At 36.6% G+C, this 115,343-nt stretch carries 112 protein-coding genes, 6 tRNA genes, 2 pseudogenes and 1 other annotated feature (2 of these 121 cut by a window edge); of the genes and pseudogenes, 53 read left to right on the top strand and 67 right to left on the bottom strand.

Annotation, left to right across the window (positions count from 1 at the left end):
• A protein-coding gene (purR, locus tag DK865_RS08450; protein ID WP_023582340.1) for an HTH-type transcriptional repressor PurR crosses the window boundary here: on the top strand, positions 1 to 892 show its 3' portion. 134 nt of this gene lie to the left of the window's left edge; 892 of the gene's 1,026 nt are visible here — the last part of the coding sequence; its start codon lies beyond the left edge, outside the window; its stop codon occupies positions 890 to 892.
• A gap of 26 nt (positions 893 to 918) precedes the next feature.
• Here the strand turns inward: purR and punR are convergent, their stop codons facing one another.
• Positions 919 to 1,821, bottom strand: coding sequence for a DNA-binding transcriptional activator PunR (gene punR / locus DK865_RS08445; protein ID WP_109391659.1), 903 nt, complete (start codon positions 1,819 to 1,821; stop codon positions 919 to 921).
• Positions 1,822 to 1,939: 118 nt separating this feature from the next.
• On the opposite strand from punR, the gene punC reads away from it, so the two are divergent.
• The gene (punC, locus tag DK865_RS08440; protein WP_036913212.1) at positions 1,940 to 3,157 is read left to right on the top strand and encodes a purine nucleoside transporter PunC; all 1,218 of its coding nucleotides are present in this window, start codon (positions 1,940 to 1,942) and stop codon (positions 3,155 to 3,157) included.
• 305 nt (positions 3,158 to 3,462) lie between these two features.
• A complete protein-coding gene (cfa, locus tag DK865_RS08435) occupies positions 3,463 to 4,617 on the top strand; it encodes a cyclopropane fatty acyl phospholipid synthase (protein ID WP_109391658.1) in 1,155 nt (384 codons plus the stop codon).
• Positions 4,618 to 4,697: 80 nt separating this feature from the next.
• Here cfa and DK865_RS08430 read toward each other — a convergent pair whose 3' ends face one another.
• Complete coding sequence (locus tag DK865_RS08430) at positions 4,698 to 5,369, bottom strand: riboflavin synthase (protein WP_023582344.1); 672 nt, start codon at positions 5,367 to 5,369, stop codon at positions 4,698 to 4,700.
• 313 nt (positions 5,370 to 5,682) lie between these two features.
• On the opposite strand from DK865_RS08430, the gene DK865_RS08425 reads away from it, so the two are divergent.
• The 10 genes from DK865_RS08425 to DK865_RS08380 all read left to right on the top strand — a co-directional run bounded on the left by DK865_RS08425 (position 5,683) and on the right by DK865_RS08380 (position 11,417).
• Complete coding sequence (locus DK865_RS08425; RefSeq protein ID WP_036913218.1) at positions 5,683 to 7,056, top strand: MATE family efflux transporter; 1,374 nt, start codon at positions 5,683 to 5,685, stop codon at positions 7,054 to 7,056.
• Between the two features lie 148 nt (positions 7,057 to 7,204).
• Positions 7,205 to 7,281 (top strand) — tRNA-Val (locus DK865_RS08420).
• Between the two features lie 29 nt (positions 7,282 to 7,310).
• Positions 7,311 to 7,387 (top strand) — tRNA-Val (locus DK865_RS08415).
• A 29-nt stretch (positions 7,388 to 7,416) separates the two neighbouring features.
• Positions 7,417 to 7,493: transfer RNA gene (locus DK865_RS08410), tRNA-Val, on the top strand.
• A gap of 29 nt (positions 7,494 to 7,522) precedes the next feature.
• Positions 7,523 to 7,599, top strand: a tRNA-Val gene (locus DK865_RS08405).
• 29 nt (positions 7,600 to 7,628) lie between these two features.
• Positions 7,629 to 7,705 (top strand) — tRNA-Val (locus DK865_RS08400).
• A 29-nt stretch (positions 7,706 to 7,734) separates the two neighbouring features.
• A tRNA-Val gene (locus DK865_RS08395) sits at positions 7,735 to 7,811 on the top strand.
• A 467-nt stretch (positions 7,812 to 8,278) separates the two neighbouring features.
• A complete protein-coding gene (gene pykF, locus DK865_RS08390; protein ID WP_023582345.1) occupies positions 8,279 to 9,691 on the top strand; it encodes a pyruvate kinase PykF in 1,413 nt (470 codons plus the stop codon).
• Positions 9,692 to 9,853: 162 nt separating this feature from the next.
• Positions 9,854 to 10,912, top strand: coding sequence for a linear amide C-N hydrolase (locus DK865_RS08385; RefSeq protein WP_109391657.1), 1,059 nt, complete (start codon positions 9,854 to 9,856; stop codon positions 10,910 to 10,912).
• Between the two features lie 265 nt (positions 10,913 to 11,177).
• Entirely contained in the window at positions 11,178 to 11,417 is a 240-nt protein-coding gene (locus DK865_RS08380; protein ID WP_036913221.1) for an Lpp/OprI family alanine-zipper lipoprotein, read from the top strand.
• Between the two features lie 88 nt (positions 11,418 to 11,505).
• Here DK865_RS08380 and DK865_RS08375 read toward each other — a convergent pair whose 3' ends face one another.
• From DK865_RS08375 to ydiJ, 11 genes are all read right to left on the bottom strand, one after another.
• On the bottom strand, positions 11,506 to 12,030 hold the full coding sequence (locus tag DK865_RS08375; RefSeq protein ID WP_109391656.1) for a hypothetical protein: 525 nt from the start codon (positions 12,028 to 12,030) through the stop codon (positions 11,506 to 11,508).
• Between the two features lie 155 nt (positions 12,031 to 12,185).
• Positions 12,186 to 13,103: a L,D-transpeptidase family protein gene (locus DK865_RS08370; RefSeq protein WP_023582349.1), complete on the bottom strand. Its 918-nt coding sequence runs from the start codon at positions 13,101 to 13,103 to the stop codon at positions 12,186 to 12,188.
• Between the two features lie 116 nt (positions 13,104 to 13,219).
• Positions 13,220 to 13,648 carry a cysteine desulfuration protein SufE gene (gene sufE, locus DK865_RS08365; protein ID WP_023582350.1) on the bottom strand — a complete coding sequence of 143 codons (429 nt, stop codon included), beginning with the start codon at positions 13,646 to 13,648 and terminating at the stop codon, positions 13,220 to 13,222.
• A 21-nt stretch (positions 13,649 to 13,669) separates the two neighbouring features.
• Positions 13,670 to 14,908: a cysteine desulfurase SufS gene (sufS, locus tag DK865_RS08360; RefSeq protein ID WP_194295190.1), complete on the bottom strand. Its 1,239-nt coding sequence runs from the start codon at positions 14,906 to 14,908 to the stop codon at positions 13,670 to 13,672.
• An 11-nt stretch (positions 14,909 to 14,919) separates the two neighbouring features.
• On the bottom strand, positions 14,920 to 16,227 hold the full coding sequence (sufD, locus tag DK865_RS08355) for a Fe-S cluster assembly protein SufD (RefSeq protein WP_109391654.1): 1,308 nt from the start codon (positions 16,225 to 16,227) through the stop codon (positions 14,920 to 14,922).
• The gene (gene sufC / locus DK865_RS08350; protein ID WP_023582353.1) at positions 16,202 to 16,948 is read right to left on the bottom strand and encodes a Fe-S cluster assembly ATPase SufC; all 747 of its coding nucleotides are present in this window, start codon (positions 16,946 to 16,948) and stop codon (positions 16,202 to 16,204) included. Before sufC ends, sufD begins: the two co-directional genes overlap by 26 nt.
• A 44-nt stretch (positions 16,949 to 16,992) precedes the next feature.
• Positions 16,993 to 18,495, bottom strand: a complete 1,503-nt coding sequence (sufB, locus tag DK865_RS08345) for a Fe-S cluster assembly protein SufB (RefSeq protein ID WP_023582354.1) — start codon at positions 18,493 to 18,495, stop codon at positions 16,993 to 16,995.
• A 17-nt stretch (positions 18,496 to 18,512) separates the two neighbouring features.
• The gene (gene sufA / locus DK865_RS08340; protein ID WP_109391653.1) at positions 18,513 to 18,881 is read right to left on the bottom strand and encodes a Fe-S cluster assembly scaffold SufA; all 369 of its coding nucleotides are present in this window, start codon (positions 18,879 to 18,881) and stop codon (positions 18,513 to 18,515) included.
• 414 nt (positions 18,882 to 19,295) lie between these two features.
• Positions 19,296 to 19,916 carry a hypothetical protein gene (locus DK865_RS08335; protein ID WP_109391652.1) on the bottom strand — a complete coding sequence of 207 codons (621 nt, stop codon included), beginning with the start codon at positions 19,914 to 19,916 and terminating at the stop codon, positions 19,296 to 19,298.
• 175 nt (positions 19,917 to 20,091) lie between these two features.
• The gene (menI, locus tag DK865_RS08330; RefSeq protein WP_023582357.1) at positions 20,092 to 20,505 is read right to left on the bottom strand and encodes a 1,4-dihydroxy-2-naphthoyl-CoA hydrolase; all 414 of its coding nucleotides are present in this window, start codon (positions 20,503 to 20,505) and stop codon (positions 20,092 to 20,094) included.
• The gene (gene ydiJ / locus DK865_RS08325; RefSeq protein ID WP_109391651.1) at positions 20,502 to 23,558 is read right to left on the bottom strand and encodes a D-2-hydroxyglutarate dehydrogenase YdiJ; all 3,057 of its coding nucleotides are present in this window, start codon (positions 23,556 to 23,558) and stop codon (positions 20,502 to 20,504) included. Before ydiJ ends, menI begins: the two co-directional genes overlap by 4 nt.
• A 216-nt stretch (positions 23,559 to 23,774) precedes the next feature.
• Between ydiJ and ydiK the strand changes: the two genes are divergently transcribed.
• Positions 23,775 to 24,887 carry an AI-2E family transporter YdiK gene (gene ydiK / locus DK865_RS08320; protein ID WP_023582359.1) on the top strand — a complete coding sequence of 371 codons (1,113 nt, stop codon included), beginning with the start codon at positions 23,775 to 23,777 and terminating at the stop codon, positions 24,885 to 24,887.
• Positions 24,888 to 25,340: 453 nt separating this feature from the next.
• Here the strand turns inward: ydiK and ppsA are convergent, their stop codons facing one another.
• A complete protein-coding gene (ppsA, locus tag DK865_RS08315) occupies positions 25,341 to 27,713 on the bottom strand; it encodes a phosphoenolpyruvate synthase (RefSeq protein ID WP_036913228.1) in 2,373 nt (790 codons plus the stop codon).
• 218 nt (positions 27,714 to 27,931) lie between these two features.
• Here ppsA and ppsR point away from each other — a divergent pair, with 218 nt between their 5' ends.
• The 10 genes from ppsR to DK865_RS08265 all read left to right on the top strand — a co-directional run bounded on the left by ppsR (position 27,932) and on the right by DK865_RS08265 (position 39,461).
• Entirely contained in the window at positions 27,932 to 28,798 is an 867-nt protein-coding gene (gene ppsR, locus DK865_RS08310; RefSeq protein WP_023582361.1) for a posphoenolpyruvate synthetase regulatory kinase/phosphorylase PpsR, read from the top strand.
• Positions 28,799 to 28,921: 123 nt separating this feature from the next.
• A complete protein-coding gene (locus DK865_RS08305; protein WP_109391650.1) occupies positions 28,922 to 29,971 on the top strand; it encodes a 3-deoxy-7-phosphoheptulonate synthase in 1,050 nt (349 codons plus the stop codon).
• A gap of 367 nt (positions 29,972 to 30,338) precedes the next feature.
• Positions 30,339 to 30,521, top strand: coding sequence for a hemin uptake protein HemP (gene hemP / locus DK865_RS08300; RefSeq protein WP_023582363.1), 183 nt, complete (start codon positions 30,339 to 30,341; stop codon positions 30,519 to 30,521).
• An 81-nt stretch (positions 30,522 to 30,602) separates the two neighbouring features.
• On the top strand, positions 30,603 to 32,777 hold the full coding sequence (locus DK865_RS08295; RefSeq protein WP_109391649.1) for a TonB-dependent receptor domain-containing protein: 2,175 nt from the start codon (positions 30,603 to 30,605) through the stop codon (positions 32,775 to 32,777).
• 70 nt (positions 32,778 to 32,847) lie between these two features.
• Positions 32,848 to 34,872, top strand: coding sequence for a TonB-dependent hemoglobin/transferrin/lactoferrin family receptor (locus tag DK865_RS08290; protein ID WP_109391648.1), 2,025 nt, complete (start codon positions 32,848 to 32,850; stop codon positions 34,870 to 34,872).
• A gap of 35 nt (positions 34,873 to 34,907) precedes the next feature.
• The gene (locus tag DK865_RS08285) at positions 34,908 to 35,957 is read left to right on the top strand and encodes a hemin-degrading factor (protein WP_194295189.1); all 1,050 of its coding nucleotides are present in this window, start codon (positions 34,908 to 34,910) and stop codon (positions 35,955 to 35,957) included.
• A 15-nt stretch (positions 35,958 to 35,972) separates the two neighbouring features.
• Positions 35,973 to 36,788 (top strand): heme/hemin ABC transporter substrate-binding protein, encoded by an 816-nt coding sequence (locus DK865_RS08280; protein ID WP_109391646.1) that lies wholly within the window; start codon positions 35,973 to 35,975, stop codon positions 36,786 to 36,788.
• Entirely contained in the window at positions 36,788 to 37,792 is a 1,005-nt protein-coding gene (locus tag DK865_RS08275) for a FecCD family ABC transporter permease (protein WP_109391645.1), read from the top strand. The genes DK865_RS08280 and DK865_RS08275 overlap by 1 nt, the downstream gene beginning before the upstream one ends.
• A complete protein-coding gene (locus DK865_RS08270) occupies positions 37,789 to 38,583 on the top strand; it encodes a heme ABC transporter ATP-binding protein (RefSeq protein WP_023582369.1) in 795 nt (264 codons plus the stop codon). Before DK865_RS08275 ends, DK865_RS08270 begins: the two co-directional genes overlap by 4 nt.
• Positions 38,584 to 39,092: 509 nt before the next feature.
• On the top strand, positions 39,093 to 39,461 hold the full coding sequence (locus tag DK865_RS08265) for a helix-turn-helix domain-containing protein (protein ID WP_036913237.1): 369 nt from the start codon (positions 39,093 to 39,095) through the stop codon (positions 39,459 to 39,461).
• 79 nt (positions 39,462 to 39,540) lie between these two features.
• Here DK865_RS08265 and DK865_RS08260 read toward each other — a convergent pair whose 3' ends face one another.
• From DK865_RS08260 to thrS, 19 genes are all read right to left on the bottom strand, one after another.
• Entirely contained in the window at positions 39,541 to 40,560 is a 1,020-nt protein-coding gene (locus DK865_RS08260) for a lipoate--protein ligase A (RefSeq protein WP_023582371.1), read from the bottom strand.
• 77 nt (positions 40,561 to 40,637) lie between these two features.
• Positions 40,638 to 41,129, bottom strand: a complete 492-nt coding sequence (locus DK865_RS08255) for a C40 family peptidase (RefSeq protein ID WP_036913240.1) — start codon at positions 41,127 to 41,129, stop codon at positions 40,638 to 40,640.
• Between the two features lie 150 nt (positions 41,130 to 41,279).
• A complete protein-coding gene (gene arnF / locus DK865_RS08250; RefSeq protein WP_109391644.1) occupies positions 41,280 to 41,678 on the bottom strand; it encodes a 4-amino-4-deoxy-L-arabinose-phosphoundecaprenol flippase subunit ArnF in 399 nt (132 codons plus the stop codon).
• Complete coding sequence (arnE, locus tag DK865_RS08245; protein WP_023582374.1) at positions 41,675 to 42,016, bottom strand: 4-amino-4-deoxy-L-arabinose-phosphoundecaprenol flippase subunit ArnE; 342 nt, start codon at positions 42,014 to 42,016, stop codon at positions 41,675 to 41,677. The genes arnF and arnE overlap by 4 nt, the downstream gene beginning before the upstream one ends.
• Positions 42,016 to 43,680, bottom strand: coding sequence for a lipid IV(A) 4-amino-4-deoxy-L-arabinosyltransferase (gene arnT / locus DK865_RS08240; protein ID WP_023582375.1), 1,665 nt, complete (start codon positions 43,678 to 43,680; stop codon positions 42,016 to 42,018). Before arnT ends, arnE begins: the two co-directional genes overlap by 1 nt.
• Positions 43,681 to 43,687: 7 nt before the next feature.
• Positions 43,688 to 44,581 carry a 4-deoxy-4-formamido-L-arabinose-phosphoundecaprenol deformylase gene (gene arnD / locus DK865_RS08235; protein WP_109391643.1) on the bottom strand — a complete coding sequence of 298 codons (894 nt, stop codon included), beginning with the start codon at positions 44,579 to 44,581 and terminating at the stop codon, positions 43,688 to 43,690.
• Between the two features lie 9 nt (positions 44,582 to 44,590).
• Positions 44,591 to 46,573, bottom strand: a complete 1,983-nt coding sequence (arnA, locus tag DK865_RS08230; RefSeq protein WP_023582377.1) for a bifunctional UDP-4-amino-4-deoxy-L-arabinose formyltransferase/UDP-glucuronic acid oxidase ArnA — start codon at positions 46,571 to 46,573, stop codon at positions 44,591 to 44,593.
• Entirely contained in the window at positions 46,573 to 47,553 is a 981-nt protein-coding gene (gene arnC, locus DK865_RS08225; RefSeq protein ID WP_036913243.1) for an undecaprenyl-phosphate 4-deoxy-4-formamido-L-arabinose transferase, read from the bottom strand. The genes arnA and arnC overlap by 1 nt, the downstream gene beginning before the upstream one ends.
• Positions 47,554 to 48,699 carry a UDP-4-amino-4-deoxy-L-arabinose aminotransferase gene (gene arnB / locus DK865_RS08220; RefSeq protein ID WP_023582378.1) on the bottom strand — a complete coding sequence of 382 codons (1,146 nt, stop codon included), beginning with the start codon at positions 48,697 to 48,699 and terminating at the stop codon, positions 47,554 to 47,556. It abuts the gene before it with no gap.
• Between the two features lie 133 nt (positions 48,700 to 48,832).
• A complete protein-coding gene (locus DK865_RS08215; RefSeq protein WP_109391642.1) occupies positions 48,833 to 49,585 on the bottom strand; it encodes a vitamin B12 ABC transporter ATP-binding protein BtuD in 753 nt (250 codons plus the stop codon).
• A 1-nt stretch (position 49,586) separates the two neighbouring features.
• Positions 49,587 to 50,597, bottom strand: a complete 1,011-nt coding sequence (gene btuC, locus DK865_RS08210; RefSeq protein WP_109391641.1) for a vitamin B12 ABC transporter permease BtuC — start codon at positions 50,595 to 50,597, stop codon at positions 49,587 to 49,589.
• 359 nt (positions 50,598 to 50,956) lie between these two features.
• Positions 50,957 to 51,253, bottom strand: a complete 297-nt coding sequence (gene ihfA / locus DK865_RS08205) for an integration host factor subunit alpha (RefSeq protein ID WP_023582381.1) — start codon at positions 51,251 to 51,253, stop codon at positions 50,957 to 50,959.
• Positions 51,254 to 51,257: 4 nt separating this feature from the next.
• The gene (pheT, locus tag DK865_RS08200; RefSeq protein ID WP_109391640.1) at positions 51,258 to 53,645 is read right to left on the bottom strand and encodes a phenylalanine--tRNA ligase subunit beta; all 2,388 of its coding nucleotides are present in this window, start codon (positions 53,643 to 53,645) and stop codon (positions 51,258 to 51,260) included.
• A 14-nt stretch (positions 53,646 to 53,659) separates the two neighbouring features.
• On the bottom strand, positions 53,660 to 54,643 hold the full coding sequence (gene pheS, locus DK865_RS08195) for a phenylalanine--tRNA ligase subunit alpha (protein WP_023582383.1): 984 nt from the start codon (positions 54,641 to 54,643) through the stop codon (positions 53,660 to 53,662).
• Between the two features lie 100 nt (positions 54,644 to 54,743).
• Positions 54,744 to 54,867: a sequence feature (Phe leader region), on the bottom strand.
• On the bottom strand, positions 54,819 to 54,866 hold the full coding sequence (gene pheM / locus DK865_RS19050) for a pheST operon leader peptide PheM (protein ID WP_120655563.1): 48 nt from the start codon (positions 54,864 to 54,866) through the stop codon (positions 54,819 to 54,821). It overlaps the preceding feature by 48 nt.
• Before the next feature lie 107 nt (positions 54,868 to 54,974).
• Positions 54,975 to 55,331, bottom strand: a complete 357-nt coding sequence (gene rplT, locus DK865_RS08190) for a 50S ribosomal protein L20 (RefSeq protein WP_006537111.1) — start codon at positions 55,329 to 55,331, stop codon at positions 54,975 to 54,977.
• A gap of 42 nt (positions 55,332 to 55,373) precedes the next feature.
• Positions 55,374 to 55,571 (bottom strand): 50S ribosomal protein L35, encoded by a 198-nt coding sequence (gene rpmI, locus DK865_RS08185; protein WP_004263702.1) that lies wholly within the window; start codon positions 55,569 to 55,571, stop codon positions 55,374 to 55,376.
• A 94-nt stretch (positions 55,572 to 55,665) separates the two neighbouring features.
• The gene (gene infC / locus DK865_RS08180) at positions 55,666 to 56,205 is read right to left on the bottom strand and encodes a translation initiation factor IF-3 (protein ID WP_036937410.1); all 540 of its coding nucleotides are present in this window, start codon (positions 56,203 to 56,205) and stop codon (positions 55,666 to 55,668) included.
• A gap of 3 nt (positions 56,206 to 56,208) precedes the next feature.
• Positions 56,209 to 58,137 (bottom strand): threonine--tRNA ligase, encoded by a 1,929-nt coding sequence (gene thrS, locus DK865_RS08175; RefSeq protein WP_023582384.1) that lies wholly within the window; start codon positions 58,135 to 58,137, stop codon positions 56,209 to 56,211.
• A 377-nt stretch (positions 58,138 to 58,514) separates the two neighbouring features.
• Between thrS and DK865_RS08170 the strand changes: the two genes are divergently transcribed.
• Positions 58,515 to 58,955, top strand: a complete 441-nt coding sequence (locus DK865_RS08170) for a PACE efflux transporter (protein ID WP_036913250.1) — start codon at positions 58,515 to 58,517, stop codon at positions 58,953 to 58,955.
• Positions 58,956 to 58,959: 4 nt separating this feature from the next.
• Here the strand turns inward: DK865_RS08170 and DK865_RS08165 are convergent, their stop codons facing one another.
• Positions 58,960 to 59,649, bottom strand: a complete 690-nt coding sequence (locus tag DK865_RS08165) for an AraC family transcriptional regulator (protein ID WP_109391639.1) — start codon at positions 59,647 to 59,649, stop codon at positions 58,960 to 58,962.
• A gap of 92 nt (positions 59,650 to 59,741) precedes the next feature.
• Positions 59,742 to 60,080 carry a tRNA-binding protein gene (locus DK865_RS08160; RefSeq protein ID WP_023582390.1) on the bottom strand — a complete coding sequence of 113 codons (339 nt, stop codon included), beginning with the start codon at positions 60,078 to 60,080 and terminating at the stop codon, positions 59,742 to 59,744.
• 264 nt (positions 60,081 to 60,344) lie between these two features.
• On the opposite strand from DK865_RS08160, the gene DK865_RS08155 reads away from it, so the two are divergent.
• Together DK865_RS08155 and DK865_RS08150 are read left to right on the top strand one after the other, a co-directional pair.
• Complete coding sequence (locus DK865_RS08155) at positions 60,345 to 60,938, top strand: GNAT family N-acetyltransferase (protein ID WP_109391708.1); 594 nt, start codon at positions 60,345 to 60,347, stop codon at positions 60,936 to 60,938.
• A gap of 99 nt (positions 60,939 to 61,037) precedes the next feature.
• On the top strand, positions 61,038 to 61,751 hold the full coding sequence (locus DK865_RS08150; RefSeq protein WP_023582392.1) for a MarC family NAAT transporter: 714 nt from the start codon (positions 61,038 to 61,040) through the stop codon (positions 61,749 to 61,751).
• Here the strand turns inward: DK865_RS08150 and DK865_RS08145 are convergent.
• Entirely contained in the window at positions 61,748 to 62,419 is a 672-nt protein-coding gene (locus DK865_RS08145) for a transglycosylase SLT domain-containing protein (RefSeq protein ID WP_036913256.1), read from the bottom strand. The two genes, DK865_RS08150 and DK865_RS08145, sit on opposite strands and share 4 nt — an antisense overlap.
• Before the next feature lie 677 nt (positions 62,420 to 63,096).
• Between DK865_RS08145 and DK865_RS08140 the strand changes: the two are divergent.
• The 5 genes and pseudogenes from DK865_RS08140 to DK865_RS08120 form a co-directional block, all read left to right on the top strand.
• Positions 63,097 to 63,912: pseudogene (locus tag DK865_RS08140) on the top strand (metal ABC transporter substrate-binding protein); the annotation flags it as partial.
• On the top strand, positions 63,909 to 64,796 hold the full coding sequence (locus DK865_RS08135; protein WP_109391638.1) for a manganese/iron ABC transporter ATP-binding protein: 888 nt from the start codon (positions 63,909 to 63,911) through the stop codon (positions 64,794 to 64,796). The pseudogene DK865_RS08140 and the gene DK865_RS08135, both read left to right, overlap by 4 nt.
• Positions 64,797 to 64,798: 2 nt before the next feature.
• Entirely contained in the window at positions 64,799 to 65,710 is a 912-nt protein-coding gene (locus DK865_RS08130) for a metal ABC transporter permease (RefSeq protein ID WP_023582395.1), read from the top strand.
• Positions 65,707 to 66,564 carry a metal ABC transporter permease gene (locus DK865_RS08125; protein ID WP_109391637.1) on the top strand — a complete coding sequence of 286 codons (858 nt, stop codon included), beginning with the start codon at positions 65,707 to 65,709 and terminating at the stop codon, positions 66,562 to 66,564. Before DK865_RS08130 ends, DK865_RS08125 begins: the two co-directional genes overlap by 4 nt.
• Before the next feature lie 154 nt (positions 66,565 to 66,718).
• Entirely contained in the window at positions 66,719 to 67,591 is an 873-nt protein-coding gene (locus DK865_RS08120; protein ID WP_109391636.1) for a fructosamine kinase family protein, read from the top strand.
• A 133-nt stretch (positions 67,592 to 67,724) separates the two neighbouring features.
• On the opposite strand, the gene DK865_RS08115 is transcribed toward DK865_RS08120, so the two are convergent.
• The gene (locus tag DK865_RS08115) at positions 67,725 to 68,264 is read right to left on the bottom strand and encodes a YniB family protein (RefSeq protein WP_023582398.1); all 540 of its coding nucleotides are present in this window, start codon (positions 68,262 to 68,264) and stop codon (positions 67,725 to 67,727) included.
• Positions 68,265 to 68,463: 199 nt separating this feature from the next.
• Here DK865_RS08115 and hxpB point away from each other — a divergent pair, with 199 nt between their 5' ends.
• From hxpB to DK865_RS08095, 4 genes are all read left to right on the top strand, one after another.
• Positions 68,464 to 69,132, top strand: a complete 669-nt coding sequence (hxpB, locus tag DK865_RS08110; RefSeq protein ID WP_036913260.1) for a hexitol phosphatase HxpB — start codon at positions 68,464 to 68,466, stop codon at positions 69,130 to 69,132.
• Between the two features lie 309 nt (positions 69,133 to 69,441).
• Entirely contained in the window at positions 69,442 to 70,008 is a 567-nt protein-coding gene (locus DK865_RS08105) for a metal-dependent hydrolase (protein WP_023582400.1), read from the top strand.
• 243 nt (positions 70,009 to 70,251) lie between these two features.
• Complete coding sequence (locus DK865_RS08100; protein WP_098943149.1) at positions 70,252 to 71,643, top strand: L-cystine transporter; 1,392 nt, start codon at positions 70,252 to 70,254, stop codon at positions 71,641 to 71,643.
• Positions 71,644 to 71,778: 135 nt separating this feature from the next.
• Positions 71,779 to 72,642, top strand: a complete 864-nt coding sequence (locus tag DK865_RS08095; protein WP_228407738.1) for a hypothetical protein — start codon at positions 71,779 to 71,781, stop codon at positions 72,640 to 72,642.
• 84 nt (positions 72,643 to 72,726) lie between these two features.
• On the opposite strand, the gene htpX is transcribed toward DK865_RS08095, so the two are convergent.
• The 5 genes from htpX to DK865_RS08070 all read right to left on the bottom strand — a co-directional run bounded on the left by htpX (position 72,727) and on the right by DK865_RS08070 (position 79,667).
• The gene (htpX, locus tag DK865_RS08090) at positions 72,727 to 73,605 is read right to left on the bottom strand and encodes a protease HtpX (RefSeq protein ID WP_109391634.1); all 879 of its coding nucleotides are present in this window, start codon (positions 73,603 to 73,605) and stop codon (positions 72,727 to 72,729) included.
• A gap of 430 nt (positions 73,606 to 74,035) precedes the next feature.
• Positions 74,036 to 75,388, bottom strand: coding sequence for an OprD family outer membrane porin (locus tag DK865_RS08085; RefSeq protein ID WP_109391633.1), 1,353 nt, complete (start codon positions 75,386 to 75,388; stop codon positions 74,036 to 74,038).
• A 910-nt stretch (positions 75,389 to 76,298) separates the two neighbouring features.
• Complete coding sequence (prc, locus tag DK865_RS08080) at positions 76,299 to 78,359, bottom strand: carboxy terminal-processing peptidase (protein WP_109391632.1); 2,061 nt, start codon at positions 78,357 to 78,359, stop codon at positions 76,299 to 76,301.
• A 19-nt stretch (positions 78,360 to 78,378) separates the two neighbouring features.
• On the bottom strand, positions 78,379 to 79,074 hold the full coding sequence (proQ, locus tag DK865_RS08075) for an RNA chaperone ProQ (protein ID WP_023582406.1): 696 nt from the start codon (positions 79,072 to 79,074) through the stop codon (positions 78,379 to 78,381).
• 95 nt (positions 79,075 to 79,169) lie between these two features.
• Positions 79,170 to 79,667 carry a GAF domain-containing protein gene (locus tag DK865_RS08070; protein WP_036913264.1) on the bottom strand — a complete coding sequence of 166 codons (498 nt, stop codon included), beginning with the start codon at positions 79,665 to 79,667 and terminating at the stop codon, positions 79,170 to 79,172.
• Between the two features lie 278 nt (positions 79,668 to 79,945).
• Between DK865_RS08070 and yebS the strand changes: the two genes are divergently transcribed.
• From yebS to DK865_RS08055, 3 genes are all read left to right on the top strand, one after another.
• On the top strand, positions 79,946 to 81,202 hold the full coding sequence (yebS, locus tag DK865_RS08065) for a membrane integrity lipid transport subunit YebS (protein WP_109391631.1): 1,257 nt from the start codon (positions 79,946 to 79,948) through the stop codon (positions 81,200 to 81,202).
• Positions 81,144 to 83,462 (top strand): PqiB family protein, encoded by a 2,319-nt coding sequence (locus tag DK865_RS08060; protein ID WP_109391630.1) that lies wholly within the window; start codon positions 81,144 to 81,146, stop codon positions 83,460 to 83,462. The genes yebS and DK865_RS08060 overlap by 59 nt, the downstream gene beginning before the upstream one ends.
• A gap of 210 nt (positions 83,463 to 83,672) precedes the next feature.
• Positions 83,673 to 83,915 (top strand): DUF1480 family protein, encoded by a 243-nt coding sequence (locus DK865_RS08055; protein WP_023582410.1) that lies wholly within the window; start codon positions 83,673 to 83,675, stop codon positions 83,913 to 83,915.
• Positions 83,916 to 84,216: 301 nt separating this feature from the next.
• On the opposite strand, the gene DK865_RS08050 is transcribed toward DK865_RS08055, so the two are convergent.
• From DK865_RS08050 to ftnA, 4 genes are all read right to left on the bottom strand, one after another.
• Positions 84,217 to 84,561 carry a YebY family protein gene (locus DK865_RS08050; protein WP_023582411.1) on the bottom strand — a complete coding sequence of 115 codons (345 nt, stop codon included), beginning with the start codon at positions 84,559 to 84,561 and terminating at the stop codon, positions 84,217 to 84,219.
• A 47-nt stretch (positions 84,562 to 84,608) separates the two neighbouring features.
• Positions 84,609 to 85,505, bottom strand: a complete 897-nt coding sequence (gene copD, locus DK865_RS08045; protein WP_023582412.1) for a copper homeostasis membrane protein CopD — start codon at positions 85,503 to 85,505, stop codon at positions 84,609 to 84,611.
• Positions 85,505 to 85,897 (bottom strand): copper homeostasis periplasmic binding protein CopC, encoded by a 393-nt coding sequence (copC, locus tag DK865_RS08040; protein ID WP_023582413.1) that lies wholly within the window; start codon positions 85,895 to 85,897, stop codon positions 85,505 to 85,507. The genes copD and copC overlap by 1 nt, the downstream gene beginning before the upstream one ends.
• A gap of 444 nt (positions 85,898 to 86,341) precedes the next feature.
• A complete protein-coding gene (ftnA, locus tag DK865_RS08035) occupies positions 86,342 to 86,845 on the bottom strand; it encodes a non-heme ferritin (protein ID WP_109391629.1) in 504 nt (167 codons plus the stop codon).
• A gap of 699 nt (positions 86,846 to 87,544) precedes the next feature.
• On the opposite strand from ftnA, the gene DK865_RS08030 reads away from it, so the two are divergent.
• From DK865_RS08030 to DK865_RS08010, 5 genes are all read left to right on the top strand, one after another.
• On the top strand, positions 87,545 to 87,979 hold the full coding sequence (locus tag DK865_RS08030) for a universal stress protein (RefSeq protein ID WP_023582415.1): 435 nt from the start codon (positions 87,545 to 87,547) through the stop codon (positions 87,977 to 87,979).
• Positions 87,980 to 88,292: 313 nt separating this feature from the next.
• Positions 88,293 to 88,673: a DUF2628 domain-containing protein gene (locus DK865_RS08025; protein WP_023582416.1), complete on the top strand. Its 381-nt coding sequence runs from the start codon at positions 88,293 to 88,295 to the stop codon at positions 88,671 to 88,673.
• Between the two features lie 220 nt (positions 88,674 to 88,893).
• Positions 88,894 to 89,445: a class IV adenylate cyclase gene (gene cyaB / locus DK865_RS08020; protein WP_109391628.1), complete on the top strand. Its 552-nt coding sequence runs from the start codon at positions 88,894 to 88,896 to the stop codon at positions 89,443 to 89,445.
• 324 nt (positions 89,446 to 89,769) lie between these two features.
• On the top strand, positions 89,770 to 90,369 hold the full coding sequence (gene nqrE / locus DK865_RS08015) for an NADH:ubiquinone reductase (Na(+)-transporting) subunit E (RefSeq protein ID WP_023582418.1): 600 nt from the start codon (positions 89,770 to 89,772) through the stop codon (positions 90,367 to 90,369).
• Positions 90,370 to 91,060: 691 nt separating this feature from the next.
• Positions 91,061 to 92,659, top strand: a complete 1,599-nt coding sequence (locus tag DK865_RS08010) for a methyl-accepting chemotaxis protein (protein ID WP_194295188.1) — start codon at positions 91,061 to 91,063, stop codon at positions 92,657 to 92,659.
• 74 nt (positions 92,660 to 92,733) lie between these two features.
• Here DK865_RS08010 and DK865_RS08005 read toward each other — a convergent pair whose 3' ends face one another.
• On the bottom strand, positions 92,734 to 93,471 hold the full coding sequence (locus tag DK865_RS08005; protein WP_109391627.1) for a phosphatase: 738 nt from the start codon (positions 93,469 to 93,471) through the stop codon (positions 92,734 to 92,736).
• A 319-nt stretch (positions 93,472 to 93,790) separates the two neighbouring features.
• Here DK865_RS08005 and DK865_RS08000 point away from each other — a divergent pair, with 319 nt between their 5' ends.
• Positions 93,791 to 94,228, top strand: coding sequence for a type II toxin-antitoxin system HicB family antitoxin (locus DK865_RS08000; protein ID WP_023582421.1), 438 nt, complete (start codon positions 93,791 to 93,793; stop codon positions 94,226 to 94,228).
• A 76-nt stretch (positions 94,229 to 94,304) separates the two neighbouring features.
• Here the strand turns inward: DK865_RS08000 and DK865_RS07995 are convergent, their stop codons facing one another.
• The 4 genes from DK865_RS07995 to DK865_RS07980 form a co-directional block, all read right to left on the bottom strand.
• Positions 94,305 to 95,168 carry a lipase family alpha/beta hydrolase gene (locus DK865_RS07995; RefSeq protein ID WP_023582422.1) on the bottom strand — a complete coding sequence of 288 codons (864 nt, stop codon included), beginning with the start codon at positions 95,166 to 95,168 and terminating at the stop codon, positions 94,305 to 94,307.
• A 224-nt stretch (positions 95,169 to 95,392) separates the two neighbouring features.
• Positions 95,393 to 95,737 (bottom strand): antiterminator Q family protein, encoded by a 345-nt coding sequence (locus DK865_RS07990; protein ID WP_036913271.1) that lies wholly within the window; start codon positions 95,735 to 95,737, stop codon positions 95,393 to 95,395.
• Positions 95,738 to 96,009: 272 nt separating this feature from the next.
• Positions 96,010 to 96,786 carry a type I methionyl aminopeptidase gene (gene map / locus DK865_RS07985; protein WP_100158067.1) on the bottom strand — a complete coding sequence of 259 codons (777 nt, stop codon included), beginning with the start codon at positions 96,784 to 96,786 and terminating at the stop codon, positions 96,010 to 96,012.
• Between the two features lie 12 nt (positions 96,787 to 96,798).
• Positions 96,799 to 96,996 (bottom strand): ParD-like family protein, encoded by a 198-nt coding sequence (locus tag DK865_RS07980; RefSeq protein WP_036913277.1) that lies wholly within the window; start codon positions 96,994 to 96,996, stop codon positions 96,799 to 96,801.
• Between the two features lie 351 nt (positions 96,997 to 97,347).
• On the opposite strand from DK865_RS07980, the gene DK865_RS07975 reads away from it, so the two are divergent.
• Both DK865_RS07975 and DK865_RS07970 read left to right on the top strand, forming a co-directional pair.
• The gene (locus DK865_RS07975) at positions 97,348 to 98,103 is read left to right on the top strand and encodes a hypothetical protein (protein ID WP_109391626.1); all 756 of its coding nucleotides are present in this window, start codon (positions 97,348 to 97,350) and stop codon (positions 98,101 to 98,103) included.
• A gap of 217 nt (positions 98,104 to 98,320) precedes the next feature.
• Positions 98,321 to 98,860 (top strand): AAA family ATPase, encoded by a 540-nt coding sequence (locus DK865_RS07970; protein WP_109391625.1) that lies wholly within the window; start codon positions 98,321 to 98,323, stop codon positions 98,858 to 98,860.
• A 52-nt stretch (positions 98,861 to 98,912) separates the two neighbouring features.
• On the opposite strand, the gene DK865_RS07965 is transcribed toward DK865_RS07970, so the two are convergent.
• The 3 genes from DK865_RS07965 to DK865_RS07950 all read right to left on the bottom strand — a co-directional run bounded on the left by DK865_RS07965 (position 98,913) and on the right by DK865_RS07950 (position 100,453).
• Complete coding sequence (locus tag DK865_RS07965; RefSeq protein WP_023582425.1) at positions 98,913 to 99,155, bottom strand: hypothetical protein; 243 nt, start codon at positions 99,153 to 99,155, stop codon at positions 98,913 to 98,915.
• Positions 99,156 to 99,198: 43 nt separating this feature from the next.
• On the bottom strand, positions 99,199 to 99,597 hold the full coding sequence (locus DK865_RS07960) for a hypothetical protein (protein WP_109391624.1): 399 nt from the start codon (positions 99,595 to 99,597) through the stop codon (positions 99,199 to 99,201).
• 574 nt (positions 99,598 to 100,171) lie between these two features.
• Positions 100,172 to 100,453, bottom strand: coding sequence for a DUF5339 domain-containing protein (locus DK865_RS07950; protein WP_023582428.1), 282 nt, complete (start codon positions 100,451 to 100,453; stop codon positions 100,172 to 100,174).
• Between the two features lie 294 nt (positions 100,454 to 100,747).
• Between DK865_RS07950 and yedE the strand changes: the two genes are divergently transcribed.
• Both yedE and DK865_RS07940 read left to right on the top strand, forming a co-directional pair.
• Entirely contained in the window at positions 100,748 to 101,833 is a 1,086-nt protein-coding gene (gene yedE, locus DK865_RS07945) for a YedE family putative selenium transporter (RefSeq protein WP_023582429.1), read from the top strand.
• Positions 101,808 to 102,074 carry a putative Se/S carrier-like protein gene (locus DK865_RS07940; RefSeq protein WP_109391622.1) on the top strand — a complete coding sequence of 89 codons (267 nt, stop codon included), beginning with the start codon at positions 101,808 to 101,810 and terminating at the stop codon, positions 102,072 to 102,074. Before yedE ends, DK865_RS07940 begins: the two co-directional genes overlap by 26 nt.
• A 199-nt stretch (positions 102,075 to 102,273) precedes the next feature.
• Here DK865_RS07940 and DK865_RS07935 read toward each other — a convergent pair whose 3' ends face one another.
• The 3 genes from DK865_RS07935 to DK865_RS18735 form a co-directional block, all read right to left on the bottom strand.
• Complete coding sequence (locus tag DK865_RS07935; protein ID WP_023582431.1) at positions 102,274 to 102,495, bottom strand: DUF465 domain-containing protein; 222 nt, start codon at positions 102,493 to 102,495, stop codon at positions 102,274 to 102,276.
• 232 nt (positions 102,496 to 102,727) lie between these two features.
• Positions 102,728 to 103,078: an immunity protein Imm33 domain-containing protein gene (locus tag DK865_RS07930; RefSeq protein WP_023582432.1), complete on the bottom strand. Its 351-nt coding sequence runs from the start codon at positions 103,076 to 103,078 to the stop codon at positions 102,728 to 102,730.
• Positions 103,079 to 103,650: 572 nt separating this feature from the next.
• On the bottom strand, positions 103,651 to 103,806 hold the full coding sequence (locus DK865_RS18735) for a hypothetical protein (RefSeq protein ID WP_194295187.1): 156 nt from the start codon (positions 103,804 to 103,806) through the stop codon (positions 103,651 to 103,653).
• A 201-nt stretch (positions 103,807 to 104,007) separates the two neighbouring features.
• On the opposite strand from DK865_RS18735, the gene DK865_RS07925 reads away from it, so the two are divergent.
• From DK865_RS07925 to DK865_RS07915, 3 genes are all read left to right on the top strand, one after another.
• A complete protein-coding gene (locus tag DK865_RS07925; RefSeq protein ID WP_109391621.1) occupies positions 104,008 to 104,655 on the top strand; it encodes a hypothetical protein in 648 nt (215 codons plus the stop codon).
• A gap of 263 nt (positions 104,656 to 104,918) precedes the next feature.
• Positions 104,919 to 107,282 (top strand): autotransporter outer membrane beta-barrel domain-containing protein, encoded by a 2,364-nt coding sequence (locus DK865_RS07920; protein ID WP_109391620.1) that lies wholly within the window; start codon positions 104,919 to 104,921, stop codon positions 107,280 to 107,282.
• A gap of 147 nt (positions 107,283 to 107,429) precedes the next feature.
• Complete coding sequence (locus tag DK865_RS07915) at positions 107,430 to 107,621, top strand: YqaE/Pmp3 family membrane protein (protein WP_004242485.1); 192 nt, start codon at positions 107,430 to 107,432, stop codon at positions 107,619 to 107,621.
• Positions 107,622 to 107,922: 301 nt separating this feature from the next.
• Here DK865_RS07915 and DK865_RS07910 read toward each other — a convergent pair whose 3' ends face one another.
• The 10 genes from DK865_RS07910 to cspE all read right to left on the bottom strand — a co-directional run bounded on the left by DK865_RS07910 (position 107,923) and on the right by cspE (position 114,773).
• Complete coding sequence (locus DK865_RS07910) at positions 107,923 to 108,309, bottom strand: hypothetical protein (protein ID WP_023582436.1); 387 nt, start codon at positions 108,307 to 108,309, stop codon at positions 107,923 to 107,925.
• 1,397 nt (positions 108,310 to 109,706) lie between these two features.
• On the bottom strand, positions 109,707 to 110,165 hold the full coding sequence (locus DK865_RS07890) for an anti-virulence regulator CigR family protein (protein WP_052026893.1): 459 nt from the start codon (positions 110,163 to 110,165) through the stop codon (positions 109,707 to 109,709).
• Positions 110,166 to 110,346: 181 nt separating this feature from the next.
• A complete protein-coding gene (locus tag DK865_RS18945) occupies positions 110,347 to 110,430 on the bottom strand; it encodes a hypothetical protein (protein ID WP_267128430.1) in 84 nt (27 codons plus the stop codon).
• Complete coding sequence (locus tag DK865_RS07885) at positions 110,393 to 110,764, bottom strand: lysis system i-spanin subunit Rz (protein ID WP_267128429.1); 372 nt, start codon at positions 110,762 to 110,764, stop codon at positions 110,393 to 110,395. The genes DK865_RS18945 and DK865_RS07885 overlap by 38 nt, the downstream gene beginning before the upstream one ends.
• Before the next feature lie 142 nt (positions 110,765 to 110,906).
• Entirely contained in the window at positions 110,907 to 111,299 is a 393-nt protein-coding gene (locus DK865_RS07880) for a lysozyme (protein WP_228407737.1), read from the bottom strand.
• A gap of 597 nt (positions 111,300 to 111,896) precedes the next feature.
• The gene (locus DK865_RS07875) at positions 111,897 to 112,811 is read right to left on the bottom strand and encodes a toll/interleukin-1 receptor domain-containing protein (RefSeq protein WP_109391617.1); all 915 of its coding nucleotides are present in this window, start codon (positions 112,809 to 112,811) and stop codon (positions 111,897 to 111,899) included.
• Positions 112,812 to 112,962: 151 nt separating this feature from the next.
• Positions 112,963 to 113,499: an AAA family ATPase gene (locus DK865_RS07870; protein WP_109391616.1), complete on the bottom strand. Its 537-nt coding sequence runs from the start codon at positions 113,497 to 113,499 to the stop codon at positions 112,963 to 112,965.
• Between the two features lie 271 nt (positions 113,500 to 113,770).
• On the bottom strand, positions 113,771 to 114,229 hold the full coding sequence (locus tag DK865_RS07865; RefSeq protein ID WP_023582443.1) for an Hsp20 family protein: 459 nt from the start codon (positions 114,227 to 114,229) through the stop codon (positions 113,771 to 113,773).
• A 183-nt stretch (positions 114,230 to 114,412) separates the two neighbouring features.
• The gene (gene ymcF / locus DK865_RS18810) at positions 114,413 to 114,577 is read right to left on the bottom strand and encodes a cold shock small protein YmcF (RefSeq protein WP_088495869.1); all 165 of its coding nucleotides are present in this window, start codon (positions 114,575 to 114,577) and stop codon (positions 114,413 to 114,415) included.
• Positions 114,561 to 114,773, bottom strand: coding sequence for a transcription antiterminator/RNA stability regulator CspE (gene cspE / locus DK865_RS07855; protein ID WP_006537195.1), 213 nt, complete (start codon positions 114,771 to 114,773; stop codon positions 114,561 to 114,563). The genes ymcF and cspE overlap by 17 nt, the downstream gene beginning before the upstream one ends.
• Positions 114,774 to 115,321: 548 nt before the next feature.
• Between cspE and DK865_RS07845 the strand changes: the two are divergent.
• Positions 115,322 to 115,343: pseudogene (locus tag DK865_RS07845) on the top strand (tyrosine-type recombinase/integrase); its annotated part runs 848 nt beyond the window's last position; the annotation flags it as partial.

Genomic DNA, 115,343 nt, shown 5'->3' with positions numbered 1-115,343 from the left:
TTCGCCTAGTGCCGTTGCGCGCAGTTTAAAAGTCAATCACACCAAATCTATTGGCCTGTTAGCCACGTCCAGTGAAGCTCCTTACTTTGCGGAAGTGATTGAAGCTGTAGAAAATAGTTGTTATAGCAAAGGCTATACCCTGATTTTATGTAATTCACATAATAACCTCGATAAACAAAAAGCCTATTTAGCGATGTTGGCACAAAAACGTGTTGATGGATTATTAGTCATGTGCTCTGAATATCCCGATCACCTGCTTACTCTTTTAGAGGGCTATCGTAATATTCCTATGGTTGTCATGGATTGGGGAAAAGCACGTGGCGACTTTACAGATACCATTATCGATAACGCTTTCCATGGTGGTTATATTGCAGGTCGTTACCTGATTGAACGTGGTCATCGTGATATTGGCATTATCCCTGGTCCATTAGAACGTAATACGGGGGGTGGTCGCTTACAAGGTTTCTTAAAAGCCATGGAAGAAGCAAAAATCACAGTAAAAGATGAGTGGATTGTACAAGGCGACTTTGAGCCTGAATCTGGCTATAAAGCGATGTACCAAATGCTCAATCAAAAACACCGCCCTACTGCTGTTTTTTGCGGGGGTGATGTGATGGCAATGGGCGCCATTTGTGCTGCGGATGAACTTGGTTTACGTGTTCCTTTCGATATTTCTATTGTGGGTTACGACAATATTCGTAATGCGCGTTATTTTACCCCTGCATTAACAACCGTCCACCAGCCAAAAGAACGTTTAGGTCAAATGGCATTATCAATGTTGCTTGATCGCATCGTCAATAAACGCGAAGACGCCCAAACAATCGAAGTTCATCCTCGATTAGTTGAGCGCCGTTCAGTTGCTGACGGTCCTTTTATCGATTACCGCCGTTAATTCATCTTTATTCCGCTAGCTGATTTCTAACGAAGCCATTCCTTATTTAAGGTTTGGCTATCGCCAAGATAATCTAACAACCATGTCAAAGCGGGTGATTCACTTTTATCAACCCACGTCAGGCAGCATGGGCTGTCTGGCAATGGTTGTGCCAGTTGTAAAGTAACCAGTTGACCTTGTTCAATTAAAGGTTCGGCACGATGCCAAGGCACCATTCCTACGCATAATCCCGCTAGCAAACATTCAAGCCCCATATCCCATGTCGGAACAATCATTCTACGCTGATTATTTAGTGCCCAAGTGTCACGCTTGGGTAAACTGCGTGAGGTATCTTCTAAGCATAAACTGGGATAAGGTCGCATCTCATCATCCGTTAATGGATGTTGTGCTTTTGCTAAAGGGTGATCAATATGACAAACGCAACGCCAAGGCATAAATCCCATATCTCTAAAACTATAACGCTCACCAATTGGTGAAGCTCTGGTTGCTCCAATGGCTAAATCAACACGACCATTGACTAAGGAGTCCCATACACCATTAAACACTTCAGGATAAACATACAGTTCAATATCAGGAAAATGGCGATAAAAATCGAGAATAAGTTGTTGTGTTCTTTCAGGTTTAACAATGCAATCAACTGCTATACTGAATTGACCGCGCCATCCATTAGAAACTTGTTGACAAAAATGCCGAGTGTCATTCATTTTTTTGATAACAGATCGTGCTTCTTTGATGAAAATTTTACCTGCATCGGTTAATTCTACATCACGGTGACGGCGTTCAAACAAAGGAACGGCAAGCCATTCCTCCAATTGCCGAACAGTGTAACTAACGGCGGATGGTACTCTGTGCAATTCTTGAGCGGCGGAGCTAAAACTTCCTGTTCTTGCAACGGCATCAACAACTTCTAAAGAGTATTCTGACCACATAGCGTTTATTCCTTTGAAAATTTTTCACAGCATTAACCAAATATTCCCGTTTCACAAGTAAAATAGGTCTTAGTTACAATACATAAAATGTTCTACATCACATAACATAGAAAATACAATGAATTCTAAAACTTCCACACACTCAAAAACACCTATGAGCTTTATGGTGTACCTAGCGGGTTTAAGTATGCTAGGTTACTTAGCTATTGATATGTACTTACCTGCATTTGGTATGATGCAGCGTGAACTCTCTATCAGCGAAGGTGCTATTAGTAATAGCTTAAGTATCTTTTTATTTGGCTTTGCTATTGCTCAGTTACTTTGGGGACCACTTTCTGACAAAGTAGGTCGTAAACCTATTCTACTTATTGGTTTAAGCCTTTTCTCTTTAGGCTGCCTTGGTATGTTGTGGGTTGAGAGTGCAACTGGCTTACTTGCTATGCGCTTCTTACAAGCTTTCGGCGTCTGCTCGGCTGCTGTTATTTGGCAAGCGCTTGTCATCGACCGTTTTGATGAATCTCGCGCTCAGCACGTTTTTGCTTTAATTATGCCACTGGTTGCATTATCACCGGCACTTGCACCTTTAATTGGTGCATCATTATTAAATCACGGTGGCTGGCGTATGATTTTCATGTTGTTAATGGCAGTAACGTTAGTGCTAATGTTACCGACATTAATGCTAAAAAACATTAAACAGAAGTCGGTCACAGATGCAAACCAATCTTCAGCTTCCTTTATGACTTTATTAAAATCCCCTCTCTACACAGGTAACGTATTAGTTTACGCGTCTTGTAGTGCAGGTTTCTTTGCTTGGTTAGCCGGCTCGCCAATCATTCTTGAAAAAATGGGCTACTCTCCACAGGATATCGGTTTAAGTTATATTCCACAAACTATTGCATTTATGGTGGGGGGTTATGGTTGTCGTATTTTACTGTCAAAAATGACAGGTAAAACGCTGCTACCACTGTTATTAATTGGTTATGCTGTCAGTATGACTGCGTTATACCTTGTTGCTAAATTTACGGAACCGACATTAACAACTATTTTAATTCCGTTCTGTATTATGGCTGCAATGAATGGTGCATCTTATCCAATCGCGGTATCTAATGCTTTATCTGCTTACCCTGAAATCAGTGGTAAAGCGGCGGCACTACAAAATGCACTTCAACTGGGTCTTTGTAGCTTAGCCAGTTTTATTGTGTCTGCATTTATCAGTCAACAGCCTCTGATTAACACCACTGCAATTATGGCGTTAACAGCAATCCCAATGGCAGTTGGTTACTTTATTCAGCGTAATAAATCTGTTACCAAACACACGGTTCAAACCGCCGAATAACCTCCGCCTCTCTTTTAAGAATTATCTTAAAAAGGTCATTTTATAAAAAATGGCCTTTTTCTTTTCTAGAGAAAAATACTCTGCGTCTCTATACTTATCTATACGCTGTAATAGCGTTTTATTTATTTTTCTTTCGGATTTTGAGACATTAAACAGATTATTTGCTGATTATGTCAGATTAGTTGTCTTATTAATTCTATTCGTTCAATTCATACTGAACACAATACCATTTTAATACTGTCAATCTGCACACATCCTTTTTTAGCTTTATGTTTCAAAACCCGCTTAGTTTACGCGGAGAGTATATGAGTACATCTTGTGTAGAAGAAGGCCGAAAGACCTCCAACGATCCTTATAAAAAGATCGCAATAGAACTGTTAGCTCACGCTGATATTCGAGTTAATGGCTCAGAACCTTATGATATTCAGGTTCATAATCAAAATTTTTATAAAAGAGTATTACAGCAAGGCTCATTAGGTCTCGGCGAAAGTTATATGGATGGCTGGTGGGATTGTGAGCGACTGGATATATTCTTTCATAAAGTTTTACGTGCTGGTCTTGAAAATAAACTCCCACAAAATCTACGCGATATTTTCAAAATTGCGATAGCCCGTCTTTTTAATCTACAAACACAAAAACGTGCATGGATGGTCGGTAAAGAGCATTACGATCTAGGGAATGATTTATTTACTGCCATGCTTGATCCTAATATGCAATATTCCTGTGGTTACTGGAAAAATGCAGATAATTTAGCCCAAGCTCAAGAACATAAATTAGATTTAATTTGCCGAAAATTAGATTTAAAGCCAGGTATGACCTTATTAGATATTGGCTGTGGTTGGGGAGGATTGGCAGGCTATGCAGCCAAACACTTTGGCGTTTCTGTTACTGGTGTCACCATTTCTGTTGAACAACAGAAACTGGCACAAGATCGGTGCCAAGGACTTGATGTGAATATTATTTTAGAAGACTATCGTGATTTACATGAAAAATTTGATCGTATCGTTTCAGTGGGTATGTTCGAACATGTAGGACCTAAAAATTATGCAACTTATTTTGATGTGGTTCGCCATAATTTAAAGGACGATGGTCTGTTTTTACTACACACAATAGGTTCTAACCGCGATAAAGTGAATGTAGATAGCTGGATAAGCAAATATATCTTTCCTAATGGGTGCTTACCTTCTATTCAAAAAATCGCTCATGCAATGGACAGTAAATTTGTGATGGAAGATTGGCATAACTTTGGCGCTGATTACGATAAAACATTAATGGCATGGTATCAGCGTTTTTTAGCTAGTTGGCCAGATATTGAATCGAATTACACACCGCGTTTTAAGCGTATGTTTAGCTATTATCTTAATGCCTGTGCGGGTGCATTTCGTGCCAGAGATATTCAGTTATGGCAAATAGTACTCAGCCCTAAAGGCCATATTGGCGGTTTACAGATCCCTCGTTAATTATTCTTTTTATAAAAAGAGAAAAGCCAGTTTGATTGATAAACTGGCTTTTTCTTGGATTATCTTTTCAGAGCAATATATTAATTATGTGAAGCTTGCTCTTCATTTTCAATTTGTTGTGCTGCTAATAAAGCTTGTTGCTGTGCTTGTTGTGCCATAACGCGCTCTACTGTATCGACAATCGCCTGAGTTTGAGGGTCAAGTTCAATATTGACTTTATCACCAAGGCGTTTACGACCCAATGTCGTTCTATCACGAGTTTCAGGAATTAAATGGACACAAAAACGGTTATTAACTACATCGCCCACCGTTAGACTGATCCCATCAATACCAATAAACCCTTTGTGTAAAATGTACTTCATTAATGCTTTATCAAAGATACGAAACCAAATTTGTAAATTATTTTCTGATGTAATAATTTTGGCAACTTCAGCGGTTGTTACAATATGACCCGACATCACATGGCCACCAATTTCATCACCATATTTAGCCGCACGTTCAATATTGACTTCTGAACCGACTTTTAATTCGCCAAGGTTAGTTAAACGTAATGTCTCTTTCACTAAATCAAAGCTAATTTTTGTCCCTTCAATTTTAGTGACAGTTAAACAGCAACCATTATTTGCAACAGAAGCACCTGTTTCTAAATTGCCGACTAACTCGTTGGGTAATTCAATGATATGGGTACGAAAATCGCCTTTATCTTCGATAGCAATAACCCGCCCTTTTCCCTGAACAATACCTGTAAACATCTGACATCTCCTTGGGTCGATAAACTTGTAAACTCAATTTAGGTTTATGCTATTAAGGATAACATAGCTCGTATTAATGCAAAGGAACAAATATCGCATTTATTCTTTGTCGATTATTGCCGTTAAATATAACGTAAAAATACCCAATAAATTATCAAAATTCTGTGTTTGAAAAGCTAAACTTCTTTCGTTGCTAATTAAACTTTTATCATTAGAATAAGCGGTCTTGAGGATCTCTTTACGTCATTTTAACAATACGACGTTTGTTCTCTTCCTTTCTTTTCGTTTTCTTATAATAAATAAAGGTGTATGCGTGCAGAAGTACATAAGAGAAGCGCGTAGCTTACTTGCTCTCGGTATCCCCGTTATCATCGCGCAATTTTCCCAAACAGCAATGGGTGTGGTTGATACTGTCATGGCGGGTGCTGTAAATGCCACAGAAATGTCGGCGGTGGCAGTAGGTACGTCTATTTGGTTACCAACGATTTTATTAGGTCAAGGCATATTAATGGCATTAACCCCAATCGTTGCACAATTAAATGGTTCAGGACAACGAAAACACATTGCTAATCGTACACAGCAAGGGTTTTGGCTCGCCACTTTCTTATCCATCATGGTCATTGCTATTCTTTATAACAGCCGTTTTATTATTGAAGCGCAACATGATATCGAACCTGAATTAGCCGAAAAAGCCATTGGATTTATTCATGCCATTATGTGGGGTGCACCCGGTTGCCTTTATTATCAAGTGTTAAGAAGTCAATGTGAGGGATTATCCAAAACAAAACCTGGCATGATAATTGGTTTTATTGGCTTATTAATTAATATCCCTGTTAACTATGCCTTTATTTACGGTAAATTTGGTGCCCCACAATTAGGGGGGATTGGTTGTGGTGTTGCGACGGCCTCTGTTTTCTGGGCAATGTTCTTAATGATGCGTTATTACGTGCGTCGAGCACCGACACAACGTGACGTTATGCCAAAGAAACGTTTAGTAAGCCCTGATTTCCACACGATAAAACGTATTACATTTTTAGGATTACCTGTTGGTTTAGCCTTATTCTTTGAAGTAACACTGTTTGCCGTTGTGGCATTATTAGTTTCACCTTTAGGCGTTACTGCGGTTGCGAGCCATCAGATAGCACTTAACTTTAGTTCTCTAATGTTTATGTTCCCGCTTTCATTGGGAATAGCAGCGACAATCCGTGTTGGTCATAACTTAGGGCAACGTTCCACAGAACAAGCTCGTACTTCAGCGATTACAGCACTTGCGGTTGGGCTAATGTTAGCAAGTTGTACCGCCATTTTCTCTATCATCTTTAGAGAAAAAATCGCGTTAATGTATAACGATAATATTGAAGTAGTGACATTAGCTTCTCATCTTATGTTATTCGCTGCGCTTTATCAGTTATCAGATTCTGTACAGGTTATTGGCTCAGGTGTATTACGAGGTTATAAAGATACCCGCTCTATCTTCTTTATTACCTTTATTGCCTACTGGGTAATTGGGTTGCCTTCTGGTTATATATTAGGACGCACTAATTACTTTGTTGAAGCCATGGGACCTGCTGGTTTCTGGATTGGCTTTATTTTAGGTTTAACGGCCTCAGCCATTATGATGGGTTCTCGTATTTGGTGGATCCAACGTCAATCTGATGAAGTGGTGTTATTACGCTCAGAGCGTTAAAGAGAAACGGTTATTTAGGCAAGGGAATGACACAAATATCAACAAATAGCTTTAAATACGAGCAGTTGAATATAAATTTGTGTTTTTCCTCTTGCCAGAATCGAATCATCTCGTTAATATTCGTCCCCGTTGTCACCCAATAGATAATGCGTCCATAGCTCAGTTGGTTAGAGCACCACCTTGACATGGTGGGGGTCGGTGGTTCGAGTCCACTTGGACGCACCATTTATTTTTCGGCAACATCTCAATACAGTGCGTCCATAGCTCAGTTGGTTAGAGCACCACCTTGACATGGTGGGGGTCGGTGGTTCGAGTCCACTTGGACGCACCATTTATTTTTCGGCAACATCTCAATACAGTGCGTCCATAGCTCAGTTGGTTAGAGCACCACCTTGACATGGTGGGGGTCGGTGGTTCGAGTCCACTTGGACGCACCATTTATTTTTCGGCAACATCTCAATACAGTGCGTCCATAGCTCAGTTGGTTAGAGCACCACCTTGACATGGTGGGGGTCGGTGGTTCGAGTCCACTTGGACGCACCATTTATTTTTCGGCAACATCTCAATACAGTGCGTCCATAGCTCAGTTGGTTAGAGCACCACCTTGACATGGTGGGGGTCGGTGGTTCGAGTCCACTTGGACGCACCATTTATTTTTCGGCAACATCTCAATACAGTGCGTCCATAGCTCAGTTGGTTAGAGCACCACCTTGACATGGTGGGGGTCGGTGGTTCGAGTCCACTTGGACGCACCATTTCTCTTTCTCTATTTTCTTATTTTTATTCATCTTATCTACCCTACAAAATAATTAATCTAGCTTGCAATATTTTATTGCGCAACAAAACGCTTAAAAAACAAGCAGTCAGCACTGTATTTTGATCACATCACTTAAATTTACCTTTTTTCGATTTTCTTCATAGAAATTAACCTCTATAATACGAAACATAATTTTGTTGAAAGGTTTCAGCGTATTGATTTACAGGCATCTTTAGAAAACAGAACAAATGAATCGTGATAGACTATAATGAAAGATGTCTGCCAACCTTTGATACAAAATAGTGACAAGATTTTTATGATGTTGCTGAACCATTAACATGTTGCGCAACTTATCCCGTGGAGATGAGTTTGTACATCCTGTTTTGCACCGTTGATACTGTTAATAGAAAACAGCGACATTAATCCTTATTCATCCATTACAATACAACCATTAAATAGACTGCCATGAAAAAGACAAAAATTGTTTGCACCATCGGGCCAAAAACCGAATCTGAAGAAAAACTGAATCAATTACTGGACGCAGGCATGAACGTTATGCGTCTAAACTTCTCTCACGGTGACTATGAAGAGCATGGCAACCGTATCAAAAATCTGCGTAACGTTTGCGCAAAAACAGGCAAAAAAGCCGCTATCTTATTAGATACTAAAGGTCCAGAAATCCGTACCATCAAATTAGAAGGTGGTAATGATGTTGCTTTAGTTGCTGGTCAAACTTTCACATTCACTACAGACAAAACTGTTGTGGGTAACAAAGATCGCGTTGCTGTCACTTACGAAGGTTTCGCGAAAGACTTGACTGTTGGTAACACCGTGTTAGTTGATGATGGTCTTATCGGCATGAAAGTAACTGCTGTCACTGATACAGAAGTTGTTTGTGAAGTTTTAAACAACGGTGATCTAGGTGAAAACAAAGGTGTTAACTTACCTGGCGTGTCTATCGGCTTACCAGCATTAGCTGAAAAAGATAAACAAGATCTTATCTTTGGTTGCGAACAAGGTGTTGATTTCGTTGCGGCATCATTTATTCGTAAACGTTCTGACGTTGAAGAAATGCGTGCTCATTTAAATGCACACGGCGGCGAAAACATTATGATCATCTCTAAAATTGAAAACCAAGAAGGTTTAAACAATTTTGATGAGATTTTAGAAGCCTCTGACGGCATCATGGTTGCTCGTGGTGACTTAGGTGTTGAGATCCCAGTTGAAGAAGTTATCTTCGCACAAAAAATGATGATCGAAAAATGTAACGCTGCGCGTAAAGTGGTTATCACTGCAACGCAAATGTTAGATTCAATGATCAAAAACCCACGCCCTACTCGTGCTGAAGCGGGTGACGTTGCGAATGCTATCTTAGATGGTACTGATGCTGTTATGTTGTCAGGTGAAAGTGCGAAAGGTAAATACCCAGTAGAAGCTGTGACTATCATGGCAACTATCTGTGATCGTACAGATCGTATCATGCAATCTCGCCTTGATTACAAACAAACTGCTGCAAAATTACGTGTAACTGAAGCAGTTTGTCGCGGTGCGGTAGAAATGGCTGAAAACTTAGATGCCCCTCTGATTGTTGTTGCAACCTTCGGTGGTAAATCAGCGCGTTCTATCCGTAAATATTTCCCAACCGCACCTATCTTAGCATTAACAAACAACGAAGAAACAGCTCGTCAGTTACTCTTAGTTAAAGGTGTAACAACACAATTAGTTAACGAAATCGCTTCTACTGACGACTTCTACCGTATCGGTAAAGAAGCGGCATTAGCAAGTGGTTTAGCTCATGCTGGTGAGCGTGTTGTGATGGTGACAGGTGCCCTAGTTGATAGCGGTACAACAAATACTTCATCTGTTCACGTTCTATAATTTAATAGTACGTCAATAGCTAAAGCGCCACGGTTATCGTGGCGTTTTTTTTCTCTTCCCCTATTTTCTTTTATTCTGCTGAATTTTCCTCTCTTACTGTCCTTATTTCTTCTATGCTTTTAATAAACTATTTTATATATGTAAGTAAAATAAGGATGTAAAATGTCTGATGACACAATAAATACCCATGCTTTTGCCTGTACTACCCTTGCGATTAAAGATAAGAAAAATCGTATTTATCATGGTAGAACAATGGAATTTTCAGTAGACAAACCTGCCTCGATATTTGCATATTATCCTAAAGCTCATACTTTCCAACAAAATGCCCCCGATGGTACCCCGGGATTAAAATATGCCGTTAAATACCCTTTTATCGCCATTACAGCACCCATTAATTTAGAAGGAACAAAAGACGTACTTGAAGGAGTCAATACAGAAGGACTTTCTTTTAGTTTGAACATGCTTCCTGATTCAAAACTCAATGATATTAGCCCTGAAAATTACGCAACCTCCGTGCCTATCGCCGCAATTGGTGAATGGGCTTTAGCACAATACGCAACCGTTGAAGAATTAAAACAAAACATCCCTAAAACAGCATTTTGGTCGCAAAAGTTATTTCTATTACACAATTTACCCAGCCCCTTCCATTATGCTTTTTATGATAAAACGGGAGCCTGCATTGTTGTTGAAGTTTCAGAAGGGAAATTGCATATTTATGATAATCCAACTTATTGCATGACTAATGGCCCCTTATTTCCATGGCATCTGACCAACTTAAATAATTACACTCATCTTTCTAATATTAATATTTCCACCAGCACACTGGGTAATATTAAGATAAAACAACCTGATAGTGGAATTGCGTTAGCAACATTGCCTAGCGCTGATACTTCTGTTGATAGATTTATTCGTGCTGTCTATTACACAACGTATTATCACCAAGTTTTTGATCAGGACACACAACTTGTTGAACTGGCACATATTATGAACCGTTTTGATCGCCCTAAAAATTCTACCATCGATCCTTTACTGGGTCATAACACATTAAAAGCGCTTCATACAAGCGAGTTTTCAGTATGGACAACACTCACCGATTTAGAACGAGGGATACTCTTCTTTAGAGGATATAACGATCTCAACTTCCAAAAATTTACACTTGAATCGTTTAAAAATGAGGTAGAACCCATTTTCATAAAAGTAAATTTAGGTGGTACTTTATAGCGATAAAGATAAGTAACAATAAAACAATACAAATAAAATGTTTTTCTATCAGACTATTATGAATAAAAATCTTTTGTGAAATAACACGCATTTTTTGTACTGAAAATTTGCGTTTTAGGTGCTATTTTTCCTATTGTTCAACTAATGGTTCAGTAGAATGCGGTAAATAAATCCAGCATTTTCCTATATATGTGCCATACTTATTAATGGTTTCATATAAATGCTACTTGTTCCTTTACACAAACTAATAATAGAGGTTGTAACTATGAAAGCGAAACTTGTACTAGGTGCGGTAATTCTGGCTTCAGGCTTATTAGCAGGTTGTTCTTCTAGTAATAATGCACAATTAGATCAAATCTCTTCTGATGTAAGCCGCCTAAATACCCAGGTTCAGCAACTAAGTGGTGATGTGCAATCTGCTCGCGCTGAAGCTAAATCAGCTTACGACGAAGCAGCGCGTGCAAATCAGCGTTTAGATAACCAAGTCACTACTTATAAAAAGTAATTTGACTCACTGATAAGCTCAAAAGCTTTAGATAAGCATTAATCGCAAAGCCCTAACATTGTTAGGGCTTTGGTTTTTTATAAGGTTATTAATTATTGTGAAGTTTATCAATACCCAGGGCTTTTATACGCTCATTTAAATTAAAATTAGTCGCTAAGTGCGAATTGTTTTTGATATTTTTATCAGCTTGAATAGATATCTGACTAAATGTATCCCTAATTTTATCAACACTTTTTTGTTGAGTTATTGTTAGTACAGAATACTCAATATCACTTACTTTTTTAAATTCATTATCTAGAATATTAAACAGCTCAGTCACTGACTTTGAAGATTTTGTGTAAGAGACTCTAGAGCTCGCCATATCAGGCAAAACCTCTATTTCAATTAACTCATATTTCCTCGATCCCTCTTTGGGAATGACTCGTTGAAGGATCTCATTGCACATTAATTGAATATTTTCACTTTTTAGCTTTTTATCTCCACATAAAAACGTTTTGCAGCTATTTTCCACCTGAGATAAATTATTAAATAGTCTCTCTAAACCATCCCCCACACTAGAAGTGATATTATTATTTCTCTTTATCGTATGTTCATTACTAACTGAAACTCTCATTAAAATACCTTACTATCAATAGAAAACATTTTGATAGTAAGGCATTTTTAACGCTATAGATTTTATAAAGAAGTCTTTTGTTATTTTTGTGAAACTCAAAACAAAACAGGTGCCTGAAGCACCTATTTTATTTTTGATCATATCATCCAAACTGACTAGTAAGCTGTAACCTCTACAGGAATGCCAGAACGTCGAATTATTTCAGCATCGACTTTATCTTTATTGACTTTGCCACTTTCATACCAAGCATTAAATTGCTTAGTAAAAGTTAATGGCATGGTTTGTGGATCGTCATCTTCATTGCGTGATAGTGGTTGATGAACTTCAATAAACTGTCTACCGTCTGCAGTTTCAGTAAATTTAATCGGTTTATTGATTACCTGAACTCGACTTCCTTTAGGCACCACATTAAATAATGTCTCAATATCATTTGGTCTTAAACGGATACAGCCAGAACTCACTCTTAAGCCAATACCAAAATCAGCATTAGTACCATGAATAAGGTATTCACCTCGGCTATGCGCCAATCTTAAAGCATATGCTCCCATTGGATTTTCAGGACCAGCAGGAACGACAGCTGGTAGTGTGATCCCTTTAGCCGCATAGTTTTTGCGAATATTCGCCGTCGGTGTCCAAGTTGGATCTTTAATTAATTGAGAAATCGATGTCACCATTTCAGGGGTTTCTCGCCCTAATTGACCAATTCCAATCGGGTAAACATCAACTGTGCCACCTTCTTTGGGGTAATAATATAGGCGCAATTCTGCAAGATTGATAACAATGCCTTTTCGCACCGTGTCAGGCAAGATCATCTGTAATGGAATAGTTAATGTTTTACCCGCATCCGGTAAAAGAGGATCAATACCAGGATTCGCTTCCATCATATTAAGCAATCCCACTTGGTATTCAGACGCAATAGCCTCTAGTGAACGTTTATCATCGGGAACTATATATGAAAAATTTTCACCAATAATACGCTGGTCATCAGCAGGTAGTAGATATTCTGTCGCATAAGATAAGTGACTACTCATCCCTAACAGCGATACTCCCAAAAGAGTTAACCATTTTTTCATCGTTTATCCCGTGTGTTAGAAATAAAATAAACTGACTATTATGATGATAACATTATCATTGTTATGCTTTCATATAATAAGTCAGTTTAGAACATTAATGCGGGATTAGGTAACATTTATGCTACAGCGTATTCTGAAAAACGCTTAATGAGCGTCGTAACCATCGCATGTAACCCCTGCGTACGAGAAGGTGTTAAGTGGCTTTCTAATGCTAATGATGAAAAATAATGTTTTACATCCGTCGCGAAAGCTTGCTCAATTGTTTTACCTTGAAATAAGATAATCACTAAAGCAACAAGCCCTTTCACAATACCGGCATCACTATCGCCAGCCAGTACCAGTTGTTTATTCTCATCAAGAGAAACTGCAATCCATACTTGGCTTTGGCAACCTTCAATAAAGTTAGCTGAATTGCGCTGTTCATCTGTTAACGACGGAAGACGCTCACCTAATTCCATCATATAAAGATAACGTTGTTCCCAATCTTGGCAACGAGAAAAATTGCGTAATAATTTTGCTTCATCTGGCAAATTGGCAACTGCCATGAATAACCTCTTTTTTAATCTTTAATCTAATAACATTTCAACACGCAATAGCGCATTAACCAACGCATCAATATCCTTTTTATTGGTATATAAGCCAAGAGATGCGCGACACATTGCAGGAACTTGGTAATAATCCATAATTGGCATCGCACAATGATGCCCTGTACGAATAGCAATACCATAATTATCAAGAAATGCCCCAACATCATAAGCGTGATGTTTACCTAAATTAAACGCTATCACGCCTTGTCGAGAATCATTGCCATAAAGCGTTAAAGATTTTACTTTTTGCAACTGTTCTTGGGCATACTTCATTATATGATTTTCATACTCAGCAATATTATTCATGCCTAATTGTGAAAGATAATCTAATGCAGTGCCTAAGCCAATTATTCCCATTATATTCGGTGTTCCCGCCTCAAAACGCCAAGGTGCATCTGCATAGGTAATATCACCATTAATATGAACATGCTTTATCATTGCGCCACCGCCTTCCCAAGGCGGTAATTCATTCAGTATCGCTTTTTTACCATACAGCAGACCAATACCAGTAGGTCCATAAAGTTTATGGCCACTACAAACAAAAAAGTCACAATCAAGTTGTGAAACATCAATGGTTTGATGCATTGCACTTTGAGCACCATCAACCAATATATGTAACTCCCCTCCTTGCTCAATAGCATATTGGCGAGCATCACGAATAATTTGAGCAATAGGGTTCACTGTGCCCAATACATTTGATTGATGCGTAAGGGTGAGTAATTTAGTTCTTTCATCGATTAAGCGAGGTAATTGAGCTAAATCGAGTGAACCATCTTGTAATAGCGGTAATACACGAACATTAAAGCCATACTGTTTTGCCAACATATACCAAGGAACAATATTTGCGTGATGTTCCATTTCAGTGATGATGATATTGTCTCCATCATTTAAAAATCGTTGGCTATACACATTTGCGAGTAAGTTGATCCCCTCTGTTGTTCCCTTAACAAAAATAATCTCTTCTTCGTTATGGGCACCTAAAAAATGACTGGCTTTTTTACGGACATTTTCAACTAACGTTGTCGCATTTGCACTTAACGTATGAATGCCGCGGTGAACCGCGGCATATTGTGTTAAGGCAAATTGCGTTTCATGTTCAATGACGCAAGCCGGTTTCTGAGCACTTGCGGCACTGTCGAGATAAACCAGTGGTTTGCCTTTTACTTGTTGTAAAAGGATTGGAAAATCATCTCGCGCTGTTTCAATGGAATGCGTCATAATGCCTTATTTTATACCTCTAATAAGCGCTGATTAATTCTGTCTAATACCTGCGCCTTGACTACACTATTTTCTAACGATTCAGTTAATTCTGCCGCAAATGCATGGATGATCATTTTACGGGCATCACTTAAAGAAAGGCCTCGTGAACGTAAATAAAAGAGTTGTTCATCATCAATTCGACCTACAGTGGCACCATGGCTACATTTCACATCATCAGCATAGATCTCAAGCTGTGGTTTAGTATCGATTTGCGCTTTCTCACCCAGTAACAGATTGTTATTAGTCATTTGACCATCTGTTTTTAATGCTTGAGGTGTCACTGTGATCATACCGTTAAATACGGCTTTCCCAGCATCCATCGCAATGCTTTTATGCAGCTGACGACTCTGGCAATTTTTTTCACCATGAACCAGCCATGTACGGGTATCCGCTATTTCACCTGCTTTAGGTAATACAACACTATTCATCGAAAGCGCGGTATTTTCACCTTTTAGTGCCGAACTCGTGTGATGACGACTGAGTTTAGCGCCTAATAAGAAAGCATAGCTATTAACTCGAGCATCACGACCTATCGTCAGATCGTTATGAGCAAAATGCTGGCAGACGCCATTCTCAAAACTTAGTTTAATATGGTTAAAAGCGGCATTATCACCAATCGCTGCGGTTAATCTCGCCCCTGTAAAGTGACGGTTTTCGTTGTCACTGCTGATATAGTGTTCTACCACTTGCATCTGGGTATTCGCACCAACATCAAGGTGAAAACGATAATTTGCACTATTTATCTCTGCGCGTTGATCACCTTGAGTAATATTGAGGATATAAAGTGGTTTATCCGCAATAACACCCGCTTTCAGGGTAATTAACAAAGGATGTGGTGCTAAGCTTTCAACTAAATGCAGAAAAATTTCACCATTTACCGCTTTAGGTAATTCACTTTGATTATCAAGTAAAGTGACTTGATAAGGACCAAAATCTTTACTGCTTTCTATCGGTGAAAATGTGCCATTTACCATCACAATGCGGTAGCAATCAAAAGATAAAGCGTGTTTTGCCATTAAACTTTGCACATCAAAAGGTGGCAACTGTTGATAGCATTGGCTTAGCGTTTCTTCTAATGGTGTATAATGCCAATCTTCATGACGGTAAGCAGGGAAACCAATTTTCTCGACTTGTAGCCAATGATTACGCGCATTAAGATTATCGTCACCTTTACGTTTATGGTATAACGCCGAAAACATCTTTAGTGCTTGTTGATTACGAAGTTCAACTTGGCGCTGTTTTTCACGCTTTTCATTGAGGGTCAATAAGCCAGCCATAACCTTGTTCCTCCAATTTTTGCGCCAATGAAAAATCACCAGATTTAATGATTTTTCCCTGATAAAGCACATGTACAAAATCAGGTTTAATATAGTCAAGAATACGTTGGTAGTGTGTTACAACAATAAAAGCACGTTTACCATCACGTAAACTGTTAACACCATTGGAAACGATTTTTAATGCATCGATATCAAGACCAGAATCGGTTTCATCTAAAATACATAATTCAGGCTCTAACGCAGCCATTTGCAAAATATCATTACGCTTTTTCTCACCACCCGAAAATCCTACGTTAACTGAACGTGTTAACAAATCTTGTGGCATATCCAATAATTTGATTTTATCTTCAATAAAATCTTCAAAATCAAAGCGATCGAGTGGCTCTTGACCACGATATTCTCTCACTGCATTCACTGAAGATTGTAAGAAAAACTGATTGCTGACACCGGGTATTTCAACAGGATATTGAAATGCCATAAAGATGCCTTCACCTGCACGATCTTCCGGTTCTAATTCCAATAAATCTTTATTTTTAAAGGTGATTGAACCTTCATCGACCTCATATTCATCACGACCAGCAAGTGTTGCTGATAAGGTGCTTTTACCTGAGCCATTTGGCCCCATAATCGCATGAACTTCACCTGCACGAACCTGCAAATCTAATCCTTTAAGGATCTCATTGCCTTCAACACTGACATGTAAATTTTTAATCTCTAACATAATATATGCCTTCGGTATCTTTATACTCAGAATTTGGTTAATCGTTAACCGACGCTATGTTCTAAGCTGATTGCTAATAATTTTTGTGCTTCTACAGCAAATTCCAGCGGTAATTCTGAGAACACATCTTTACAAAATCCGTTTACAATCATTGAGATTGCATCATCTTCACTTAACCCACGCTGACGGCAATAGAACAACTGATCTTCACCAATACGTGACGTTGTCGCTTCGTGTTCAAGCTGTGCTGAGTTGTTCATGACCTCAACATAAGGGAAAGTATGCGCACCACACTGCGTACCAATTAACATGGAATCACATTGAGTAAAGTTGCGGGCATTTTGCGCACCAGGGAGTACTTTTACGAGTCCGCGGTAACTGTTTTGGCTTTTACCCGCAGAAATACCTTTAGAGATAATGGTTGATTTGGTATTTTTACCGATATGGATCATCTTAGTACCGGTATCTGCTTGTTGGTTGCCATTCGTTAAAGCAACCGAGAAGAATTCAGCGGTCGAATTATCCCCTTTTAAAATTACACTTGGATATTTCCACGTAATTGCAGAGCCTGTTTCTGATTGTGTCCATGACATTTTGGCGTTTTCGCCTTCGCAGATAGCCCGTTTAGTCACAAAATTAAGAATGCCACCTTCACTCTCGCCACCTGAGAACCAGTTTTGCACAGTCGAGTATTTGACTTCAGCATCTTTATGAATAATGACTTCAACCACAGCAGCATGAAGCTGATAACTATCACGAACAGGTGCTGAACAACCTTCGATATAACTGACATAGCTACCTTCATCAGCAACCAGAATAGTTCGTTCAAATTGACCTGTCTGAGCCGCATTAATACGAAAATACGTCGATAATTCCATTGGGCAACGAACACCTTTGGGAATATAGACAAAAGTACCATCAGATGCGACCGCAGCATTTAATGCGGCAAAATAGTTATCATGGCTTGATACAACAGTACCTAAATATTGGCGTACTAAATCAGGATATTCTTGAATAGCTTCGCTAAATGAACAGAAAATGATGCCATGTTCGGCAAGCTCTTCACGATATGTTGTTGAAACGGAAACTGAGTCAAAAATGGCATCAACAGCAACGGCTTGCCCTTCTCTTACAGGCACACCGAGTTGGTTAAAAGCATCTTCAACTTCTTTAGTTAAATAATCTTGTGTGGCTTGCTTATCACTTGCAACCGCTTCATTTGTACCGCTCTCACAACTACCATTAGCACAACATGAACTACAAGATGGCGCTGAATAATAGCTATAATCTTGATAATTAAGCGATGGATAATCTGCTTTTAGCCAATGAGGCTCTTCCATTTCTAACCAATGGCGATAAGCATCTAAACGAAACTCCAGCATCCATTCTGGCTCGTTTCTTTTTGCCGATATTGCACGGACAACCGCTTCGTTTAATCCTTTTTCTAAGGCATCGGTTGAGATATCGGTATAAAAACCTTCTTTATAGTGGTGATCGCTTAGCCATCCCTGAACTTCATCACCAATTTCAACATTGCTCTGAGACATAATCTGACTTCACTATGTTATACCCCGAAGCTCTCACCACATCCGCAGACGTTTTGAGCTTTAGGATTATTAAATTTAAACATTTGATTAAGTCCTTCACGAACATAATCAACAACCAACCCATCGATAAATGGCATTGCTTTTAATGAAACAAAAAGTTTTGCTCCATTATGTTCATAAACAAGATCATCGTCATTTGGGGCGGTAGCGAGTTCAATAACATAACCATACCCGGTACAACCAGAGGGTTTGATACTTAAGGAAAGCCCTTGTTTTTCTGGGTTTTTCTCAACTAAATGGCAGATATGCTTTGCGGCATTATCCGTTAATAAAATGCCTTGCCAAGCGGTGTCATTAAGAGAAAAAGTTTCAACGTTGTCTGTCATTTCTGACCTCATTTCGAAAGGAGATTGATATCTTTCCTGACACTAATGGTAATGATAACCCTTATCACTTCAACCATGTCTTTTGAAAGGATATTCTATAAATGTGTGTTTTTTGTTCTATTTTTGCGATTAATTTGTTAAGAACAGATGTTAACGCAATGTAATATAAGACTTTTCCACTCTTTCATCACAAAAAATAAAACTTTTTATTTTTCTTATATTTCGCACAATACGCACATAAGTTGCAATATAAATGCACTTTATATGTTATCACTGAAATTTAGAGAAAAAAGCATAAAAATGTGTTTTTACATCGCTTATTGGCTCAGTTCACATTCATTTTTATGCTTATCATGAAGAGAAGATAACACCACTTATGTGATGACCTCTTATTGGATTGTGTGCTCTTTGAATTTATTTACTGATAGTGATAGTTTGAATATATTTGTTTGTACATTCAAGAAGTTGACTGGTCTTTTGTTTATCCGATTGACTATTGAAGTTGCTAATCAATTGCAGTTGCCATACTCGATTTGTTTTAATATCAGCCACTAAAACACCTTCATAGCTCACATTCTCTATGGCGTATTTCCCTTCAAAAAAGACATGTCGGCTTTCCACATTTGGGATAGTTAATGGTTTTATCGATGTAGATATTTCCTTCATACCATCTATTATCGCAATATTATCAACAATGCCTTGTGCTCCTGTATCGACATCGTAACTCATTGCATCGATCATTTTAAAATAAACCAAACGAACCTCTGTCAAATCACAAATAGGCTCTGATTTATAAACCATCATTTCTGTTGTGACGTCCTGAACATTATCAGGCAATGATTTAAAATAATTCTCAGTATCTTCTCTGCTCATTGAAAATGAAGTGGGATAAGCCATATTAAAGCCAGAAACAGTTTGTACTGGAATATGACTTATATTATTACTCGTTTTAGAGGTAGAATTATTATCACATCCGCTGATAAATAAACCTGCAATTAATAATACTGTGGTGTTGAATTTAGAAATAGTTAACATTATTGATCGTCTTATCTTTTATTTTGAAGATAATGATTATCATTAAAAATAAAATCTAAATAAAGAAATAATTCTATTTTCTCTCTCTATTTTTATTCTTTTTTGGCATTATCTATAAACATAAAAAACGCACAAAGCGAGTATTTCACTTTGTGCATATGTCTTTTTTTATTTTCTAAGAAATAACAGATGTTGTTAATCTAGAAATACACACTTGACGACCTTCATCATCAAATATTTCTATTGACCAAACTTGATGTGAGCGTCCTAAATGAATAGGTTTGCACACCCCCCTTACTTTGCCTTCTCTTGCTGAGCGAATATGATTTGCATTAATTTCTAGCCCGACAATCTTTTGTTCACCTTCGGTACACAGATAACCTGCAACAGAACCCAATGTTTCAGCTAAAACAACAGAAGCGCCCCCATGCAAAAGCCCTAAAGGCTGCTTAGTACGATGATCAACTGGCATTGTTCCTTCAAGATAATCATCACCAAGGTGTGTTAACTCAATGCCCAAATGGCTCATCATATTGTTTTGTCCAATATGATTAAGATACTCAATTGTCGTTTCACGTTTCCATATCATGGCATAATCTCCAAAAGTGCCTGTAGTGGGTGTTTTAGCTCAATATTATCAATACGTTTCACTTGACTACGACAAGAGTAACCGGTGCTTAAACAACGCATTGTTGGTAATGTTTTTAATGCATGACCCCATGAAAGTTGATAAATGCCCAACGAGTTTTCATAATTATTTAGTTCATGTCCATAAGTCCCCGCCATTCCACAACACCCCGTGCTCACAAATTCGAGTTGCTGCCCATAACGTTGGAAAATAGCCTGCCACTGTTTCATACTTTGTGGAAGCGCTGTCACTTCTGTACAGTGCCCAAAAAGATACCATTTTTCGGCATTATCACTAATGGCAATTGGTTCAGATACCAATTTGCTAAGCCATTCATGAACAAGTTGAACATTAAAATCCCCACGTTTATCACCTAGTATTTCACGATATTCATCGCGATAACAAAGCACTAATGCAGGATCAACCCCCACCATAGGGATACCTAATTTTGCAACACGATTAAGTATAATTGAGGTTTTTTGTGCCGTTTTACTAAATTGCTGTAAAAAACCTTTAATATGTTGCGCTTTACCATTTGGTGAAAACGGTAGCAAGACAGGTTTAAATCCAATTTTTTCAATCAGTTTGATAAAATCAGCAACCACTTTTGCATCGTAATAACTCGTAAAGGGATCTTGTACCACCAGCACATGATGACTACGTTGCTTTTCAGATAAACGTTCTAAGTCTTCTAGCGTCATATCTAACGCTTTGTGCCCAGCCAATTGCTGCCTTAATGTTGGTGATGACAGCAAAGGTAAATCAACCATTCCAATGGTGTGTTTACTTAATGTTTGCACCAACGGTTGCTTCATAAAAAAGTTAAAGAATCCGGGTGCTTTCGCCATAATTGGCGTTGTTAATTCAACATTAGCAACAACATGATCTTTTAACGGACGTAAATAGCGCTGGTGATAAAGTTCAGTGAACTTAGAACGAAACGATGGCACATCAATTTTAATCGGACATTGCGTTGAACAAGCTTTACAAGCCAAACAACCATTCATAGCCTCTTTGACTTCATGAGAAAAGTCATATTCGCCACGTTTGGCTTTCCATGTATTACGTGTTTTTTCAATTAAACCTCTTAGGCTAGGTTTATTATTTTCAAGGCTAGATCTCAGTTGTTTTGGGCTAACGCCTTGCTCTGTTAATAAGCGTAACCACTCTCTTACAAGCGCTGCTCGTCCTTTGGGTGAATGAATGCGTTGTCCGCTGATTTTCATTGAAGGACACATTGGGCTTTTGACATCAAAGTTAAAGCAAAGTCCATTACCATTACACTCTAATGCACCTTTGAAATCTTGACGCACAGATAAAGGAATTGTGCGATCAAAAGTACCTCGTTTGATCGTATCAACTTGCTTCATCGGTTCATCGACCTCTAATGGAGGGCATATTTTCCCAGGATTCAGCCTATTTCGAGGATCGAACACCGTTTTGATTTGACGCAGTTCATGATAGAGCGTTTCACCGAAAAACTCGGGGCTGTATTGCGCTCTAAAGCCTTTTCCATGTTCACCCCAGAGTAACCCACCATATTTGGCTGTTAACGTGACAATATCGTCTGAGATAGATTTCATCAATAATTCTTGTTGTGGATCACACATATCAAGAGCAGGTCTTACGTGCAACACACCTGCATCAACATGCCCAAACATGCCATAATTGAGCTGGTGGCTGTCAAGTAACGCTCTAAATTCTGTAATATAATCAGCAAGATGTTCTGGCGGTACACAGGTATCTTCGACAAAAGGAATTGGCTTTGCTTGCCCTTTTGCGTTACCTAATAAACCAACCGCTTTTTTACGCATCGCATAAATACGGTTAATATCAGCTAAATCTTCGCAGACTTGATAACCGATCACGCCGCCCTGACCTTCTTTCATTAGTGAATCTAAGCGCTGGCATAATGATGTGACTTGTGAAGCAATAAGATTTTCATCATCACCGGCAAATTCAACAATATTAAGACCTTGCATATCTTTATCAGGTACATCAGTAATCAACTCTTTAACGGAGTGCCACACAATATCTTCACGAGCAAGATTTAAGACTTTGGAATCAACAGTTTCAACAGAAAGTGCTTTCGCTTTAACTAAAAAAGGCGCATTACGTAATGCTGAATCAAAAGAATCGTATTTTACATTGACTAAACTGCGCTGTTTAGGAATAGGTGTAATATCCAGCGTTGCCTCTGTAATAAAAGCGAGCGTTCCTTCAGAACCTGTTAAAATTCTTGTTAAATCAAATTGTTTCATGTCATCGCTAAAGACATGACGCAAATCATACCCGGTTAAAAAGCGATTTAATTTAGGGAATTTTTCAAGAATAAGCTTTCGTTGCTCTTTGCAACGAGATAAAACGGTGCGATAAACTTTACCGATTGTAGAGCTCTCTTGGGCAATATTTTCTGCCAGTGCGGTATCCATAGCTCGCGTTTCAAGCAGTTCACCCCCTAACAAAACGGCCCTAACACCAAGAACGTGATCAGAGGTTTTACCATAAACCATTGAACCTTGCCCTGAGGCATCGGTATTAATCATGCCACCTAATGTAGCGCGGTTACTGGTAGAAAGTTCTGGTGCAAAAAAGAAGCCGTAAGGTTTTAAAAAGAGATTAAGCTCATCTTTTATCACTCCGGCTTCCACTTTCACCCAACGTTCTTCTGGGTTTATCTCAATGATACGTTTCATATAGCGAGATAAATCGACAACAATACCCTCTGTTAAAGCCTGCCCATTAGTCCCTGTTCCTCCTCCTCTTGGGGTCAGAGACAGAGAATGAAATCGAGGTTCATCAACTAAGCGAGCAATAATAGTGACATCAGCCGTTGAGCGAGGAAAAACAACAGCCTGTGGCAATAACTGGTAAATACTATTATCTGTTGCCATAGTGAGTCTGTCAGCGTAACTGCTGGAGATATCACCGGTGAAACCGTTTTTTCGAAGAGTATCAAGAAATTCTGTTGTGAGTTCACTGACTTGCGGTGCTTGCGATATACGTGGGATCATTTGTTATAGCTCTTTAATCTAATAGTCCACATTGCTTAATTTTAGATGTTGAAATGTATACTAAGAGGTACTTTGCCTCATTTTGTACTTTCAGACCGATACCTGTTCACCTTATCATACAATTCTGGCAAATTGCGTAGTGATATAAACAACGTGATATTTGCAATGTTTATTCATCTGCTTCTAGCATTTTTATTCGTGTAGGGATTTAAAACCATGGAAAAACCGCAGATCCATACAGATATACCCAAAGTTTTATTCACTGTTCTTTTTATTTCTTTTTTTATTATCGCTAGTTTTTGGATACTAAATCCCTTTATTGTGGGTTTCATTTGGGCTGGAATGATTGTTGTAGCAACATGGCCTTTACTTCTTATTATTGAAAAACGGGTAAAGTATCGTTGGCTATCAACCATGATCATGATGATTTTGATATTACTGATCTTCGTTATCCCAATTATCTTATTAATTAGTAGCGTCATTGATAATAGTGCCCCTTTAATTGAATTGGCGAAATCACCTTCGAATATTCAACCACCTCAATTATTATGGCTTAACGATATCCCTATGATAGGAAGTAAGCTTTATGATACATGGCACTCTATTCTTGTCTCTGGGGGTAATGCATTAATCTCAAAAATCCAACCTTATGTTGGACAAGCGGCAAACTGGTTTTTTGCTCAAGCCTTAAATATTGGTCGATTTGCCCTCCATTTGGGGGTGATGTTATTATTTTCAGGCTTACTGTTTTTGCAGGGTGAAAACGTCGTATCTTGGTTGCGCCATTTTGCTATTCGCTTAGCAGGTCAACGAGGTGATGCGGCAATTTTACTTGCATCTATGTCTATTCGCGCGGTCGCATTAGGTGTGGTTTTAACCGCCTTAATTCAAGCTATTGTTGGTGGTATCGGTCTTGCCGTATCTGGCGTACCTTATGCTACGGTATTAACCGTCATTATGTTTATTTGTTGCCTTGCTCAAATAGGCCCTTTATTAGTATTGATCCCTTCAATTTTATGGCTATTTTGGACGGGTGATACTACTTGGGGCATTGTCATGGTAATTTGGGGTGGTGCGGTTGCCACAATGGATGGTGTATTACGACCTTATTTAATCAAGATGGGTGCTGATTTGCCTATGGTCCTAATTCTCACAGGTGTTATTGGTGGGATTTTAACATTAGGTATGATTGGTTTATTTATTGGTCCTGTTGTTCTCGCTGTTGCACATAGTTTATTAAATGCATGGATTAATGAAGTCCCCAAACCCAATCCTGATTTAACTGAAACAGTAGAATTTATGAATAAAAACTTTATCGAAAAAGAATAAATAATAATGGAGCATGTAAGTGTAGCTACTTACATGCTCTAAAAATAACAAAGCAAAGTTTAATAAAGATTATCAATTTAGGAATAAACGATTATATTTTTATATTAAAACTTACATTTCGAAACAAATTACATTTTTTTAAACCTGTTTGTTACCAGCAAGTTATATTCACTTTTAAATAAACCAATATTCTTTTTATTGAGATAATTCTTAGAGCATAATTAACGCATTTCTCTTAATATAAATATCAACGAAACAAATGTTTCATCAATTTAATAATTTTGCCACTCATATTAATAGATTAATTGGCGGAATTAAAGAATATAAAATATTGCTGTGTGTAGTCTTTGCCTGTCAGCCCATGATAGGCTTTTTTTTTACCTATTATTTAATAATTGTATAAAAAAAGCTCACATAATATTGTGAGCTTTTATTTATAAGATGATATTAATTCTATTGTGCTAATTTTACCCAAGTTTTAATTACGGTATCTGGGTTTAACGATAAACTATCAATTCCCTCTTCCATTAGCCATTGTGCGAAATCTTCATGATCAGAAGGTCCTTGACCACAAATACCCACATATTTTCCATGACGTTTTGCGGCTTGGATTGCCATTGATAATAATGCTTTCACTGCATCATTGCGTTCATCAAACAGAGCAGAAACCACACCAGAATCTCGGTCAAGACCTAATGTTAATTGGGTCATATCGTTAGAGCCGATAGAAAAACCATCAAAGTGTTCTAAGAATTTATCCGCTAATAAGGCATTTGATGGAATTTCACACATCATAATGACTTTTAAGCCGTTCTCACCGCGTTTCAAACCATTTGCCGCTAATTCGTCAATCACCTCTTCAGCTTGGCGTACAGTACGAACAAATGGGATCATGACTTCAACATTTTCTAAGCCCATATCATTACGAACACGTTTTACCGCTTCACACTCAAGGGAGAAACAACGACGGAAATCATCAGAAACATAACGACCTGCACCACGGAAACCTAACATTGGGTTCTCTTCATCTGGTTCATAACGATCGCCCCCGACTAAGTTGGCATATTCGTTAGATTTAAAGTCAGATAAACGAACAATAACGCGTTTAGGCCAGAATGCCGCAGCTAATGTTGCAATCCCTTCCGTTAGTTTACTGATGTAATACTCTACGGGAGATTCATAACCTGCCATCATCTCATTGATTTCGGCTTTCAGTGCTTCAGTTTGGTCGTCATACTCTAATAATGCTCGAGGATGCACACCAATCATGCGGTTAATAATAAATTCTAAACGTGCAAGACCGACACCATCATTCGGTAAGCTAGCAAAATCGAATGCACGATCCGGATTACCGACGTTCATCATGATTTTGAGCCCTAATTCAGGCATATTATCGATTGCGGAGCTCTGAATAGAAAAATCCAGTTTACCATCGTAAACAAATCCTGTGTCACCTTCAGCACAAGAAACCGTTACAACTTGTCCTTCAGTAATACATTCTGTTGCATCACCACAACCCACTACAGCTGGAATACCTAATTCACGAGCAATAATTGCAGCGTGACAAGTTCTACCACCACGATTAGTTACAATCGCAGAGGCTTTTTTCATGATAGGTTCCCAATCTGGGTCTGTCATGTCAGTAACCAGCACATCACCCGCTTCAATTCTATCCATCTCACTTAAGTTATGAATAACTTTAACGGTACCCGTACCAATACGATGACCAATAGCACGGCCTTCGATGATAACAGAGCCACTTTCATTTAATTGATAGCGCTCCATAACTTGCTGGTTAGAACGGACTGTTTCTGGACGAGCCTGAACAATGTATAAACGACCATTATGGCCATCTTTAGCCCATTCGATATCCATTGGACGACCATAGTGACGTTCAATTAATACCGCTTGTTTAGCCAGCTCTTGAACTTCATGATCAGTCAAAGAGAAACGATTGCGCAGTGACTCTGGTGTATCTTCGATACGAACTTGTTTACCATGTTCAACACTGTCCGCGTAAACCATTTGGATCTTTTTAGAGCCAAGATTACGACGCACAATAGAAGGTAAACCTTTGGCTAAAGTTGGCTTGTGTACATAGAACTCATCTGGGTTAACAGCCCCCTGTACCACCATTTCACCTAAACCATAAGCTGATGTAATAAAGACAACTTGATCAAAGCCAGATTCAGTATCGATGGTAAACATCACACCTGAAGAAGCAAGATCAGAACGCACCATACGCTGAACACCCGCAGATAATGCAACACCACGGTGATCATAACCTTGGTGAACACGATAAGAGATTGCACGATCGTTAAATAACGAAGCAAATACGTGTTTGATTGCCACGAGTATGGCATCAATACCTTGAACGTTTAAGAACGTCTCTTGTTGACCTGCAAAAGAAGCATCAGGCATATCTTCTGCAGTCGCAGATGAACGAACGGCAAATGAAGCTTCAGATTCACCTTCACTTAATGTGAGATAAGCATCGCGAATATCTTTTTCAAACTGAGGCGTAAAAGGTGTATCAATTACCCACTGGCGAATTTGATTACCTGCTTGAGCCAGTTGATGAACATCATCAACATCAACGCTATCAAGTAATTCATAAATACGCTGATTGATACCGCTCTGTTCCAGAAAATCATTAAACGCTTGCGCTGTGGTAGCAAACCCATTAGGAACAGAAACACCCAGTTCCGCTAGGTTTGTGATCATTTCACCGAGGGAAGCATTTTTCCCACCAACACGATCAACGTCATTCATACCTAATTGGTTATACCAAAGCACATTGCACGGGGTGAGGCTATTGCTGGACATTGAGAACAATCCTTTTTTAAACAATTATGAGAGAGAGAAAAAAAGAAAAACCCGCTGTCAAAATGACAACGTAAATAAGCGTATCACAATGTGATGCTGAATATAGAAAGGTGAATCGATCAACCAGAAAACTTTATTTTTTTATCCTTTATAATCACTAAAAATGCTTTAGATAATATTGTTTGATTTGCTAATTCAGCTAAAAAAAGGTGAGCGTTATGATATTAAGCTTGAATTCTATTAATTGTGATAATAATGAACCCATTGATAGAACAGTCTTTTTTATCTCTGATGGTACGGCGATTACCGCCGAAGTATTAGGTCATGCGGTACTTTCTCAATTTCCATTAAAAATGAAAAGTTACACATTACCTTTTGTTTCTACTGTGGAAAGAGCTGAAGAAATAAAACAGAAAATTGCTGAAATTTATAAAAAGAGTGGCGCTAAACCCCTTGTTTTTTATTCTATTATCAGCCCTGAAGTTAAACAGATAATAAATAGCAGTGAAGGTTTTTGTCAGGATATTGTGCAATCTCTTGTAATACCACTTGAAAAAGAAGTGGGGATACAGGCATCGCCAAAATTAAATAAAACCCATGGATTAACTGAAAAAAATCTTAGTAAATACGATGCTCGTATTGCCGCTATCGAATACACCCTTTCCCATGATGATGGCATATCATTACGCAATCTCGACCAAGCACAAGTGATCTTAATTGGCGTTTCTCGTTGTGGAAAAACCCCCACCAGCCTCTATCTCGCAATGCAATTTGGTATTCAAGCTGCCAACTATCCATTTACTGCAGATGATATGGACTTCTTAAAATTACCTGCGGAACTAAAAGAGTATCAACATAAATTATTTGGCTTAACTATTGCGCCAGAACGTCTTGCTGCTATTCGTGGTGAACGTCGCGAAAATAGCCGTTATGCCTCTATTCGTCAATGCAGAATTGAATTGTCCGAAGTAGAAGCACTTTTTAGAAAAAACAATATCCCTTATCTCAACACCACGAATTATTCTGTTGAAGAAATCTCAACCAAGGTAATTGATTCTATGGGATTAGCGAGAAGAATGTTTTAACTCTTTATGGCAACTTTTTTATTCGTTTTTCTCTGTGAACGCTGTTGAAATTAGCTGAATTTCGTTTATTGTGATCTTAATCACTGGGTAGACACTTACCCTGTATATTTATTGAGATAAATTATGCTAAAGACAGACGAACTACGGACTAAGGTACTAGACAGTTTAGTAACACCAGAAACCTTAGCAAAAGAGTTCCCCATTTCTGATGAGATAATCCAAAATATCACATCAGCACGTAAACGAATTGAAGCGATCCTTACCGGAGAAGACAAGCGACTATTAGTGATTGTAGGGCCGTGCTCTATTCATGATCCTAAAGCTGCCAAAGAGTACGCCACTAAGCTTAATCAGCTAAAAGTACGTTATCATGACCGCTTAGAAATCGTCATGAGAACCTACTTTGAAAAGCCACGTACGGTCATTGGCTGGAAAGGTTTAATCTCTGATCCTTACCTCGATAGCTCTTGCAACGTCAACGAAGGTATTCGCATTGCAAGAAAGCTATTAATTGAAATAAATGCGTTAGGTTTACCGACTGCAACTGAATTTCTCGATATGGTCACCGGTCAATATATTGCAGATTTAATTAGTTGGGGCGCCATTGGTGCTAGAACGACAGAAAGCCAAGTTCATCGCGAAATGGCGTCTGCGCTTTCTTGCCCTGTTGGCTTTAAAAATGGCACTGATGGTAATACCCGTATTGCGATTGATGCGATTCGTGCTTCTCGTGTTGGTCACACCTTCTTATCGCCAGATAAAAATGGCCGTATGACAATTTACCAAACCAGTGGTAATCCTTATGGTCATATTATTCTGCGAGGAGGTAAAAAACCGAATTATCACGCAAGCGATATCGCTGATGCGGTCGATGCATTAAAACAAGTAGATTTACCAGAACATCTTATTATCGATTTTAGCCATGGTAACTGCGAAAAAATTCATCGTCGTCAATTAGAAGTAGCCAGAAATGTTGGTCAACAAATTAAAGATGGTTCACAAGCGATTGTGGGTGTGATGGCTGAAAGTTTTTTACAAGAAGGCTCACAAAAAGTCGTGCCAAATAAACCGCTTAATTATGGACAATCTATCACCGATCCTTGTTTAAGCTGGAATGACACAGAACAACTTCTTGAATTATTAGCACAAGCCGTTGAAAGTCGATTTCAATAAGCTAAATACTCATAAATAGCAAAAAGGAGAGTCTTTACTCTCCTTTTTTATTGTGTCATTCACACAAGACCATTTGTGTTAACACAATAATTCAGCTTGAGATTGAATAATACTTTGATACCAATAAAAGCTTTTTTTACGTTTTCTTTCTAACGAGCCTTTTCCTTGAGCATCTCTATCCACATAAATTTTGTCATTCAGGTTATTAATCCTTCGTGTAATTTTTATTCGGTTTCTCTCTCATCCCACTCAAATAACTCACAATATGACGTAAATTAACCGATTTATGTTAAAAAAAGCTTGTCTAAATATTTTTGTTAACGATAATGATTATCATAATGATAACGCTTATTACTCTTAGTATGTTATGAATAAAAAAGCTAATAATTTGGATAATTCTTTAATCAGGCAGAACTCTCATTCTTTAATAATTCAATCGATTAATAGCGTTGAGTTATTAGGTAAAGATGGCGTGGTTTACATTCAACATAACGGAGAATTGTATCAACTGCGTCAAACAAAGGCAGGAAAATTAATCCTGACTAAATAATCATTTTTGACAATAACTTGCAAGCCACCTACCCCCTCAGCTAGGCAGCCAGCTAAATAACTCCATATACAAGGATTTTTTATGGACATTTATGGTATGCGTATGCTGAAAAAACATTTCAAATATTCAGGTATAGCAACAGCGCTTTGTCTGTTGTATTCCCCTATTGCCTCTGCACACCCTGAAAATAGTAGCACGGAAGCTCTCACTGTTATTGGCTATAACGACAATCTCGCCTCAGACTTTCACTCTGTTATTGATACTTCTTCGGCTAAAGCACAAACGGCATCAACTTCTGGTGAAATGTTAAAAGATGTTGCTGGTGTGACGTTATCAGGAACAGGTATCACGAATGGCGCGAATATTTTGATGCGAGGATACGACCAAAAAGGTATCAAGATCCTCGTTGATGGTATTTATCAGCCACTAGAAAACACCATAAATAATTTAGGCGGTATCTTTCTTGATCCTTCTTTAATTAAACGAGTTGATGTAAAACATGGTTCAGCATCCATTTTGCATGGTGCAGGTGCTATGGGAGGGGTTGTTGCGTTTAATACTCTTGATCCTCAATCCATATTAAGCACAGATAAAAAATTAGGCGCAAAACTATTTAGCTCAGTTTCATCGGCAGATCGCCATTTTTCTTATGGTGGCATTATTGCAGCAAGACACGATATTGTAGAAGGCTTATTTGCGTATAACCAACGTCAACGTGGTCCTATTCGTCTTGCTAATGGTGATAAATTAGAAAATCACGAGCATATTAAAAATTTCTTTGCAAAAACGTATTTTTATCCAACTGAAAATCAAACACTTATTCTTTCAGCCCGTCATTATGATAATTCAGGTGAACAACGCGAAGTACTGCATCGAATGGGCGGATTTGGCAAGAATGACAGTAATCAAATGCAGCGCGACACTCAGCAAAAAAATTATGCGCTCACTCACCACTATGTATCTGATACAAATTCATGGTTAGATTTAACCACTTATCTTTACTATTCACAGTTTAATATTAACCAATCCTTTTTAACGGATACTAAATTAACAGCGTCAGATTTAAAAAAGAATATCCAAGGAAAAATAGGTACATACGAGTCACGGACACAATCAACCTATGGCATAAAATTAGAGGATCACGCGGATATTTTATGGTCTGACGCTCTAAAACAATCCATAACGATAGGTTCAGAAGCTTATCAGCAGAAAATGCAGTCAAATGAACAAGCAAAAAATTTTCCTTTAGCGAAAATGAATTATATTGCAGGTTGGTTGCAAAGTTCTCTCAGCACACCGTCACTCCCTCTTACACTCACAACCGGTATACGTTATCACTATTACAAAAATATCCCTGGCAAAGGGCTTGATCCTTTCTTCAATAAATTTTCGTCTAAAACATTACAAGCAGAAAAACATGCATCCCGTTATCGCGGAACAACTGAAAATATCACGCTAGCATTCACACCAACTCGTTGGTTACAGCTTTATTCTACCTACTCAACTGCGTTTCGCGCACCAACCTTAAATGAAATGTTTAATGATTCATTTCATTTTAAAGCTGGTTTTTTTAATGCGCATTGGGTACCCAACCCAAACTTAAAACCAGAAAGAAATAGCACTTGGGAATATGGCGCTGATTTCTCATTTAAACAGCTTTTATCACAACAAGATAAACTTATTTTAAAAGCTGCTTATTTTGACACTAAGTCAATGAATTACATTACTTATGGTCCTTGGCATAATAAATCCATGGCAGGCATGCTTAACTTACAAGCTTTTAATATTCCTAAAGCATTAATTGACGGTATCGACGTGAGTTTACGCTATACCCATCCTTATTTTTCAATGGGCTTAAGCTACAACCGTACTCATACTCTTGAGTTAACCACACATGAAACAATTTCGCCTGTTCGCCCAGAAATACTGACGACCTTTATTCAACTTCCTGTCGCAAAAACCCCGTTTTCATTAGGGTGGTCGGGCAAATTTGCCAGTGCTACCGCCAATAAAGGCACACATAAAGGCCGTGCTCCTCACGTAAAAGGCAAAACCACAAATCGAATGCAAGAACTGATCACCCAATACCCAGGTTATGGTATTCACGACTTTTCAATTAGTTATCAATCTCAAAACAATAAAGATATTCAAGCCGCGTTAGTGCTCGCCAATGCGTTTAATCGAGAATATTTCTCAGCATTAGGTGTGCCACAAGAAGGTCGAAATATCAAAATGTCCATCAGTTATCGCTGGTAAATGAGGAGCAATAATTTACATAACAAAGGGCTGTATTTAACAGCCCATTAAATAACGGAGATCCATCTGCATGTCTCAGTCATTCCTATTGGTTAAGTTCAGTTTACTGGCAATTGCCGTTTCTTCTGCTTGTGTGTCTGCTCAAGAAAAGACGCAAACTAATGAGAAGAAACAAGAGGTGCTTACAGTTTATGCGACGGGTAATGAGCGTGATAGCTTTACACTACCGATGATGTCAACAGTTATAAAAAATAACAATGCGTTGTCAGAAACCGCAGGAAGTGCTTCTGAATTACTTCGCCATGTACCCGGCATTTCAATTTCAGGCGCAGGTCGTACTAATGGTGAAACCATCAGTATGCGTGGGTACAATAAGAATGGAATACTGACACTTGTAGATGGCGTTCGCCAAGGAACAGATACCGGTCATATTGACAGTATTTTTGTCGACCCTCTGCTTATAAAACAAGTTGAAGTTGTCCGTGGTCCTTCTGCTCTTTTATATGGTAGTGGTGCTCTTGGGGGGGTTATCGCTTACGATACAGTTGATGCTAGCGATCTGATTTCAAGAAATGAACAAGGTGGCGTACGTGTTACTGGTCTTGGTAATACCGCTCAACATAGCCAAGGTTTAGGTGTTACCGCTTTTGGTAGGCACGATAACCTTGATGGACTGGTCTCATTATCAGCTCGCGATAAAGGTGATACCCGTTATGGTGGTGGTTATCACGCTCAAAATGACGAAACCATTATTAATCTTCTTTCTAAAGGGCGCTGGCTAATTGATGATAGCAACACGTTAAGTGGGCAGTTCCGTTATTACCATAACAATACAAATCAACCTAAAAACCCTCAAGTTCCCTCAAATCCTACATTTGCTAATGTAGAAACTGATCGCACCACAACACAAAAAGATGTTCAGTTAACCTATCAATTTGCACCTTTAGATCAGCAGTGGATTAATTTGAAAACACAGGCTTATTACAGTGAAGTTGATATCAATGCTAAAACGATACAAAAAGGATTTGAAGGTCGAGAACAAAAAACCTATGGCGTAAAACTCGAAAACCGCTCACAAATTGGTACAAATAGCTTTGCGTCACATGGATTAACTTATGGTGGTGAGGTTTATAAACAGAAACAATCACCAAGCAAAAATGCCGAAAGCTTCCCACAAGCTGATATTCGGTTTATATCAGGTTGGGTGCAAGACGAAATCACTTTACGTGATTTGCCTGTCTCCTTAATTTTAGGAACGCGTTTTGACAAATATAAAAGCCAAAACGATCGTTATGATGACATTACTGCGGATAAATGGTCATCAAAAGGAGCAATCAGTATCACACCGACGGATTGGTCAATGCTTTACACTTCTTACTCACAGGCATTTAGAGCACCAACTTTAGGTGAGATGTATAATGATGCGAAACATTTTGATGCACCATTCCCCGGCACACCCACAAACTATTGGCGTCCAAATCCTAATTTAAAGCCCGAAACCAATTCAACTACTGAATATGGATTTGGTTTCCAATTCGACGACTTATTATCTAATAATGATAATCTGAAAATTAAAGCAGCCCATTTCAATACTCGCGCAAAAGATTATATTGATGCAGATGTTGCTATTTTTCAGGGATATACACAGTCAACAAATATATCAAGAGCAACTATTTGGGGATGGGATGTTTCTATGAGCTACCAATCGAAATTCTTCAATTGGGATTTAGCCTACAACCATACCAAAGGGAAAGACAATGCGACTAATGCCTCAATAACTTCAATTGAGCCAGATACATTAACCAGTCGCTTTGATGTTCCTGTACCGAGTACGGATTTTTCCGTCGGTTGGGTTGGTCAATTTACCAAAAAAACGGACTTTACCAAGCATGACCGTTTTAATCGCTCAACCAATCACCAACAAGCAGGCTATGGCGTTAATGATTTTTACCTTCGTTATGAAGGTGATGCCTCATTAAAAGGGCTGACAACCTCATTTGTACTGAGTAACGCATTTGATAAAACTTATTACTCTTCTGCGGGTATTCCTCAAGAAGGCCGAAATGCAAAAGTACTTGTGAGTTATCAATGGTAATAAACAATAAAATCAACGAGATAATAGGAGTTTCTGTGAATAAATCTCTTTATGAGAGCTACCTGCAAGCTAAAGCGGACAAAAAAGCATCGTATGCACGAGATCTCGCGGCTTATTTAAATGTCAGTGAAGCTGAACTCACTTACGCCCGTGTAGGACACGATGCAAAACGTCTACGCAATGATGTACAAGAATTATTAAAAGCGTTAAGTAAGGTAGGTGAAGTCAAAGCGATTACTCGTAATGATATTGCCGTTCATGAACACCTTGGTGAATATACCAATGCCCGTTTTAACGATCACGCTGGCTTAATCTTAAATCCGCGTGCAATGGATTTACGCTTTTTCTTCGCTTATTGGTCAAGCATTTTTGCACTTGCCGAAGAAACATCAAAAGGAACACGTTATAGCATTCAATTCTTTGATATGCATGGTGATGCATTACATAAAGTCTATGCGACAGATAACACGAATATGGATGAATGGGATGCACTTATTCAATCATTCTTATTGGAAGATAATCCTGCTCTCGACATCACGCCTGTTAAACCATACTCAAACACGCCTGTTAGTAATGAATTAGCAGAACAACTTGAACAACAATGGCGTTCAATGACTGACGTTCACCAATTCTTCAAATTACTAAAAGAAAATAACTTAAGTCGCCAACAGGCATTCAAAGCTGTTCCTGATGACCTTGCTTATCAAGTTGATAACAACGCACTGAAAACTTTATTAGCGCTCGCTAAAGAAACACAAAACGAGATCATGATATTTGTCGGTAGTCGCGGCTGTGTACAAATTTTCACAGGCAAAATTGATCGTCTAGTACCGCATCAAGTTGAAAATAGCGAGCAAATTTGGATTAACGTTTTCAATCCTGCTTTTACACTTCATTTAATTGAAAGTGAAATTGCAGAAAGTTGGGTAACACGTAAACCAACTCAAGATGGATTTGTTACCAGCCTTGAAATCTTTGATAACAAGGGGCAACAAATTGCTCAACTCTATGGACAACGCACTGAAGGGACTGCAGAGCAACTACAGTGGCGTGAACAAGTGAATTCTCTCACTAAAATCGCCTAATCGGAGAATGGTTTAATGAAAAAATGGCTTCTTTTGATCCTGTGTAGCGCCCTATCTTTCATCACTTCGGCGAATGAACGTATCGTTACTATTGGTGGTGATATTACAGAAATTGTTTTCGCATTAGGTGCCGGCGAGCAGATTATTGCTAGAGACAGCACCAGTTTAGTTCCTGAACAAGTGAAAACACTTCCTGATGTGGGTTATATGCGAATGCTAAACCCAGAAGGGATCTTATCAGTCAAACCAACGTTGATTATTACCAGCGAATTAGCTCGTCCTTCTTTAGCATTACGTCGAATTAAAGAAGCGGGAGTCGCTGTTAAAACGATTACAGGTACACATTCATTAGAAGCCATTAATGAAAAAATAGACACCATTGCGACTGTTTTAAACAAAGAACAAGAAGGCAATCGACTAAAAGAACAACTCGCCCTCTCTATCAAGAAAATTTCAACCACGCCTATCGATAAGAAAGTCATTTATATCATGAGTCATGGTGGTGTTATTCCAATGGCTGCGGGTCAAAATACAGCGGCTGATACCATTATTTCACTGGTTGGTGGTAAAAATGCGATGCAAGGGTTTACAAGCTATCGTCCACTTTCTCAAGAAGGTGTTATTGCAAGCCAACCTGATATTTTACTGGTCACCAAAGAAGGGATAAAAGGTATTGGCGGAATTGAAAAATTGTGGGAATTACCTGGCATAAAATACACACCAGCAGGTAAAAACAAGCATTACGTTGTTGTTGATGACATGGGATTATTAGGCTTTACCCTTTCAACACCAGAAGTCATGCATCAAATTCGTCAAGCACTGGAGCAATAATGTCTCGTTTTCGTTCACCGTGGATGAGTATTTTAGTTTTACTCTTTTTACTCACCACTGTTACATTAATTTCTGTGAATAGCGGTGCATTAGCCCTTTCGTTTCATACATTATGGAACAGCGCTTTTGATGATATGGAATGGCAAATTTGGCTAGATATCCGTTTACCACGCGTATTATTAGCCATTATTGTTGGCGGCGCTTTAGCAATATCGGGTGCAATAATGCAGGGATTATTTAGAAACTCATTAGCTGATCCTGGTTTACTTGGTATTAGTAGCGGTGCAGCACTAATGGTTGCCATTGTGATTATTCTACCATTCTCTTTTTCGCCCGCCTTTGTATTCTACAGTCATATTGTCGCCGCCTTTATTGGCGGCTTAATTGTGGCAATGATTATCTTCTCATTACATCAATTGAGTGACGGAAATTTAGCGCGATTGTTACTTGCTGGTATTGCTATCAATGCGCTATGTATGTCTTTTATTGGTGTATTAAGTTACATCAGTACCGACCAACAGTTACGTCAATTTTCACTTTGGATGATGGGTTCATTAAGCCAGATTGACTGGAAAACCTTATCCATTGCAACCCTCGTGATCATTCCTGTCAGCATTTTAGCGTGCTGGCAAAGCCATAAATTAAATCTATTACAACTTGGTGATGAAGAAGCGCATTACTTAGGACTAAATGTAAGAAGAACCAAGTTTATTTTGTTACTGCTTAGCGCCATTTTAATTGGTTGTGCTGTCGCACTAAGTGGTGTTATTGGATTTATTGGACTTGTCGTTCCACACCTTATTCGTATGCGTATTGGTAGTAATCATGTATGGCTATTACCTGCCACTATTTTAGGTGGTGCGACACTATTACTCGCTGCTGACACATTATCACGAACACTGGTATCTCCAGCAGAAATCCCTGTGGGGCTCATTACAGGATTAATTGGTGGCCCTTATTTCCTTTGGCTGATCTTACGACAACCCGCAGGAAGAATGTCATGATTGAAAAACAAAACACGCCATTACTCTATGGAAATAATTTAACTTACCAAATTGGCAATAAAACCATTATTGATGATGTGTCACTTTCATTTAATGCTGGGGAGTTTGTTACCATAATTGGTCCTAATGGCGCAGGAAAATCATCGCTATTACGCTTATTAACAGGCTATACAACACCAACACAAGGGCAATGTTATTTTAAACAAAAAACCTATTCACAATGGAATAGCCAACAATTAGCGCAAAACCGTGCCGTTATGCGACAAAATAGTCAGCTCTCGTTTTCATTTTCAGTCGAAGAAGTGGTTGCCATGGGGAGAACGCCTCATGGACAACAACATAAAAAAATCGCAATTGAAACCGCACTATTCCAAACAGATTGTTTAAAATTTAAAGATAGAGACTATCGTCAATTATCGGGAGGAGAACAGCAACGAGTACAACTTGCTAGAGTGTTGGCGCAATTATGGCACCCTACACCACAAGAAGCCGTATTGTTCCTTGATGAACCGACCTCCGCACTTGATCTTTACCACCAGCAACACAGCTTACGTTTATTAAAACAATTGGCAAAAACACAAAACCTTATGGTGTGTTGTATTTTGCATGATCTTAATCTAGCGTCTCTTTATGCCGATAGAGTTTTATTACTGCATCAAGGTAAGCTAGTTTGTGAAGGTACGCCACACCGCGTACTCACAACAGAGAATATTCAGAAATGGTATGGCGCAGATGTGAGTGTTAATACTCATCCAGAACATTTATATCCTCAAGTCTTTCTACGTCGCTAAATTTTTGTTACCCGCCACCTTTTAGTCTTATTTTCTAAGAGGTGGCTTAGTAATTTATTATCAATAAACTTATCAATTGAAAATAAATTGGCGAAGGTAATATCACATCAATTGATTAGCAATTCTTATATTATTTTTTCGATGCTTAGTTAAATAAATTGACTTTCAAATACACCTTCATCAATGATTAGCTTGTATTTTACGCCAAAAAATATAACAGAACTAAAAATAAAAGGTATAACAGAGCCGTAAAACTGAAAAAATAAATCAACAAATTCAATAAAGTAAAAGTCATACAAAATGACGTTTTTCATCAGAAAGATTTAGTAAACTGAACTTTACTTTAACTGTATAAGTCACACCTATTATTATGATAATGATTATCAATCACGAAAAGCACTTTTTGCCTACCTGTTATTTTCTCCATGCTTAAAATAGATTATAAATAACATGCGTTACTATTCTATTTACTTGGGCACTATGTCCCCACCATTTTTGTGGGAGGTTTTATGGCTGAAAATGTCGTTAATGATATTCTGAAATGGTTAGAAACCCAGTTACAACGTAACGAAGGTATAAAAATTGATACGATTGCAAATAAAAGTGGCTACTCAAAGTGGCACTTGCAACGTATTTTTAAAGATTTTAAAGGCTGCACATTAGGCGAATATGTTCGTAAACGTCGCTTATTAGAAGCCGCTAAATCATTACAAGAAAAAGACATGTCTATTTTAGATATCGCTTTAATGTATGGCTTTAGCTCTCAAGCAACGTTTACACGTATCTTTAAAAAGCATTTCAATACTACACCCGCTAAATTTAGAGAAAATGGCAAAATGCCAGACATTCATTGCTTTATGTCATGTGAAAATCACTAATCAATTTCGCATCACATTATTCCTCATAAAAAAACCAGCTTTTTAGCTGGTTTTTATTATTTTATAACGTAGATAAAAATCACGCTATCGCCGTCACAAGCCATTCTTGAAGCTCATTAAGCTCTATTTTATTATTAGGGTATCGCTGAATGAGTTGCTCAATAAGCCCTTTTAGTGACTCAGGTGTATAACGTTGCCCTACCAACATCTCTGATAATGCTTCTAATGGCGCAGGATCTAAACTGTCTGTATATATTTGGCTTCTAATAACGTTGCCACGCTCAATATCAAAATGTAGTTCAACTCCACCCCATTTAAAACGATGATCTAAAAGATGTGAAAATGCAGGTGCTTGTCCAAAATTCCATTCCCAACTACTTTGCTTAGCGAATGTTTCTTCAAAACCGGGTAAATCAGGTAATTTTTGTGGTGAAATCATTTCTGCTTCTACTCGCTCACCATAATATTCAAAAAAACTTTCAGTGATAGTTTCACACAGTTTTTCATGCGTGATATTAGGTTTGAGCTCGACCAAATTAGCAACGCGAGAGCGTACAGAAGTGATCCCTTTAGCTTGAAGTTTTTTCGGATCTGGATTGAGGTAATTAGCTAATCTAGATAAGTTAGCATTTATTAATAATGTGCCATGATGAAAGCCACGATCTTTAGTCTCTTTATAGGCTGATCCAGACACCTTTCTTTCACCATCTTCTTGAGGAACCACCAAATCGTTACGTCCTGATGCCGTAGCATTAATGCCCGCTTTTAATAATCCATCCAGAATAATTTGAGTTGAAATCGTTTTATTATATTCTGGCTTTCCTGCCATAAAGGTAAAACAAGTATTGCCCAGATCATGAAAAACAGCACCGCCACCACTCGAACGACGAGCTAATTTCACACCATCTTCATCCATTTTACGGGTATTACATTCTTTCCATGGATTTTGTGCTCGACCAATAACGACCGTATTATCGTTACGCCAAAGGAAAAGTACGCGTTGATCAGCGGGCATTTGTCTAAAAATACACTCTTCAACAGCAAGGTTAAACCAAGGATCATAAGACTCGGAAATTAACAGACGCAATTTGCCTGACATAAGGAATACCTATATGAAGAAAATAAGGTATAAGATACCATAACTCTCAATATATTAGGCTGTTAAATGGCACGAAACTACAATCGGCGAGCTTGCCAGAATGTCTTTTTCCAATAGACGTTGTCAAGGGATGAACGAGTGACCCCTTTGCTAGTTGATGCGTGGATAAATGTATTATCAGTATCATAAATACCAACATGAAGCCCATTTTCACCACCACCTGTCTTGAAGAAAACCAAATCACCGGGCATTAAATCACTTTTACTGATCTGTGTACCATATTTGGTTTGATCAATGGTCATTCGAGGAAGCTTTATGTCGAAACGATCACTGTAAGTTTTATATACAAAGCCTGAACAATCAATGCCAGAAGACGTCATTCCACCATAGCTGTATGGCGTACCATACCATTGTTCAAGTTGCGATTTTAATTGCACTATAACCATGATGGGATCAGAAAGTTGTGTTTTTAAAGGCGGTGCGGGTGGAATACGCTTAGACGGGCTAGATGAACACCCAGCCAGCAGAATAATACAGAGTAAGAAAGGATAAAAAACGGACTTTCTCATTACATCCACCATTATTGTTACCCATAGATTTTAAAATCTATCTGCTTTTTTAAGCAAAAACAAGTTATTGAAGATGAATGAGTGATGATTGGTAGCATAAACCGCACAATTAACAACAAGGTTCAAAAAATAAATTCTACAATCATTAAGTTAATGAGCTTGTGCTTCTTTCGTTTTTTGACTTATTAACCACACTCCAACCATGATAAATGCTACACCTATTGTTTTTGTCCATGATGGTGTTTCTTGAAACCAAGGTAATATCACGGCAAGAATATAAACAAACACATAACTCAAGCTGATCAGAGGATAGGCTTTATTTAAAGGAATGGTACGTAGAGTGAATAGCCAACAAACCATAGAAAGAACATAACCGACAAGACCAGCAAACACGATAGCGAGTGGCGTGACATTGACCCATAACCATGAAAAATCAAACCACTGTTTTTCTAGCTGTAAAGCCGGTAATTCAGACATGCCAAATTTTAGCAACAATTGAGCTACTGTCACTAATAACGCGCTTCCCACCGCCCATAGATAGCCTTTCATACTTGTATACTCATCAATATAATACCAACCATAATTGACGCGATACCAATCCAATGTTTTATATTAACGGGCTCTTTATAAACAAACTGACCAATTAATGTCACCACAATAAAGTTAATACTTAACATTGGATAAGCAATACTTAGAGGAAGGATTTGTAATAATCGTAGCCAAAACAACATGCCTAAACCAAGCATAGCAATTGCAACAAAAAGCCAGAAAATCGTTTTTCTGGCTTTTGTTAATGAGTCAGTTTGCCAGCTAACCACCGCTTGTTTTTGACATACTTGACCAATGCAGGTCAAAAAACTCACGATTAGCAATAAAACAAATGACATTAATTACGCTTCTCATAAGTTAAAATAGCGACTCGATGGTTTGTCACCAGTTCTTCAGGTCTTGGCAATTGTGCTAACTTCTTAGGATCTTTAAAAGTAATAACAACTGAAACATTCCCTTCTTTTCTTGCTTCTTCTAACCATTGAGCAAAATTATCAGGTTTAATTAATTTATGATGAGAATCTGGGTACTCTTCGACACCATAAGTCAATTCGCCTGTTCTTTCATAAAGGTAGATATCGCTACGCTGTAATTCCCACGCCAATCCCGCACCGACACCAACACTATTGCTCACAATGTATTTGCTTGCGTTTAATGTCTCTATATTTTGGCGAATAAATTCTTGAGGTAACTTTCCATCTACGCTGCTATTTGGTATTGCTTGACCGATACATAAGCTTACACCTAGCGAACAAGACGCTGCCCATAACCAATGTTTTCCATTAAGTGTAGAGCAAAGATAACCAATAATGCCCCATAATGAGAATGCCACTATAGCTAATACCCATTTTGACCATTCATATGGCATATAAATAGGTTTTGAAGAGACGAGCTGAATAACTAAAATAGCGATAACAACAGCAACACCAATAAAGATATTGATATAACCGTTAATACGCAGTGCTTTCATTCTAAATTTGCGTGCACAATCTACGCCATATTTTGCCATTAACATTGCTAGTGGTGCCATAAATGGCAACATATAAGTCGGTAGCTTACCTTTCGCAATACTGAAAAATAAGAACGGAACGACAAACCAGCATAATAAGAAGAATAATTCAGGACGTTTACGTCTTTTCTTCCAAGCACCCATTAATGCGCCAGGAAGTAATCCAAGCCAAGGGATCACACCCAATAAGACAACGGGGATATAGTACCAAAATGGAGAACTATGTTGAGCATCTTCACCCGAAAAACGCTGGATGTGTTCAACCCAGAAAAAATAGTGCCAATAATCAGGTTCTGCTTTTGCAATAGCCAATACCCACGGCAAACTAATTAATGCGGCACTAAATACGGCCAGTAAGCCATAGAGCAACATTTGCGTAAACTGTTTTTGATACAGCGTAATAGGTATCATGACAATGACCGGAATAGCTAACGCTAAAAAGCCTTTAGTCATAAATGCCATACCACATGCAAGCCCTAATGTTATCCACGCTAATATTCGTGTTTTTACTGTGGTAGCTTTAAGCGCCCAAAAACAGCAAACCATACTCGCAGTAACCCAAAGTGCCAACATAGGATCTAATACGCTGTATGTACCGACACTAAACACTAAGAACATGGATAAATAGATTAAGCTAGAAACAAAAGCGACTTGACGATTACGCCACATCATTCTTGCCAATAAATAGACAAGTAATGTGCTTAAAAGAATAGAAATAACAGAGCCAAAGCGCACAGCAAAATTGGTGTGACCAAAAATTAATTGGCTAACATTATTAATCCAATAACCAGCTACGGGCTTTTCAAAATAGCGAATATCAAGCATATGAGGAACAATCCAGTTCCCGCTCACCACCATTTCACGGCTAATTTCCGCATAACGGGTTTCATCTGGTTGCCATAATAACCGGCTGTTCAATGGAAATAAGTAGGTAAGAACAAAAAAAAGAGCCAAGAGGATGGCCCCGATTTTACTCGCCCGGTTATTCAACATAGTTTCGTTAGACCTCTTGTTGGCACCCTAACCAGCCTTCTCGACCTGGAAAGTCAGATCGAACAACTTTACCCATCGGAAGCGTTTCTTTATCTTGTGGTAATAAATCGCTTAACGGACAGAATTCGATGCCTTCATTTGCAATCATTGCCAATAATTGCTCAAATTGAGCAGCTTTTGACATTCCTTCAACTTCGGTATGGATAGTATAAACAGGTATTCCACTGTCTTTTTTGATTTCATCAATAATAAATTGATTAAAATCTTCATCCTTTACCTTTGTACCAACAACTTCATCATAAGTTGGTAATGTTACTGGAATTTGCACCGTACCGATAGAACCATTTTCTAAAATAGGCCTAAAAGGATGCGTTCCACGACAATCGCTATTGTAATCGAATTGAAAAGTTTCTTTAACTGTTAATACGCGTTCATCTGCTCGCCATCCAGCAACTGCTGAACATTTTACAGGGTTTTCAAGTGCTTTTTCCAGTGCTTCGACACCTAAACGAACTTGTTGCATTAATTCTTCTGTTGACCAGCGCCCAACTTTTGCTTGCCAACCTTGATGATCCCATGAATGCAATCCAACTTCATGTCCCGCATCTTGGGTTTCTTTCATCAAATAACCTAAATTTTTAGCAATTTTTTTGCCCGGCCACGCGGTTCCTGCTAATAAAATATCTAAGCCATACAGTGATGCAGCATTAGATCTCAGCATTTTCCATAAAAATTTAGGCTTTAAAAGGCGCCATAAATGGCGCCCCATATTATCTGGCCCCACACTAAAGAAGAAGCTGGCATGAATGTTATATCTGGCAAATACATCCAGCAGTTGTGGAATACCTTGCTTCGTTCCTTGATAAGTATCCACATCAACTCTCAAACCAACTTTCTTCATTATTTATTCCTATTTAGTGCCTAATTCTTCAACTGCGCCACGTAAGAAGAAATCTAATGTTTCTTCTACTGTTTGACGAGTTTCAATACTTGGTTTCCAATCCAATAAACGCTCTGCGTTTTTAATGCTTGGCTTACGGTGTTCAACATCTTGGTAGCCTTTACCATAGTAACTGCTACTTTCAATTTTCTTGAAGCCAGCAAATGGAGGGAAGTGACCACGTAACTCATGTTTCTCAAAGCAATCTAACAGCATTTCTGCTAATTCACGAATACTTGCTTCGTTAGTTGGGTTACCGATATTGATAATTTGACCATCACATTTATTATCACGGTTTTCAATAATACGGAATAAAGCTTCAATACCGTCATTGATATCAGTGAAACAACGTTTTTGCTCACCACCATCAACCAACTTAATTGGTGAACCTTCAACTAAATTCAGAATTAATTGTGTAATTGCACGAGAGCTACCAATACGTGCTGAATTTAAGTTATCTAAACGAGGTCCCATCCAGTTAAATGGACGGAATAATGTAAATTTCAGACCTTCTTTAGCACCATAAGCCCAAATAACTCGGTCTAATAACTGTTTAGATACAGAGTAAATCCAACGTTGTTTATTAATTGGACCAACAATCAGACGTGAATTATCTTCGTCAAATTCTTTATCATCACACATACCATAAACTTCTGATGTGGATGGGAAAATAATACGTTTATTATATTTAACGCAATAACGTACAATTTTTAAGTTTTCTTCAAAGTCTAATTCAAATACACGTAATGGGTTACGGGTATATTCAATTGGCGTTGCAATAGCCACTAATGGCAGAATAACGTCACATTTTTTAATGTGGTATTCAATCCATTCAGTATGAATGCTCACGTCTCCTTCAATAAAATGGAAACGTGGATTACCAATAAAGCGCTCAATGGCAGAAGAACCAATATCCATACCATAGATATCGTAGTTATCATCTTTCAATAGACGCTCTGTCAAATGGTTACCAATAAAGCCATTCACACCTAAAATCAGAACACGTTTACGGCGTTTAACTTGTGCAGTCGCTTTTGGTCCAACGCGAACATCAGTCACAATGCCCATTTCAGCCGCTAAACGACTACCTTGAACATAAAGACCATTTTCACTTTGACCAGTAACAACTTCAATTGCACCTTTCGCACATGCAATCACTAACGGCTCTGTTGAAATAACAGTACCAGGGCGTTTGCCTTGATTATCAGCAACAGCGCGTGAACGCCAGATAATCATTTTGCGTTCACCTAAGAAAGTAAATGCACCAGGGTATGGTTCTGTAACCGCACGTACTAAATTGTGGACTGTTTTTGCATCTGTATTCCAATCAATTAAACCATCATCAGCGCAACGACGGCCAAAATAAGTTGCTTGGCTTTCATCTTGTGCAGTTGTTGAATAATCACCTGATGCAATATGTGGTAATGCGCTAGCAAGTAACTGATTAGCCGCTTCTCTTACTTTTTCATGTAAAATCAGAGAAGTATCATTATCTGCAATGGTGACTTTTTCTTGAGCAACGATATCACCAGCATCAGCTTTCGCTGTCATTTTATGTAAAGTAACACCCGTTTCTGTTTCACCGTTCACAATCGCCCAGTTAATTGGTGCGCGACCACGATATTTTGGTAATAAAGAACCGTGTAAATTAAATGCGCCTTTAGGTGCCAAATTCAGGATCTCATCACTTAACATGTGACGATAATAGAAAGAAAAAATGACATCAGGTTTCATTTCACGAATACGTTCAATCCACAATGGATGATTGACATTTTCGGGTGCAAATACTGTCAATCCCATTTCTGCACTCACGCGAGCAACAGATGAGAAGAAATGATTTTCATTAGGATCGTCAGTGTGGGTAAATACAGCTTGGATATCATAGCCTGCTTTTTCAAGTGCTTTTAAACCAACACAGCCAATATCGTGATAGGCAAATACTATTGCTTTCATTAGTCTTTTTCCTGATCTTCGTTGGGTTTATTAACGCCAACCACTTTTTGGATAAAATACCGAGGACGCGCTCTTACATCATTATAAATTCGGCCTATATATTCACCTAATAAGCCCATTGCTACGAACTGCGCTCCGATAAACATAAATAAGATTGCGAAAAGTGTAAATACACCTTCAGCGGCCCACATTGCACCGAAAATAATACGTAAAATAATCAACAATAAGGCTAAAACAAAGCCAGATACAGCGATCACACTGCCGACGATGCTTAATAAACGTAATGGTGCCGTGGTAAGACAAGTTAATAGGTCGTACATTAAATTAATCAGCTTTAAAAAACTGTATTTTGAATCGCCATATTCACGTTCTGCGTGTGCGACATCAATTTCAATAGTACGACGAGCGAATGTGTTCGCTAGAATAGGAATAAATGTACTTCTTTCGTGACACTGTAACATTGCGTCAACAATGTGGCGACGATAAGCACGTAGCATACAACCGTAGTCCCCCATAGAGCGACCCGTTGCTTTAGTGATCATTGAGTTGATCATTTTTGAAGCCGTTTTACGAAACCATGAATCTTGACGGTTACGACGACGAGTTCCGACAACGTCATACCCATCTTCAGCCGTCGCGACAAGTCTTGGGATCTCTTCAGGTGGATTTTGTAAATCAGCATCCAATGTGATCACTAAATCACCATCAGCCTGATTAAAACCAGCCATAATTGCGGAGTGTTGGCCGTAATTACGGTTTAAAATAATTGCAATAACGTGATTTTCTTCAATTGCAGCCGCTTCTTCTAACATCTTAGCTGAATTGTCACTACTACCATCATCAACAAGGATCAGTTCATATTCTTGTTCTAATTGTTTACAGCTTTTAATTGTACGTTCTAAAAGCTGAGGAAGGCTCTCTTCCTCGTTATAAACGGGGATTACAACCGATACTTTCTTGATTTCATCAAATGTTGACACTTAAATATGCTCCGAAAGAATTTCATTGATCGCATCTACAACGCGAATGACATCTTCATTATTCATATCAGGAAACAAAGGCAGCGAGCATAACGTTGCAGAGTTCCATTCTGATTGAGGAAGGGATAAAGAAGGATAGCGCTCACGATAATATTTTTGTGTGTGCGCTGCACGAAAATGAAGCCCTGTACCAATATCTTTTTGCTTCAATTTCTCCATAAAGGTATCACGATCGATACCACAGACATTTTTATCAACTCTCACCATAAATAGGTGGTTTGCATGTAAATGTGAATAGTCAGGGACACTCAGCATCTCTAATGGAGAGTCTTTGAGTTTTTCACGATACAATGCCACTAACCCAGCACGTTTAGCATTCATTTCATCTAAACGCCCTAATTGCACCACAGCTATCGCTGCATGAATATCAGATAAGTTGTATTTATAACCAGGTTCAACAACTTCTGCTTGAGGTTTACGACCTTGAATTTGTCTATCAAAGGCGTCTACCCCTAAACCGTGGAATTTTAAACAACGTACTCTATTGGCTAATTCGTCATTATCAGTAACAACTAATCCGCCTTCTGCACAAGTTACGTTCTTAATTGCGTGAAAAGAGAAAATAGAAGTTCCTTTCTCACCAATCCATTCATTTTTATAGCGAGTACCAATAGCATGCGCGGCATCTTCAATAAGAGGAATACCTGCATCTTGTGCAACTTTTCGTAATGCATCAAGATCGCAAGGTGCACCTGCATAATGAACCGGAATAATTGCTTTTGTTCTAGGTGTAATCGCTTTTTTGACATCTTCTGCACTCACCATCAAAGTGTCACGGTCAACATCAATCATCACAGGCTCTGCACCAAGTAATGTAATGATGTTTATCGTCGAAACCCATGTTTGTGATGGTGTGATAACTTCATCACCAGCGCCAATTCCCATCGCCATTAAAACAACATGCATACCCGCAGTGGCAGAACAAATTGCGATAGCATGTTTGCTACCAAATTTCTCACAAAAATCTTGCTCTAATTGATGGTTTTGAGGGCCTGTTGTAATCCAACCTGAACGCAGTACATCCTCAACGGCTTTGATTTCTTCATCGCCAATCGCAGGGCGAGAGAAAGGAAGGAAGTGACTCATAAAAATGTAGCCTAATTAATGAATGAATAAAAAACAATTATATACAAACTATTGTTCACCGACATCCGTCTTATTAAGAAAACATTAAAAAAACCTTAATAATTACTTGGGGATAAGCTTAACAATAGCCATATTATTGCAAAACCCGCCAATCAATATGATCAACATCATTGATGCACTTGATATTTGTATTAAATGTAGTTGATAATAACTTTTCGTCCAATAAGAGTGCAGATGCGCCAGAATTAACCAAATATCCCTCTTTTATGAGCCAAACTCTGTCTGCTTTTTGATAGGAGTGATTCAAATTATGTGAACTCATAATAACGGCACCACCTTGCTGGCAAAACGCCTCAATCCACTTGTCCAAAATCGCCAACTGTATGACATCTAAATTATTCGTTGGTTCATCAAGTAACATTAATTTCCCTTTTAAATCATAACTTGACCATAGTTGAATAAATGCGCCAACAATTCTAACCCTCTGCCACTCACCTCCCGATAAATGATGAATGTTTTTTGACAATAATTTGTCAATTTTAAAATCATTTAACAGCATGTTTAATTGCTGATCATCCATTTTAGACAATTTATGATATAGCGAGAGATAATGAAAAACAGGCATAAATGACAAAGCTTCCAATTGTTGTATAACCATGCTCTGCATTCTAGAAAGATCATCATATTTATAATGTCTTATTGAGGTTTCGTTTAGAATAATTTCACCACTAAATGGAAGCTCTCCCGCGATCGCCATTAAAAGTGTGCTTTTTCCCGCACCATTAGCGCCAATTAAGTGGACACGTTCGCCATAGTTTACTTGTTCTGTAAATGTGTTAAGTCGTCCATTATTAACACTTAAATGATCAAGTTTAAGTAACACCATATTACAAACGTCCCATTTCTTTTGTTGCCAATAACCAGATAAATAAAGGCGCTCCAAGCGTTGCTGTAATTACCCCTATCGGAACTTCTGCACCATTTAAAATCAATCGAGATAGCAGATCAGCAAGCAATAGCAATCCGCCCCCAGAAAGCGCACACGCTGGTAGCAAGGTTTTATAATGAGTTAATCCACATAGTCGTAATAAATGTGGTACAACAAGTCCTACAAAACTTATAGCCCCCGCTAAAGCAACACTTAGCCCTATCAATAACCCGACAGCTAAAATAAACCAATTTCGCCATTGATTAACGGCTATACCTAATTGCTTTGCTCTGAATGACCCCAGAGATAAATAATTAAGAACATCGGCTTGTAGAATAAGAATTAAGACAATGGGTATAAGAGCCCAAAATAAGATTTGATGACGCCAATCAATACCACTAAAGCTTCCCATCAACCAATACATTAATTGTCTTAAATCCAAAGCTGAACTGAAATAAACAAGCCAGGTCATTATCGCGCTTGCCATAACGCCTAATGCCACACCAATTAATAATAACTGAGCATTAGATAACTTTTTTATTCGAGTAAAAAACATTAATAAGAGCGTAATTCCTAATGCACCGAATATCGCCGCACTACTTATTAACCAAGGACTTAATCCAATTTGTAAAACAATAAGTAATACAACACACACTCCCGCACCACTACTTACACCTAGCAATCCTGGCTCTGCGAGTGGATTTTGAAATAGGGCCTGCATAATGGCACCTGCAATTGCTAGGCTAGCACCAACCGTCACTACTGCAAGTATTCTGGGTAAACGGATCTGCCAAACAAATAAATGAGCTTCCTCTGTTAACCATTGATGTGGGAATAACGAAATCTCACCAACAGAGAGGGAAAAAATAAACAAGAAACATAATACTAACACCATTAGAAACAGCTTTTTTCTGTCACCAATGCGTTGTCTTTGAGTAAATTTAATCAGAGGATTAACTTCTTTATTCATTTTATTCCCTATCCATGCAACAACGGCTCTTACTACTTTTATTTATAAAATAATTTTTTAGCAACATAACATGTTCTCATTCAATGATGAAAAACTAAATTTAGAACATGTCAATTTGTCTCTAACAACGAAGAAAAAATGGAGATTAATTACCACAATATTGGTGCAGACAAGAGATAAAAAGAAAGAATAAAAATGAAAAGAAAGATAATAAAAAGATGCCATCCAAATAGAAATATCTATTCAGACTATATTGATAAATATAAACATCCCAATGTGTTTATTATCAAAATTAGATACTGATAATAATGATAAAAAAACGGCTTTCAAAGAAAGCCGTTTTGGATGTTTTTTAAATCTTATTCTTTTGGTGTCGCGCTCTCAACCCGGCTTTTTAACTTTTGTCCTGGGCGGAAAGTAACAACACGGCGAGCTGTAATAGGAATGTCTTCCCCAGTTTTCGGATTACGACCTGGGCGCTGATTTTTATCACGTAGGTCAAAGTTTCCGAATCCAGACAGCTTCACCTGTTCCCCGTTTTCAAGAGAACGACGCACTTCCTCAAAAAAGGATTCTACAAGGTCTTTTGCATCGCGTTTGCTAACACCAAGTTTTTCAAACAGATTTTCTGCCATTTCAGCTTTTGTAAGCGCCATAGGTCTAGTCCCTCAAGGATGCTTGGAATCGCTGTTTCAATGCTGCTACACAGTTACTCACTGTGGCAGCAATCTCATCTTCTTCCAGTGTATGCTCGATATCCTGCAAGATTATGCTAATAGCGAGGCTTTTATAGCCCTCTGCTACTCCCTTACCACAATACACATCAAATAAGTTTATGCCAACTATTTGATTTCCGCCAACTTTCTTACATTCGGCTAAAATATCTTCTGCAGCAACATCATTCGGAACAACTACAGCGATATCTCTACGATTCGAAGGGTAACGAGAAATTGCTTTTGCTTGTGGTAAACTGCGATTTGCAATTGCATTCCAACGTATTTCGAATACTACCGTACGACCGTTTAAGTCAAGTTTACGTTCAAGCTCTGGATGAACAACGCCAATACAGCCAATATATTCATTTCTCAGATAAATCCCAGCACTTTGTCCCGGATGAAGTGCTGAATGATTAGCTGGTTTAAATGTAATTTCATCTAGCTGGCCTGTCAATTCCAGAATTGATTCAATATTACCTTTCAAATCAAAGAAATCAACAGTTTGCTTCTCTAAACTCCAATGTTCTTCATAACGGTTGCCCGCGATCACACCAGCTAACATAAGTTCCTGACGTATTCCATATTCTGCTTGATTATCAGGAACAAAACGCAGACCAGCTTCAAATAACCTAACTCTTGATTGTTGACGGTTCTGATTATATACAGTTGTAGTCAATAATCCGGTTAATAAAGACAGTCTCATTGCTGACATATCTGCTGAAATTGGATTAGGCAGAATTAATGCTTCTTCATTTGGATGTAATAAAGATTGGACTTTAGGATCAACAAAGCTATAAGTAATGGCTTCTTGGAAGCCGTTGTCGACTAGCATTGTTTTAACGCGTTTTAATGATAAGTTTGCTTCGCGATGATTGGTCATCACCAAATCAGCGCGTAATGGCACATCTGGAATATTGTTGTAACCATAAATGCGAGCAACCTCTTCAATCAGGTCTTCTTCGATTTGAACATCGAAACGCCATGAAGGAACTATTGCTAACCAGCCATCACTTTCAACAGAAACTTTGAACCCTAAGCGAGTTAATGAATCCAGAACTTGTGCATCGTCAATCACGTGACCTAATAAACGGTCTAATTTTTTACGTGTTAATTTCACTGGCGCAATATTAGGTAGATGTGCTTTATTGGTTACATCAATGACTTCACCAACTTCACCACCACAAATTTCTAACAGTAACTTAGTTGCACGTTCAATTGCTTTGTATTGTAGCTCAGAATCAACGCCACGCTCAAAACGGTGAGAGGCATCAGTATGTAAGCCATAGCGACGTGCGCGACCTGTAATAGATAATGGAGAGAAGAATGCACACTCTAAGAAAACATTTTTCGTTTCTTCATTAACACCTGATGATTCACCACCGAAAATACCCGCCATGCCTAATGCTTGTTTTTCATCGGCAATAACTAACACATCATCTTTTAATGTAATTTCATTGCCATCAAGTAAAGTCAGTTTTTCACCTTCTTTACCCATACGAACAACAACAGCACCGTCAACGCGATCAAGATCAAACGCATGCAGTGGTTGACCCATTTCAAGTAGAATAAAGTTAGTAATATCCACAATTGGGTCAATAGAACGAATGCCACCACGGCGTAACTTTTCCTGTATCCATAAAGGTGTTTTTGCTTTCACATTCATATTAGTGAAAACACGACCTAAATAACGCGGACACGCTTCTGGCGCTTCAACACGCACAGGGAATGTTGCTGAAGATGTTGCCGTAACTGGCGACATATCAGGTACTTGGCATTCCATTTTATTGATAACAGCGATATCACGAGCAACACCTAAAATACCTAAACAATCCGCACGATTTGGTGTAACACTAATCTCAATCGCATTATCATTTAATTTTAAGTATTCACGAATATCCATACCAATAGGTGCATCAGCAGGTAATTCAATAATACCTTCATGGTTTTCTGAAATCGCTAATTCAGAAAATGAGCACAGCATACCTTCTGAAGGTTCACCACGTAGTTTTGCTGCTTTAATTTTGAAATCGCCGGGTAATACAGCGCCAACGGTTGCAACCGCAACTTTTAAGCCTTGACGGCAGTTAGGTGCACCACAAACGATATCGAGTAATCTGTCACCACCTACGTTAACTTTCGTTACACGTAATTTATCCGCATTAGGGTGTTGTCCACATTCAACAACTTCACCTACAAATACACCGTGAAAATCACCAGCAACAGCTTCAACACCATCAACTTCAAGGCCCGCCATTGTCAGTTGTTCAGAAAGCGCTTCGCTACTAATCGCTGGGTTTACCCACTCACGTAACCAAAGTTCACTGAATTTCATGAGATAATCCCACCTTATTTAAACTGTTTGAGGAAACGAAGATCATTTTCGAAGAATGAACGCAAATCGGTGACACCGTAACGTAACATAGTCAGACGTTCCATACCCATACCGAACGCAAAACCTGAATAAACTTCAGGATCGATACCTACATTGCGTAATACATTTGGGTGAACCATACCGCAGCCCAACACTTCTAACCATTTACCATTCTTACCCATTACATCAACTTCTGCAGAAGGCTCTGTGAATGGGAAATAAGAAGGACGGAAACGAATTTCCATATCTTCTTCAAAAAAGTTTTTCAGGAAATCGTGTAGTGTCCCTTTTAAATTGGTAAAGCTAATGTCTTTATCAACAATTAAGCCTTCAATTTGATGGAACATTGGGGTGTGAGTCTGATCGTAGTCATTACGATATACGCGACCTGGCGCGATGATGCGAATAGGTGGCTGTTTATCTTGCATGGTACGAATTTGTACACCTGATGTTTGTGTACGCAGTAAACGTTTTGCATCAAACCAGAAAGTATCGTGGTCGGCTCTTGCTGGGTGATGTGCAGGAATATTCAACGCATCAAAGTTATGATAATCATCTTCGATTTCAGGGCCAGATTCTACAGAAAACCCTAATTCGCCAAAGAAAGTTTCAATACGTTCAATTGTACGAGTTACTGGGTGTAGACCACCATTTTCAATACGGCGACCAGGTAAAGACACATCGATTTTCTCAGCAGATAAACGTTCGTTTAATAGTGCTGATTCAAGGTAATCTTTACGCGTGTTCAGCGCTTGCTGAACCTCTTGTTTAGCCTGATTAATGACAGCCCCTGCAGCTGGACGATCTTCCGCGGGTAAGTCGCGCAGCGTGGACATCTGAAGCGTTAAATGACCTTTTTTCCCCAAGTATTCAACACGAACCGAATCCAGCGCAGCAACATCCTGTGCCTCTTCGATAGCTGCTTTAGCTTGAGCAACGAGTTCAGCGAGATGTGGCATCGTTTCCTCTTCCTTTGACCTGATAAGGTCTATTAGTTGTTATCAATGATGACGAATAAAATTGCCCTTTTTGGTTTCTAACCCTGTATGGGGATCTGAAAACAAAAAAGCCTCCATATTGGAGGCTCAGGCGCTACTTTTCGTTTCTTTTCTTACGCGCAAAAGCCCCCTAAAATTAGGCGCTAAAGTAAAAAAAGAAACGGAAAAAAGCGATATTTAACATTAGTAATGTCTCTTAAAATATTAACTTATTGAATTTATATCATTAAGCCACAAATTTAGACAAAATAAAAGAGGGAGAAAACTCCCTCTTCCATTGCTTAATAAATAATTAAGCCAGAGCACCTTTCGCTTTTTCAACTAAAGCTGCGAATGCAACTTTGTCGAATACAGCGATGTCAGCCAGAATCTTACGGTCGATTTCAATGGATGCTTTTTTCAGACCATTGATGAAACGGCTATAAGACATACCGTTCTGACGAGCTGCTGCGTTGATACGCGCAATCCACAACTGACGGAACTGACGTTTTTTCTGACGACGGTCACGGTACGCATATTGACCAGCTTTGATTACAGCCTGGAAAGCTACACGATATACACGTGAACGTGCACCGTAATAACCTTTAGCTTGCTTTAAAATTTTCTTGTGACGAGCACGGGCGATAACACCACGTTTAGCACGAGCCATATTAAACTCCTAGATGTCTATATTCTGTTAAAAAAGTGATACTTATGCGTATGGTAAGCAAGCTACGACCAGACCTAAATCTCCTTTAGAGACCATGCCTTTTGGACGTAAATGACGTTTACGCTTAGTTGATTTTTTAGTCAGAATGTGACGGAGGTTAGCATGCTTGCGCTTGAAGCCACCACCAGCAGTTTTTTTAAAGCGCTTAGCTGCGCCGCGTACTGTTTTAATCTTTGGCATTTCTATAATCCACTTCGCATTGTTAATAACATAAAATAATAAGGCGAATAGCAATCAGCCTTTAAAGGCTGACGCTATTACTTGAATTGCCCGACTATTTCTTCTTCGGCGCTAACACCATGATCATCTGACGCCCTTCAATCTTATTAGGGAAAGATTCAACAGCTGCCAGTTCATCCAAATCTTCACGGATGCGGTTAAGCATTTCCATACCGATTTGTTGGTGTGCCATTTCACGACCACGGAAACGCAGTGTGACTTTGGCTTTATCGCCATCTTCAAGAAAACGAATCAGGTTGCGTAGTTTGACCTGATAGTCGCCTTCATCTGTACCAGGACGGAATTTAACTTCCTTAACCTGAATAACTTTTTGTTTCTTTTTCTGTTCTTTGAGAGTCTTACTTTTCTCATAGAGGAATTTGCCGTAGTCCATAATACGACAAACCGGCGGCTCGGCATTAGGACTAATTTCAACTAAATCAGCACCTGCTTCCTCGGCTTTCTCAAGAGCCTCTTTCAGACTAACAACTCCAATCTGTTCGCCATCTAAACCTGTTAAACGAACTTCATGAGCGCGAATCTCACCATTGATGCGATTCTGACGCGTTGATTGAATTCTTTTTCCGCCTTTAATACCTTATTCCTCCAACTGATGAAGACTTCTGCTTCTAATTTCTTGCAGAAGTTTTTCTTTAAATTCGTTAACGTCAATACTGCCGAGGTCTTTTCCTCGACGAGTACGAACCGCCACTTTGCCTGATTCAACTTCTTTATCGCCACAGACAAGCATGTACGGAACACGACGTAAAGTATGTTCACGAATTTTAAAGCCAATCTTCTCATTTCTCAAGTCTGCTTTTGCACGAATTCCGGCATCTTGCAATTCTTTGACGAGTTTTTGTACATAATCAGCCTGTCCATCCGTGATATTCATCACGACAACCTGCTGTGGTGCTAACCAAGTTGGGAAGAATCCTGCGTATTCTTCTGTCAGAATACCAATAAAACGTTCTAAGGACCCTAGCACTGCTCGGTGTAACATAACAGGTACTTTACGCTCGTTGTTTTCGGCAACATAAGATGCGCCTAAACGACCTGGTAGTGAGAAGTCTAATTGCACTGTACCACACTGCCATGCACGATCTAAACAATCGTAAAGTGTAAATTCAATTTTAGGGCCATAAAACGCCCCTTCGCCTGGCTGATATTCAAATTCAATATTGTTATCAGTTAAGGCTTTTGCTAAGTCTGCTTCAGCAACATCCCATAATGCATCTTCACCGATACGTTTTTCTGGACGAGTAGACAGCTTAACAACGATTTTTTCAAATCCGAAAGTAGAATATACATCATAAATCAATTTGATGCAGTCATTTACTTCACTTAAAATTTGTTCTTCAGTACAGAAGATATGCGCATCGTCTTGTGTAAAGCCACGAACACGCATTAAACCATGCAATGCACCTGATGGTTCATTACGATGGCAACTACCGAATTCAGCCATACGTAATGGCAAATCACGGTAAGAACGTAAACCTTGTTTGAAGATTTGTACGTGACCTGGGCAGTTCATTGGTTTGATACAATATTCACGGTTCTCTGAAGATGTTGTGAACATGTTTTCTTTGTAGTTTTCCCAGTGACCTGTTTTTTCCCAAAGAACACGATCCATCATAAATGGACCTTTTACTTCTTGGTAATCATATTCTTTTAATTTACAACGTACAAATGTTTCTAACTCACGGAAAATCGTCCAGCCATCATTATGCCAGAAAGCCATACCCGGCGCTTCTTCTTGCATATGATATAAATCAAGCTGTTTACCAATTTTGCGGTGGTCACGTTTAGCCGCTTCTTCTAAGCGATCTAAGTAAGCTTTTAACTGTTTCTTATCAGCCCAAGCTGTACCATAAATGCGTTGTAGCATTTTATTATCGCTATTACCGCGCCAATATGCACCTGCGATCTTCTGTAATTTGAAGTTATGACAGAAACGCATGTTTGGAACGTGTGGCCCACGGCACATATCAACATATTCTTGATGATGATAAAGACCTGGTTGAGAATCTTGGCTAATATTTTCGTCAAGAATAGCAACTTTATAATCTTCACCACGAGAAACAAATGTTTCACGAGCTTCAGCCCAGCTTACGCGTTTTTTAATCACGTCATAATCTGTTTTCGCCAACTCTAGCATGCGTTTTTCTAGAGTGTCTAAATCTTCCTGTGTTAGAGAATGGTCTAAATCCACATCATAGTAGAATCCATTTTCAATAACAGGACCAATCGCCATTTTGGTGTGTGGCCATAATTGTTTAATCGCATGTCCCAATAAGTGGGCACAAGAGTGACGAATAATTTCAAGACCTTCATCATCTTTTGCGGTGATAATCGCTAGATTTGCATCATGTTCGATTAATTCACAAGCATCCACCAGCTCACCATTAACACGGCCTGCAATACATGCTTTCGCTAGTCCAGGACCGATATCTGCAGCGACATCCATGACAGAAACTGCATTTTCAAATTGACGTTGGCTTCCGTCAGGAAGAGTAATAATTGGCATTTAAAATCCTTATTTACAGTGGTGACCCATACGCAAGATCACTTGTAAGCTTTTTATTTCGTATATATTCAGTACGTTACGACAATTTCTCACTTTACCTCGCGAGGTTTGTACACAGCTATGTACACATATTTATTTTATAAATATCTGTAGCATCACTGAGCCTTATCGCAACTCAGAGGGGATCTTATCACAGACTGTAAATATTTATACATTTATCTCTTAGGTAATTTTAATATCTCTTTTTTAATACAGGGAGATAGATAGAATTTTTTATTTAAATTGACTACTATAATAAGCAAGCGGAAACCGTGGCTTTAAAATAACATTCTCTGGGGCGGACCAGAACCTTCATTGTTAACATAAAGGTATATAAGGTGTTTTATCTAAAACCGCGCGCGCGTAAATTAGTCTATGCAATTACTTTTGAAACTCTCGCTATTTTATTAAGCACTGTTTTACTTGCAATATTAAGCCAAAGCCAATCACATAATTCACTTCCCGTTGCAATCGCTGTTTCTATTATTGCCTTGATTTGGAACTATATTTTTAATTCTTTCTTTGAATTAATTGAGTCAAAACTAAAAATCAAAAAACGTACAGTGATGGTACGACTTACCCATGCAATAAGTTTTGAATTAGGTCTGTTCTTTTTTACCATTCCACTTTATATGTGGTGGTATAATGTGGGTTTTATCAAAGCAATAAGTATGGAAATCACTATATTAGTGTTCTTCTTTATCTATACCTATCTATTTACACTCGCCTTCGATAAATTATGTCCCCGAGTTTATTCGACAGAAAATAAAGTGGTGTAATGGCTTAACCTTGTCGATATTCAGTAGGACTTTTATTAAAGTATTGACGAAATGCCTGACTAAATGCCGAGTGCGAATCATATCCTACTGCTAAAGCAATATTTTCAATATTGACTGATGTGTATTTTAATAATTCAGCGGCTTTGCTAAGTCGCTGTTGAGTGACATATTGCATCACAGACACTCCTACCTCTGCTTTCATTTTTCGTTGTAACGTACTCGCTGATGTATTAAAAGCAAAAGCAATATCATGTGTTGTTAATGGTGTATGTAACTTATTTGCTAACCAAGTATCCAGATTATCACGCCAACCTTTTTGTATTTTCATTTGAGCGAGTAACAAGCGTGTGATCGTTGAATATTGATCTGGTGATTGGGGATATTGATGTAGCCACTCTAATAAACTCATGGCTGCCGGTGATAACGCAAATTGCCCACCTTTCTCACTTAATTGCCATTGCGAAGTTGCAGGAAGTTCTAGGATAAGATTTTTATTATCTATATTGCCTGAAAAGGCATGATGAATCGTTGGGGGGATAATCAAACAGTTTTGATTAGAAATCAGAAAGTCTTCTCGATTGAAATTAACTTCCATCGAACCTGAAAGCCCGAAAATAATCTGCCATAAATTATCATGCTGATGAGATACCGTCTCTTGTGTATAACAGCGCAAATGCAATTGAGGTAATAACAAAAGACACTCCTTTATATCCATCCTGCTATTGAATAATTACTATATCAAAACTCAGCAGAACATCACTATTTAAGAGTGTCTTATCAAAATACTTATGCTAAACGAGAGCCATTTGGTAAAGGCAAGTTAAACTCAGCTAATACAATGGCTCCCGTTTCATCAGGTGCTCCTGTAATTAACACCTCAGATTTTATACCTGCAATGCGTTTAACTGGAAAATTGCATACACATAAAATACGACGCCCCACAAGCTCTTCCGGTGTGTAGTTTACCGTAATTTGAGCACTTGAACGCTTTATGCCTAATTCGCCCAAATCAACATCCATAACATAAGCTGGTTTATTAGCTTTTTTATTTATTTCTGCACTAATAATCGTTCCCACTCTCATTTCTACACGTAGAAAATCATCCCATTCAATTAAATCTGCCATTTTTTTACCAATCTATTGTGTTTACGGTTACATCATTACGACTAAATTATAGATTAGCACGCATGATGCTGGCTCACCTGTGGTAAGGCAGTCATTCTCTATTGAGAAAGAATCACTCACACTTTTTTTCTCTATTTTCATTATTCTGAAATTTTCCTATTTTTTAATAACCTTTTAAATAACCATATCAATTCATAAATTTGTTATGTATAAAAAACATTCTTAAGAAACGCTTTTTATTCACAATCCCAGAGAATATTTATGATGAAAAAGATAACAGAGTGGACAACACTGGAAGGAAAGCTTGTACGTTTAGTCCCTTTAAGTATGAAACACTACTCAGAACTCTATGAACTCATTGAAAAAGATAGGCCTGATGAGCTGTGGTATACCACTGTTCCTTCAGTAACAGAGTTACAACGCGATATTGAGCATAAACTACAGTTGCAAGAAAAAGGGTTAATGTTACCTTTTTCTATTATTTCTAAAGCTAATAACCATGTGGTTGGCATAACAACCTTTATGAATATTGATAACCAAACACCTAGATTAGAAATTGGTTCAACCTGGTATGCCAAAGAAGTACAAAGAACGGGAATAAACACAGAAACTAAATATCTTTTACTTAAGTATGCCTTAGAAGACTTGCAATGCATTGCTGTTGAATTTCGTACTCATATATTAAATCAGACTAGCCGCAGAGCGATTGAACGACTTGGTGCAAAACTGGATGGTATTTTGCGTAATCATAGATTAACGACGACGGGACAAAAAAGAGATACTTGTGTTTATAGCATTACCGATTATGACTGGGGATCAGTAAAAGTGCATTTAGAATGGCTTATGAAAAAATACTAATACACATTAAGAATATTACGAGGAAAATAACTTTTATCTCGTTTAATTTGTTATCATAATTACTTCTTAATGACCTGTTATTGGGGGCTTTTATATTCCATGCACTCTGTTTACCAGTTTTTTCAGGCTATCGGTCTTGGTCTTATTTTGCTTTTACCTTTAACTAATCCATTAACGACGGTTGCTCTTTGGCTTGGCCTTTCAGGTAATATGACAAAGGAACAACGCAATCAACAATCCTTAATGGCATGTGTGTATATCTTCCTCATTATGACCATCGCGTTTTATGCGGGACGGATCATAATGACAACCTTTGGTATTTCGATCCCCGGTCTTCGTATTGCTGGCGGAATGATAGTTGCCTTTATTGGCTTTAGTATGCTGTTTCCAAACACACCTAATGTCGATGATCCTATTTCAGACGATAGCAACCCACATCATAATCCCAAAGAGCCTAATATTGCTTTTGTTCCTTTAGCAATGCCAAGTACAGCAGGTCCCGGAACGATTGCAATGATAATTAGTACTGCGGCGTCAATCCCCTCACGTACTGATATTGCACAATGGGTACTGTATATTGCCCCTGTGACATGCTTCTTTTTAATTAGTGTTATTGTTTGGGTATCACTCCGTGGTTCTACCCGCATTATGAAATATTTAGGCCACAGTGGTATTGACGCTATTTCTCGCGTAATGGGATTTTTATTAATCTGTATGGGCGTTCAGTTTATGATCAACGGCGTACTTGAAATTATTGCTGATTTGCCTGCTTTATTAAAACAGGCTCAAGCAGCTGCGAATTTGCCAGATTAATTATCACCTGCATGGTAAGCCGCTCTTACTTTTGCTAAATAGCGCGGCGCTTGAGACGCGGGATGATTTTTTTCGACATAACGATAAAAATCATCCGCACTCATTGAATTAATTTTAGCGATAGCATTATTTCTATCTTTATCAAATGTTCTTAATAAAGCGCCGGCGCCATTTACATAAGCCAAGATAGTGGCGTAATAGAGAGTTTCAGGATCAGCAATACCCACAAGGTGGCGTTCTCTTAATAATTGAATATAAGCGGTACCCAAATCGATATTAATGGCGGGATCTTTCAGTTGAGCCGTTGTTGGCTGCCCTGCCTTACCTCTATTTTGGTAAACATCTCTTCCCGCAGTTGATGCTTTAATTTGCATTAATCCAACTGCATTTGATTTGCTAATAACTTCAGGTCTAAAGTTTGATTCAACTTGGATAATCGCCTTAATTAATGTTTCATCAACATCATAACGGCTTGAAGCTTGCTGTATATGGTTATCAAAAGGTGTTGATTTCCATTGTGCCGTTGAGATTGAAGCATTATTAATACGATTCTCTACTGGTTTTTGGTTTAAGAATCGTGATGTTTCTTTTTGAACAGGTTGACGAGCATTATCAGCACAACCAGCAAGAAGCAAAATAGCCAAAGAAAAGATGATTTTTACTTTCACGTTTTATCCTTTTGCATAAAGGGTTGTACAAAGACATATTTATACATCAATAAGTTACAGATGGTTATTCTGCTTTCACGCAAAAATGCATGCTAAAATATGGCAAAAGATGGGAAATAAATCAATCTATTACTACTTTTAGTGTGTGCGTTTTATCTCAAACCTATCCTATTCACAATGAGTTCCATCCAAATACATTAATCAAAATAGAATCTGCCATAACACATTTATATTGTGTTCTGACTTATTTTTGAATAAATGATATGCATTAGTGCAATGTAAAAAAGCGATTGAGAGGTCAGATAAAAATCGTAGAGACATAGTCAACGTGGGATTAATAAGCAAAAGTGTATCTTTATACGTAATAAAAATAATCTCTCGCACAAATCGTTACGAACTATTGTTAATTTTTGTGACAAAACTCGACAATCTACTTAACATTTATTGGAATACATGTTGTTATCTTATTTCTGGTAGTTATCAAATGAAGCTTTTTACACAGAGATAACTTGACTTTTTTGAAATGATATTGATAATCATTATCAATTGAGAAAATAACTCTGCAACGATAAGGCAATAATAATATGGATATATTTCGCTCTGTAAACAAACTTTCACTTACGGCTTTATGCCTTATGGCATCTGTTTTTTTAACAACACCTACACAAGCAAAAGATAAACTAAAAGTCGTCACCACATTTACTATTATTCAAGATATTGCTCAAAATGTCGCTGGAGATGCAGCCATTGTTGAATCAATCACAAAACCCGGTGCTGAAATTCACGATTACCAACCTACGCCTAAAGATATAGTAAAAGCCCAAAAAGCTGATCTTATCTTATGGAATGGCTTAAATCTTGAACGTTGGTTCGAACGTTTTTTTAATGAATTGCGTAACGTACCCGCGGTTGTTGTTACTGAAGGCATCACACCAATGGCAATTAGTGAAGGGGCTTATAAAAACAACCCTAACCCACATGCATGGATGTCACCAAATAATGCATTGATTTATATTGAAAATATTCGCAAAGCGCTTGTTGAACATGATCCGGATAATGCGGCTATTTATAATCAAAATGCAGCACGCTACGCAGAAAAAATTAAGCAGCTTGACGCACCATTAAGAGAACGGTTATCTCGTATCCCACAAGAAGAGCGTTGGTTAGTAACCAGTGAAGGGGCATTCAGCTATTTAACCAATGATTATGGCTTCAAAGAAGTTTATTTATGGCCGATCAATGCCGAAGAGCAAGGCACACCACAACAGGTTAAATATGTCATTGATACTGTTAGAGAACACAAAATCCCTGTTGTCTTTAGTGAAAGTACAATTTCAGATAAACCAGCTAAACAAGTCAGCAAAGAAACTGGCGCAAAATACGGTGGTGTTCTTTATGTTGACTCACTTTCCGCTGAAGGTGGTGAAGTTCCTACTTATATTGATTTGATTACGATTACAGTAGATACAATTGCGAAAGGATTTGGGCAATGAGCAAGATGAAAGCTAATCCTACGTTGACTGTTGATAATGCCACAGTCACTTACAACAACGGTCATACCGCTATTTTCGATGCAAGTTTCTCTATCACTGGTGGCACTATTTGTGCCCTAGTGGGCATCAATGGTAGTGGCAAATCCACACTATTTAAAACCATTATGGGGCTGGTAAAACCCTCTAAAGGTAAAGTGACATTAAACGATAGCCCGATCCAGCAGGCGTTAAAACAAAATATGATCGCCTATGTTCCACAAACAGAAGAGGTTGATTGGAACTTTCCCGTCCTTGTTTCTGATGTTGTGATGATGGGACGTTATGGAAAAATGGGGTTTTTTCGTATTCCTTCAAAACGCGACCATGAAGTTGTTGAAGCATCATTAGAACGCGTTGGCTTGTCAGGCTTAGGGCATCGCCAAATTGGTGAGCTTTCTGGTGGTCAGAAAAAACGTGTTTTCTTAGCACGAGCAATGGCTCAAGAAGGTACTGTTTTATTACTTGATGAACCTTTTACGGGTGTCGATGTGAAAACAGAAAATGCCATCATCGAGCTTTTACGCAATTTACGCGAAGAAGGTCACTTAGTTTTAGTTTCAACGCATAACTTAGGAAGTGTACCTGAATTTTGTGACCACGTTATTTTAATCAATAGAACGGTATTAGACAGTGGTCCAACTGAAACGACATTTACACAGAAAAACTTAGAACACGCATTTGGTGGTGTGTTACGCCACATTAGCCTCTCGGGTTCTGACCTTCATGATGATGACGATCCACGTTCACTCACTGTTATTACCGATGATGAACGTGCTGCTGTTTTCTATGGTCATCAAGAAGAACACACTCCGGCTCACCAAAGCCAACGCAAACAAGGAGATTAGCCATGCTAGATTTACTCCTACAACCGTTTGAATATAACTATATGGTGAAAGCAATTTGGGTCAGTGCCTTAGTCGGTGCTGTCTGCGCTTTTCTTTCATCCTATCTTATTTTGAAAGGTTGGTCGTTAATGGGAGATGCCCTTTCCCACTCAGTTGTTCCTGGTGTTGCTGGAGCTTATATATTAGGTTTACCCTATGCAGTTGGTGCTTTTTTTACGGGTTTGCTCGCGGCATTATCAATGACACTTATTCGTCATATCACACGCCTTCGTGAAGATGCCGTTATTGGTTTTATTTTTTCCACTTTTTTTGCTTTTGGTCTGTTGCTGGTTTCGCTTAAACCAACAGCCGTCAACGTTCAAACCATCATTCTCGGAAATATTTTAGGTATTGCTGATGAAGATGTATGGCAAGTTGTGATTATTACCGGTGTCTCTTTCTTTGTCTTATTTTGTATTTGGAAAGACTTGCTGGTCGTTTTTTTTGATGAAGTTCATGCAAAATCAATTGGCTTATCACCATTAAAATTAAAAATTATCTTTTTTACTCTTTTGAGCGCATGTACTGTTGCCGCGCTTCAAACTGTTGGCGCTATTCTTGTCATTGCGATGGTTGTGACCCCGGGCGCAACTGCTTACTTACTCACAGATCAATTTAAACGACTGGCAATTATTGCCATCTGTATCGGTACAATCACAAGTGCAGTCGGCGCTTATCTTAGCTACTTCTTTAATGGTGCAACAGGGGGTGTGATTGTCACAATGCAAACATCACTCTTTTTATTCGCTTTCTTATTTGCCCCTAAACACGGCATGTTAGCCGCTCGCCGTCGTGCTCGTCAGAGTTCACAGCAGTTGATCACGCAATCTCATCAGCATCAAGGATCAACCAAACAAGAAGAGGTGAAACTATGAATGAGTTGATAGAATTTTTCATTGAGCCTTTTCAATATCCATTTATGCAACGCGCTATTGTTGCAGCCATTATTATAGGTATTGCCTGCGCTATTCTATCTTGTTATATGGTATTAAAAGGCTGGTCTTTAATGGGAGATGCAATCTCTCACGCCGTTTTACCTGGCGTTGTTCTTGCTTATGTCACTGCTATCCCACTAACAGTAGGTGCCTTTCTTTCTGGGCTATTTTGCTCTTTTGCCACCGGTTATTTAAAAGATCATAGTCGCATCAAAGAAGATACAGTGATGGGAATTGTATTCTCAGGCATGTTCGCCGTGGGTTTGGTCATTTTTGCTAGTGTCGATACAGACCAACATTTAATGCATATTTTATTTGGTAATATTTTAGGCATTACACCTGATGTATTAACTCAAATTAGTATTATCTGTGTCATCACCATCACTATTATGCTTATTAAGCAAAAAGATTTTATGCTTTATTGCTTTGATCCTAACCAAGCAAGGATTGTTGGTTTACCTGTCACATTATTACATTATGGATTACTGTCTATTTTGGCATTAACCATTGTTGCTTCAATGCAGGCCGTTGGGATTATTTTAGTTGTCGCCATGCTTATTTCACCGGGGATCACTGCCTATTTATTAACGCGCAGTTTTTCACGTATGATTATGTTAGCAATTATATTTTCTGTCGCATCTAGTGTTATAGGAACATTTATTAGTTTCCATATTGATGGGGCAACAGGTCCCTGTATTGTGCTAACACAAGCTGTGTTCTTTATTATTGCGCTACTCGGTAATCAGATTAAATTGGCAAAAATAAAGCGACAAACAAAACCCGCTAGCGCCTGATAATATTCTTTATCTTAGCAAAAACGGGATAATCATCCCGTTTTTTAGCTTTATACTTTATTGATTTAATTAAAGTGTTATTGTCATAGTATAAACATCGCTCGTTATTATTTTATTTGGGTCTACTAAGTAAACAACTTTGCGAGGTGTAAGTATGTGGCAGAATATAGGTCGTTTACTGGAATCAAACTTAGGATTTTCAGCAAAGATAAACGAAAAAATTCACCTTTCTAGTGGTGATATTCACCATACATGGAAAATTTATTATGGTGATACACCCGTTTTTGTGAAATCTAATTTGCGTGAATTTCTGCCTAACTTTAAAAATGAGGCAGAACAACTCGAAATGCTGGCAAAAAGCCAAACCATTCGAACTCCTCGGGTTCTTGGTATCGGTAATAGTAAAGATGCCAGCTTTCTACTCCTTGAATTTTTGCCTGTTCAACCATTTACACCTCATAGCGCCTACTGTTTTGGGCAACAATTAGCAAGATTACATCAGTGGGAAGAACAACCTAGCTATGGCTTTGATTTCGATACCCAAATCGATACTACACCTCAACTTAATAGCTGGGAAAAACGCTGGAATCACTTTTATGCTGAAAAACGGATTGGTTTTCAGTTACAACTGGCTTCTGAGAAAGGCATGGTTTTTGGCGATATTGACGAGATCACTCAAATCATCACTCATCGCCTCGCAGATCATAACCCACAACCTTCTCTGCTTCACGGCAACTTATGGCCTAAAAACTGTGCCGCGATTGGTCAATCAGAAGGTACCGTGTTCGATCCTGCTTGTTATTGGGGTGATCGTGAATGTGATATCGCAATGTTACCGCTTTGCACTGCGGTACCTGCAAATATTTTCGACGGCTATCAAAGTGTTTGGCCGCTATCTGATAAGTTTTTATCACGTCAACCTATTTACCAACTCTATTTCTTTCTCAACCGTTGTAATTTATTTGGGGGCGAAGAAAATTATTTAGAAGTCAGAAAAATAATTGATGACCTATTAGCAACGCCTTAATAGAAAAAGAGTGAAGTAGACCTGAGATAGAGAGATAAACTAAAAAAATATAACCTCGCCAGATTCAGTTGTGCGAGGTTTATTTTTCCCTTTAATATATAAATGAACTGTCCTCGTTCACTTTAAAGCCGTGTTACCAGCCTAAAAATTTTATCAAAAAATAACCTATTGCCATGACAACTAGAGGTGATAAATAAAGCACCATTATTTGAGTAAATATAGTATGTCGCGGTAATTTGATATTTTGTTGCAATTCTTCCGCTGTCACACCACTTTTCATTGCGCGTTCAATAATAAGCTGATCTTGTATATTTTCTTTCAAGTATTTCACTTGGCGATAAATTCGTAATCCTGATGCGCTAAATGCTAATCCAATAAACATAAAAAGAAAGATAACAAAAAACGTGATGTTTTCTTGGCTAAATCCCATTTGTGTATTTGGGATAGGTGAATTTCGCCAGAAAAAACCTAAAAAAGGTGTATTAAATTGCACCATTTCCGCTAATACACGAAAAAAATCATTAATTACGGCATTTACACCATCACCGCTTGGGCGTTGTATTGCAGCCAATCCTATCAATGATACGGCTGTTGAAATAAAGGCAGGAATAAAAATAAGCCAACCAAGTACACGCTTTAAAATGGCATACAATCCTGCATATTGATAACTCATCACATCCTCACTAGTAGAATTCGTCAATATTTATCTGTTTATCGTAGTCTAATTAACGGCTGATACGACAATAAATTAATAGTAGCTATTCTCTCTATTTATTTTACAAAATAAATAAGAAACTGATTAAAAAGATTTTCCTTGTAACTCTTGCTACAATCGCCACTCGACAACATAGACCTTATTTATGGAGAGTAACATGTCTTTTAAATTCCCTATTGAAGCTGCAATATTTGATATGGATGGTTTATTAATCGACTCTGAACCATTTTGGCAGCAAGCAGAACATGAGGTCTTTGCTGAATTAGGTGTCGATTTATCCCTTGCATCGGCAATGCCCGATATGGTTGGATTAAGAATAAACGAAGTCATTGATTTATGGTATAGAGCATCACCTTGGCAAGGTGTTTCAAAACAAGAAGCAAAACAAAAAATGGTTTCTCGTGTTGTCAAATTGGTTGAAGAAACAAAGCCACTATTACCAGGTGTTGAGCATGCCTTAGAACTTTGCAAATCATCAGGGCTAAAAATTGCACTGGCATCAGCATCGCCTGATTTTATGCTTGAGCGTGTACTTGAGTTGTTTAATATTCGTCATTACTTCTCAGCTGTCGTGTCTGCCGATGAATTGCCACACAGCAAACCACACCCTGAAGTTTATCTAAACGCAGCTAAAGCACTTAATCTTGACCCTATCCACTGTGTTTCATTAGAAGACTCTCGCAATGGTATGATCGCTTGTAAAGGCGCAAGAATGCGCTCTATTGTCGTACCAGCAACAGCACAATTTAATGATAAACAATGGGGTTTAGCTGATGTGAAAATTGCATCACTTAATGAACTCACACAACTGCATTTATTAGGCTAATTTCCATAAATAAAAAGGATATCCCGCTTTATGAGATATCCTTTTTGTTCTCTTTTTAAGATCCCTCACCTCATGCTCCTCCTTTCTATATTGAAGTCTTCCCCTGTCTATTTCGCTTACTGTCACTCGTTGCTATCTTACTTTTTAGTTTTTTATCCTAAATTCGATCATTTTTAAATCAATCCAATAAAATATTCCTGTTATGCCTTAATATTTAAGGCAATTTTTATCTTTTTTGTCTGTTAGTTATTGTCAAAACCTTTTATACTTCATTACTGTATAAATGAACAGCAAACGAACAGACATGGAATGACTGCTGAAGGACATCTACTTTTTTCTGTGGCAACACTTGTGTTAGCCCAGAAGCTTGAAATAACGCCGGCTCTTGCTCATGGTGATTGGTTTCACATGATCCCTGCTGTCTTATTAGGCTCACTTTTACCTGACCTAGATCACCCTGGTTCTATTCTAGGGCGATTATTCCGTATTATTTCTCTGCCTTTATCAAAGCTCTGTGGTCATCGAGGTTTTACGCATAGCTTACTTGCATTCTGTGGTTTGGCTATTTTGTGGGAAACCCAAGTTTCACCACATTGGGATATTTCTACCGATATCTTTCATGCCCTTTTATTGGGTTATCTTAGTCATCTTATTGCAGATATGTTAACTCCCGCTGGCGTTCCTTTCTTATGGCCTTTAAAAATGCGTTTTGCATTACCTATTTTAGGCAAAAAGAATAATAAAAAAGGCGAGAGATTTATCTCGGTTTTGATCCTTGTTGGCGCACTTTTTTTACCTCCACACCTAACTGTTACCCTGCCTTCGCAAGTTAACAACTGGCTACAGATGTACCACGATAAGCGTACTAATTTTTAACCCCCCTAGACAAAACTCTACGTTTCTCTACTAATTTATCAATTCTTACCTCTTTTTATGCCTACTTTCCTTGTTTTTATAACCAAATGATTATATAAAATAATAATTAATTATAAAAAGTTATTAACAATCCTGTTACCCTATAGCGAATTGGTGCTGTTATATCCTTTCTTATTACCTAAGAACTCATATCGCATACAATCGTCGAAATTATATAAATAAAGTTCTCGTTGGAGAGTTAAGATGAATTTTCCGTTAATCATTAACGTACTCGTCTTTGTTGTGCTATTACTCATCTTGGCTAAATTAAGTCAACGTCAGTGGAGCCTTTCAAAGAAAGTTCTTGTTGGTTTAGTTTTTGGTGTTGCTTTTGGCCTAGCATTACACGCATTCTATGACTCACACGATCCTATTATTAAAGAATCTATTCTTTGGTTTAATATTGTGGGTAATGGCTATGTACAGTTGTTACAAATGATCATTATGCCATTAGTATTTGCCTCTATTCTTAGTGCTGTAGCTCGTTTACATCAAGCTTCATCACTAGGAAAAATTAGTGGTCTCACTATTGGCACACTATTATTCACCACAGCTATTTCTGCCTTAATCGGTATTGTTATTGCTAACCTATTTGGCTTAACAGCAGAAGGCTTAGTGCAAGGTGAACAAGAAGCGCAACGTTTAATTGCACTTGAACAAAATTACATGGGCAAAGTTTCTGACTTAACAATGCCACAGCTTATTTTGTCATTTATCCCTAAAAATCCATTTGCTGATTTAACAGGTGCAAGCTCAACATCGATTATTAGCGTCGTTATCTTTGCTACTTTCTTAGGCATGGCAGCCCTGAAATTGCTCAAAGAAGACCAACCTCGTGGTGAGAAAGTGTTAGTTGCAATTGATTGCTTACAATCATGGATCATGAAGCTGGTTCGCATTGTTATGATGTTAACGCCTTATGGTGTAATGGCTCTGATGACCAAGGTTGTTGCAAGCTCAAATATGCACGACATCATTCAATTAGGAAGCTTTGTTGTTGCCTCTTATGTTGCTATTGGCTTAATGTTTGTTGTTCATGGATTACTGGTCAGCTTCACTGGTTTAAATCCTATTAAATTCTTCAAAAAAGCGGGACCTTTATTAGCATTTGCATTTACCAGCCGTTCAAGTGCTGCAAGTATTCCGTTAAATATTGAAACTCAAATTAAGCGTGTTGGTGTGCCAGAATCTATCGCAAGCTTCTCATCATCTTTTGGTACAACTATTGGTCAAAATGGTTGTGCGGGTATTTACCCTGCGATGTTGGCTGTTATGGTTGCGCCTACAGTAGGAATTAACCCATTAGACCCAATGTGGATCGCAACTTTAGTTGCAATTGTAACGGTTAGCTCTGCGGGTGTTGCTGGCGTGGGTGGTGGTGCAACATTTGCAGCCCTTATCGTTTTACCTGCCATGGGCTTACCCGTAACATTAGTTGCATTGCTAATCTCAGTCGAGCCATTAATTGATATGGGACGTACAGCATTAAACGTTAGTGGTTCAATGACAGCGGGTACAATCACCAGCCAAATTATGGGACAAACGGACAAAGCAATATTCAACCAAGATGAAGAAACTGAACTTACAGTAAAATAAACTTTATCTACCTCTATTCATAAAGCCAGTTCAATTTGAGCTGGCTTTTTTTTGTATCTATATTAAGTTACCTGTTTTCTATTTATATTATCTCCAACATCAATTAATCCCCTATAAACATAACAAGGTAAAATCGTGCAAAAGATTATGCGTGTTTTGCGTAAACTCTATAAATATGAAAATAGTCAATATGATCCAGAACGCCAAGTTTCACTGTATCACCTTGATATTCTTTCAGATAAAGAAAAAGCCTTGTTATCTGAGGTCAATTGGCAACCTAATATCATAGAAAGATTCACTGATCATTCTGATGTTATTTCGAAATTAAATAGATTAAAGAATAATCCATTACTCAGCCAAAAGCGTTGCTTAGATGCTTTTGTTGCAGGCGTTGGAGGCAGTTATCTTAGAGGTCGCTCTGTTTTAAGTGCTTTTCATAAATTACAAAATTTGCCATTACATGATTATGAAGAGAAACCTCAATATGCCTGCTGTTGGATTTGTAGTGATGGAGATCAGCAAAAACATATTAATGACAGCTATTTTCAATATTGCCTCTATTACGGTAATGCTTATACAGGCAATCCTTCTTATGCTTATTTGAATTTAAAACATCTACTGACCGTCCCCCCTGTCAGTCCAACACCTGCAGATCAAGCGATCTTTAAGCAATTACTCCATTTATTACGCCATGCACCTGAAGATGAAACCCCCGGTAAATTTGAAAAGCGGTTAAATGAAGCTAAGTTAATTTCTGGCGATAGGTATACCAAACGAGGTATTTTGCACTCACTTGCCTTAGTTGGTGTTATTCCTAATGCCTATATTCCATTGTCTTTAAATCATTGGGCTAATTTTGGCGATATTACCCTTGTCGAAAATCAACTGAATAACACCAAAGGTCGCTCTGATATGGAAATGCCATGGGCAGGATGGAAAGGCAATCTTAAAGTTGATGAGGAAAAAGTAACGACATACTTTGGCGAATATTTAGATTAATCCGCTCTTCCTCATCAATAGAAAGCGCCCAATATTTTCATATTGAGCGCTTTAATTTAAGAGTTTGCGATTAGACTCTTAATTTTATTTTAGATACTCACCATTGCGCAGTGCTTCAATACGCTTATCTAATGGTGGGTGAGATAAAAATAATTCGCTGAATGACTTATTACGACCATTAATACAGAAAGCCATCATGCTACTTTCTTCTTGTGGCTCATAACTCGTTTTCAAGCGTTGTAATGCCGCTATCATTTTCTCACGACCAACAAGCTTTGCAGAACCTGCATCCGCATGGAATTCACGATAACGTGAGAACCACATTGTAATGATGCTAGCAAGAATACCGAATACAATTTCCAGAACCATTGAAACTCCCATATAGACCCATGGGTTTCCATTACTATTTTCACTCTCTTCATCATTAGAGATAAAATTAGCAACAAATTGAGCGATGATACGAGAAATAAAGATAACAAAGGTATTCACAACACCTTGCAGTAAAGTCATGGTTACCATATCACCATTAGCAACATGGCTAATCTCATGGGCAATAACGGCTTCTGCTTCATCACGACTCATACTCGCTAACAAACCCGTACTCACTGCCACCAGCGAAGCATCACGACGCGCGCCTGTTGCAAACGCATTAATATCAGGTGCATCATAAATTGCCACTTGTGGCATTTTAATACCGACTTGTTCAGATTGACGTCTTACTGTATCTAATAACCAACGCTCTACTTCTGAAGTTGGGTTTTCGATAACTTGACCACCCACTGAACGTAATGCCATCCATTTTGACATTAATAGTGAAATGAAAGCACCACCAAAGCCAAATAAGCCCGCCATGATCATCAAGCCTTGAACACTACGACCTTGTATACCTGTTAAAGATAAGATGATCCCAAAAACAAACATAACGGCTAAGTTTGTTAACAGGAATAAAGCAATTCTCATCATATTGATACTGTTCCTATTTTATCTAATTATCACATTGCTAAAACTGTCTTATAAATAAGGCTTTTTTAGATTTTATCAAGCCTTTTAACGTATTTAATATTAAAAACGATATAACTTTACATTTTGATAAAAAAATAGCGAGTGAACACCTAATATTAGACATCATTCAAAACTTAAGTATAAAGTGAGATTGATAATAGATGATATGAATTTTCTGTTTTGTCGAATAAATAGATGACGTTTATTTAGGAAAAGCTTATATCGCTTAATAGAGTGGCAATGGGTTTATCATAAAAAGTAACGTAAATTAGCATACAAACACTATCATTTACGATAATCGATAGGGTAACTGCTTTGATAATTTTATGCACGACTCACAATGTATGCAAGTCGTGCATCTGATACGAGTAATACACTCAAATGTTATAAATTACATTTTGAAGCGATATGTGGTTGTCATAGAGCCTGATAATGAGTGAGCTCGTTGTGAGTGACCATTATAAAGTTTTGGTGTGGTATAGTCGTTTTCTTGCTGGTGGTGCCAGCCGATACCACCGCTTAAGGAAACGGAAAGATTCGCGGTTGGTTTCCAATAACTAAATAAACCAAACTGTCCTTGTTTTAATCTTTCGCCGGAATAGCTGAATTCACTATAGTTGCTACGCGCACCAATAGACAGTTCTTTGCTAACTCTGTATTCAGCTTCCAATGCGCCCATAACTTCACCGTCACGTACATAATCGATATCGGCGTAAGCTGGTGAATTAAAGCGTCCACGGGTATTACCAATTGGGTTACGAGCAAATTGACCAACACCATTAGCTTTTTCAGCATCGGTATATGTCACACCTGTACGTAATGTCCATGGTGATTCTGGAATGCGCCATTCCAGAGTACCAGCAAAGTGCCATGCGTCATTATCAAAGTTACGCTTACCTTTATTGGCATCACTTAAGGTACGTTTACCATCACTACCATAATCGTGATAATAAACAACCCCCCCCACAGTAACATCTGAAGTTAATTTATATTTTGCTTCTAAACCATGTTGACGGAATACATCATCCGCTTGACCATAGAAATAAAATACTTTTAGCGGTTTGGAGTTGTAGTTAATGCCACCAGTAAGAACATGATCGATATTATGTCTAACACCATTGCCATCGCTGAAATACATTCTGTCGATATTTGGGCTATCACGACGCATGACTTTACCGTCAAGGAACAGTAAATCTAAGCTCCAGTCGCCCATTGCCGTGTTAGTTGCATAACCATTGTAGCTGTTTAATGACAAACGCTGTGAGTTAGAGAAAATACCGGTATTTTTCAGAGTAAACCAGCCTGCTTTACCGTTAATTAATACCGGATCTAAATCAAATTTAACTTTGGCAAAACGTTGACCAATTTTGTTATAGCCTTTTGCTTCGCCATCATCATTATATAAAATTGCACGAGAGGCGAAGTCTTTACTTGCACCTAATTTGATACCACCATAATAAGAGGCATCAAATCCTAGAATGCCACCTAAATAACCTGATTTGAAATCAGCTTGGAAGTTTTGCCCCCAAGCATTGGCAACTTGTTTTCTGTAACGTTGCTCTTCTTTATCAAAACGGTTTTCAGTTTTTAAGTATTTCCACATATTAATTGTAGAAAGTTCAAGTTCTGAATCTGAAATAAATGCGCTCTCTTTAATTGAGTCTTCCCAATTCGCAGCATTAGCAGCGCTTACCGCTAAGAAACAAGGAGACAGCATAAACAATACTATTTTTTTTACTTTCATCTTAATGCAACCTGGTTAATAAATATTTGAATTAAGTTATGCTGATTTATATTCAGCAAGGTTAACAAATCACCATTTTTTTATTTAGCTAAAAAATAACCTTTGATTAAATTTATAGTTGCACTAACTTCAAGCAATAGAGTCATTTTTTGGCATAAGAAATTCAATATGGATATCTCACCATATTTATATTTAATTATTTTTCGTAATAAAATCCCATAAGCAAATATAGGTCATTTGCCTTTAGTCATTATCCCTTACGTAGAGAACCTTACTCTAAAAATATAATATTTTAGTTATGTTATATGGCTCCAAAAATACATTTTGAATTTATAGAATAAAGATAGCTCATCATTTAGGTAAGATTTTAGCTAACACGTCAACATCCGAAAATGACGTAAATATTTCATAATCTGTATACTATAGTAATTTTATGTCAGTTTAAGAGATCATTGTCACAGCATGTTACATTTATTGCAATATTGATACTATTAAATGAGATCTTAATCACAACAAAAAGCCTGCTTATCTTTTTATTCCACTTATTAAGTCAGAAACTCACTTCTTACCTAAAAATAAACCCCGTATTCTCTCTTATAGCTTATAAATGTATTCAAGATATATTTCGAATTAAAAATTAAGTAGCATAAAGTTAAATTTAAACATCCATTTATTAATAATTATTTATATTACTGGTAACTTAATATAGTGAATAACTAAAAAGGTGAAAGAACCCATCCAAGAAGATATTATTGGTTTTCTTAAAAAGATTTTTGATGTAAAGCCTGATAAACATTGATTGGCAAAGATAACTTTATATCTCGCTTAATATAAATATAAAAAACCCCCAGCAATTGGTTTATCCAACTATTGGGGGTTACTTTAAGTATCAGCTGTTATAATTGATAACTTAATTTAATAGTTTCTTAGGCTTAAGCACTTTTGAAAGATCAACTGCAATCTTAGCCGTTTCATCTAAATAAGGATCTGGTCCTTCATAATCCTTAGGCAAATCATCGAGTGATTTCAACGCAGGCTTACCCTCTAATTTAAAACGCTCATTAATACGGTTTAATTTAATGGTTTCTAGCTCTTTGTTTTCTTTCTCTCTTTCAGCGAAGTTTAAGATAACAAATTTATCTTCACCTTTTGCTTTAGCATCATTATAGCGTTGAATATCAGCAAAGATGTATGAAAACTCTCTGTCATTTGCAATGCGCTTAGTATGCTGTTCAGTTAATGGCGCTAACGCCGCTTTCAGCTTGTCTGAATACTCAGATAGCTGATAGCTTGCTGGAGATATGCTATCCCAAGGTAATGCGTTATCTTCAAAACTTTCACCCATTTCAACACTATCAAAGCTCGGTAACAGCAGATCAGGAGTTACCCCTTTAAGTTGAGTACTACCGCCATTAATTCGATAGAATTTTTGAATAGTGTATTGCACTGAACCTAAACCAGGCCAATCAGGGCTTAGCATTTGATCGTAAACACGTGTTAATGGACGATATTGCTGAACCGTTCCTTTACCGAATGTTTGCTCACCAACTATTAATGCTCGACCATAATCTTGCATTGCAGCAGCAAAAATTTCAGAGGCTGAGGCACTAAAGCGATTTACGATAACAACCAGTGGTCCTTTATAATACACGACATCATCTCTATCGAAATCTTGTCGTACACGACCATTATTATCTCTGACTTGCACAACAGGACCACTTGGAATAAATAACCCTGAAAGTGAAATTGCCTCTGTTAATGCACCACCACCGTTACCGCGCAAATCAATGACTAAAGATGAAATATTATCTTTCGCCACTTTTTGTAACTGTGTTTTTACGTCATTGGTTAAACCAACATAAAAGCTTGGAATATCCAAAATGGCAACTTTATCACCGTTAATGACTTTTTCAGTGAGCTTAACAGCTCTGTCTTCTAAACGGATTTGCTCTCTGACTAAAGTGATTGTTCTTGGTTTAGCGCCTTTCTCATCAGAAATGACTTCTAATTTTACTTGGCTACCTTTCGGTCCTTTAATCAAAGCAACAATATCATCAAGTCGCCAGCCGACAACATCAACCATCGGCTTATTTTGTTGCCCTACTGCAATAATTTTATCGCCAACTTTCAACTCTTTACTTTTTGCCGCCGGTCCACCCGTTACCATAGAGTTGATCATAGGATAATCATCATCCATCTGTAATACGGCGCCAATACCCTCTAAGGATAGGCTCATTTCAGAATCAAAGGCTTCGGTATTTCTTGGTGATAGATAACTTGTATGAGGGTCAATTTCGCGAGCGAATGCCGACATAATGATTTGGAAAACATCTTCGCTTTGGCTTTGCGTTTGACGACGTAACGCAGCTTTATAACGCTTGGTTAGTGTCTCTTTAATTTCGCTATCTGTTTTTTCAGATAGTTTCAGTGTTAACCAATCATATTTTACTTTTTCATCCCAAAGTTTATCTAGCTCAGCTTGAGTTTGTGGCCATGGCGCTTTTGTTCTATCTAACTCAAACTTATCTTGACCAGTTAAATCCATGGGTTTATCTAAGCGGTTTAAGGCGTATTGAAAACGTTCAAAACGTCTTTTTTGCGCTAAATTAAAGAGATCATAAAGGGGCTGAAGCTCTCCTTTTTTCAGATATTCACCGACTTTGGTTTTTTCTTTATCAAATTGGGCAATATCTGATGCTAGCAACACATTGTGGCTATAATCTAATAAATTAAGATAGCGATTAAAAATCTTTTCAGAAAAGCTCGCATCTAGCGAGAACTGACGATAATGAGAGCGTTCAAAACGTGAGGTTACTCGCTCACTTACGGTAGAATGCTGTGGCTCTTGCTTTAATTCGGGTAACTGATCAATAGTTACCATTGCTGGAGTGGCTGGTTTCTCAGCCATTACAACAGAAGTAGCTGTGAATGTTAATCCGATTGCAAAAGCCACATTTAAAAGTTTGTTCATGCTCTGGTTGGCCTCCGTATCAGAACTTTAAATGTTCCGTGCGTACATTCATTGCCAAACCGTTAGGCAATTGTACACGTACACCCTCTTTCGCTATCTCTAGCACTGTCGCGTCCATCACGCTACTACCAACGTTAACTTTCAGCGATTGACCCACAGTAAGAACTGAGGTGTCTTTCACCGGAATTAACTTTTCAGTATTTTGGCGTGGTGGTGCTTTGCGAGGTGCTTGAGTCGCTTTTTGAGGACGAGGCTGTCGTTTTTCACCTTCTTTAGGTGGCTGACGACGCGTATTATTTGGCTTTTTCGCTGCCGGACGTTTGCTGGTCTCCTTATCACCTTCAGCTTCGCGCTTCTTAGCACGTTGTTCTGCTCTCTGAGCTTGAACGCGCGCCTTAGCTTCTGCTAATTGTGTACGAGCATGTTCAATATGCTCAGCTTCCAGTTCGCCGCAGTCATTACCATTCAAATCGACACGTTTTGCCCCTTCTTTAACTCCATAAAGGTAGCGCCAACTTGAGGTATATAAGCGTAATGCCGAACGTAACTGTGTTTTACTTAGTTGAGTTTCATCTTTTAGATCTTCAACAAGATCTTGAAAAATGCCAACTTTCAAAGGGCGAGCTTCGCCCTCAGCGATAAAACACTTAGGGAAACGTTCAGCTAAAAAAGCGATGATTTCTTTACTACTATTCAACTTAGGTTGATTTTCCATGAAATTTCCTGATTACAACGGTTTTGCCAACCAGCGCAGGCATGAACAAGCGACATTATAATAGTGTTGCCAACAATTTCTATGGCAAACGCCTGTTAACTTACACAAAATTCACAATATTTTGCTGTATGACAAACTTTTAAATGCTCGCAGAGCACGTCACACAACGCTTTAAGCCCATTTTCATCTTTTTTATCAAAACGATCAAAAATAGGACTATCAATATCGAGAACGCCGATAATTTGTCCATTTACTTCTAAAGGTAGAACAATTTCAGACTGGCTCGCGCTGTCACAAGCAATGTGACCACTAAATTGGTGAACGTCACCGACTCTTAAAATTCTGTTTTCAGAGTATGCAGTTCCGCAAACTCCTTTCCCAAAACCTATTCTGACACAAGCAATTTTGCCTTGAAATGGGCCAAGGACCAATGAATCGCCATCATTAAGATAAAACCCAACCCAATTTATCGTCTCTAACTTCTCGTAAAGAAGCGCACTGGTATTAGCAAGTGATGCGATAAGATCATTTTCACCAGACAACAAGGCTGACAAATTATCAGTGAGTTCCTGATAAAAAAGCGTTTTTGGCATCATTAAACCCTATTTACATAACTAAAATAGATAACATACTTGTAATTTAGCCTATTTTATCTTGAGGTTGAATACTCCATTTTCAAGAATTGGGTAAAAAAACGATAATAATTCCTTAACACCCACAAAAAAAATCAGACACTTTGTATTGTAAAATGAAAGGCATAAATATAATAAAAATGATAACTTGTGAACCATTGAGTATAGGTACTTTTTTTTAGCTTAATCAAACGATAACTCTTAAGAAAAACAACTTAGGCGAATTAGCGAGCAACACAGTGAACAATATCGCAACAAAGGAAAAAAAATCAATACGCTGTCAGGAGTGTGATCATCTCGTGACACTCCCGCTTACATTAAAGCGTGAAGAGGATGCTTATTGCCCACGTTGCCAAGCAAAAGTCGCATCTTATCGATATTGGTCATTAACTCGTCTACTCATTCTCTCTATTACAATGCTTATTTTGGCATCAATAGCATTCACTCAGCCACTAATTAAAATCCATTTATTAGGCACAATGATAACGGCAAATGTGCTTGATGGTATTCGGATGATGTCAGAGCAAGGCTCTCCTCTTACAGCAACGATGGTAGCCTTTTGTGCTATTGCTGCACCACTTAGCCTCCCCATCGCGATTTTATATCTCCATTTAGGTTCTCGCTTACGCCTTAATCTTCGCCCAGTCTTATTAATGTTAGGAAAATTAAAGGAATGGGTAATGTTAGATGTCTATTTGATTGGGCTTGGTGTTGCAACAATAAAATTAGGCGATTATGCAACCGTCTATATTGGCAATGGACTAATTGCTTTTGTTTCTTTAATGGTACTCAGCTTATTAATGCTAATTAACATTAATATGGACCAGTTTTGGCAACGTTTTTATCCACAAAAAGAGATAGAAAAAAGCCCCGCGACTTGCCATGCTTGTCATTATCATTTTAAAAGAACGCCATCAACACACTGCCCTCGTTGTAGATCTTGCTATACCCCAAGACAACCAATGAGTTTACAAAAAACATGGGCAGCACTCATTTCAGCAATAATTTTTCTAATCCCTGCAAATTTATTACCGATTTCTATTTTCTATTTAAATGGTCAGCGTAGTGAAGACACCATCTTTTCAGGTGTACTTTCCTTAGTGAATTCGGGTAACACTCCCATTGCGATTATTGTTTTTATTGCCAGTGTGTTTGTACCTTTTTTCAAAATTATTATTATGCTGGGCTTATTATTAAGCATTCACTTTAACTCTCGTATTGACCCTCTACTTCGAATGAAACTATACCGTTTCGTCTCCTGGATAGGGCGATGGTCAATGCTCGATCTCTTTGTGATTGGACTAATGATGTCATTGATTAATCGAGATCAACTAATGACTTTCACAATGGGACCAGCGGCTTTTTATTTTGGTACTGCGGTTATTCTTACTATCCTTGCCGTTGAATGGTTGGATAGTCGTTTACTATGGGATACTTATGCAACAAGAAGAAAACGACGTTCAGGACACACAAGCCCAAATACGCCGCAAGCGTAAAATTTCGACATTTTGGCTACTCCCTGTTATCGCTATTTTTATTGCTAGTTGGTTGCTTTTCCAACATTGGCAAGATAAAGGTGTGCAAATCACAATTGATTTTCAATCCGCATCAGGAATTGTCTCTGGCAGAACACCTATTCGCTATCAAGGCGTTGATGTGGGTCTTGTTAAAGATATCACTTTAAGCGATGACTTACGCAGAGTTATTGTTACGGCTGATATCCGCAAAGATCTTGCGACAGCACTGCGCAAAAATACACAGTTTTGGTTAGTTACACCTAAAGCCAGCCTTTCTGGGGTATCTGGGCTCGATGCTTTAGTTGGTGGTAACTATATCAGTATGTTACCGGGAGACGGTGAAAAGCAGTTTAAATTTATTGCTCAGGAAGTTCGCCCGCAAGCTAATATCGATAAAAGCCAACAATTAATAACATTAACAGCAGATAAACTGGGATCACTGAATGTTGACTCTCCAATTTATTATCGCCAAGTTCCTGTTGGTAAAGTGTATAGCTATGCGATTCGCCCTGATAACCAAGGTATTTTTATTGAGCTCAGCATTGATAAACAATACGCCCATTTAATACGCCAAGATAGCCATTTCTGGAACGTCTCCGGTTTTCAGGGGAATTTCAATTTAAAAAGTGGCATATCAGTAAAAATGGAAAGTGTTTCTGCTTTAATCAATGGCGCAATTGCTTTTGACTCTCCAGAAAACAGCCCTCCAGCACAAGAAAACCAACAATTCGTTTTACAATCTGCAACTTCCGTAGATGCGGGTAAAGCAATATATGGAGAAGATGGATTAATTATTTCTCTAACCAGTGAAGAAAGTTGGGGAGTCGATGCAGGGCAACCTATTCTTTTTAGAGGAATTACGATTGGGCAAATTATTCAGCGTAATATGAGTGATGATGGTGTTATTTTTGATGCAATTATTGCCCCTGAATATAAGCATTATATTTATGAAAATAGTAAATTTGTTGCCAATAGTCGAATTAACGTCAATATGGGTCTAAATGGCATTGAAGTTCAAGGTGCAACACCTCAAGAATGGCTTGAAGGCGGTATTCACCTAATTCAAGGTACTAAAGGGGCACCTAAAGAGCAGTATCGCCTTTATCGTAACGACTTTTTTGCTAAAGCAAGTATTGATGGTAATGAATTACCCGTGACCCTCACGTTAAAAGCATCAACTCTTCCGGGTATCCAAAAAGGTTCCGTGGTTCTTTATCACCAATTTCAAGTCGGTGAAATTACTGATGTTCGACCTTTAATGGATGAATTTGATATTGATGTTTATATATCCAAACAATATCGCCATCTACTTACAGAAAAGAGTGTTTTTTGGACTGAAGGCGCTGCCAAAGTATCTGTTAATGGCTCCGGATTAACTGTTGAAGCAACCCCACTAAATCGTGCATTAAAAGGCGCAATCAGTTTTGATAATTTCGAAAATATCAATAATAACGTTTCACGTTATAAACTCTATCCATCAGAAACTAGCGCACGAGCTATCGGTGCACAAATTACGTTAAAAACATATGACGCAAGCAAACTTTCTGAAGGAATGCCGATTCGTTATTTAGGTATTGATATTGGGCAAGTTGAATCATTAATCCTTTCACCAGACAGAAAAGCGGTGACGGTATCTGCTGTTCTCTACCCTGATTATGTCAAAACCTTTGCAAGATCAGGTAGCCGCTTCGCTGTTGTTACTCCCGAATTAACAGCATCGGGCTTAGATAACTTAGATTCACTTATACAACCTTATATTAAAGCAGAGCCTGGCAATGGTGGTGTATACCGTCAATTTGAATTACAAACATCTAACATTACAGACTCACGCTATCTCGATGGGTTAAACCTCATATTAAATGCGACTGAAGCGGGTTCGGTACAAATTGGCACACCAATTTATTACCGAGGCCTTGAAGTTGGCGCCGTAACAGGCCTTGAACTAGGAAACATGTCTGACAGAGTATTAATTCACATCCGTATTAGTAAAAAACACCAATACCTTGTTCGAAATAATACGGAGTTTTGGCTCTCATCTGGATATAACTTCTCATTTGGCTTAACTGGCGGTGTTATTCGTAGTGGTACATTCAAGCAATTTATACGTGGTGGGATCACTTTTGCAACACCGCCTTCCACACCATTACAAGCGAAAGCCAAACAGGAACAGAATTTCATTTTAAATGATAAAGAACCCAAAGATTGGGATGAATGGGGAACAGCAATACCTAAACCTTAAAAATTAGATAATTTCGCCCTATTTCAGATAATTTATTTAAAGCGGATCACAAAAAATGATCCGCTTTTTTTATTTTGAAAAAATATTTTGGAAATAGATTCCATTTATACTATGCTTAATTTTGTTTGGTCAAAAAGCATTCTTTAAAACAAATGCCACCAACAAAACACAACGGAACGCAATACAACATCGCTTAAACCGGAGCTTTATATGAAAAAGACCACCTTAAAAATTGCTTGCTATGAAATTGAAGATATTACGTTGAAACACTCTTCCGATAATCAATTAACTTATATCCATATTCCATGTGATTATGACAAAGAGTTCTGTATGCAATTAGATGGATGGGATGAAAACACAAGTATTCCAGCCCAATTAAAAGATAAAAATATTCTGCTTTATCGTCATGCTTATGATAAAGATAATCACCACTGGATCTTAAAAGTGGCATAACGAGATGCTAAAGCACATAAAAAAAGCCAGATAAATCATTTATCTGGCTTAGGGAAAAGGCTCATTGCGAGCCGTGCGCTAAAAAGTAATTGCTGATTACTGCATAAACAAAAATCGAGGACTAACTCAGACTTTTCGTTCTCACAACCTACTGTTAAATATTAGCTAACAATATGTAAAGATCCAGTAAACAACCCAATAGCACACTACTTTCAATAAAAAAATCTCCACTCTTAATTTTTATTATTTAAATCAATGCGATAAAAATAAAAAAAACTTATCTGCATAATTAATCACTTGATTAATTATTCTCACAGAGTGACTTAATTGCATTCTGTATCACTTCTACTGATTTTTTCTTTTCAGGTGAATTAGGATCTGGCAGTAAAATAACATCAATTAACTGTGCTTTTACTTTTCCACTTTCCATTTGTTTCATTGCAATCTCATTAAGTGGATACTGCATCAGTGTTGCTGGATTAATTACAAACCAAGCACCATCAGCACGACAATTGAGCATCACTTCTTCTCGTGTAAATGGCCAATCGTCACCAAATTGAAGCTTACTGACTGTTGAAATAGGTGCCGCCGAGAATGCTTGAAAAGAGAAAAACATTAACATTCCCGCCAATAAAAAACGTTTCATGTGGACATCTCACTTAATAAATTAGATTTTTTCAATTATATAGCAATCTATACAGGTGAGTTAATGGCAAAGATGGCTACAGTAAAAATAACCATTGTTCCAAGTAACAGCTCAAGCCAGCTATTTACGAGCAACCATTGAAAGTTATTTTTCTTACGGATATGAGGAACTAAGACATAGCGATTGATTACTGCTAGAGCAAGCATTAACACAACTAAGCTAATTTTAAGCCATAACATACTTTGATATTCAGATGATAATTGTACTGCTGGCCATCCTGGAATTAACATGACGGCACTGATAATACCGGTGATAGTAACCAATAAAACAGCAATATGACCAAAGAGTGAAAATCGCTTCATTGTGCCAATAATCGGTTTGATCATCCCATCTGCAAGCTCATCTTTATTCCGTAAAAATTGCAAACAAGCAACAAATGGCCATAAGCCGCCAAACCAATACGCAGCACTAATAAGATGAATACTTTGATTAATTCTATAAAATATCGCTTCTGATCCTGTAAACATGGCACCATGACCAATTGATGCATGTAAGATCAACATAATTGAGGCAACTATCAATAAAGAGAAGTTACGAATATAGCGTTGGTGTATAAATAAAACGACTAATGCAACGGTTGCTAATACCAATTGCCATTGCCAAACTTGACCAAATGAAGTACCTAATACCGCTTTCCATATTTCAAATGACCAAGCATCTTCCCATCCATCTCCCATAATGCCGGATTGCACCGCCATCCATAAATAAGTCGTAATAAAGACAGTAACCGTACTAATGGCTAAAGCGGGACGCAAACGAACTTGAATAAGAGGAATGAACTTATCTTTTGCAAGAATGGCAGCCGAGAAGCTCAGTCCGAACATAAACATGACTGCCACGAAATGGAAAAAACGGCATAAAATATAAACGTCTTCAGGTGTCATTATTTTACACTAAATTGATAAGAGCCTTTTGTCTTGTGTCCATCAACAGAAACAACATTCCAATTAACTAAATAATTACCTTCAGCTAAATCGCTTTCTAAGGGCAATAATAACTTCGTGTTGTTAACAGGATCTAAACTCAGTTTTCCTACGGTAATTTCTTTACCGTCGCTATTAGTCACTTTAATTTTGCTAAAGGCTAATTCAATACCTTCAGAGAAATCTAACGTGATAACTTTAGGCGCTTGCGCTTGTTCAATAGCAGCACCTTCAGCAGGTAACTGTGATTTTAAGTGTGCGTGTGCTAATGCTTGTTGGTATGACATTCCAAGGAATAAAACAGCAATAGCTGATAATTTACCCCATGATGTCTTAAGTGTATTTAATGACATAATAACCTCTTAAATTACAGGTGATTTTTTTATTTATGAAAATATTTTATAGCAAATTTACGTCGAGATCTTCGCTTCTTGATATTAGAAATAAAAGGTTGTGAACTAGCACTCAAAATATATGTTATTTAGACCAGTTTCTGTTTCAAATATCACCCATTTTTACACTTTAAGAAAATATAATACCCATATTGACAGTCTAAACAGTTCAATACATAACCAAATACACCTAAAAGTAAAATAACTACTCTGTATAAATAGCATGAAATAGATATTTTTTAGGATAAAAAACAGACAATACAAGTAAAGGAAAAAATAAAAGATAAGAATAGTAACAATAGAAAGGGAGAGACTATAGAAGAATAAAAAACGCCCTGCTATTCATTCACAGCAGAGCGCAATAATTCATTTATTAACTTAAGCTATCTAACGCTTTATTAATAATCAGATATGTGCAGATGTTGATAATGTGTTCAGATCTTTATCTAACAAGAATAAAGCTTTTCCACTGTCACCAACCATGGCTAATTTATCTAGGATTGATTTAAATAATTTTTCTTCTTCGTGCTGCTCTGCAACATACCATTGTAAGAAGTTAAATGTTGAGTAATCCTGAGTTGTCATTGCAACATGCGCTAATTTATTAATCTCAGATGTAATATGTTTTTCATGTTCATAAGTTTTATCAAACAACTCAGATAATGATGAAAACTCAGCAGGTGGAGCGTCAATCGCGCCAAGTAAAGGCATTGCCCCCGTATCACTTAAGTAATCAAATAAACGATGCATATGTTCCATTTCTTCACGAGAATGGGCTTTTAGAAATTTAGCCGCACCATCAAATCCTTTATCGTCGCACCAAGCACTCATTTGCAAATACAGATTTGCCGAATAAAACTCTAAATTTAGCTGTTCATTCAATTTATTGATCATATCTTGATGTAACATATTTTACGTCCTTTGCGATGAAAATTAACATTATGGGTATTATGCACAGTTAAAAATAAAAATATAGATATTTAAGTATGGTTTTATTTGTTTTTTTCAATTAATTAGCTGTAATAAAAATAAAAACCAATCTCATTTGTAATATGGTTTTATATACTAGCAGAAGCTAAACAATACTTATTATCATTAATAGCAATCAGGTGTTCAACCCTCGCAAAAAACAACACAACATATTGAAATACATAAGAATAATTCTCAAACCTTAATTTTTTGTTTTAAATTTTTATATTTATTTTTTTTCTTTATATTTAATTAAATTAGATTAACATTAAATAAAAATTATATTTTACGTATTTATAACGTTTAAGAATACATTTTATCAGACATCGATAAACATATAAAAGATAATATCTTTAATCATCATCTTTATAAAATTAAAATATCTTTTTATTACTTATTATCATTCCCTATTTTTTGGGATCTCCATTTGATATGGCTACACTTTTTTTTTGTTCATATAGCCGTTTTTTCACTTTTTTTCATACAAAAAAACACATGACTCTCAAAAAAATAAAAATAATTCCAATTTTTGTGCAGTTTTTCATTTTGACTGATAAGATGAGTAGGTAGCTCATATTTGTATGCACAAAAATTAATATTAAAGCCCTAATCATAATAAAAGGTTAATTAGGAGCCACTATGACAAAAACAGTGTTAGTACCCGTTGATTTTACAGAGCTTGGTTTATTGGACAAAGTTGTGTCTCATCTAAAAGCATTGTCTGTCGCTGACAAATTGAATATTCATTTTTTATCAGTCATTCCAAGTTATGAGTCTTTTGTCGGATTTGCATTCGCAGGCCAAGATAAACTAGCAAGTGACAAACAACGCATTGAAATTGCATTATCCACACTAAAAGAAAATTTATCGCATATCGATATTTCCAATAGTACAACTCAATTTTATGTGTCTATCGGTAATCCTCGCGATAAAATTTTAGAAACTGCAAAAAAAATTCAAGCAGAGTTGATAGTCATTGGTTCTCGTAATCCTGGTATGAAAACTTACCTTCTTGGTTCAACGGCATCTTCCGTGGTCAGTTACGCAGAATCATCTGTATTAGTCGTGCGTTAATCCCCCACTTCCTACTTCCTCAAGAAATCTGGTATTTGTCATAAGCCAGATTTCTTATTCTTTCCGCTATAGAATCCATTAAAATTGATATTTTATTTTATCGTTCTTATTTTTAAGAGTGACGATTAAAAATATATTCTTAAGCAATGAGATAATTATTAAAAATAATCAAAACCATATTCACTGCAATGCTTTTTATATAACCAATATATTAATCATCTATTAATAAATTTATATTGTTCATAGCATTAAATTGTGTAAAGATACTTTTCTATTAAGACTAAATTTAATTGACAGGGTAAAAGGAATTAAAATGAATAAAGAACTTTCTGAAAAATGGCAAGAACGTTTCTCATTTTTCGATAAATATGGTTCACCTAAAACACCAGAATTTAAAGCTGCTTATAAAGAACTGAGCTTTGGTAAACGTATTCTTATTGGAATGAATATCTGGGCATTCTTCTTTGGTTTTATTTACTTTCTTATTTTAGGTTTATGGCGCAAAGCATTAACATTATTTGCTATCAACATTGCTATTTTCACTATTATTGGTTTTTTACCTGTAAACAATGGTGTTATCAATGCGGTGGGTATCGCAGTTAACATTCTATGGGCGATAACAGCCAACTATGCATACTACTTAAAAGAAACTAAAAATGATCAAAGCTGGAACCCGTTTGAAGGTGTTCTGTAATCCTAAAGGGGCCTACGCCCCTTTTATTTTCGCTTACTCTTTCCTTTATTAATAACGCTATATCCTCTTCTCCTTATTTCATCGTAGTGCCATCTATTACTTTATTTAAATATTTTTATCTAATTTACAAAAATAGAAAATAACACTAAAAATTCGTTCTTATCCCAGAAAGGTACCTCGTTAATGCTATAATTCATTAACGCTAATTTGAGGGAAACGTATGTCTGAACACTTTCAAGGTAAATTTGAAGCAGAATTAAAATATCACCTTCAAAATCCACAAAAGTTGATTAATGAATTAAAAAAAGCAGGTGCTACATTATTTACACCTGAGAATAAAGAAACAGATTGGTACATGGAACATAATAATACTGAATTTTCAGCTCCAACGATCAGTTTGTGTATAAGAAAAATGCAACCCGCAGGAATCAATCTCCTTATCGTGAAAGGTCCTGATTTATCACAATGTGAAGCTGTTCGTATCGAAAATGCAGAAAAAACGGTCTCTATGTTTACGACACTTGGCTACCATTGTATTCTCAATTATACAAAATCAAGAGAAATCTATTTTCTAGATGAGTTTCATATCACTATTGATAAATTAGATAATTTAGGCTCATTTGCTGAGTTTGCTATCATGACAGATGACCCAAACAAACTCCCGCTTTATGCTGACCAACTAAAACAGTTAGCCACAGAATTTGGGTTTACAGAAAAAAACCTTGAAAAAAATAACTATAAAACACTCATGTTAAACAAGCTAAAATCATAACCCAATTTATTCAGTAAACACGTCTATAGAGATAATTAAAAACTTTCTCAGTTAAGCATCAATATGTTATCAACAGATATTGGTGTTCTTTCTCTTTTATCTTACCCATTAAAAATAAAAATGAGGCTTAAAATAGAAAATTTCTTTGAATGCCATATTTATTACACTTATCCACTGATTTTATTTCCCTTATCTTAAATAACGCTTTTTCTTAGTCAAAAAATGTCATTTAGATCTAATTTAAAAGATATTTTTACAATACCACTTATATTAATACTCTGTTTTTACTAGAATTAGTAAAAAAATATATTAATAGGAGGGGTTATGCTTGAAAATTACCTTAATATCTTTATTAAGGCGACTTTTATTGAGAACATGGCATTAAGTTTCTTTTTAGGAATGTGTACTTTTCTTGCAGTTTCTAAAGAAGTAAAAACCTCATTAAAACTAGGTCTTACTGTTACTGCCTTACTTATTATTGCTACACCTATCAATAACTTAATCTATCATTTTATCCTAAAGAAAGATGCCGTTGTTGAGAGTATTGATCTTAGCTTTCTACGATATATCACTTTTATTGGCGTTTTGGCAGCATTAGTTCAAATTTTAGAAATGTTTTTAGATAAATTTATCCCTTCACTTTATCATTCATTAGGGATCTTTTTACCTTTATTGACTATTCATTGCGCTATCTTTGGTGCCACCATTTTTATGGTTGAACGTGATTACACATTTACTGAATCAGTGATATATGGTGCAGGCTGTGGCATAGGATGGTTACTTGCGATTGTCGCCCTTTCTGGTTTACGCGAAAAAATGAAATATTCAGACATTCCGAAAGGATTGAGAGGATTAGGGATCACATTTATCACCGTAGGATTAATGTCGCTTGGTTTTATGTCATTCTCTGGTATTTCGCTTTAACCGCTTATTTTTATCTTATGTGACATTTTCCTACATTATTAGGGATAATATCGATGTAACATTTATTTATAAACGGATAGGTTATCACCCTTCCGTTTATAGCGATTTCGTCGGCTTTCTTATTTTCTCTACCGCAATCTTTTTATCTTCCGCTCATTTATAACGTTAAATTCTCTTATTTATCCTATTAAATATACAAAAAATAATTTAATTGATTACTGTTTTAATCATTATTACTTTTTTATTTTATAAATAGAAACACTTACACTATTTAACTCTAATTGTTTAAAAACCGACTAACCAACCACATAAAATTAATAATAAATCAACAGGTTAACCATCACTCACTAAGATGGTATCTTTTATATCATTTTTATTCTTTATTTTTAACTTTTAATATTTAAAAAATTTAATTAAGAATCAACGCGTTACAAAAAAATAAATACATTTAATAAATTTATTAATCAGAACAATAAATAAGCATAAAGAATATTTATAAAATGCCGATACTATTTTTTAGTATTTGAAAAAATCAAAAGGATATATGGCATTAAATCAAAGAGTGAGCTAAAAAAATATTTTCATTTATTTTTTAATTCTTTGTCTATACCAGTTACAGGAAGTAAAAATAAAACTTAAAAAATCAACAAATTACACAGTTATATTTTTATGAAAAAGGAAATAACATTACATGTTTAAAAACTTCAAACAACGTTATTTGCCAAACGTCTCTTTTAATATGTCGAGTTTAAAAACAACTACTTTAGTTTGGCTTATTACAGGATCTTTAATCTTACTTCTTGGGCTAGCCTGTGTTTTATTTCTCTCCTCCGTTAATGATTACAAGAGAAACTTAAACACACTAAATAATATCTATCATGAACAATCACTACTAAATAATACATGGGAAAATCTACTACAAACACGTAATACCTTAAATAGAGCTAGTTCTCGCCACTTATTAATCATTAATAAAATGGCCACTGCAAATACTGATATCTCTTCATTATTACAACAAACTAAAGAAAAACTTCAACATGTTGAAAATGGATGGGAAAGCTTCAAGCATTTTCCTCATAATGTTGAAAATCAAAGTTATATACAACAATTAGAGCAAAAATATACTGAGCTTAATGCAGCGCTCATTGAATTTTTAGCCTTTCTAGAACAAGGCAAAACATACGAGTATTTAAATCAACCCACACAAACCTATCAAGACAATTTTGAGCAAGCCTATACTAACTATCACCAACAGCTAGAAAATTATTACACGGCTTCATTGAATGAAAGTGAATTACTGTACGATAAAATTATTTATAGCTTAATCATCATTTCAATATTAATTGTTATTTTTTCTTTCTTAGTTCAAGTCGTACTACGAAAAAACTTTATTTCACCTTTAAACGCTATAATGAAAAATATCGAAGATATTAGTCATGGTGAATTAGCAACCGATGTCACCACAAAAGGTCTATATGAAATAAATATTCTCACGACCAATATTCAAAAAATGCGAGATCAAATAAAACGGATCGTCAACAACATCAATCACAGCTCTGGCCTCATTAATTCAGAATTAAGTGATATTGCTGTTATGAACAATAATCTTGCTATTCGTGTTGAACAACAATCAGCAGCCGTACTCGAAACCTCCGCAGGAATACGACAATTAAGCGTTACATCAAAACAACATGCAGAAAATACACAAGCTTCCTGTGAGCTAGTAACAAAAACAGATACGATGATCCATCAAAGCAATGAAATGCTCGCTAACGTTGTTGAAAATATGCATGAAGTTGTCACGTTCTCTGAACAAATTAACGATATTACCTCTACGATCGACAATATTGCCTTTCAAACAAATCTATTGGCTTTAAATGCAGCCGTAGAAGCAGCAAGAGTAGGTGAACATGGAAAAGGTTTTGCTGTTGTTGCTAAAGAAGTAAGAGAATTATCCATTAGCTGTAATTTGGCATCAAAAGAGATAAAAGTACTTGTCGCTAATTCAAGTAAAAAAATAAATCAGTGTTTTCAGTTAGCCGCGGATGCAAACGATAATATGGTAGATATTTCTAAACATACTGAAAATATTAATGAAATGATCCACGATATTTCTATTTCTACAAATGAACAAAGTAATGGAATTGCTCAAATTGAAGATGCAATAAATCAATTAGATCAAACAACACAAGCTAACTCAACAATGACACGTGAATTAGTCAGTTCATTAGATTCTTTGCAAACACAATCAGATAGGCTAAAACAAGAATTAACTGTTTTTCATCAGTAAAAGCTAAGTTTACCCATATCATAAAAGCTATCTTAATCTTAGGATAGCTTTTTTATTACTGATTTAAGCCAATATTAAAAATGGCTAAATTCAGGGCTCTCTTTTTTACCGTGCGACTTTAAAAAATCTAACACTCTTCTTGGGGTTACATTTAATATACGCTCTTGTGGAAAATCTATTTGAGCTAATACCTCTAATACTCGATCAAAATTTCCTAGTGAAGAAGCAATGTGTGAGTCAGAACCGAGGGCAATTAATCCTCCTGTATCACGTACTGCTTTCGCTATTTCTATGCAGTTTTTCTCACTTCCTACTCTAGAATGAATAAATGATGAATTATTCAATTCTAAAGCAACATTGTAAGCGGCGGCAGCTTTTGCAACTTCAGCAATTTCTATTGGATATTTAGGATTACCTGGATGCGTAACCATTTGAACATGGCCACTTGCTATTGTTGCTATTAATGCTTTTGTATTATCAACAAGGCCTAATGAACTCATTACGGGTTCATGAAAACCAGCAAGTACAATATCTAATTTCTTGCTCATTTTCTCACTACAATCTGTTTCACCTTTAATATTTTTAATATTCGCTTCTATACCATAAAGAATGCCAACACCATCAATAACACGAGGGATCACCGGTAAATTAGAAAAATGCCATTCATGAGGTGCATCATCCATATCTGGGCCATGGTCAGTAACTGCAAACAATTGAATTCCCTGCTTTTTAGCTTGTTGGAAATATTCACTAACTGTACTATAAGCATGTGTACTAGCAATAGTATGAGCATGTAAATCAACGGGATACATAAATAACTCCTTTCTAAAAACACCTTATGAATATTGAGCAGATGATTTTCTTAAAAATAAGATCTATCCAAAATTAATTATCAATTCTCGTAAAAAGACATGATCATCAACAAACAATATACTATCTACTTCACTCTTTCTTACATTAGCAAGAAATGAAGATAATTTTTGATAAATATGCTTTAATCTTTAACATACTATTTAATATCAAATAGATAAATAAAGTTTCACTTTAGCACTATACACAGGAATTTTGAAAACACATTATATTGTGTAATTTCATTTTAAATCGGGTTTTCAACTTTATAAAAGGTTATTTATGTTCAGCTATCCAGCAGTCGCTCATTTTGATGAAGAAAGTGAAACTTACGAAATTACCTACCGTGATTTTGATAATATTCATGCTGTTGCTTATACAGAAGATGATATTGAACTAGAAGCCTCTGATATTTTACATGTAGGTCTTGAAGAATTTATTGCGAGTAAACTGCCTATTCCAGCGCCATCCAACGCACAACCTGGTGATTTTATTGTCTACTTGCCTCTTATTAGCTGTTTAAAAATTGCGTTACATAATGCAATGTTAGAGACAAAAACAAAAAAATCCGATCTTGCAAGAAAGATGAATTTAACGAGTGCACAGATAGAGCGTTTACTTGAAATTAATCAAACTTCGAAAGTGGATAGTCTAGAGCAAGCACTTTATTTATTAGGTTATGCTATTTCTGTCAGCGTTAACAAAGATATTACACACTAATAATTAAAATAAAAATGGCTCTAAATCGATTAGAGCCATTCGTATTAGATTATTTCACAACAAGTATGCAAAATAATTAGAGCTTTTTACTTGCTAAGAAATTCGCATGGTTTGTATAAATGGCAATAATATCTTCACCACGCCCCACTAACCCAGCAACCTGATTTACCATATCCAGATGATCTTCAGCGTAATCATCTTTAATCAATTTACCTAACCGCATACTTGTACGACCTACTAAGCCATCATTTTCACGTTCACTAAAGAATGCACTTAATATACGCATTGCAGCATGAGTTGGATCCAGTAAATTGCCTTTTTCACCAGCAATCAAACCCTGGATATAACTACCAAATGAATAGTAATGAACACCATTTACGATTTCTTTACCTTCACCACCACGAACAGCTGGCAACCCTTGTGGGTACTTTTTATTAAATTCAGTTACATTCTCAGTCGTTAATGCTTCTAATGCAGCAACAGCATCTTGTGGATTACCACGATTACCTGAAAATGTAGAAATAATAGTACCAATAGCTTTCATTACTGCATCAGCAATATATTCTGGCACACTATCCTTGCGCATAATACGTCGTACTAAATCTGCAATCTCTGAACCATGGTTTACACCATTAACAGAGGTAACAGAAGCAATGCTCTTTGCATGTTTTGCAGCAACATAACGACATGCTAATGGGCCTTGGCTATGACCGATTAAATTTACTTTTTTTGCTTTAGTTTCTTTGAGAACTTTTTGCACAAATTCCCAAAGTTGTTCACCACGAACTTCGTTAGAATTAAATGCAGAAAGAGATGCAGTAAAAACTTTATGACCATCCTTTTCTAAGGCATCAGCGATACCATAAAAATAAGGATAACCCACGATATCATCAAAACCAGATAAACCATGAACTAAAACAATTGGATATGTAGTTGACATATTTTCCACTCCTTGGGTTTAAATTAATCTATTTAATTTGCTAAACATCCTATTAGCAATACTTAAAACAACATTTAGAATACAAAATTTAAAATACAATCTTTAAAGTACAAAAATCAAAGTAAATATCGTATTTTTATACCTTAATTGTTCTAAGTGTTATTAGCATAATCTCTATTTTACGATCGTAAAGCATTATTTTAATCAATTTTAATTTTTATCATTTAATCAACATCCGAAAAAATCAGCATACCTTCAATCATACCTTCTGCTTTTTTCAGTTTTTTTCCAATATATGTATCGGAACATTGATTATATTTTGCAAGTTGAATAAACGTTTTGCCAAAGACATAGTAATTAATAAGTAATTGATAGTCCTCTTTATTATGCATCATCAATCTTTTCATTAAATCATTGATAATATTAGCATTATGATGAGTGCATTTTTTTCTTAACTTTATACGTTCTGGAATAAGTTCTTTTTTATTATTATTCAATAAATTAATAGCATTTTGATCATTAGCTACCCATGATCCCCACTCTTCCAAAATTTTTGAAATATTTTCCATATTAACATCCTTATTCTTCCATAGAGTAATAATCGCATCCTGCAATCATTTATGATGAACCATTAACACTTAATAAATATTTACATTAATATAGTGATCAACGAGTAATTTACAACTCAGATTTATAAAGATAATGAACTTTGAAGTTAATTTATTGATAGAAATGGAAAATAAAAAAGATACAACTAGCCACTTTAATTAAAAATTAAATAATTTTGAAATTATAAAGATTATTTTCTCTTAAAATGGCTATAAATAGAAAGGCGTATAAATTATGGTAATACTTCTTCAGGACGTAAAGTGAGCACTTCATACCCTGTTGCTGTTACTAAAATAGTATGTTCTGATTGAGCCGATAGCTTTTTATCTCTTGTCACAACTGTCCAACCATCTTTTTTGGTTTTTATTTTAGCGCCACCTTGATTTATCATTGGTTCAATCGTAAAAGTCATACCTTCTTTTAGTTCAACACCTTGCCCTTTAATACCATAATGTAGTACTTGTGGCGCTTCATGCATTTCTCTTCCTATTCCATGCCCACAATATTCTCTCACTACACTATATCCATGGCTTTGTGCAAAGCTTTGAATAGCATGACCAATATCACCTAATGTCGCACCTGGTTTTACTTCCTTAATACCTTCCCACATGGCTTGGTAGGTTGTTTTTGCTAATTTACGCGCAATAGGAGATGCCTCTGGCATAATATACATTTTACTCGAGTCAGCAATAAATCCATTTTTTTCTAATGTAATATCAACATTAACAATATCTTTGCTTTTAAGGCGTTCATCGGCTTTCGGCACGCCATGGCAAACAACTTCATTGATAGATGTATTTAGTACATATTCATAACCATATTGACCTTTACTTGCTGGTCTTGATTGGAGTTCATTGACAATAAAATCATCAACTTTATCGTTAATCTCTAGTGTAGAAACACCCGGTACAATAAAATCATCAAGCATTGTAAAAACTTTCGCCAATAAACGCCCTGATTCACGCATTAATTCAATTTCATCAGCCGTTTTAATCGTTATTTTGTCCACTTTTCTTTCCTCTTATTCTACTTCTTGCTTGATGGCTTCTTTTTCCAGCATCTCATTGATAATCATAGGAAACGTTTTATCTGGGTTTAATTCTGCTTGAATGCCAATTTTTATCCAAAACTCTGCCTGAGCATTAACAGAGCGTGACATCACATTACTTGCTTTTCGCAAATACTCATGTAATTCATCAGAAATTTTTACAATACCCACGCCAATCCTTATATACAAATCATAATAAAACATATACGTTCTATCATAGAATCAAACGCTTCTTCTTTCAATTGCTATTCAATGCTCCCATAGACATAAAATGCTTAAATAAGAAAAATAAGAAGAAATAAAATTCAGAATAATGAGATCCTACTTTTGCTTTTCATATACTGAATCAAACTCTCCATAAATTCATGACATTGACTTCAGACTATCCCAAATTACAACTGTTTATCTTTAAATACGACTCACCTAAGAATTAGCTGAGAGACAAATTAGAAAACAAACGCTAATTTAGTATTAATAAAATTTAGAAGTGAATTTCGTATAAATACTAAGGAAAGCAAGGATATGAATCTATTCAAAACAATTACATCACTTTCGTTATTGAGCAGTATTTTAATACTAACCTCTGGCTGTACAACAATTGAGAAAAATTATCCCACTAGCTTAAGTGTTGCTAATGAGCAAACAGAAAATAGAGCCCTTTCAACAAAATGGGGAGAGAATTTACTTTCTGTTACTGAAAGTGTTGAAGCATATCGATTATCACAGGCACCTTCACAAACAACATCTATATTTTATCAAAGTGGAGCACCTGCCAATTCTTATTCTAAAGTTTCACGAATTAGTGAAAGCCCAGTCCAGTTATCAATCTTAACTGAACACAGAAATATAATGCCATTATATCACTCGCAAAATAATCAATATCTATTGTATGGAAAACCGAGTGAGCGTTATATTATTTTTCTACATAACACTAGTTATAAAATAATGTACGAAGCTGTTATTACTGTTGATGGTTTAGATGTAATCAGTGGCACAGCCGGTTCTTATCAAAATAGAGGTTATTTATTAAGACCGGGTGATACTTTATTTGTTGAGGGTTTTAGAAAAAATCAGCAACAAGTTGCCGCTTTTCGTTTTGGCGCACCTGAGGAAGGATATGTCAATTATAATACTCAAGGTGATAAAAGAAATACTGGCGTAATTGGTATTGCGCTTTTTGAATCAGAAGAAGGCACACAAAAAACAATAAGAAAATGTAGCTATTTACCAAATCCTTTCCCAAATAGTCACTATGCACCAGAGCCTTGCATTCCTTAATGTTTATTCATTACGTCTCTTTTAAAATAGCGTAAATTATTACGCTATTTTTGAGCTTCATGAAATCAAGACTCTTAAGATTTATATTAGCATTTAATGCTAGTACACTTTTTCTAGTTCCCTATTTTAGTATACTTAATCTCTAACAACGCTAGCATTAACGCCTTTCTATACATCATCACCATTCCCTTAATTGTATCAACTTATAGGAGTTATCATGCCTGTAAAATCACATCGTATTATATTAACTGGCGGTCCTGGTTCTGGGAAAACCACGCTAATAAATGAACTTAAAAATAGAGGTTACCCTTGTTCTTTAGAAGCAGGAAGAGCCATTATTCAAGACCAAAGTATTATTGAAGGAAATGCATTACCATGGGAAGATCCTAACGCTTTTGCACAAGCAATGCTAATTTGGGAATTACGGTCATGGCATGAAGCAAACAACAATAAAAGGCTTTATTTCTATGATAGAGGCATCCCTGATATTGCAGGCTATTTACTACTATGTGGTTTAGCAATTCCCAAACACCTTGATAAGGCAATTAGCTTATTTCGTTATTCCACAAATGTGTTTATTGCGCCACCATGGGCTGAAATTTATACTCAAGATCAAGAAAGAAAACAAACAGAAAAAGAAGCTGAAGAAACCTATTTAGCTATGAGAGCTGTTTATAAAAAATATAATTATGATTTAATAGAACTGCCTAAAATAAAAATAACTGATAGAGCTAATTTTATTATTAATAAAATCTAAAAAATCATTATCAGCCAGTAGTCATTACTGGCATAGATAATAGTGTTAGTTTTTAATAAGAAGCCATGATCCGTAAATCAGGTTTTTCTCCTCGCATAATAGCCCGCTGTTGTTCATGAACCGCTTCATTAATTGCTTTTTGCTCTCCAGGTGTTCGAGTATTCTTACCACAAACTAATGTAGAACACACTGGACTACCTATTCTATGGTTTCCTGAATTACCCGCACTAAAAGTAACGTTATCAGTAGTACAACCCAATAATAAAAAAGATAATAAAGTAATTACTATGCGCATGATTTTTCCATATAAAATTAAATTTTAAATTGATATTAATATATTAATAGGCATCAAAAGTATAATGTGGTTTTTGTTTCCATTTAAATTCAACTGTTTGTTTTTCTTCATTCCAAATAGGTTCAGGAACGGGCATGGTAAAGCTTATTTTTTGAATAGGCTTTAATGTTGAATTATTATTTAAATACTGATTATTTAATGATGGTTTTTCCTCGTTTAAACCAACTTTAAAGACTTGTCCAAATCTTTTTTTTTCCTCTTGCACTTCCATTTCAAAACGAGATTGTTTTCCTAACATAAAAACCAAGTTATTATTAACTGCGTGACTATCAGGGGTGAGATTACTAGACTGTGTTTCAATTAATTGCGTCTGAGTTGCTTTATTAGTGGTACATCCAGAGCTTATAAATATAGAAAGTAATAAAAATAAAAAGTAATACATAAACTGAATATCAATAAGAAATAGGAGTTGATAATTATTCCATAAAATCTATTCTCCACCAAAATAAATTTTACTGTTTATATAAAAATAAAAGCAATCGCTCATAAAACGATGATTAGAAATAATTTAAGCTATATTACAGCGAAAAATAAAGAATAAATAACTAACTTAACTAAAATAAAAAAACAAACTGAAAAACTATTATTGTTTCAAAAGTTGTTATTCCCATAACCATCACATCTATTTTATTAAGATAATTAGCAAAATCGAAATCTAAATTTTCAGGATTTTCAATATGGGTAAGACAATCAATATTATCTTTTTTATCAGCAACATAACTATTTAAACTGGTTGCGATATAAATCATATTGTTTATTTTAAGTACGCTTTATTAAGGAGGTAAGTTAAAACTAAAAAAGAGAAAATAAAAATAGAAAAGAGATTAAAATTAATTATTTCTTAAATTTACATTAAATTAATAAAGCAATGCGATATAAGAATTAATTTTATCTTTAAGCAAGAAAAAAGCCTTATAACTTTAATTATTATAAGGCGTATTACAACAGAATAAAATTTATTGACCTGCTGACATTTTTTTCATTTGCTCTAAAGAATCTAAAGCTTGCTTACAAGTACTTTCCTGAACATCTTTAGGTAATGCCGCAAATTGTTCTTTAGCTTGAGCATATTGCGCTTTCATCGCTTCTGCTTGAGCCTTAGTTGCATCATTTTTTGCCATTAGCTCAACATAAGAGTCTGTTTCTTTAAAATAGTCTTCACATGCTTTAGATAAATCAGCAGAAACAGCAATAGAAGAAATTGATAATAAACCCAATGCTAAAATAAGCTTTTTCATAATTATCCTTTAAATATTATTAACAGTTAGAAAGTAACTTCCAGTATTTATCTTAAGTTAGCATTATCTCAAAAAATAATGAAATAGGGATAAGTATTATCTTAATTAAGAAATAAAGTCTAATCTAATAATGATTGTTATGATAAATATAATCAAAATATGATAATTAAATTTAGTTTATTAACTTTGACGTGATCTATATAAAAGAATCAGATGTTATTCTTATATATAGTTGCTCCGTACTTAATAGGTTCTATTAGTCAGGGGGGCTTCCCCCATCAACGGAGGCATTTGATGTCTATAAAATGGGTTTTAATCCTATCTGGGTTTATTATCGGTACTATTGCGTTACTTCTTGGTATTAACGGAAATCCACCTAACATGGGTGTTTGTGTCGCTTGCTTTATTCGTGATAGTGCGGGAAGTATGGGCTTACATCACACAGAAACGGTACAATATCTTCGCCCTGAAATATTCGGTTTTATTCTAGGTTCTTTTATTGCCGCACTTATCTTCAAAGAATTTCAGTCAAAAGCTGGCTCTGCACCTATTATTCGTTTTACGCTAGGTTTTCTGATGATGGCAGGCTGCTTAGTTTTTTTAGGTTGCCCATTAAGAATGGTACTACGTATCGGTGCTGGCGATTTAAATGCTGTAATAGGATTAGTGGGATTAATAATAGGAATTGGCATAGGCAGTTTATTTGTTAAAAAAGGATTTTCTCTCCCAAGAAATTATAGCCAATCTTCTATAGAAGGTTTTGTTTTACCTATTATATGTATATTCCTCTTTGCACTATTCTTATGGAACAGTGATATATTCAATGCCAGTGTGAAAGGTCCAGGAGCAAGTCATGCGCCAGTGTGGATGTCTATCATCGCAGGGCTTATTATTGGCTTTATTATTCAACGCACAAGATTTTGTTTTATTGGTATGGCCAAGCATATATTTTTATCACGCAATTATAATATGGCGTTTGGTGTAATCGCATTAACACTCGTTGTGCTTTTGGGGAATCTCTATTTAGGTAAGTTTAATCTTGGTTTTGAAAATCAACCCATAGCCCACAGCGATGGACTATGGAATTTTCTCTCTATGGCACTTGTCGGCTTGTGCGGTGTCCTCATTACGGGTTGTCCATTACGACAGCTCGCTAATGCAGGTCAAGGTAACTCAGATGCGGCAGTCAGCGTCATGGGTATGTTAGTAGGGGCTGCATTTGCTCATAACTTCACTTATGCTTCAAGCCCTGCTGGTGTTACAGATAATGGTAAGCTAGTTATTATTATTGGTTTATTGTTTGCAGTCATTGTTGCTACTATTTATACCTATGTTGTAAATAAAGCAAAAAATAATGGAATTAGAAAAAATGACGCATAATTATTTATTTCTTTTTCATGAGCAATATGCTGTAAAAAAACTTCAGCAACAACTCCAACAAGATAATTTTTCCTCAAACATTATTGATGCCCCGCGAAAAATATCATCTGAATGTGAGTTAGCCGTATCCATTTATTTTTCTGCTGATGAAATTTATAAACAGTATATTAATGATAATGTTAGAGCTGTTTATAAAATAAATAAAAATCATTTTGATGTGCTTTGGAAAGATGAGTTTTGACATAGTACAGAGTTAAATTATCCTTTTTAGAACCTAGATAATTAAAAGGCTACACAGTAGCCTTTTCTTTATAAATAAAACCTTGTGGTTTATATAATTTTCATATCAACAATAATTTATTTTTCTAAAAGCAAAAAACCATCCCTTTTTAGTTGGATGGTTTCTGTATCTTTATGGATTTAAAGAGTAATTATTTTTATTACTCATCTTCCGGTGGATTTTTAAGGATCTGATGAATTTCCTCTTTCAGTTTTAATTTTTGTTTTTTTAGCTCAACAACTTCTTCACCATATCCTCTTCTATCTTTATGTTCTAATCTAACAATTTTATGGTCAAGTTCGTTATGTTGTTCAAAAAGAGCGCGAAAATGAGGATCAGTTTGACGAAGTTTTGAAATTAAATCACGATATTCTGGAAACATAAATAGTGACCTTCCTTATTAATAGTGAATTAAATACTCTTATAATATTTACTCAAACTGATTAACCTGTCATTGTCTTTATGTTGAAAATAAGATCAACATCAATTAATATTTTTAATTTCTAAAATAACTTAATACTTTTATATTCTCATATCGCTATAAAATTCAATAATTAAGAGTATATAAAATGTAAATCTACTTAATCTAAACACTATAAATTAATAATAAATACTTATTCATTTATTTCTTCAAACCAAACATCTTCATATCCATCTCTATCAATAATAAAATTATACCCTTCTGGCAAATAAAGATAATTTATTACTTCAGGGAGCAATTCTTCCAAATGTTCTGTATGCAATGGTTGATAAAAATCGTCCTTTGCACAAAATTCTGCACAATAGAAAAACCAACTTATAGTATCACCTTCAGAATGCTTTACGCGTGTACCATAAATAGGGGTACCATTTAGGTTATCTAAAGCAATCGCGACCATTTCTTCTGGTTTTTGAGGTGAAACACCATATCTTTCACACATTATTTTTTGTTGTTTAGTAATAAATAACTTATCGTTTTTATTCATATTGCATCTTTAATTTTACAGGGAAAGACAGAGAAAAGTTTATTAGTTATTGATTATAATTAGTTTATCGTTATCTACCAAGTGTTGATAAAAAAGAACATAGCCCTATCTATTTACATAGCAAAAGTAAAAAAACAGTAAATCTACGAAGCTTCACACGAGCAAATAGAATGAAAAAACGACAATTTGTCTTAAAACTAGACGAAGTAAAGCATAAAAGCACTTTTTACTAAAAAAAAAGCATTTATTGTTAATTTATAAAATGAAAATTCACTACATTTATACCGATCTCTAATAGTTTTCTATACCCATCTATTCGAGTCACTAAGCCCAATGCCGCCACATTGGGCTTTTTTATTGGCAATAGTTGTTGATATCATTTTCTCATTACAATTAGCTTTACATCTCTTTAACTTTACTCAACTATTTTTGGTTTTATTAATATCCATACCTATTATTTTAAAGTTTGCTGGATACAAACTATAATCCATTATTACTGTTACGACTCAATTTTATAGTATAAGTAATAAAATAAGGATGCCGACTCAATTCCCTTTTGCCGGCATGAGTCATTATTTATTAGATGGAATCTCTTGCTCTTGTAATTTAGAAAGAGCTAATTCTTTCATCCAATCTGCAAGTAGTGGTGCTGTTTTTATTGAGTCCAATAATGCACGCTCTTTTTTTGTTAAACGAATGACAATAACTTCTGTTTTCATTGTAGACATAATAATTTTCCAGTTGTAAAAGAGAAAATATTGGCACAAAACAATTACAGAACGGTCTGACTTACACGGTTTTACAAACTCATCATTTAAAGACATTAGCGGTACGCTATCGATAGGATATTTGCGATACAGTTCGTTGTTTATTTTTAGGAAAAACATTAACATATTCACGATAAATTAGAAAATAGACAGGTATCATTCATGTTTCTAAATCCCAAAAGAACTGTAAAAGCCAATGTAAGAAAAAGAAACTCAATTTTTCCTGGTTTGGGAACCACATACAGAATTAATCTTTCTGATGATGGACCGTCACCACAAGAAATACAAAAAATAGAATTTAATAAATTTGCAGATAACGCCGTTGATGAAGTCTCTACAATGATTGGCTGCTTTGAAAGATTAGAAAAAAAAAGCAAAAGCCCTAACTCTGATAAGCCACTGCATTATGAAAAATTAGACAATGAGTTTCTTAAACTTACCGTATCATTTTTTCAAATTATTCAAGAAATTAGATATTCAGGCGATACAAGTCAACACGCAAAGAATAGAATTACCACATCATTATTTGGGATAACGCGTTGGCTAGATAATAAATATCCATCATGGAATAGTGAAAGAGCTGAAGTAGAAAGAAACGGTAGAGAAATTGAGAAAAGAGTTAAAAAAGAATTCAAAGCAAAAAGATTTTATAAAACAAAATTTGCTATTTTAGCTATTGCTACTTTTTTTGTCCCCTTTATTTTTTGCTGGTTTTCTCTACAAAAAAAATATCCTAAATGGTTTAAAGTTATCAGTTTCTTATGGGCTGTATTTATTGCTATTCTAGTATATAGAACACCCAAAGTATAATATCCATCAATTATAACACTCTCTTTTTTAGCTTATGGTGTTTTGTTTAAAAAAACACCATAAGTCAAATCACCTCCCTAATATATATTATTCTATATAATAAATAATTATGTTTTTATTTAATAGAATTCACCTTAAGAAAGATTATATTCTAAATAAAATTTTTTAAGGTTATTTAAATTGATAAAAAAAACAAACAATATAATCATTAAGCATAAATTAACTATTTTTCACACAATAAAAAAACAAAAAGGTCATTTTTTATGCTATTGAATAAACATTTTAGTAAGAATATTATTACTATAAGTATATTATCTTTCTTAGCCAGTTCAGTTTATGCAAAAGAAAATAGTATACAAGGCGTTAGTCTCTCTAATAATGAAATTATCTCTAATTCAACTTATCGTGATACAACAAATCTTTATATAGATAAAAGCCACGAAATAAAAAATATTACTCTTGAAAATGAAGCAATATTAAGAATGAATGGTAATAGTCTAGCGATAGGTACTATCGTTAAAGATGATGCGACTATTAGCATGTATGCTCATGATACAAAAGAAATAGGTATTCCCACTATTAAAGATACTATCGTAACAGGCACAAGTAGTATTGATATGAACGCAGGTTCATCATCTATAGGCAAATTATTTATAGATAAAAATGCTGAGTTATATATTGATAACACTGATACTGAATCTACTGATGTCTCTAAAAATGATCCTGCCCCTTCAGCTAAAATCGTTATAGAAAACTTAACACTAGCAGGTAAAACATATGTTTTGCCCTCATGGAATGAAGATTATGGTGATGATGGTGATGCCCCTAGACCCGAAAAGCCAGGTCCAGAATTAATTACTCAGATTAACAATTTAGAGATGCAATCTGGTAGCCAATTTGAAATGGAACATTATATTTCTGGTATGCAATTTAATCGACTTGAATTAAAAACGCTCACCGGTGAAGGGACTTTTATTTTAAGTAGTAACTTAGCCAATGGTTTAAGCGATAATATTTATATTGAAGAGCATGCAACTGGGCATTTTGGATTAAAAATAAATGATAGCGGAGAAGAAATTTTTGATCCTAAAAATACGCAACTAGTTTATGTAAATAGTGGTGATGCTGATTTTAATTTATTAAATAAAAACGGTAATGTTGAAGTTGGTGTTTGGAAATATAAACTAAATAGTAAAACTCATGATGGTCATACAGAGTGGTATCTTGTAGGCGGAAAAGCTAACGAGCAGGATACTTCTAAACAACCTGATACCTCTAAACAGCCTGATACTTCTAAACAGCCTGATACTCCTAAACAGCCTGATACTTCTAAACAGCCTGATACTTCTAAACAGCCTGATACTCCTAAACAGCCTGATACCTCTAAACAGCCTGATACCTCTAAACAGCCTGATACTCCTAAACAGCCTGATACTCCTAAACAGCCTGATACTCCTAAACAGCCTGATACTCCTAAACAGCCTGATATTTCTAAACAGCCTGATATTTCTAAACAGCCTGATATTTCTAAACAGCCTGATACTTCTAAACAGCCTGATACTCCTAAACAGCCTGATACTCCTAAACAGCCTGATACTCCTAAACAGCCTGATACTCCTAAACAGCCTGATACTCCTAAACAGCCTGATACTCCTAAACAGCCTGATACTCCTAAACAGCCTGATACTCCTAAACAGCCCCATATTGCTCAACCTATATTAAGCAATAGTGCTCAAGCCGTTATTAATATGGCTTCAGCTCCGCAACACATATTGAGCACTGAGATGAGTACGTTACGCCAAAGAATGGGTTTCTTACATGAAAATAATAATGATCTCGGAGTGTGGGTTCGCTATTTAAATGATAATTCTCATTTGAACGATAAAGGTTATAGTCAATTCCATTCAAATTTAAATGGAATGCAAATCGGTATAGATAAGAAAATAGCCATAAATAATGATCAATTGCTATTTGGTTTAATAACTTCTTACACTAAGAGTAAGATTAAATCTGACAATATTAATAATGGTGATATTAATAGCTATAGCGGTGGTATTTATTTAACTTGGTTTAATCATTCTGGTTTTTATGTAGACTCTTTATTTAAAGTGAATCATTTTCATAATGAAATCAATACTAATATGAATGAAGGTAGAAGAGTTAAAGGAAACTACAATCAAAATGCGGTTACAACGTCAACAGAAATAGGCTATCCTATTACGTTTTCAAACGCCTTGACACTTACACCATACAGCCAGATCCTTTATTCTCATATTGGTAAGTCACATTATTTGTTAGATAATGGAATGAAAGCAAACATCCATAATGCAAATAGCTTAAAAGGTGAATTAGGCACTATATTAGAAAGTGATTTACTCATTGCAAACCACAATGTTAAGCCTTACATAAAAGCAGCAATATCTCGTGAATTTATTAAAAGTAACGAAATAGAGATTAATAACGTATTATTTGATAGTAATTATTCAGGAAATACGGGTAAGTACGGCGTTGGTTTAACAACTAATCTAGGTCATGATTCACTTCTCTATACTGAAGTGAGCTATCAAAATGGTAACAAACTAGAAAATCCAATATATGTAACAGCAGGATTTAGAATGAGTTTTTAATTATTTTATTTTTCATTTTATAAAATATAAATATAAAAAAACCTCATAACTTTATGAGGTTTTTTTTGAATAAATGTAACATTCCTTATTATTTGCTATTGATTTAATTATTGATAAACTAAAATTTCGAATAATAGAGGGGGTTTTATGAGACTTATTCTGGCGTTATTACTACCTTGGTTACAATTTTTCACGATTGGCCGCCCATTTGCGGGCATTTTTTGCCTTATCCTGCAAATCACCTTAATCGGATGGATCCCTGCAGCTATCTGGTCGGTTTACGCCCTTTCTCAATACAATACGGATAAAAAAATTGAGAAAATGTCTCGTGGCGGTTAACGATTAAGCCCCACGAATGTGGGGCTATCGATTGGCGAATACACTCTCAGTGACATTACCTTTTTGATTAGCCTCAAACACAGCAAATGCTACATTTCATCGCAATAGCAGCATTATTTTTATGCTCATGAATTTCATTTCTCCGTACTAAGACTGAGTAGAGCCATTGTTTTTGATTATCACTATGCGCTCACTGTGAGTGTAGTACAGACCATCACTCACATAAGAGACTGCGACAATGCGACCCATTAAAAAACCCCGCGATTGCGAGGCTTTATTTATTAAGGCTAAAAATTATAATTTAAAACTCATTAGCATATGGAAAATCAAAACCTTGAACCATTTTAATCATATCATCTTCACCCGGTGCGACATCCATAGGATATGCTAAAGCATCATCCGTTGACCAATCATCTCGTGCAGAATTAATAACAGGAATAAAAGGAAACAAAAATAATTTATTTTCTAAACAAAAAACTACGAAATAACTATCTTTTCCCAAAATAGGATCTTTTTGCCAATGACCTATAGGACCAACATACTCAGGAAATGAACGACGAATAATAGAAATAATTAAAGCGCCTTGGTAATATTCCCCAAGCGGGGTACGCACCATCTCCTTAATTTGATCTGACGTTAATTCAACATACTCTTGTGTATCTTTTCCATTATTTTTAATAGTTAACATATTCACTACTCCTTTAGTGTTTATGATGAAGAGTTATCTTAACCCCTCGTTTTTATACTTTTAACGGCCCAAAAGCACTGTCTAAATATACAGTATCTATTATTTATATATCTAAGAACTGTCCGAATAGTCAATAATCTTCTTCATACTTTTTCCTTAAAAAATAACATTGATTATTAGCAGCTTGGATAACTAGTGCTATTTAATACAATAGCTTTCCGTTTTAATTGCACTTAAGATCTTTTTTATTAAAAAGTATCATTTTATAAATATAATTAAATCTTATAATGATAACTTAATATTCAATTATGTTATCATTAGAAAAATAAAATTTAGAGATAAAATATAATGGAAATATTCGATATAGATAAAATAATGAATAACTTACCTGACAAGGATATAAGAAAAATAAATCAAACTTATAACAACCAAACCAATAAAGAAGAAAATTTCAATAAATGGTTTTTTGACACATTTATCTTTGAGCATATTTTATTTGAAGGGTTGTTTATTTCACTTACTATAATTTTTATTTGTATACTCACATCAGTATCCACACCTCATCTATTCTATTCATTCTTAATTTTAGTTTTTATTTACTTCACTATGAGTTTAGTCATTACTATCTATGATTGTTTTAATAATAAAATATCACTAATTTTATTCTTTAGAGTAAAGAGAATTGCAATAATGACCAGCCTAATGAATAAATGATCTATTTGTAACTAAAGAAAATCAATCTAACTTATTGGGTGTTTTCATCAGATGTCTCGTCGTTATTATATATCTTTAATATTAGAATAAATTTTCCCCAATAAAAAACACCAGCGGTTAACGGATGGCTATCTAAATAAATGTCATCAACATCACTCAATGAAAACAGCTTATTGATTTTATTGATAATAATCATGGAGTAGCCAATGAAGGCTACACTACCCATGAGCTTTGTGTTACTCCTGGTGAATTACTTTTCTCATCAAGAGAGTTAAATAATTGGATTTGGGCTAAAAATGAAAATAATGAGGATGGTTGGGTGCCACTTTCAAATGTATCAGAAATCATAGAGTAATCATTACTATCTAATTAATCATTTTGTTTTCTCTGTTTTTTAACTTATGTTGCAGGGCTTTATTTTAGTAATTATACATGAATTTCTATCAGTCCAGAGTTGATATCTAATACATTCTATGTGTTTTACTTTCTGCTCCTATTGAGGCTCTTTTTATTATTAAAATCTAAAGAGTAACGTTCATTATTAACAAATTGTCTTAATGAACATTGGTGATCTATTGTTTTCACACAGACTAGTGAAAGCCCTGTGGAAGCCCAAACTCACAGCGTGATTTTTATAGATTAAAACCCCGCAATGATACCGAATATATTTAACCCACTGTGTTTTAATCAAAAACATTATTAATAATTGAAGTGACTATCGCTGTACTTAATGCGATCAATACCAAATCATTTCCAACAATGCGCCATTCGTAACCAGGATAGTAAGGTAATTGGCTAAGCATTTTTTCAGGAACCATTTTCTTCGCAATACCGGGAGGCAATGGCTTTCCTCTTACTAAATTTTTAGCAATACCTGGAGGGAGTGATGAATATCCCGTAAATCCACCATTCAACGCAATTGCTCTAGCCTCATTATAAGATAAAGAAATTGAGAAAGAGGTTTCATTATCAAATTGATTATTTTGTGATTTATTATGCCATTTGTTTGGTTTCTCGCCTTGATATCCTTTATTGTGACCTCTTCCATGTCCATTATCTGGATCTGCATAAGAAGAAACAGATATCATCGACAAACCTATAATCACCAACAATAAGTTACTTATTCTAGAAAGAGTGCTCATGTCTATGACCTCAACAATTAATTTTTCACAGAATATCCTTCGAGGCACACAACTACCATAAGTAATACTCCTAGAAAAAATAACTGACAGGTGTCATTGTTGCTAACTTAGTTACGAATACATAACTAAGTCTTTTTTTATTTCAAACACTTCTGCCTTATATACTCCTGTAACCCTTTAATCATCTGCTCTGACTCTGCAATTCGCTCTCTGAGTAACCCATAATTTCAGATATCGATGTCAGTAGGTCTGGTAGTGGATGCATAAGCCAAGCTGGTGGCGGGAGTGGTTTTGCTTTTTGGGCACTCGGTTTTGATATACACCCGTTCAGGATGACGCTCACTAATATCACGCAAGCGACTAATTTCATTCTTAGCATTCGCTAACTCCTGCGTATATTGAATATCCAACTGATTTAATCGCATTATGCGTGCTTGATAATCAGTGTTAATAGACTTCTGTTCTTCGAGAGCCACCGTTAGTTTTTTGTTGGTATCTATCAGTGAATTAATCCTGTTAGCTTGCCTGTTAATCACCCAATAACTACCCACAATGATGCCTACCATCGCAATGACAGCATAGAGTTTTCCGTATTTCATGATTAGTACCGATGATGTGAGAGTGCAATCTGACTGCGTTTTTCTAAACTCACTTGGTCTTTAGTACATGAGGTATCAATCAAGAGATAAATGCCACCAGTGACTGTAATGAGTCATGCAAGGATAAAGCTGATAATGATGATTAAAGGTTTCCATGACATAGTGCTGACTCCGCCTCTCGACGACTGACAAGCCCTCGCCAGACCTTTCCTCCTGCATAAACCCAACGTTTTATTTCTTCACAGGCACCCGCTCTATCACCCGCATTTAATTTCTTAAGTAATGTTGAGCGAGCAAATGCGGTTGTACCCACATTAAAAGCAAAGGAATATAAAGCAGCTTTGGTGTAATCATCGAGTGGTACTTTGATTAATGTATCGACTTCCAGTAACGCATTAGAAACAATCACAAGGCCGTACATGGATATCCATGTATTCGTTTGTTGTAAGTGTCCCTGAATAAATTGCTTCGCTTTCTCTAACAAATAAACACAACTCTCTTGTGTGTTTTTTCGCCAATAAGATTCAATCGCCACCAGCAATGGAGCGCCTGCATCATTAATCTTTTGTGTACCGATTCGATACTGTTTTTTACCTGCGGGAGATGTCGTGCAAATTAGTTGTGTGAGTTGTTGAGTTTCGCCATCAGCCGTATGGATATTCGCCGTTAAATGATAGAGGCATTCTTCTCACTGTCTGTTTCTGAAGCATAGTGAAAACTAAACTGTAATTCGCTTATCTCTTTTGACATAACATTTACCGATTTATTTAGTTAATAAGGTGCCGACTCACAGCTCTTGTGTGAACGGTATAAGTGGGTGTTGATTCTGTGGTCGGCGTAGATGAAAAGGCTACAAAGTAACCTTATTTAATTTAAGGTTGAATATACTAATGAGAATAATTATCATTACATATATATCAAGTTGACAGGTTTGATACGAATTAGTACGACATGACTTACATTGCTTCTTGCGTTTATTTTATATGCCGATATGACTCCTAGCGTATCGGCATTTTTTTATTTTGTTTTGGGCGGTTCTTTCATACTTATAGTTTAGATATTCTGTTCAGCGCCAAGAGCAGTCATAGGCACCCTGAAAATCACACTATTCTTGACTTTAACCCGTTCAATCTCAATGTTCATGAAGAATATCATACGAGAATGTGACGTGTTCACGAACAAATTCTTTATCCTTTACTGCAGGTTGTATTTGCTCAATGGTGATTACACAAAGAATGCCCGCGGAGTTCATGAGAACTGCTTTTTGCCTAACTTCGAGTTGGACAGTTCGAATAGACCTGATTAACGGCTTGTAATCTAATGGTTCGGAACACGATTCAGGAAGAAACCAAACAGCCTCGAGTCCATAATCTTTATAGATCCTAATTGTCTCACTATTTGCTTCGTCGATCATTATATCAAAGTGATACTCACCATAACCTACTCGGTAGAAAGGATTATCATTGTAACAAAAGGTCACGCGACCATTGAGAGCTGGACTAGTATAGTATGCAGGGTCACGCATATTACTTATGCACTCAAGCCGAGCAGCACGTTCACGAAGCATTGGTTGATGGATAGCATGACTTTTGTCGGCCGGTAAGCCTTCAATCCAACGCCAAACATCCTCAATCTGAGCTGCTCCAGGAAAATCCTCTTTATCTGGGCAGCAATTGAAGTCAAAGCCTTTTGGATTATGCTCAACTAACCAAGCTGGCAACTTTCGTTCGGGATTTTGAACAAAAATAACTGATAACCAAGCATTAGGCTTGTGCAAAAAAGCCTCACTTATCCATTTAGTCTCAATTCCTACCCCTGAATTTGGCATGTTATTTGCTCTATGTACATAGTTATCATCAACAATTAAAAGCACATGTGTGGCCTCAGTAACCTCTCTCATAAATCCATTCAAGCTGGAGCCATATTCAACAGCTTCATCAATTTTGATAGCATAACCAGCCAGATGGAGATGGCTTGCTAACAAACGAACCCATGCCCGATGGCTTTCAGACGTCCATGCATAAGAGATAAATAAATTGCTTTTCATTCTTCCATTTCCAATGTGATCAATACTGATAATTATAATTTAGGTTACTAAAGAATCTTGTTTGTAATCAATAAAAACCATGACGTCAGCTCTTCGCTCATTGCTGCCACTGGATCTTTCCTAAAGCAGCTTTGTGCCTGAAGTAGAGTTACTAACTTTTTCCGTTGGAGAGTTTCTCAAGTGTCGGATATTGGGAAAGAACTTCGATGATCCGTGAGACACATTCATCACTGGATAAACTGTATGAGTCTAAAATAAGGTGTTCTCTGTTCCATGGTTCATAAGTCAAGTTTGTGACATGTTTCCAGTCAGGCAAGGTTAATCCCTCAACTTCAGACACTCTGGTTTCAACTCGTTTACGATGCTCAATTATATCGGAACATATGATCTCAATTTCTAAATAACCAGTTCTTGTGGATAAAGCTATTTCTCGATAGGCATCACGGGTTAACGCCAATGGATTCACTGAGTCAGCAATTACTGTCGCCCCTAATTGTAGATTCTCTCTGGCGAGTGAGTAAGCGACAAAATAACCAGCTGGCCCCATTTCGCGATCATCTTCATCGGCTTTGTGTATGGCTTGCTCAATCGTGTCGATTCGCAAGTAAAAAGCGTTTAACCGCTTTGCCAAAGCCTGAGCGATAGTACTTTTTCCGCTTCCCGGCAAACCACTGAAGATGATTAGCATAACTTGTCCTTTAAATAATGAAATCTAATAACATTAAAATATTTCGAACCCTAAATTGTTGGGTTTCGTGAAACTATTATGACAAGCGGTATGACAAGAGTCGAAGAGTATTACTGCTTGTGTTAATACTTGACGTGTCCGTCTTCGCTCAGATCTAATTGTGTTCGACTCACAATCTTTGCAAACCCAAATTTGAATGAATGCTCTTACAAAAACAATTAAGGCTACACATTATGTGTAGCCTTAATCTTATTCACGTTATCTAACTCAATTATTTTTTATCTTTATTTTCTATCGCTATTGTTTGCCGTTTCTCTTCTTCCGGTAACTCATACTCAATAGCAATAGTCAGAAGCCCACTTGATAAATCGGCTTTTTCTATTTTAACATTTTTACCGAGGTCAAATTGCAACGTAAATTGCCCTTGAGATATGCCTCGGTGGATCCATTTATCATTGTCTTCTTCTGATTTTTCTTCTTTTTTCCCTTCAATCAATAAACGACTTCCTTTTAATGAAACCGATAGGTCATTTTCTTGATATCCAGGCACACTTACTGTCAGTTCATAATGGTTATCATCAATCTGTTTCAGGTTATAAGTCTGTACAGGTGATGCAATGGGCTTACTGCCTGTTAACTGACTAAACAGGCGATCTATCTGATCAAAACGATTTGAAAGTAAGTTGTCAGATAATGTTGGGAATAATGAAAAAGGTTTAATGTTAGGCATATAACTCCTCCTTCAGTATTTAGTGAATTATGGGCGGTATCTTATTTGCCCAAAATATAAATATGAACGAGCAAAATTTTTTCAAGGCCTAAAACCTAAATTTTTTATCTTTAACCCGCATGGGATTATAGATAGCAAAAAACCCCGCCGAAGCGAGGTTTTGTATATTCAACTATTTAATGCTTAACTCATTTGAGCTGTCATCACACTTTTGCAAAAGATACATTTTGCGCCATGTGGATTATTCACTGTGACATCAAATTGTGATGTTCTATATTGTGAACTGCTACAACAAGGGCATTTAAAATAGAGGCGAATAGTAATAGCGCCTTTAGAGAGCCACCACATTGCCTGCAGCTGGGCCTTTCATACCATTTTCCATGGTGAATGAAACTTGTTGGCCTTCCGCTAATGTTTTGAAGTTATCACTTTGGATTGCAGAGAAATGTACGAAGACATCTTTGCTGCCATCAGCTGGAGTAATAAAACCAAAACCTTTACCTTCATCGAACCATTTTACTGTGCCAGTCATTGTATTAGACATAGAATTTCCTTTAATTTATTTAATTTGCCATAAGGCATATGCGGTTTGTTTTGTATTTTTACTTATGGGAATTAATTAGAAGGAATTCACAATGAAGAGGTATCGAGGATAACGCTAAACGGGAACAACTTTAAACTTACTAACATAAATAGGTCTGTACTTCCAAACCAGTGACGCTATTAAGCCATAGAAAAATTCAGATAGCAAACTTTATTTTTTAGCGATAAGTCAGCTTAAGTAGACCTATAAAAAACACACCCCCGTTATACTCACGAGGTTTTCAATAGGTAAGAGGCGTAATATCAAAACCATCATTAACACAATATATTGCGTTTTGTAATTACTAAAGACTATAAATATTGTGTTTTATAATTATTTTATCCATATCTAATTTTACGTTATCAACCGATAAGCACCCTTCAATAAATCCTTCCGCTGTCTGCAATCACTTAGCCACTTCATTATGAGAAATACCGAGCTTTGAAGCCATTGAACGCAAAGGATAATTCTTCACATAGTACATAATAACCAACTGAAATAAGTAACTATGGATGGATAAATATTTAGATA

The sequence above is a fragment of the Proteus cibi genome (genome assembly GCF_003144405.1).
In the GTDB taxonomy this organism is placed as follows: domain Bacteria; phylum Pseudomonadota; class Gammaproteobacteria; order Enterobacterales; family Enterobacteriaceae; genus Proteus; species Proteus cibi.
The sequence above is the reverse complement of the archived record's forward strand: the minus strand, read 5'-3'. Positions and strand labels throughout refer to the sequence as shown.

Excerpts from the sequence above, each read along its gene's own strand:
- sufB (WP_023582354.1), bottom strand. The coding sequence starts at position 18,495 with ATGTCTCAGAGCAATGTTGAAATTGGTGATGAAGTTCAGGGATGGCTA.
- arnB (WP_023582378.1), bottom strand. The coding sequence starts at position 48,699 with ATGAGTCACTTCCTTCCTTTCTCTCGCCCTGCGATTGGCGATGAAGAA.
- DK865_RS08055 (WP_023582410.1), top strand. The coding sequence starts at position 83,673 with ATGAAAAAGACCACCTTAAAAATTGCTTGCTATGAAATTGAAGATATT.
- thrS (WP_023582384.1), bottom strand. The coding sequence starts at position 58,137 with ATGCCAATTATTACTCTTCCTGACGGAAGCCAACGTCAATTTGAAAAT.
- sufC (WP_023582353.1), bottom strand. The coding sequence starts at position 16,948 with ATGTTAGAGATTAAAAATTTACATGTCAGTGTTGAAGGCAATGAGATC.
- pykF (WP_023582345.1), top strand. The coding sequence starts at position 8,279 with ATGAAAAAGACAAAAATTGTTTGCACCATCGGGCCAAAAACCGAATCT.
- DK865_RS08060 (WP_109391630.1), top strand. The coding sequence starts at position 81,144 with ATGCAACAAGAAGAAAACGACGTTCAGGACACACAAGCCCAAATACGC.
- DK865_RS08070 (WP_036913264.1), bottom strand. The coding sequence starts at position 79,667 with ATGCCAAAAACGCTTTTTTATCAGGAACTCACTGATAATTTGTCAGCC.
- ihfA (WP_023582381.1), bottom strand. The coding sequence starts at position 51,253 with ATGGCGCTTACAAAAGCTGAAATGGCAGAAAATCTGTTTGAAAAACTT.
- punC (WP_036913212.1), top strand. The coding sequence starts at position 1,940 with ATGAATTCTAAAACTTCCACACACTCAAAAACACCTATGAGCTTTATG.
- nqrE (WP_023582418.1), top strand. The coding sequence starts at position 89,770 with ATGCTTGAAAATTACCTTAATATCTTTATTAAGGCGACTTTTATTGAG.
- DK865_RS08120 (WP_109391636.1), top strand. The coding sequence starts at position 66,719 with ATGTGGCAGAATATAGGTCGTTTACTGGAATCAAACTTAGGATTTTCA.
- cyaB (WP_109391628.1), top strand. The coding sequence starts at position 88,894 with ATGTCTGAACACTTTCAAGGTAAATTTGAAGCAGAATTAAAATATCAC.
- DK865_RS08160 (WP_023582390.1), bottom strand. The coding sequence starts at position 60,080 with ATGGCAGATTTAATTGAATGGGATGATTTTCTACGTGTAGAAATGAGA.
- cspE (WP_006537195.1), bottom strand. The coding sequence starts at position 114,773 with ATGTCTAATACAATGACTGGCACAGTAAAATGGTTCGATGAAGGTAAA.
- DK865_RS07870 (WP_109391616.1), bottom strand. The coding sequence starts at position 113,499 with ATGCTAATCATCTTCAGTGGTTTGCCGGGAAGCGGAAAAAGTACTATC.
- sufA (WP_109391653.1), bottom strand. The coding sequence starts at position 18,881 with ATGACAGACAACGTTGAAACTTTTTCTCTTAATGACACCGCTTGGCAA.
- DK865_RS08260 (WP_023582371.1), bottom strand. The coding sequence starts at position 40,560 with ATGTCAGGCAAATTGCGTCTGTTAATTTCCGAGTCTTATGATCCTTGG.
- DK865_RS08005 (WP_109391627.1), bottom strand. The coding sequence starts at position 93,471 with ATGTATCCCGTTGATTTACATGCTCATACTATTGCTAGTACACATGCT.
- DK865_RS08430 (WP_023582344.1), bottom strand. The coding sequence starts at position 5,369 with ATGTTTACAGGTATTGTTCAGGGAAAAGGGCGGGTTATTGCTATCGAA.
- DK865_RS08125 (WP_109391637.1), top strand. The coding sequence starts at position 65,707 with ATGAATGAGTTGATAGAATTTTTCATTGAGCCTTTTCAATATCCATTT.
- ppsA (WP_036913228.1), bottom strand. The coding sequence starts at position 27,713 with ATGTCCAGCAATAGCCTCACCCCGTGCAATGTGCTTTGGTATAACCAA.
- DK865_RS08385 (WP_109391657.1), top strand. The coding sequence starts at position 9,854 with ATGTCTGATGACACAATAAATACCCATGCTTTTGCCTGTACTACCCTT.
- DK865_RS07875 (WP_109391617.1), bottom strand. The coding sequence starts at position 112,811 with ATGAAAAGCAATTTATTTATCTCTTATGCATGGACGTCTGAAAGCCAT.
- ydiJ (WP_109391651.1), bottom strand. The coding sequence starts at position 23,558 with ATGATCCCACGTATATCGCAAGCACCGCAAGTCAGTGAACTCACAACA.
- yedE (WP_023582429.1), top strand. The coding sequence starts at position 100,748 with ATGTCTATAAAATGGGTTTTAATCCTATCTGGGTTTATTATCGGTACT.
- ymcF (WP_088495869.1), bottom strand. The coding sequence starts at position 114,577 with ATGTGGTGGCTCTCTAAAGGCGCTATTACTATTCGCCTCTATTTTAAA.
- DK865_RS08255 (WP_036913240.1), bottom strand. The coding sequence starts at position 41,129 with ATGAGAAAGTCCGTTTTTTATCCTTTCTTACTCTGTATTATTCTGCTG.
- cfa (WP_109391658.1), top strand. The coding sequence starts at position 3,463 with ATGAGTACATCTTGTGTAGAAGAAGGCCGAAAGACCTCCAACGATCCT.
- rpmI (WP_004263702.1), bottom strand. The coding sequence starts at position 55,571 with ATGCCAAAGATTAAAACAGTACGCGGCGCAGCTAAGCGCTTTAAAAAA.
- DK865_RS08305 (WP_109391650.1), top strand. The coding sequence starts at position 28,922 with ATGCTAAAGACAGACGAACTACGGACTAAGGTACTAGACAGTTTAGTA.
- hxpB (WP_036913260.1), top strand. The coding sequence starts at position 68,464 with ATGTCTTTTAAATTCCCTATTGAAGCTGCAATATTTGATATGGATGGT.
- menI (WP_023582357.1), bottom strand. The coding sequence starts at position 20,505 with ATGATATGGAAACGTGAAACGACAATTGAGTATCTTAATCATATTGGA.
- DK865_RS07960 (WP_109391624.1), bottom strand. The coding sequence starts at position 99,597 with ATGTATTACTTTTTATTTTTATTACTTTCTATATTTATAAGCTCTGGA.
- DK865_RS08335 (WP_109391652.1), bottom strand. The coding sequence starts at position 19,916 with ATGTTAACTATTTCTAAATTCAACACCACAGTATTATTAATTGCAGGT.
- DK865_RS08010 (WP_194295188.1), top strand. The coding sequence starts at position 91,061 with ATGTTTAAAAACTTCAAACAACGTTATTTGCCAAACGTCTCTTTTAAT.
- htpX (WP_109391634.1), bottom strand. The coding sequence starts at position 73,605 with ATGATGAGAATTGCTTTATTCCTGTTAACAAACTTAGCCGTTATGTTT.
- arnE (WP_023582374.1), bottom strand. The coding sequence starts at position 42,016 with ATGTCATTTGTTTTATTGCTAATCGTGAGTTTTTTGACCTGCATTGGT.
- ydiK (WP_023582359.1), top strand. The coding sequence starts at position 23,775 with ATGGAAAAACCGCAGATCCATACAGATATACCCAAAGTTTTATTCACT.
- DK865_RS08295 (WP_109391649.1), top strand. The coding sequence starts at position 30,603 with ATGGACATTTATGGTATGCGTATGCTGAAAAAACATTTCAAATATTCA.
- DK865_RS07865 (WP_023582443.1), bottom strand. The coding sequence starts at position 114,229 with ATGCCTAACATTAAACCTTTTTCATTATTCCCAACATTATCTGACAAC.
- copD (WP_023582412.1), bottom strand. The coding sequence starts at position 85,505 with ATGACACCTGAAGACGTTTATATTTTATGCCGTTTTTTCCATTTCGTG.
- hemP (WP_023582363.1), top strand. The coding sequence starts at position 30,339 with ATGAATAAAAAAGCTAATAATTTGGATAATTCTTTAATCAGGCAGAAC.
- DK865_RS08275 (WP_109391645.1), top strand. The coding sequence starts at position 36,788 with ATGTCTCGTTTTCGTTCACCGTGGATGAGTATTTTAGTTTTACTCTTT.
- DK865_RS08150 (WP_023582392.1), top strand. The coding sequence starts at position 61,038 with ATGCACTCTGTTTACCAGTTTTTTCAGGCTATCGGTCTTGGTCTTATT.
- sufS (WP_194295190.1), bottom strand. The coding sequence starts at position 14,908 with ATGACGCATTCCATTGAAACAGCGCGAGATGATTTTCCAATCCTTTTA.
- DK865_RS08100 (WP_098943149.1), top strand. The coding sequence starts at position 70,252 with ATGAATTTTCCGTTAATCATTAACGTACTCGTCTTTGTTGTGCTATTA.
- DK865_RS08155 (WP_109391708.1), top strand. The coding sequence starts at position 60,345 with ATGAAAAAGATAACAGAGTGGACAACACTGGAAGGAAAGCTTGTACGT.
- DK865_RS08025 (WP_023582416.1), top strand. The coding sequence starts at position 88,293 with ATGAATAAAGAACTTTCTGAAAAATGGCAAGAACGTTTCTCATTTTTC.
- DK865_RS08215 (WP_109391642.1), bottom strand. The coding sequence starts at position 49,585 with ATGGTGTTACTTAAACTTGATCATTTAAGTGTTAATAATGGACGACTT.
- DK865_RS07920 (WP_109391620.1), top strand. The coding sequence starts at position 104,919 with ATGCTATTGAATAAACATTTTAGTAAGAATATTATTACTATAAGTATA.
- sufE (WP_023582350.1), bottom strand. The coding sequence starts at position 13,648 with ATGGCAGTTGCCAATTTGCCAGATGAAGCAAAATTATTACGCAATTTT.
- DK865_RS07910 (WP_023582436.1), bottom strand. The coding sequence starts at position 108,309 with ATGTTAACTATTAAAAATAATGGAAAAGATACACAAGAGTATGTTGAA.
- DK865_RS07885 (WP_267128429.1), bottom strand. The coding sequence starts at position 110,764 with ATGAAATACGGAAAACTCTATGCTGTCATTGCGATGGTAGGCATCATT.
- rplT (WP_006537111.1), bottom strand. The coding sequence starts at position 55,331 with ATGGCTCGTGCTAAACGTGGTGTTATCGCCCGTGCTCGTCACAAGAAA.
- DK865_RS08105 (WP_023582400.1), top strand. The coding sequence starts at position 69,442 with ATGACTGCTGAAGGACATCTACTTTTTTCTGTGGCAACACTTGTGTTA.
- DK865_RS08135 (WP_109391638.1), top strand. The coding sequence starts at position 63,909 with ATGAGCAAGATGAAAGCTAATCCTACGTTGACTGTTGATAATGCCACA.
- DK865_RS07930 (WP_023582432.1), bottom strand. The coding sequence starts at position 103,078 with ATGAATAAAAACGATAAGTTATTTATTACTAAACAACAAAAAATAATG.
- DK865_RS08375 (WP_109391656.1), bottom strand. The coding sequence starts at position 12,030 with ATGAGAGTTTCAGTTAGTAATGAACATACGATAAAGAGAAATAATAAT.
- ppsR (WP_023582361.1), top strand. The coding sequence starts at position 27,932 with ATGATATTAAGCTTGAATTCTATTAATTGTGATAATAATGAACCCATT.
- proQ (WP_023582406.1), bottom strand. The coding sequence starts at position 79,074 with ATGGAAAATCAACCTAAGTTGAATAGTAGTAAAGAAATCATCGCTTTT.
- arnT (WP_023582375.1), bottom strand. The coding sequence starts at position 43,680 with ATGTTGAATAACCGGGCGAGTAAAATCGGGGCCATCCTCTTGGCTCTT.
- DK865_RS08000 (WP_023582421.1), top strand. The coding sequence starts at position 93,791 with ATGTTCAGCTATCCAGCAGTCGCTCATTTTGATGAAGAAAGTGAAACT.
- DK865_RS08270 (WP_023582369.1), top strand. The coding sequence starts at position 37,789 with ATGATTGAAAAACAAAACACGCCATTACTCTATGGAAATAATTTAACT.
- DK865_RS18735 (WP_194295187.1), bottom strand. The coding sequence starts at position 103,806 with ATGTCTACAATGAAAACAGAAGTTATTGTCATTCGTTTAACAAAAAAA.
- DK865_RS08265 (WP_036913237.1), top strand. The coding sequence starts at position 39,093 with ATGGCTGAAAATGTCGTTAATGATATTCTGAAATGGTTAGAAACCCAG.
- arnA (WP_023582377.1), bottom strand. The coding sequence starts at position 46,573 with ATGAAAGCAATAGTATTTGCCTATCACGATATTGGCTGTGTTGGTTTA.
- DK865_RS08050 (WP_023582411.1), bottom strand. The coding sequence starts at position 84,561 with ATGAAACGTTTTTTATTGGCGGGAATGTTAATGTTTTTCTCTTTTCAA.
- DK865_RS08030 (WP_023582415.1), top strand. The coding sequence starts at position 87,545 with ATGACAAAAACAGTGTTAGTACCCGTTGATTTTACAGAGCTTGGTTTA.
- DK865_RS07935 (WP_023582431.1), bottom strand. The coding sequence starts at position 102,495 with ATGTTTCCAGAATATCGTGATTTAATTTCAAAACTTCGTCAAACTGAT.
- arnD (WP_109391643.1), bottom strand. The coding sequence starts at position 44,581 with ATGAAGAAAGTTGGTTTGAGAGTTGATGTGGATACTTATCAAGGAACG.
- punR (WP_109391659.1), bottom strand. The coding sequence starts at position 1,821 with ATGTGGTCAGAATACTCTTTAGAAGTTGTTGATGCCGTTGCAAGAACA.
- DK865_RS07975 (WP_109391626.1), top strand. The coding sequence starts at position 97,348 with ATGAATCTATTCAAAACAATTACATCACTTTCGTTATTGAGCAGTATT.
- DK865_RS08290 (WP_109391648.1), top strand. The coding sequence starts at position 32,848 with ATGTCTCAGTCATTCCTATTGGTTAAGTTCAGTTTACTGGCAATTGCC.
- DK865_RS08280 (WP_109391646.1), top strand. The coding sequence starts at position 35,973 with ATGAAAAAATGGCTTCTTTTGATCCTGTGTAGCGCCCTATCTTTCATC.
- DK865_RS08130 (WP_023582395.1), top strand. The coding sequence starts at position 64,799 with ATGCTAGATTTACTCCTACAACCGTTTGAATATAACTATATGGTGAAA.
- prc (WP_109391632.1), bottom strand. The coding sequence starts at position 78,359 with ATGAACAAACTTTTAAATGTGGCTTTTGCAATCGGATTAACATTCACA.
- DK865_RS07940 (WP_109391622.1), top strand. The coding sequence starts at position 101,808 with ATGGAATTAGAAAAAATGACGCATAATTATTTATTTCTTTTTCATGAG.
- DK865_RS08380 (WP_036913221.1), top strand. The coding sequence starts at position 11,178 with ATGAAAGCGAAACTTGTACTAGGTGCGGTAATTCTGGCTTCAGGCTTA.
- DK865_RS08370 (WP_023582349.1), bottom strand. The coding sequence starts at position 13,103 with ATGAAAAAATGGTTAACTCTTTTGGGAGTATCGCTGTTAGGGATGAGT.
- DK865_RS08115 (WP_023582398.1), bottom strand. The coding sequence starts at position 68,264 with ATGAGTTATCAATATGCAGGATTGTATGCCATTTTAAAGCGTGTACTT.
- DK865_RS07995 (WP_023582422.1), bottom strand. The coding sequence starts at position 95,168 with ATGTCAACTACATATCCAATTGTTTTAGTTCATGGTTTATCTGGTTTT.
- arnF (WP_109391644.1), bottom strand. The coding sequence starts at position 41,678 with ATGAAAGGCTATCTATGGGCGGTGGGAAGCGCGTTATTAGTGACAGTA.
- ftnA (WP_109391629.1), bottom strand. The coding sequence starts at position 86,845 with ATGTTACATCAAGATATGATCAATAAATTGAATGAACAGCTAAATTTA.
- copC (WP_023582413.1), bottom strand. The coding sequence starts at position 85,897 with ATGTCATTAAATACACTTAAGACATCATGGGGTAAATTATCAGCTATT.
- pheS (WP_023582383.1), bottom strand. The coding sequence starts at position 54,643 with ATGCCACATCTCGCTGAACTCGTTGCTCAAGCTAAAGCAGCTATCGAA.
- DK865_RS18945 (WP_267128430.1), bottom strand. The coding sequence starts at position 110,430 with ATGCATCCACTACCAGACCTACTGACATCGATATCTGAAATTATGGGT.
- DK865_RS07965 (WP_023582425.1), bottom strand. The coding sequence starts at position 99,155 with ATGCGCATAGTAATTACTTTATTATCTTTTTTATTATTGGGTTGTACT.
- sufD (WP_109391654.1), bottom strand. The coding sequence starts at position 16,227 with ATGGCTGGCTTATTGACCCTCAATGAAAAGCGTGAAAAACAGCGCCAA.
- DK865_RS07925 (WP_109391621.1), top strand. The coding sequence starts at position 104,008 with ATGTTTCTAAATCCCAAAAGAACTGTAAAAGCCAATGTAAGAAAAAGA.
- DK865_RS07990 (WP_036913271.1), bottom strand. The coding sequence starts at position 95,737 with ATGGAAAATATTTCAAAAATTTTGGAAGAGTGGGGATCATGGGTAGCT.
- btuC (WP_109391641.1), bottom strand. The coding sequence starts at position 50,597 with ATGAATAAAGAAGTTAATCCTCTGATTAAATTTACTCAAAGACAACGC.
- DK865_RS07970 (WP_109391625.1), top strand. The coding sequence starts at position 98,321 with ATGCCTGTAAAATCACATCGTATTATATTAACTGGCGGTCCTGGTTCT.
- DK865_RS07915 (WP_004242485.1), top strand. The coding sequence starts at position 107,430 with ATGAGACTTATTCTGGCGTTATTACTACCTTGGTTACAATTTTTCACG.
- DK865_RS07950 (WP_023582428.1), bottom strand. The coding sequence starts at position 100,453 with ATGAAAAAGCTTATTTTAGCATTGGGTTTATTATCAATTTCTTCTATT.
- DK865_RS07890 (WP_052026893.1), bottom strand. The coding sequence starts at position 110,165 with ATGAGCACTCTTTCTAGAATAAGTAACTTATTGTTGGTGATTATAGGT.
- DK865_RS08085 (WP_109391633.1), bottom strand. The coding sequence starts at position 75,388 with ATGAAAGTAAAAAAAATAGTATTGTTTATGCTGTCTCCTTGTTTCTTA.
- pheT (WP_109391640.1), bottom strand. The coding sequence starts at position 53,645 with ATGAAATTCAGTGAACTTTGGTTACGTGAGTGGGTAAACCCAGCGATT.